We start from the raw sequence: 90030 nt of genomic DNA on the forward strand, positions 1-90030 counted from the left end.
CTCAACGCGTCAGCGCAAATGCCAACAAAGACGCTCCTTTTTAAAAAAAAGCCTGTAAGGCCCTAGCTAATGGTAGGTCGGATGAGATGAGGTACGAAGCGTGATTCGACGATAAAAGTGATGCGACACAATAAATTACGTGCTATCCAAAACCACAACAAGAGCTGTTTGATCACGGTCGTGCCTTCCTCATCAAATCTACAAGACCCAATGAGACCCTATCGAAATTATTAGATAAGCAAAGCGTGAATCGGCTTTCAATCGTTCTGATTAATGGTTTTGTTTGGGCAAATTTTCAAGCAAACACATAGTCCTGGGTGAGTATTTATTAGGTCTAAGTCACCATTATGTAGCGAAGCAATTGCATGAACCAAGGTGAGGCCAAGTCCATGACCAAATATCTCTGTTTTGCTTGCAAGTCGCTTAAACCTTTGGGTAACAAATAGCTTACTTTCTTCTGGAATGCCTTTCCCTTGATCCGCAATTTTTATTAACGTTGCACTTTGCGTTGACTCTATGCCGAGGGTGATAGTTCTACTCTCTGGAGCATACTTGATAGCGTTGTCTAATAAGTTAGCAATGGCTTGGAATATAAGGATTCTATCCGCATAGAATGACAGCTTTCTATTTACCTCAAGTTTGATTTCAATACCCTTGCTTTCGGCTAATGGCTGATAATACTCGTAGGCTTCATACAAAATCTCATAGGCGTTAATTTTGTCTTTTTGGAGGCTGACCCGTTCTGTTTCTACTTCGGATAAACGCATAATGGAACGAAATAGCATTTGAATCTGTTCTGACTCCTTGATGGCTAGCTCTAGCTCTATAAGTTCTTCATTCTCTACGCGTTCTGAAATATTAATTAACCTATGCTGTAGACGGGTTAGGGGGGTTCTTAGTTCGTGAGCAACATGGCTTGTAATGCTACGAACTTCTTCCATAAGCTTTTCTGTTCGTGCCAATACTTGATTGATTTCTTTACTAAGCTGACCAAATTCATCTCCATTATTTTTGTAACTGACTCTTACTTTGTGTTTTCCATTCGTATATTTCTCTAAGGTTTCAATAATATGATTAACTCGATATAAGTTATGTAAACTAAAAGGCAGGCTAATCAATAGTATAGATAATTGTATGGCGAGTAACCCAGCGCCAGTCATAAGCGGGATGATGCGTGTTTGAAGAATCATTGGACGAATGTTATAGGCATTGAAATACAAGCTGCCATTGGCTAGAGGTATCAATAGCCCAAGCAGTTCTATATTGTCATTTTTAAGCGTTATGATGCTAGGGGGATTTGTTCTTTTTGAGTTGAGAGTAGCAAGGTGTTCATCTGTAAGATTATTTTTATTTCCATATAGAAGTTTCCCCGAAGCGTTAAGCAGAAAGGTAAAGTGGTCTTTTCTGTTATCTGCAGATGCATCGCTATCTAGCTTGCTGATAAGTGCTTCATTATTGTTCAGTAACCTGATTAACTCTTGATCTTCAAGGTTTTCGAATATCATGCTTCGGACATGACTTTTCATAATATTGTCTAGAATATAGTCACAAACCACAATGGATGCTGAAGAAATAAGTAAGCTGATGAAAGCCACTATTGCTGCTTGTCGAAAGCTGCTGCTACGAAGTAATGATTTAATGAGCACAGTCTTATCCTATGGCGTAACCAACTGAGCGAATGGTTCTTATGATTGGTTTTTTAGAATCTCCGTCTAGTTTCTGTCTTAATTTTGAAAGGTGAACATCTAGCACATTAGTTTGTGGATCAAAGTGATACCCCCAAGCCTTTTCTAACAACATACTTCGTGTCACCGTTTGTCCAGGGTGTTCAGCAAGTACGTAGAGTAGTTTAAATTCTTTATTGGTTAAATCTATGCGTAGACCTGATCGTGTGACTTCATGAAGCTCAAGATCAATCATTATGTCTTTAATTTTAATTAGGTTACTGGAAGTAGTAACTTTTTTGGTTCGGAAATAGAGACGCTCTAACCGCAAAAGCAGCTCAGTAAAATCAAAAGGCTTGCCTAGATAGTCATCCGCTCCTGCTTTAAGTCCTTCTATTCGGTCAGATATTTGATCATTTGCCGATAAAATAAGGATAGGAGGATGGGGTGTGGAATCAAGCATGCCTAACAGTTGAATCCCATCAATTATAGGTATGATTCGATCCAATAAAATAACATCGAATACTTCTTCTTTTATCAGTTTTAATGCGTCTTTTCCATTGTCTACTAGTTTGCATGAGTGGCCCGACTTATGTAATTTGCTACTTATCCAATGGCTTACAGAGGCATCATCTTCAACAATAAGAACACGCATATTTACTACCTTTTATAACGAAAATGGTAATGATTGGTTGCAATGAGAGGCAGTATAATACATGCTAATGATAACTATTAACATCAAAAAATTATCATTTTCTTTCATGCATTATTCGATTTCAATACTTTTGACTAAGCTACGGGATAGTGATTTTTACTTGATGGTTACGCTTATTAATTTTGTTTGAAATACGCATTTATAAGTCATAAATGCGACTTGATAGTCTATTTTTACCTTGTTTCAGTTTTGTCCGTACACACACCTAAAGACTTCTAATATTCTTTCTACAGAAAAATGATGCGATCTTATTTAGTTTAATAATGAGCCATCCTATCAGCTAGGTCACAAAGAGCTAGTATCTATTTATTAAGCATTCTTAATGCTTTGATTATTGACTTGTTAATGATAATCAATATTATTGGTGTGTATAATGGTGTTCGTAGGAAGCATCGATAGTTGCTGTTTTGAAATCGATTTTTATAAGAGAACGGAATGAATGATTATTTGAGTCAATTTTATAAAAAAAAAGGCAAATTTTTATATTGAAATAGTTTTTATATTACCCGTTATTATTTTTGTTTCGATGATGTTTTTTGAATTGATAAGAATTTTTCTTGTTGTTTCGATTGTTGGCAGCGATTTAAAAGAAACCATGAAAGATTTTAATTACAATGAAGAAAATTACACCATGTCAGATGAAATATTATAAGATTTAGTTGGTGATGGAATAATTAAGAGATCACATTCTATTGTTTCTTTAGAAAATATACTTATCGATATTAAAAGTTTGTCAAAATTGAATATTATTTATAATAACAAAATAAAATACGATATGTATCTAATGGAAATTATTAATATGAATGTGTTATTAAACGATAAATTCATTACACCGTTGCCCGCAATTTTTGGATTATGATGTTCTTTTCAGTACGAATATAGAGAAGTGCTTGGAGGTGTAATCGGGAGTGATGAATTATGAAAATGACAGTTAAAAATTTAATATGATGATGACTAAAAGTAAGCAGTTTCTTTATCAAGTGATCGCTGTTTTTAGCTTGATCATGGCATTTGTTGGTGTTTTGGTCCCGGGCATTCCTGCAACAGAATTTGTATTGCTTTGCGCTTGGTCGTCATCAAAAGGTTCACCAAGAATTTATCGTTTTTTACATCAAAATAAATTTACAGGTCCTGCTATTTATAATTGGAATAATGGAAGAGTTATTTCTAAAAATAGTAAGATTATGTCATCGATAAGTATGTTTTTTTGTGCATTTATATTGATTTATAACGAAGTTAATTCTTATATTTTGTTTTTCTCTTTATCTGGAATGTTAGTAGGGTTTATTTGGATTTGGTCTCGACCCATTGTTGTAAAAAGAAACTAGATAACATTGGTTTCGTTAATATAAATATCGACGATATTTATATATAAAATATTTTTTAGTGAGGTTCAGTATGTCAACAATAGAAAAAGATCAAAAAATAGAAGGTTTATCAAAACGTTTAAAGTATTCAACACGAGTTAATCATGACGGAGTTGATAAAATGGTTATGGCGTCTGAACCGTTTTTAAATAATGAAAATTATACAAAATTCCTGCGTTTGCAGCATATTTTTCATTTGTCTGTGGCTCCACTTTATCAACGTAAAGAGCTTCAAGCGTTTTTTCCGGGTCTGGATGAGCTACCTAGATTGTCCGCAGTCGAGTCTGACTTGAAAGACTTAGGATTAGATACAAATATGGATGAAGCTTTGTTAGCTAAACTGACGGACCTTTATCAGGCTATTGGTTGGTTATATTGCAGTGAAGGTTCAAACATCGGCGCGGCATTTCTCTATAAAGAAACTCAAAAATTGAACTTCGATGCAGAGAACGGCGCGAGGCACCTTGCTGCTCATCCTGAAGGACGGGCGCCTCATTGGCGTAAATTTGTAGCTCAATTAGATGCGTTATCACTCACTGAAGAACAAGAAGCGCGTGCGGTACAAGGTGCGATAGATGCCTTTGCTTTTTACAAAAAAACATTGGCTCAGCTCGCGGCTTAATAACGTAGAGGCTTTCTCTCGTTACTTCGTGCAAAAGCCCCAGATTGGCGGCAGGCAGCTGGGATAATTAGTGATAAGTATCAATAACATTGATTAACAACTAACCGTCATTTCTTATGACTTTTTATAAACTTGGGATTCTCATGATTAAGCTTCGATTAACTTTCTTCACTCTTATCGTTTTTTTCGTAAATACAGTTGCTTTTTCGGCGCAACCTGAACGAATTGCGGTTGCCGGAGGGTCGATTACAGAAATAATATTCAAACTTGGTGAGCAAGATAGAATTGTTGGTGTCGACAGCACAAGTACTTTTCCAGAAGAAGCTAAAAACTTCCCCATACTTGGTTATGTTCGTAACATTTCTGCAGAGGGCGTTTTATCTCTTAAACCAGACTTATTACTTGGTGAAGACGATACTGGGCCAACAAAAACACTCAAACAAGTAGAAAGTGTTGGTGTGAAAACCGTCATCATCCATGAAGACAACAGTCTTCCTGCATTAAAAAACAAAATCACCAAAATAGCCCAATTACTTAATGTCGAAGAAAAAGGCGAAGCACTTTTAGATGAAATTCAGATAGATATAGACGCTCTCGCTTACGCCAACAAACAACTTTCAGCCTCTGATACAAAATCACCTCGTGTATTATTTCTACTGACAATTGGCAACGGAACACCTATTGCGGCTGGCGGTGAAACGTCCGCTAACACTGTAATCAAAGACGCTCGTGGGATAAACGTACTAGCCGACTATAAAGGTTGGAAAAAGCTTTCCCCTGAGTCAGCTTTAGACCTAAATCCTGATGTCATTATCGTAATGAATCGAGGAGGTAATGTGTTCGAACAGGTCAGCGAGCTTTCTCACTTTAAATACACGACAGCCGTTAAAAATAAAGCCATCCATACTATAGATGGGAACTATTTACTTGGCTTTGGCCCTCGTACACCGCAGGCTATTGTTGAGCTAGGCACCATGATTTACAAAGACTTCCCATTACCTGAAGGTTATACATTTCGCTATCCACATGATGTCTCTTCTATTTCGGGACACTGATCTATGTTAGATACACTTACAATTAATAAACAACGAGGGGCGCGTCAATTATTGGCCGTTCCTATTACCTTAGCCTTACTTGTTTTCTCCGCTATTTTTGCCATGGCGATAGGGGCTGTTTCCTTATCGGGAAGTGACATTTTATCTTATGTTTCACATGGCTTTTCTCCAGCACAAGATTCACTGTCTGCTCGTGTTCTTTTTGAAATTCGTTTACCTAGAACCGTTTTATCCCTTGCGGTAGGGGCGGCATTAGGTCTTAGCGGTGCGGCAATGCAAGCACTTTTCAGAAATCCTTTAGCCGACCCTGGGCTTATTGGCGTGGCTGGCGGCGGTGCATTAGGCGCGGTTATAGTCATCGTACTTGGGCATTCACTGTTTCCTATTATGATGGCCACTGTTGGCGTGTATGCCTTACCAATAGGCGCCATGATTGGCTGCTTAGGTGTTTGCGCCATAATATATAAATTAAGCAACAGACAAGGTCAGTTCACAATAATCACTTTGTTATTAGCTGGTATTGCAGTGAATGCGATAGTTGGTTCTATGATTGGCATTTTAACCTTGATCAGTACGGACAGTGAATTAAGAGAGCTTACCTTCTGGACGATGGGGAATTTAGGCGGTAACGGATGGTCATTAACGCTTCCTGTTTTAGTCTTAATTTTCATTAGTCTTATTGGCCTTAGCCGGCTTGCCAAGCCCTTAAACCTATACCTACTTGGTGAAGCACAAGCTCAACACCTTGGTGTTTCTGTTTCACGATTAAAAAAACAAGTCTTCGTGTATACCGCTATGGCGGTTGGTGCAGCTGTTTCAATTAGTGGCATGATTGGTTTTGTTGGTTTTGTCGTACCGCATTTTGTAAGGATTTTAATTGGCCCTGACCATCGATTTCTTTTCCCTGTCAGTATGCTTCTTGGTGCGAGTTTTTTAACCATAACCGATATCATTGCACGGGTTGCGATTATCCCAGCAGAGCTCCCTATTGGCTTGGTAACCAGTGCGTTAGGTGGGCCTTTCTTTTTATTCGTTTTATATAAGCAAACCAATCGGCACTAATATTTTGAATCTGTTTTTAACAAAGTATTAGCAAGAACAGTCGTCGTGCAAAGGTCTCATTTTAGATTCACAGGAAAAGTATCATGAGTATTAACATCCAGTCCTTATCTATTTCTATTGGTGAAAAAACCTTACTCGACACCATCGATTTAACCATAAACCCCAATGAACTAACGGTTCTTATTGGCCCTAATGGCGCGGGTAAATCCAGCTTATTAAAAGCATGCTCTGGTGACATACACCCAGACACGGGTGAAATATTCATTAACCAAAACCCCATTCAATCTTATAGTCCAATCAATTTAGCGAAAACGCGAGCGGTTATGACTCAATCCTATGAAATGGGATTCGGTTTCACCGTAATGGAAATTGTTTCCATGGGCTGCTTTATCTATGAAGAACAAGTGTCTAAATGTCAGAGACAAAAAATTATTAAAGACGTCATGAATTTTATGGAAATTAGTCATCTTGCAGAACGTAATTTTATGACATTGTCAGGTGGCGAACAGCAACGTACGCAACTGGCTAGAGTATTGGCACAATTATGGCAACCTTATGAACAAGAAGAAGCCCGCTACCTTTTTCTTGATGAACCAACATCTAGTCTCGATGTGTTTCATCAGTATCATGTATTGTCATTAGCAAAAGAACTGACCAAACGTAATATTGGAGTACTCGCCGTTGTCCACGACCTATCATTAGCCGCCAGCTTTGCCGACCAATTAGTGCTACTCAATAACGGTGAAATTGTTACCAAAGGCGAGTCAGAAAATGTCTTGCAGCGATCCTACCTTGAAAAGGTGTACGGAATAAAAGCAGAATATTTCCATCAGTCAAAAGAAGTAAAACCGTCTATTTTGTTAGATAGAAATCAATGAAAAACCAAGGCCTACGATTTGGTGTAAGTCGTGATTTATGCCACACAGATTCAGATCAGTTTTGCAGCTGTGTATTCTCTCGTTCGTTACTGTTCAACAAAATACATCATAGGTACGGGGTTGGAAGTGTTTTTTTTTTATATGATCATGAAATTAACTGCGTACCTCATCTCTAAAAAACATTCATACTAGGCTTTCAATTAAACAGTCGAGAAAGCATATAGCAAACTAATATAAGCATCATTGTATAAGGTATTAGCTCTTAATTGACTAAGCAGGCTAGACGTTTTAAGGTCGCGCTGTTGTTTATGAAAGGCTGAGACCTAGACGACTTATTCGTGCCCTCTCTAGGGAAAGGGAATCACAGCTATATGGCATAAGCGCTTATAATTCCAGGATTTTTGATGATACAAATAAAAAATGTGAATAAGGTCTTTTATCAAGGTGGTCGTACGATCAAGGCGCTTGATGATATTAATCTTAGTATTTCTGAAGGCGCTATTTATGGCGTTATTGGGTCATCAGGTGCGGGTAAAAGTACACTGATTCGTTGCGTTAATTTATTAGAGCGCCCAACAGGCGGCAGCGTTTTTGTTGATGGTGTTGATCTGAATACGCTTTCTAATAACGAGTTAACGTTAACTCGTCGAAAAATCGGGATGATTTTCCAGCATTTCAATCTGCTGTCATCTCGTAATGCGTTTGATAACGTGGGGTTACCGCTTGAATTAGCAGGCATCAATAAACAGGCGATCAAAGCGAAAGTAGACAGCTTATTAAAGTTGGTTGGGTTAGAAGATAAAAAAGACAGTTACCCAGCGAATTTGAGTGGTGGCCAAAAGCAGCGAGTTGCGATTGCTCGAGCCTTGGCGTCTGATCCTAAAGTCTTGTTGTGTGATGAAGCGACGAGTGCGCTAGACCCAGCAACAACACAATCTATTCTTGAATTGTTACGCAAGATAAACAAAGAATTCAATATTACGATTCTGCTTATAACGCATGAAATGGCAGTAGTGAAAAGCATTTGTACTGATGTCGCTATTATTGGTGATGGTAAATTGGTTGAACAGGGCGCTGTAGGCGATATTTTTGCTCATCCTAAAACAGAACTTGCCCGTCAGTTTATTCGTTCAACATTGGATCTTTCTATACCTGCAGATTATTTGGCACGCTTATCCACGTCTAAAGGTGCAAGCCGTCACCCACTGGTGCGTTTAGAGTTTACTGGTGCGTCGGTCGATGCGCCTATTATTAGTCAGGTAGCGAGAGAGTGTAATCTGGACATTAGTATTCTTAGTTCAAACATGGATTATGTCGGTGGTATTAAATTTGGCTTGATGTTAGCAGAGTTTTTTGGCACATCAGAAGCCACTGAGCAAGCGATCACTTTCCTTAAAAAGAATAAAATTGAAGTAGAGGTTTTAGGTTATGTCGCTTGATATGGTGTTTGACTGGTGGGTGAATAATGACCGTCTTATTGACCTATTAATTTCAGCATTAGGACAAACCATATTAATGGTCTTGATTGCTGGTTTGGTCGGCTTTATTTTCGGTATTCCTTTAGGCGTATTGCTTCATTTAACGAAGAAATCAGGTTTATTGGATAATAAAATTCTGAATAAAGTACTGGGCACCGTTGTTAATATTGGTCGCTCAATACCGTTTATTATTTTACTCGTGGCGATTATTCCTTTTACACGTTTTGTTGTGGGCAGCTCCATCGGAACTGCGGCAGCCATAGTGCCTCTTGCTATTGCTGCGATTCCGTTTATTGCTCGCCTCATTGAAGGAGCATTGTTAGAAGTGCCCTCAGGTTTGGTCGAAGCTGCTCAAGCAATGGGAGCTAAACCGAAGCAAATCATACTGAAAGTACTTCTTCCCGAAGCTTTGCCAGGCATTATTAATGCAGTGACGATTACCTTGGTAACCTTGGTTGGTTATTCCGCGATGGCCGGTACGGTCGGTGGTGGTGGTCTTGGTGATGTAGGGATTCGTTATGGTTATCAGCGCTTCGATGCTGCCGTTATGATGATGACCATTGTTATCCTTGTTTTACTTGTACAAATAATTCAATCACTTGGTGATTACTTGGTAAAACGAGTCGATCATCGTTAACAGATTAATTCCATTTTTTAAATCAGGGATGGTCCTTGATAAAGGAGAAATACCATGAATTTTAATATTAAGAGCCTTGTCTCTGTTACTGGGCTTGCTCTAACCGTGCTGTTGGCGGGTTGTAATGATAAAGAAGCCGCGGCGGATACGAATAAAATCACAGTTGGTGTTATTGCTGGCGCTGAAGAGCAGGTTGCAGAAGTAGCCGTTAGAGTGGCAAAAGAAAAATATAACTTAGACGTTAAACTTGTTGTTTTTTCTGATTACATCACACCGAATGCGGCTTTGGAAGAAGGTTCTATTGATGTTAATGCATTTCAACATAAGCCTTATCTTGATCAACAAATGAAAGATAGAGGCTATGAATTTGCGATTGCAGGCAATTCTTTTGTTTATCCAATTGCAGGTTACTCGAATACAATCAAATCCCTTGATAAGCTAAAAGAAGGCGATCAACTCGCGGTTCCAAATGATCCAACAAACTTAGCTCGTTCTTTAATATTGCTTGAAAAACAGAACCTTATTACCTTAAAAGAAGGGGTTGGTTTGAAAGCAACAGTACTTGATATTATCAGTAGTCCTAAAAATCTAAAAATTATTGAGTTAGAAGCGGCGCAGCTTCCTCGATCTTTGGGCGATGTGGCTCTTGCTATTATCAACACAACGTACGCTAGCAGTATTGATCTTTCACCAGAAAAAGACGGTATCTTTGTTGAAGATAAAGATTCTCCTTATGTAAACCTGATTGTTGCTCGTAAAGACAATGTTGATGCGGAAAATGTAAAGAATTTCGTTAAAGCGTATCAGTCTGAAGAAGTGTACAAGGCAGCTATGAAAGAATTTAAAGACGGTGTTGTAAAAGGCTGGTAATCAAATTGCTTTTTCAAATTTTTTTAAAGGGAATAACGATGTTTAACACGAAAATTACCAAGCTACTTTGTATTGTGCCATTAATTTTTGGTCTAGCTGCTTGTGGTAAAGAAGAAGCGAAAGCTATCAAGGTGGGTGCAACAGTTGGCCCGCATGCCGAAGTGGTTGAAGCTGTTGCGGCGGAAGCGAAAAAACAAGGTCTGGACGTTGAGGTAGTCATTTTTTCTGACTACATCACACCAAATGCGGCATTGGCCGATGGTAGCTTAGACCTTAACAGCTACCAGCATCAGCCATTTTTGGATAACTTTAATAGTAACAGTGATCAAAAGCTGGTTTCTGTTGGTCGTTCGATCTTGATGCGCATGGGGATTTATTCTTCCAAATATAAATCTATCGCAGAGTTACCTGAAAAATCACGCATATCTATTCCGAATGACCCTACGAATGGCAGCCGTGCGCTGATTTTATTGGCCGATGCTAACTTGATCTCTTTAAAAGCAGATGCAGGGGTAAAAACAACGATTTATGATATTGCTGAAAATCCAAAGCAATTTGAGTTTGTTGAAGTTGAAGCTGCGCAATTACCACGTACTTTAGACGATGTTGATGCATCTGTGATTACGATGAACTACGTTATGTCTGCGGGTTTAAATCCTGCCGAACAAGGTATCTATCTTGAGTCTAAAGACGCTGATTTTGCAGTGATGAAAATAGCGGCTCGTGAGCAAGATAAAGACAACGAAACCTATAAAAAGCTCGTAGAGATCTTTCAATCACAAGCGATTCGAGACTTTATTGATACTAAGTATAAAGGCACAATCGAAGCCGCTTTTTAATACTTAATATAGATCGCGATGGGCTCCATGCTTTTGTCGGCCTAAAGGCACGACCTACGATTTGGTGTAGGTCGTGATTTATCGCGACAGGTGACTTTTCTTTGTAGGCCTAAAGGCACGACCTACGATTTGTTGGCGTTTTATTGGGTTTTGTAGGCTTTCTGTAGCTTGGTATTTATGCCAATACAGATTCTGCTAGGGCTTTCCACTGTGTATTTTCTAATTCCCCTTCTGTTCGCTGTCCAAAGAATTGAGCAATTTGATCGCTGTTTTTATCGTACAGTTCTAATGAGGTGATGTTGCCATCGGTGGTGGGTTTTCTGACTACCCAAGCACTTGCCACGCCGGACATTAATAAATGCAGGTTAAATTCCGGGTCTAATACATTAAGCCAATCGCCCATGGTGACAATTTTATTCACTACACCTGTGTGTATTTGTATGCCGCCGTTGTTCCCCACAAAACACATAATAGGTATGGCACCTTGGGACGCCTTGTTTAATACGTCTTCTAATTTAGAAGGCGTAAAAGGTTCTGCGTATTTTTTCCCAACCAATTTAAAGGCTTGTTCTCGCGTGACATTATGGTGTTTGAGTAACCCCATAAATTGATGAACATTTGTTATGTTTGACCAATCTTCTATCAATGCTTTCTGGTCTACCTTGTCGGTATTGGTTGAAGCTGGTTTTTCTTCTACGGCAGAAAAAACCAAAGGTGATGTTTGGTCGGTTTCTGTGTGTAAATCCAACAAAGCCTCATAAGCTTGAACGTCACTGTCTGGCTGTAAAAATATTTTTTGAATCGCCACGCCTTGGCCATCAAAGAATTGTAGGCTATAGCGGTCACCTGAATTGGTTGATTCTTTTATGGCAAACACATGCTTCCATCGGCTCAAGAATAATCTAAGATCAATTTTCCTATCATCCGCAATGATTAAGCCCATAGCGCCATTTATCTTAATGTTTTGATAAATGCCTTTGCGTTCATGTACCGCATTATCGTTACGCATTAATGTCATTACGTAACCTAAGGTAGGCAAAGCTTCGATGATCTCTTTCACCTCGTTTTTTAACCGAATACTTTGCACGCCTGCTTGAGCATCAAGTAGTGCGGCTTCACTTATGTTTAAGACTTCTGCAATATCACGTCGTCTGGCCTTTGGGTTCTCTGCTACATATTGTTGGTACTTTTGAGCCAGTTCCGTTTCTACATCTGAACGATCAAATTTGCTCTGTAAGGGCATATATTTCTCCATTATGTTTAACACTATTTATTTGAATTTAATCCGCGTAGTTGTTTAAGGTATTTAGAGTGTTCTCGACTGTTGTTCATAGCGCCATACAGCCCGATGAGGTTTTACGGTGATGGATTTTTCGGAGGCCTAGCAACGGTCAATAATAACTATCATGTACTGAATGACTAACAAAAATATCAACCTTCAAAAAAGATGCAGGGTTGATTTGAAATGTTTATGTAAATTAGAAAGTTAGTGTGGCATCAATCCCTACATTACGACCCACTCTGGTATAGCGACTAAGATTTGTGCTGCTATTAGTTATGTCTCTGACATCGTTCCAAGTTGTGTATTCTTCATCTGTCAAATTGAATACACCTGCATTAATGGTCAAATTGTTGGTTGGTTTATAATAGGCTGTAACATCTACTAGGTGATAGCTTGATGTAGCAAGCCACTGGTTACTGTCAGTTATAGTTTCTTCTTTTTTACTGGATGCCCAAGTGACATTTGACTGCCCACCCCATTTACCAGATGGCGCATCATATCCCAAGCCTATAACTGCGGTGAGAGGAGAGATGCTGTCAAGTGGTTCATTATTACCTAGGTCATCGCCTTCGGCATAGGCAAGCGCGCCGTTTAATTGCCAGCCATCCCCCATAGAAGGAAAGGTTTTCGAAAGATCTAGCCTTCCTTTTATTTCAGCACCTTTAATGACAACTTGATCTAGGTTTACATTAGTATATTCACCCCATGGAAATGTTGATGTGCCCAAGTTCACATCCGTAATGAAGTTCTTGTAATCATTGTAAAAAGCAGTTAATTCCACTTCCCCATACATATTATGAGCATGAATACCGGCTTCGATAAAAAGGCTTTCTTCGGGCTCTAAGTCAGGATTAGGTGTAACTTGGTAGAATCCAGATGAGTTGGCGTAGTAATAATATAGCTCGTCTAAATTAGGTGCTCTAAAGCCTGAGCCAGCTTTACCAAAAATCGTATAATTTTCATTTAGTTCATACTCTGTCGCTAACTGAGCTGTTATGGCTTCATTTGAACTGTCACCCCATGAATCAATATATTCATCACCTGTTGTTGTATATTTATAGCTGTCTAAACGGATAGCGGGTACCAAAGTAAGCTTGTCGGTGGCTGCCCAGTTATCTTCTAAATACAAACCGATAATATTTGCATCAGCGACCGGTGAAAAACGAGATTTTGTCGTGGTGCTGCCTTCGATGTTTATATTTAAGTTTTCTAGTGACTTTCTGTCGTAATTCATTCCATAGCGAAGCTGGTGAGCATTAACTTGTTTAACAGCATCTGCTTTAAAACTAATTGCTTCTTCTTCATAGAAACGATCATCTGTTCTATCTGTGCTAGATTGATAGGTTATGTTATTCGTTTTGGTATCTTGGTAATCGAGTTGCCATTTTAGACGATCATATAGTGCATTCGAGTTTGTATTTTCATGAAAAAAACCGACACGACTGCGTGTGATTTCATCATCTGAGCTATGCTGATTCGTGCTATTACTTTCCGAAAATAACGTCGATTCAGATGTACTTTCATAGTATTCCCCAACTAAACCAACACGATTATAGCTGTTGAGTTGTTGTTGTACTTTAAACAGGAAATTATCAGAGCCTGTATCGGCTGGATCAACTGAAGATCTTGTATCGCCTACGGTTTGGTCTGACCCCGCATCCCCGTCGTAATTTTCGGTTTCATGGCCGTCTCTGTTTGTGTATACAAAAAGTGACTCTGTTTCACCTGTACGGTTGGCTATTGTTAGAGTTTGATTGAACTCATCAGAAGCACTTGTATATCCAGCTTTAAGAGAGGCACTTGTATCATTACCTTCTGGCGCTAAAAAGCTACTAGGTTCTTTTGTTTGATATTTTACTACACCACCTAAAGCACCACTTCCTTCTAGAACATCTCCTCCTTTGATAATTTCTACGGACTCTAGGGAATCCATATCAACAGTATTACGCCCTGCTCTTATATAGGTTGATGTGGGACCATAAGAATCAGCTTGGGTAACGCCATCAACACTAATTTTAACGCGATTACCGTCTAGTCCTCGGATATTGATACTGCTAATACCAAAGCGTGAGTCCTGACTAGCTTCTACGCCTGGCTCATAACGAACCAAGTCATCCAAATTACGAGTAAGTGACTGTTCAATGTCATCATTATCAATAGTCGATACCGAACTACCAACAATAGTGGGATCATCTGTCAAAGCCCTTGCCTCAATTTTAACTGTATCTAATTGATATTCAGAAATGTTTATATCGGCAGAGTAAGCAGAATTAGCGATCATAATAGATAGAGCGATTAGCGATAATGGGATAGGGGCAGTGATTTTTTTCATAAAACTCTCTTCATTTTATATAAATTAATTTTGATATCTTATATTGGAATCGATAATCATTATCATAAAAAGATCATTTATTTGCAAATGGTTTTCATTACCATTTGTTCTGTGTTGATTTCAGGGCTAATGATCGAGAAAGTAATATGATCTGCCGTTTGGATTTATATAATTAAGTTAATGACTATATTCAACCAAGATTGAGAGGCTGTTATGTTGTATTAGAAATGCGATTAAATGAATCTGATGCGAGCTCACATAATGAAATGTTTCTTTTGGTTATTCAGAATAATTTAGTGTCGATCTAAAGGGGCGCCCTACGGTTGGATTGCGTTTCATTCGGTCTTGTAGGTTTGATGAGGGAGGCTCGACCGTGATTAAACGGTTCGTTTCTAGGTTTTTTGTGGTGCTTTTTGATGGTGTGGATGTACGAAAGACAAAGGCCTTATTATAGTAAAGCGGCCTCATTGGTGAGGCCGCTTGCAGTGATGTTCTATCTTTAAATGAAGGGGTTAATCTTCCATTTGGGCATTGTCGACAATATGGTTATCACCAATATCTTTTGGCAAGATAAGGTTTAAGGTGATGGCGACGATTCCGCATAAGCTGATGCCTTGTAAGCTAAATTCACCAATACCAAATGCCATACCGCCAATGCCGAATACCAGTGTCACGCCAACTATAATAAGGTTGCGTGATTTATGTAGATCGACTTGGCTTTTAATCAGGGTATTTAAACCGACAGCCGCGATGGAGCCAAATAATAGAATCATTATGCCTCCCATAACTGGCAGAGGAATAGTTTGTAATACGGCGCCAAGCTTTCCTACCCAAGCAAGAATGATGGCTGCAATGGCGGCCCATGTCATGATGATTGGGTTAAACGCTTTTGTTAGCATAACGGCACCAGTTACTTCACTGTAGGTTGTGTTTGGTGGCGCGCCAACCATAGTCGCGGCAATGGTTGCAATTCCGTCACCGGCAATCGTGCGGTGTAGCCCTGGTTTTTTAAGGTAGTTTTTCCCTGTTACATTGGAGATGGATAAAATGTCGCCAACGTGTTCAACGGCGGGTGCGATGGCAACAGGGAGCATGAATAGAATGGCGTTTATGTTGAATTCTGGCGCGGTAAAATTGGGTATGGCAAACCATGCTGCATTATGTACCGAGTCAAAGCTAACAATTCCGCAGAATAGGCTTAATACATACCCCACTGCAATGCCGCCGAAAACGGGTAATAATTTAAATAACCCTTTGGCATAAACGCTAATAAGAACAGTCGTTAATAATGAGGCAATGGCGATCCAAATGGCAATGTCGGCATTGATGATTTGTATTGAACCATCACCGCTTTTACCTAATGCCATATTTACTGCAACAGGTGCTAAGCCGAGACCAATAACCATGATGATTGGTCCAATAACGACTGGAGGCAATAGTGTGTGAATGAATCCAGCCCCTCTTATACGAATCAGCGCACCTATAAATACATAAACAACACCGGCCGCCATTAGGCCACCCATAGTCGCTGGAATGCCCCATGTTTGTACGCCATACATAATGGGAGCAATGAAGGCGAACGATGATGCAAGGAATATTGGAACGGAGCGGCGGGTAGTAAATTGAAATAAAAGTGTTCCGATACCAGCGCCAAAAAGAGCAACATTTGGATCAAGGCCTGTTAATAAAGGTACTAGAACCAAAGCACCAAATGCAACGAAAAGCATTTGGAGCCCTAGGAGGGGATTTTTCATAGCGAGTGTCCTTATTGTGGGGTAGTTGGTGAGATTCTATAGTCAATAAAGAGTCGGCACTAGGCTTCTTGATTGCTAATTGCTGATTTTCCAGCGACTCATTAAGTCGAAGCGTCAGTTTTTTTGAAATATTTAAGGAGAATGTATTAAATATTTACTTAATCTGCACACTTGGGTGTGGGGGAATTCGCTAACATAGCTTGTAACTTTTAGCGGATAGAGTCATAAATATGTCTAATTACCCTGTTATTGCTGGTCGTGTGAACGATCTGCAGCGTTTTGCGGGCCGATCACTGTTTGCGGTTGGTGTGTTGTTTAGCATGACTGCCTGCGCAACGACATCATCTACTGCATCGCAGTCCACTGCATCATCACCATCTGCGGCACAGCCAGCGGAAGGTGAGTCGTTCAGTTATGCTTGGTTGAAAGGCTATGCTCGTCAGTTAGCGACGCAACTTTATAACAGTCATGAAGGCGAGTTGCCAGATGATTTGAAGCGTCTTGATTGGGATGATTATCAAGAAATTCAGTTCGATAAAGAGTCGTCTTTATGGGCTCAGGATGATTCAGATTTTAGGGCGGGCATGTTTCATTTAGGGTTGGGCTTTGATACGCCTGTTCATATGAATGAGCTTGAAGGTGGAAAATCGACGCCAATTCCTTATTCGGTGGATGCGTTTGATTATGGTAAGTCGCAAGTGGATGGCAACGCGCTTTCGAAAGATCTTGGTTTTGCTGGTTTTAGAATGCAGTTTGGAACGGATTGGCAGCGTGATGTGGTGGCGTTTTTAGGTGCGAGTTATTTCCGTGCAGTAGGCAGTGAGATGCAATATGGTTTGTCTGCCCGTGGTTTGGCTGTTGATACGGCGATGCCGCATCCTGAAGAGTTTCCTATTTTTACGGATTTTTGGTTTGAAAAGCCTGAACCTGGGTCAGACAAGGTGACTGTTTATGCTTTGATGGATTCTCCTAGTGTGTCAGGCGCGTATCGCTTTGATATGTCACCGGGCGAACCTTTTAAAATGAAAGTGGATTCGGCTATTTACCCTCGTGAGGCCATTGAACGTTTGGGGGTGGCGCCAATGACCAGTATGTTTATGATCGGCGAAAATGATCGTCGAACGAATTATGACTGGCGCGCTGAAATTCATGATTCAGATGGTTTGGCGATGCAAACCGGAAATGGAGAGTGGATTTGGAGACCTTTGAGCAACCCAGAGCAGTTACAGTTTAATTCTTATAGCGATGAAAGTCCGAAAGGGTTTGGTCTGTTGCAACGAGATCGTAATTTCGATCATTACCAAGATGATGGCGTGTTTTATGAAAAACGCCCGAGTTTGTGGATCGAGCCGGTAGGAGATTGGGGGAAGGGTTCAGTACAGTTAGTGGAAATTCCAACGCTGGATGAAACTTTTGATAATATAGTCGCGTTTTGGAACCCTGCGGCACCTATTGAAGCCGGGCAAGAGTTGCTTTACAGCTACAACATGTACTGGGGAAGTCAGCCTCCTGTGCGGTCTAATCGAGCTCGTGTGGTTGATACCTTTACGGGGATTGGTGGTGTGATCGGTAAAAAACGTAATTATTACAGTAAGCGTTTCGTGGTCGATTTTGCTGGTGGTTCTTTGGAAATGTTAGGCAATGATACTAAGGTGAAGGCAGTAATCACTTCGTCGGAAGGCCGTACCGAGATTGAGTCAGCTCGTCCTTTGCATTCCATCGATGGCTATCGTGCCATGTTTGATTTAGTGCCGCCGGAAGGCAAATCTAAGCCAATTAATTTGCGTGTGTATTTAGAGGTAAATGGTCAGCCATTAACAGAAACTTGGTTGTATCAGTGGATGCCGCCAGAGGAAGAAGACCGAGAGTTGCATAATGCTGGTCATTTGAAATAAACGATTACAGTTTTAATACTCAGAAAAGCGCTCGATACAAGTGATCGAGCGCTTTTTTTTCTTGTTAAGAAAGGGGCTAATTACGAATTCTGCTGTGGAGCAAAGCCCGGTAGTCATGACTGCTTTGTTTGTTAAGATTTACAAGCAGTTCAGTGAAGGCATGCGGTGCTATTTCCCAGCCGATATCAGAATATTCTAAAGTTTCACTGTTTTTAACGTCTTTAAACAGTTCGTCTGCATCGTAGGCGTTGTGGTTTCAGGTGTAGAAATTCATGCCAAGAAAATCAATTTTCAGTGAAATGATGTCCATATTTCCTGGTAATACAGCTGGCAGATATTTTGGTACTACTCGTTTTAATATTTGCGGGTATTGACCTTTTAGCAATGACTCAATAAAAACTGATTGTCTAATGTTTTACGCATTAAGAAAGTAGATTGGTCTTCTGACTTATTGCTTGCCGCGTAAGATTTGTTCATGTTTAACACAATGCCTACTGGTGTTTTAGAGGCGTTTTTACGAATAGTCGGTAATGCTAATCCATGTGCGAGTAATATGTGGTGAGCAGCTTGTCTGCCATATTGCGGTTTCTTCAACCCTGGCGCGTGAATGCCTAATTCATAACTTACTATGACTGCGAAAAAAGGTTCGTTAAATGAAGCCAAGCTATCGACAATCGATAGGCATCTACACCTAGATTTCTGATGAGTGCTATATCTTGTTCCCACAAATGGTAGTGGTCGCAAGCCACTTCGCCGTTGTCTTGGTTTTTTACTTTACCTAGTACCGCACAAAACGTATCGCAAATAGACGGAAGGCGGCAGTCGCGACATCGAAAATAAAATCTGACGTTAGCTTTTTTTGAGTTAGATAGGTAAATAGTGCATTGCTGTAATTTTCCGCCCTTGTAAGGAGTAGGAGTAGAAGCGGCTCTTAAGTTCTTCAGAGAGCAGGTCTGGCGATATGACAGAGAAATGATTTTCGCTGTAGAAGGGCACAAGATGGGTGAGTGCAAAACAATAACTTGGTAATTGGTTAAGTGCTGGCTGAATGTCATTGATTAGATGGCTGCCGAGACCTATGTTTCGATACGTTGGGTCTGTCACCATGGCGGTGAGAAGTTGCTCATTACCTATTTTTTTCAATCGTACAGCGCAGATGACTTTTCCATTATGGCGTATCGCCCAGATTGGGTCGGCTTTATTGGGTTTACCGCTTGGGTAATGCTCTTGATAAAACTTCTTAACAAGAGGAAACCAAAGAGAAGGAACCAGTTCTGCATTAGGATAAGGTGGCTTCATTGTCTATTGCTTGTTGTCTACTTTTTATTGTTTATAGTGATTGGGTGTTCGATGATAGCATAGTGATATTTTAGACCGAATAAATTAGTAATGGAGGGTGTTTGTCGTGCAGCAAATAATACTATTTTTATGCCTATGCATTTTGGCTCTGCCAGCGTTTGCTAATGAAAAGCAGGCAGAGTTTGTTTTCGAGCAAGATGAAATGTTCCCTCATTATATGGCGAGAGCTGAAAAGTATTTGTACGAAAAAAAGTTATGGATTAATGAGGTAAATAAGAATCGAGAGCTCAATGCGGTTATGCCTTTTGAGTTGCTTCCTGACGCTGACGTCTGTAAAGAGGGTAAGCGTGTAGGGGTACTGCTCTCTCATGGTTTATCAGATTCGCCTTTTTCAATGAGAGACCCAGCACGCGCACTTCAAGCGGCTTGTTATCATGTGCGGGTTATCTTGTTGCCGGGCCATGGCACAAGAATGGAAGATTTATTAAGTGTGTCTAGAGATGATTGGCGTGATTCATTTCGAAATGCAGCAGACCAATTTAGTAAAGAGGTCGATGTGCTTTATGTAGGTGGTTTTTCTACAGGAGGTACATTGGCGGCAGAATACGCTTGGAACAATGCTTCAGCGGTGGCTGGCGCCATTCTATTTTCGCCTTCCTTTAAAATTAACAGCGGTATTGATTGGCTTTCGCCTTGGTTGGCGCTTGTAAAAGATTGGCTGGATTTTTATGTGTCAGATGATTTTGCTAAATATGCGTCTATTCCTGTTCCTGCTATTGCTGAGGTGTATAAATTATCAAAGGAAGTGCGTGGTTTAATTTTGGATGACCCTAAAAAACTGCCTGTTTATATTGCTATGTCACAAGATGATCAAACCGTAGATTCGTCGGTTACTGAAGAGGTGTTTGACGGAGGTATGATTGGTTCAAACAGTAGAATGACGGTTTATAGTAAAGAGCAGGAAAGTGGAAGCCGAGAGCGAGTTAAGGTTTATAATACCGATTGGCCTCAATTTAGAATATTAGGCCTGTCTCATATGTCTGTTCATGGTAGCCCTGCTAACCCCTATTATGGTGAAGCGGGTGAGTATCGTATTTGTGCTTGGCACCTAGCGGATGAGCCTTTGTATCAGACTTGTTTTACCGACATGGATAATTGGTTTGGTGAGCGTTCTGATGGTTTGCTAGAAAAAAGCCCCCATGCGGCCAGAATATCTTGGAACCCAGACTTCGATTTGCTCATGCAAGATATCGTTTCTTTTATGCGTGTTAATAAGTAACAGATAAATGGTTATTGGAGAGCCTTAATGCATACGGTTTTAGCTTTGCTTACTGATAATAAGTTTCACTCAGGTGAAGAATTAGGTGTTGCGCTCGGTGTGACTCGTGCTGCGGTGTGGAAGAAACTGAAAAAACTTGAGGCCATCGGTGTGACCGTGCATTCAGTGAAAGGTCGTGGCTATCGTTTGCCTTCTGTTATTGAGCTTTTGTCTGAGAGTTCTTTGCGAGACTGTGGTTTGCCCGATACTGTCAATGTTGAGCTGGCTTTTGAAACCGAATCTACAAACCAAGATGCCAAGCGTTATATTAATGAAGGGAAGCCTTTGCCTGCGCTGATCTCTGTTGAGCGTCAGACTAAAGGTAAAGGTCGTCGCGGTCGTCATTGGGAGTCTGGTGTCGCGAAAAATCTGACGCTGTCTTTTGCTTGGCGGTTTGAAAATGGCCCAAGTGTTGTTGAGGGGTTGAGTCTGGCGGCGGGTGTTGCTGTTGCGCGAGTGCTCAAAAAAATGGGTATCCCTAATCCTGGGTTGAAGTGGCCAAACGATATTCAGGTGGATGGTCAAAAAATTTGTGGCATTTTGTTAGAAATGGTGGCCGATCAAGATGTGTGCGATGTGATTATTGGTATTGGCTTGAATATCGAGATGGATGAAGCCTTTATGGTGAGTGTTGATCAGCCGTGGACGGATCTTGTTTCTAGGGTCGAGCCTCGCCCAAGTCGAAATACTATTTTGGCCGAATTGACTAAAGAGTTGGTTGGGGTGTGTGAGTTGTTTGAAGGTGGTCATGGAATGAAGCATTTTCAGCATCATTGGCAAGCTTATGATGTGCTATTTAATCAATTCGTTACGGTGAGCTCTGTTGCTCAGCAGCGCCAAGGTATTGCGAGAGGGATTGATAGCAAGGGGGCTTTGTTAATAGAGGAAAATGGTGAGCTGATCGCTTTGCATGGGGGCGAGATTAGTGTTCGCAAAGGATAGGGTTTTAGTTGTTGACGCTGGTAATACAAGTATCAAGTTTACGGCGTTTGAAAATGATCAAATCCTGTGGACTAGACGTGACGAAAGCGACCTGGCTGTTATCGGTTTTATTCCGGATGCGGTTTATTTGGCCAGTGTGCTCTCTAGTGAAGAAAGTGCCTTGTTGTATGCAGATATCCAGTCGCAGTTTCCTAAAAGTCGATGTTTTGCATTGAGTAGTCAATCTTCTGCTTGTGGTGTTAATAATGCCTATGTTGAGCCTAGTAGGTTGGGTGTTGATCGTTGGCTTGGAGTGGTTGCTGCGCATCACATTATGACGTGTGATGCCGTTGTTGTGGATGCAGGTACTGCAATTAAAGTAGATGTGGTTGATAAAGACGGTGCTCACTTGGGTGGGTATATTGCTCCAGGTTTGGTTATGATGGAGGGTGCGTTGTTATCAAAGACGGCACGAGTTCGATATGACGCTAATGAGGTCGTTGCAGGGCAGGGGTTACCTAACTCAACAGCTAGAGCTGTGTCTGAAGGTTGTTTAGAAATGACGCTGGGTTTTTTAGAGCGTATTCACCGACGTTATCCTGATTGTCGATGGGTTGCTACTGGGGGTGACGCGCAGGTGTTGTTGGATTTGCTCGGTATACCAATAGAATGTCAGCCAAACCTTGTTGCATTGGGCGCAAAGTTGGTTGGTGACGAACAAAGAAGAGGCAATAAATGAAGTGGTTGTTCCTTTTTGTGGTGTTATTGAACGCAGCTTTTCTTAGTTGGCATAGTTTTATTCAAGATAAGCCAAAGGCGGTTGAGGAATCTATATATGGCCCGCCGACTAGTGAAAGAATATATCTGCTATCAGAGGCGCCTGTAGTTACGCAGCAGGATTACGTGGCCGATTCGGCATCTAATGACGGTTTAGAAAAGGCGCTTAGTAGTGCTATTGATCAAACGGTTATTGATACGCCTGATTTGTTTTGCCCTCGCTTGGAGGTTGAGCGTGAAGATGATAAAAAACAGATTGCACAGGCTTTAAAAGATTTTGATTGGGGATATCAAGTAAAAGAAGTGATAGGTAAAAGAGCAAGGTTTTGGCTTTATATCGCGGCACCTGAAACATCAGAGATTGCTGGCCGAATCGTGAAAGAATTGGCTGCGAAGTCAATTGACAGTTTTGTTATCAATCGTGGCGAAATGAAAAACCGAATTTCGCTAGGTTTGTATTCGTCAACGGACAGGGCTGAGCAGGCAAAACTACGAATTCAAAAACTGTCAGGTTATAGTGTTGATGTATATGAACATATGCGAAATGTTCCGCTTCAGCAGATTGACATAGAGCAGCCTGTAGATGAAAAAGACTGGGAGCAATTTCTCTCACGCCTTGATCTTGCCAAGATGATGATAAAATTAGAAAAAAATCCCTGCTAGTGCTTGCAATTAAGAAGACGATTCATATAATGGCTCCCACCTTTTGGGGTGTTGCGTTGCAGCGTTGAGTACGTGGAGGGGTTCCCGAGTGGCCAAAGGGAGCAGATTGTAAATCTGCCACGAAAGTTTCGGTGGTTCGAATCCACCTCCCTCCACCATTTGCGGGTATAGTTCAGTGGTAGAACGTCAGCCTTCCAAGCTGAATATGCGGGTTCGATTCCCGCTACCCGCTCCAATGCTCATGTAGCTCAGTTGGTAGAGCACACCCTTGGTAAGGGTGAGGTCGGCAGTTCAAATCTGCTCATGAGCTCCAGCTTATCCAAGCAAAAGATAGGTGGTTTTAGCCACCTTTTTTATTGTCTGTTTTTTGGGCAGGTACCCTTGCTAATTTTAGCTTGTTTAGGTATCATCCTCCGCCCATACGAATGTAGGCCAATAGTTCAATTGGTAGAGCACTGGTTTCCAAAACCAGCTGTTGGGGGTTCGAGTCCCTCTTGGCCTGCCATTTTTCGTATCCTATTTTTTAGTTAGGGATCACCTGAAGTATGAGTTCTAATGCTGAAGCTCAAGCATCTCGCGGAGATGCGTTTAAGTGGGCTATTGTTATTTTATTGGTTGCGTTAGGCGTAATTGGTAATAACTATTATTCTGCTGAGTCACTATTGTATCGCTTAATTGCTATCTTGGTGTTAGCTGGTGTTGCTGGTTTTGTTGCGTTGCAAACTGTGAAGGGTAAGGCTTTTTTTACTTTGGCAAAAGAAGCTAAAACGGAAATTCGCAGAGTTGTATGGCCAACTAGACAGGAAACCATGCAAACAACTTTGATTGTATTGGCGGTTGTTGTTTTTATGTCTCTCGTACTGTGGGGAGTGGATTCGTTCCTTGGTTGGGTCGTTTCCTCGGTAATTAGTTAGGAGTTGCTCGTGACCAAACGATGGTATGTAGTACAGGCGTACTCAGGGTACGAAAAGCACGTAATGCGTTCGCTTATTGAGCGAGTGCAGGTTATGGGGCAAGAAGAAAATTTTGGCGATATCTTGGTTCCAACCGAAGAAGTGGTTGAAATTCGAGATGGCAAAAAGCGCAAGAGCGAAAGAAAATTCTATCCGGGCTATGTATTAGTCGAAATGGAGATGAATGACGCTTCTTGGCACTTGGTTAAGGCGACGTCTCGTGTGTTAGGTTTTATTGGTGGTACGAAAGATAAGCCATCACCAATAACAACACGTGAAGCGGATGCTATTTTACAGCGTGTTAGTGATGGTGTTGATAAGCCTCGTCCTAAGACCTTGTTTGAAGTGGGTGAGGTTGTTCGTGTTAACGAAGGTCCATTCGCTGATTTCAACGGCGTTGTTGAAGAAGTTGATTATGATAAAAGCCGAATCAAAGTGGCGGTGCTTATTTTTGGGCGCTCGACACCGGTTGATTTGGAATTTAGTCAGGTTGAAAAGGCCTGATTTTGTTGAACGGGTAGCCTTCGGGCGTTGACCCAATTGGAGTTGTAAAATGGCTAAGAAAGTCCAAGCTTATATCAAGCTACAAGTTAAAGCGGGTCAAGCGAACCCAAGTCCACCAGTTGGTCCAGCACTTGGTCAACATGGTGTGAACATCATGGAATTCTGTAAAGCGTTTAATGCCAAAACACAAGGTGTTGAGCCAGGTCTTCCTACGCCAGTTATTATTACTGTATACAGTGATCGTAGTTTTACCTTCGAAACTAAATCCACTCCTGCTGCTGTTCTTCTTAAAAGAGCTGCTGGCTTGAAAAGTGGCTCTCCACGTCCAAACACTCAGAAAGTTGGTACGGTTACTCGTGCTCAGTTAGAAGAGATTGTTGTCGCTAAGCAGGCTGATTTGACTGCTTCAGATATGGATGCGGCAGTACGTACTATCGCTGGTAGTGCGCGCTCTATGGGTCTAGATGTTGAGGGTGTAAACTAATGGCTAAATTAACTAAACGCGCTCGTTTGATCGCAGAAAAAGTAGATGCGGCTAAACTGTACTCTGTAGATGAAGCTATGGCTCTTTTGTCTGAGTTCTCTACTGTTAAGTTTAAAGAATCTATCGATGTATCTGTTAACTTAGGTGTTGACCCTCGTAAGTCTGATCAGGCTGTACGTGGTTCTACAGTTTTACCTAATGGTGCTGGTAAAGATGTTCGTGTTGCTGTGTTTGCGCAAGGTGCAAATGCTGAAGCTGCGAAAGAAGCTGGTGCAGATGTTGTTGGTTTTGAAGATTTAGCTGAGCAAGTTAAAGCTGGCAATCTTGATTTTGACGTTGTGATTGCATCTCCAGATGCGATGCGTATCGTTGGTCAGCTTGGTCAGATTTTAGGCCCACGTGGTCTAATGCCTAACCCTAAAGTTGGCACTGTAACGCCTGATGTTGCTACTGCAGTTAAAAATGCAAAAGCAGGTCAAGCTCGTTACCGTACAGATAAAAATGGTATTATTCATGCTGCAATCGGTTCTGTTGAATTTGCGGCTGAGTCTATCAAAGGCAACCTTGAAGCGCTTTTAGCTGACTTGCGTCGTGCTAAGCCAGCATCTTCAAAAGGTGTCTACATGAAAAAAGTGACTATGTCCTCTACAATGGGTCCTGGTCTACAAATTGATTTAAGTACACTTGCTTCGGTTAAGTAGTATTTAAATCATGCGCTTTGGGGTCTGCCTTCATTAGTTTGTTGAGCAGGCCGTCAAAGACCGCAGGAACCTCTTGAAGGTTTAATGAAACGTTGAAAAATGTTTGTCCTGCGCAGATGGTGTGGCCCGATTCAGATTTACTGGATCTAACTCACCAGCAAGTACTTCGAGTAATCGAAGAGTTGGTAAAAAAATAGGGGAATTTATTCCCTGCTAATCCAGGAGAAAACCAATGGCATTAGGTCTAGAAGACAAAAAAGCCATTGTCGCCGAAGTTAGCGAAGTTGCTAAAACTGCATTGTCTGCAGTCGTGGCTGATTCTCGCGGTGTTACCGTGGGCAGCATGACTGCGCTTCGTAAAGAAGCGCGTGAAGCAGGTGTTTATGTACGTGTTGTACGTAATACATTGGCTCGCCGTGCAGTTGAAGGCACTGACTTCGAATGTCTAGCTCAAAGCTTTGTTGGTCCTACGTTGATCGCTTTCTCTAACGAGCACCCAGGTGCGGCCGCTCGTTTATTGAAATCTTTTGCGAAAGATAACAAAGAATTTGAAGTAAAGGCGTTGGCGTTCAACGGTGAGTTGATCCCAGCTGGCGACATTGATCGTTTGGCAACACTGCCTACATACGACGAAGCTATTGCGAAACTGATGAGTGTTATTCAGGGCGCAACAAGCAAGTTTGTACGTACTCTTGCAGCGGTTCGCGATCAAAAAGAGCAAGAAGCGGCATAATACGGTTTTCCGTAGTCCTTCTTGATAAAAATTTTGTTTTATTACCTTCGGGTGATTATAAAAAAGCTAGGAATCTGAGTCATGGCTCTAACTAAAGAAGATATCATCAATGCAGTAGCAGAAATGTCTGTAATGGACGTTGTTGAACTAATTTCAGCAATGGAAGAGAAATTTGGCGTATCTGCCGCTGCTGGTGTAGCTGCTGGTCCTGCTGCAGACGCTGGTTCAGCTGCTGAAGAGCAAACTGAATTTGACGTTATTCTTACTGCCGCTGGCGATAAGAAAGTTAACGCAATTAAAGCTGTTCGTGCAGCGACTGGTCTTGGCTTGAAAGAAGCTAAAGCTATCGTTGACGGCGCTCCAATGGCTGTTAAAGAAGGCGTTTCTAAAGAAGATGCTGATGCTCTTAAAGCGGCTCTTGAAGAAGCTGGTGCATCTGTCGAAGTCAAGTAATGATACTTGTATTTCCAGATTTCGACCAATAAGTCGAAATGGCTGGTGACGTTTGTCACCGGCCTTTTTGGGTTTCTTGAAGCCCAGATAAAACTTAAAAGAATTTTCAAATGGGAGATAATGCTCCCATATACGGTAAGGCCTGATTTGGGCCTTTTGCGTCAATGTGCACAAGCTGGGGAATGCTGATGGCCTACTCATACACTGAGAAAAAACGTATCCGTAAGGATTTCGGTAAACTGCCGCCCGTTTTGGATGTGCCATACTTGCTGGCAATTCAGCTTGAATCCTACCGTAATTTTCTGCAAGAAGGTAAATCTCTTGCGGAGCGTGGGGAATTAGGCTTGCATGGGGCTTTTAAATCTGTCTTTCCAATGGTCAGCTTTTCGGGAAGTGCGGCGCTAGAATACGTCGACTACCGTTTAGGTAAACCAGTATTTGATGTTAAAGAGTGTCAGTTACGTGGCGTCACTTACGCGGCACCTTTACGTGTTCGTGTACGACTTATCATTTATGATAAGGAGTCATCTAACAAGGCAATTAAAGACATTCGCGAGCAAGAAGTCTACATGGGTGAAATTCCACTCATGACAGATAATGGTACGTTTGTAATTAATGGTACTGAGCGTGTAATTGTTTCTCAATTACATCGTTCTCCTGGTGTGTTTTTTGATCACGATCGTGGCAAAACGCACTCTTCAGGCAAGTTGCTACATTCTGCTCGTATTATTCCTTATCGTGGTTCTTGGTTGGACTTCGAGTTTGATCCGAAAGATTGCGTCTTCGTTCGTATTGACCGTCGTCGTAAGTTGCCAGCAACTATTCTGTTGCGAGCGCTGGGGTACGATACAGAGCAAATTCTTGATACTTTCTTCGACTCTACTCGTTTCTATTTGAAACGTGATGGTTTTGAAATGGATCTTGTTGCTAACCGTCTTCGCGGTGAAACCGCTCTGTTTAATATTGCTGATGCAAATGGCGAGCTTATTGTTGAGGAAGGTCGTCGTATCACGGCTAAGCATATTCGCGTTATGGAGAAAGCTGGCCTTGAGCGCCTGTCTGTTCCGCTTGAGTACATGCTTGGTAAAGTGACGGCGAAAAATCTAGCTCATCCTTCTACAGGTGAGTTGATTGCTGAAGCAAATACAGAGTTGTCTGTTGATCTGTTGGAGGCTTTGGTTTCTGCAGGGGTTTCAGAGTTAGAAACACTTTATACAAATGATTTGGATAATGGTCCGTTTATTTCTGATACTTTGCGTATCGATCCGACGAGCAATCGGTTGGAAGCATTGGTAGAAATCTACCGTATGATGCGTCCTGGCGAGCCACCAACAAAAGAATCAGCTGAAGGCTTGTTCCAAAGCTTGTTCTTCTCTGAGGATCGTTATGATCTATCTGGCGTTGGTCGAATGAAGTTCAACCGTCGTTTAGGTCGCGAAGAAGATACTGGTGCTGGTGTTTTAGACAACGATGATATCGTTTCTGTATTAAGAACTTTGCTAGATATCCGTAACGGTAACGGCATGGTCGATGACATCGATCACTTGGGCAACCGTCGAGTTCGTTCTGTTGGTGAAATGGCCGAGAACCAATTCCGCGTTGGTCTTGTTCGTGTTGAGCGTGCTGTGAAAGAGCGTTTGTCGATGGCAGAAGCTGATGGCTTGATGCCTCAGGATCTTTTGAATGCGAAGCCAGTGGCTGCTGCAATCAAAGAATTCTTCGGTTCTAGCCAGTTGTCTCAGTTCATGGACCAAAATAATCCGCTTTCTGAAGTAACGCACAAGCGTCGTGTTTCTGCATTAGGGCCCGGTGGTCTTACTCGTGAACGCGCAGGCTTTGAAGTGCGTGACGTACATGCTACTCATTACGGCCGTGTATGTCCTATCGAAACGCCGGAAGGTCCAAACATCGGTTTGATTAACTCTCTGTCAACTTATGCTCGTACGAATAGCTATGGTTTCTTAGAAACGCCATACCGTAAGATCATTGACGGCAAGATGACTGATGAGACTGTTTATATCTCAGCAATCGATGAGGCTAAGTACGTTATCGCACAGGCTTCTGCGAATGTTAATGAAGAAGGTCGCTTGGTAGATGAGTTGGTTCAGGTGCGTCATATGCACGAAACCACTTTGATTCCAAAAGAAAAAGTAAACCTAATGGACGTGTCACCTCGTCAGGTTGTTTCGGTTGCGGCATCTTTGATTCCGTTCCTTGAACACGATGATGCTAACCGTGCCTTGATGGGATCTAACATGCAGCGTCAGGCTGTACCGACACTTAAGGCAGATAAGCCTGTTGTTGGTACGGGTATGGAGCGAAATGTAGCAAAAGACTCTGGTGTTTGTATCGTTGCTAATCGTGGCGGTGTTATCGAGTCTGTTGATGCAAGTCGTATCGTTGTGCGTGTTAACTCTGAAGAAACAATAGCAGGTGAGGCGGGTGTAGACATCTACAACCTGACTAAATACGTTCGTTCTAACCAAAATACCTGTATCAATCAGCGTACCTTGGTTATGAAAGGTGAGAAGGTTGCTTCTGGCGATATTATGGCGGATGGTCCTTCTGTAGACATGGGTGATTTGGCACTTGGCCAAAACATGCGTATTGCTTTCATGCCTTGGAATGGTTTCAACTTCGAAGACTCGATCTTAGTATCTGAGCGCGTTGTTGAAGAAGACCGTTTCACGTCTATCCACATCCAAGAATTAACGTGTGTGGCTCGTGATACTAAGCTTGGGCCAGAAGAAATCACATCAGATATCCCTAACGTGGGCGAAGGTGCGCTTTCTAAGCTTGATCAATCCGGTATTGTTTATATCGGTGCAGAAGTTGAACCTGGTGACATTCTAGTCGGTAAAGTAACACCTAAAGGTGAAACTCAGCTGACGCCTGAAGAGAAGCTTTTACGAGCTATCTTCGGTGAGAAAGCGTCTGATGTGAAAGATACTTCACAACGCGTTAAGACTGGTACTCGTGGTACCGTTATTGATGTTCAGGTGTTTACTCGTGATGGTATCGAGAAAGACGAACGTGCGAAGTTCATTGAAAAATCGCAACTTGATCAAGTTCGCAAAGATTTGAATGAAGAGTTTCGTATTGTTGAAAAAGCGACATTTGAACGTTTAGCTGATGCTCTAGTTGGTCAGCAGGCTGAAGGTGGTCCTGGTTTAGCTCGTAATGCAGTGATTACTGAAGAATACTTAGCAAACTTAGATCATCCGGAGTGGTTTAAGATTCGTGTTGCTAATGAAGAAACGAGTGATCAGCTTGAAAAAGCACAGGCAGCTTTGGTTGAGCGTCGTAAAGAACTTGATGCTAAATTTGAAGATAAAAAACGTAAACTGCAAACTGGTGATGATCTTGCGCCTGGCGTATTGAAAATTGTTAAAGTTTACGTAGCGATCAAACGTCGTATCCAGCCGGGTGATAAAATGGCCGGTCGTCATGGTAACAAGGGTGTAATTTCTAAGATTATGCCTGTAGAAGATATGCCATATGACGAGAACGGTGATCCAGTTGATATCGTGTTGAACCCACTTGGTGTTCCATCGCGGATGAACGTTGGTCAGGTGTTAGAAACTCACTTAGGTGCCGCCTCTAAAGGGTTGGGTCGTAAGATTAATGAGATGCTAACCGTTGAGCGTGAAAAAGCAGAAGCAGTTGCTGAGCTACGTGTTTTCTTAGATGAAATCTACAATGGCTATGAAGGCGATTTGAAGTGCGCACGTACAGAAGATTTGGACAGCTTTACAGACGAAGAAATATTAACCTTGGCGGGCAACCTTACGGGTGGTGTTCCAATGGCGTCTGGTGCCTTTGATGGTGCAAAAGAGTCTGAGATCAAACGTATGCTGCGTCTAGCTGGAATCAATGAAAGTGGACAGGTTAAGTTGTTTAACGGACGTACAGGTGATGCTTTTGATCGTCCTGTAACAGTTGGTTACATGTACATGCTTAAGTTGAACCATTTGGTTGATGACAAGATGCACGCACGTTCTACTGGTTCTTACAGCTTGGTTACTCAGCAACCATTGGGCGGTAAAGCTCAATTTGGTGGTCAGCGTTTCGGTGAGATGGAAGTATGGGCACTAGAAGCATACGGTGCCGCTTATACGCTTCAAGAAATGTTGACAGTGAAATCCGATGATGTGAATGGTCGTACGAAGATGTATAAAAACATCGTTGATGGCGATCACAGAATGGAACCTGGTATGCCTGAGTCCTTCAATGTATTGGTCAAAGAGATTCGTTCTCTTGGTATCGATATTGAGTTGGTTGCGGATTAAGCACGAATCACATTTGACCTGCTGGGGAGTAAGACTCCCCGGCCTTACGAGTGGGGCGAATACACATGAAAGACTTATTAGGTCTTCTAAAATCACAAGGACCATCTGACGAATTTGATGCGATCCGTATCGGCTTAGCGTCACCAGATATGATTCGTTCATGGTCTTACGGTGAAGTTAAGAAACCGGAAACCATTAACTATCGTACGTTCAAACCAGAGCGTGATGGTTTATTTTGTGCAAAAATCTTTGGTCCTATTAAGGATTATGAATGCTTATGTGGTAAATATAAGCGTTTGAAACACCGTGGTGTTATCTGTGAGAAATGTGGCGTTGAAGTGGCTCTGTCTAAAGTGCGTCGTGAACGTATGGGGCACATTGAGCTTGCATCGCCTGTTGCGCACATTTGGTTCCTAAAATCTCTACCATCACGTATTGGTCTTATCATGGATATGACTTTACGTGACATTGAGCGAGTTTTGTATTTTGAATCTTTCATCGTGATTGATCCAGGTATGACGACGCTTGATAAAGGCCAATTGCTGAATGATGAGCAATATTTTGAAGCGCTAGAAGAGTTCGGTGACGAATTTGATGCCCGAATGGGTGCTGAAGCGGTTCAAATGTTGTTGCGTGATTTGGATATGCCTGAAGAAATTAATCGCATGCGTGAAGAGCTAAGCAGCACGAATTCTGAAACTCGTATTAAGAAGTTGTCTAAACGTCTTAAATTGGTTGAAGCATTCTTTCATTCTGGCAACAATCCTGAATGGATGGTGTTGGATGTATTGCCGGTTCTTCCGCCAGATCTTCGCCCATTGGTTCCTCTTGAAGGTGGCCGTTTTGCGACGTCTGATTTGAACGATTTATATCGTCGAGTGATTAACCGTAACAACCGTCTTAAGCGCCTTCTAGAGCTTTCGGCTCCAGACATCATCGTACGTAACGAAAAGCGTATGTTGCAAGAGTCTGTTGATGCTTTGCTTGATAATGGCCGTCGTGGTCGTGCTATTACGGGTTCTAACAAGCGTCCTCTTAAATCTTTGGCAGATATGATCAAAGGTAAGCAGGGTCGTTTCCGTCAGAACTTGCTAGGTAAGCGTGTTGACTATTCTGGTCGTTCTGTAATTACCGTAGGTCCATCTTTGCGTTTGCATCAGTGTGGTCTACCTAAGAAAATGGCACTTGAGCTATTCAAGCCATTCATTTTCTCTAAGCTTGAGCTTCGTGGCATGGCGACGACGATCAAAGCAGCTAAGAAAATGGTTGAGCGCGAAACACCTGAAGTGTGGGATATCCTTGATGAGGTTATCCGCGAACATCCTGTTATGTTGAACCGTGCACCAACACTTCACCGTTTGGGTATCCAAGCGTTTGAACCTATGTTGATCGAAGGTAAGGCGATTCAGTTGCACCCACTTGTGTGTGCGGCTTATAACGCCGATTTCGATGGTGACCAAATGGCGGTTCACGTTCCGTTGACTATTGAAGCTCAGCTTGAAGCTCGTGCTTTGATGATGTCTACGAACAATATCTTGTCTCCAGCAAACGGCGAGCCGATCATCGTACCTTCTCAGGACGTTGTATTGGGTCTGTACTACATGACTCGTGAGAGAATTAATGCCAAGGGTGAAGGCATGGCGTTCTCTGACATCAAAGAAGTACACCGCGCGTATGGGGCGAAACAAGTTGATTTACAAGCGAAAGTAAAAGTACGTATCAGCCAAGTTGATACTACTCTTGATGGTGATAAAGTGCCGTCAACTTTTATTGCTGATACAACAGTTGGTCGAGCTTTATTGTTTGATATCGTTCCTGACGGCCTACCGTTCTCTGTGGTTAACCAAACCATGAAGAAGAAGGCGATCTCTAACTTAATCAATGAGTGTTACCGTAAAGTTGGTTTGAAAGAGAGCTGTATTTTTGCAGATCAGTTGATGTACACAGGTTTCGCTTATGCGACAGTATCTGGTTCATCTGTTGGTGTGGATGACTTTGTTATTCCGCCAGAAAAAGCTGAGATCATTGCGAAAGCGGAAGCGGAAGTAAAAGAAATCGAATACCAGTACGCTGATGGTCTTGTAACGCAAGGCGAGAAGTATAATAAAGTAATCGATTTATGGTCTCGTACAAACGAAACCGTTACTGAAGCTATGATGACAAACTTAGCAAAAGAGATGACTGTCAATAAAGCAGGTGAAACGGTTGAACAACAATCTTTCAACTCTGTATATATGATGGCTGACTCTGGAGCCCGTGGTAGTGTTGCCCAAATGCGTCAGTTGGGTGGTATGCGTGGTTTGATGGCGAAACCAGATGGTTCCATCATCGAAACACCGATCACTGCAAACTTCCGTGAAGGTTTATCAGTACTTCAGTACTTTACCTCTACACATGGTGCGCGTAAGGGTCTTGCTGATACGGCATTGAAAACGGCTAACTCTGGTTACTTAACGCGTCGTCTTGTTGATGTGGCACAAGATTTGGTAATTACTGAAGTCGATTGTGGTTCTACGAATGGTATTGTTGTTAATGCCATGATCGAGGGCGGCGATGTTGTTGTTCCTTTAGGTCATCGTGTGTTGGGTCGTGTAGTGGCTCAAGATGTTATCGATACGAAGGGCGACTTGGTGCTTCCTGCTGGTGTTCTGATTGATGAGCATAATGTTCGTACAATTGAAGCGGCAGGTGTCGACGAAATGTTGATTCGTTCTGTTATCACTTGTGACACTCGCCATGGTGTGTGTGCTAAGTGTTACGGTCGTGATCTAGCTCGCGGTCATCAGGTGAATATCGGTGAAGCCGTTGGTGTTGTTGCCGCTCAGTCTATCGGTGAGCCTGGTACACAGTTAACAATGCGTACATTCCACATCGGTGGTGCTGCGTCACGTGCCTCAGCTGTTGATAGCGTTCAAGTTAAGAGCGCTGGTACTGTTCGCTTCCATAAGATGAAGAGCATTGAGCGTCACACTGGTCATTTGGTTGTGGCATCTCGTTCATCTGAGTTGGCTATTGCTGATGAAGCGGGTCGTGAGAAAGAGCGTTATAAGCTTCCTTACGGTGCGGTATTGAGTGTTCGTGAAGGTGATGCTGTTGTGGCGGGTCAAATCGTTGCAAACTGGGATCCACATACACACCCAATCGTTTCTGAGATGGAAGGTCGTCTAGAATTCAGTGGTATGGAAGAAAATGTTACAATTCGCCGTCAATCGGACGAAATGACAGGTCTTACTACTATTGAAATTTTAGAAGTCAGAGATCGTCCAGCAGCAGGTAAGGATTTACGTCCTATGATTGCTGTTGTAGATGCAGAGGGTAATCCTGTATTGATCCCTGGTACGGATTCTCCTGTACAGTACATGCTTCCTGAGAAAGCCTTGTTGAGCCTAGATCATGGTGCAACAGTGAAGTCGGGTGAAGTACTTGCTCGTATTCCTCAAGAATCTATCGGTAACAAAGATATTACCGGTGGTTTGCCACGAGTGGCAGACCTATTTGAAGCGCGTCGCCCGAAAGATCCTGCTGTTATGGCGGAAACAACTGGTGTTGTTAGCTTCGGTAAAGAAACAAAAGGTAAGATTCGTTTGGTTATCACTCCACAAGATGGCAGTGACCCAATTGAGACTTTGATTCCTAAATGGCGTCAAATTAATATCTTTGATGGTGAAGAAGTGGCGAAAGGCGAAATTATTGCCGATGGTCCTCTAAGTCCTCATGATATTTTGCGTCTTCAAGGTGTAGAGGCATTGGCTGACTACATTGGTAATGAAGTGCAAGAGGTTTACCGTCTACAGGGTGTAGTGATTAATGATAAGCATATTGAAGTTATTGTTAATCAGATGTTACGCAAAGTAGAAGTGGGTGAATCTGGCGATACAGATCTTATCCAAGGTGATCAAGTTGAGTTTACTAAACTTCTAGATGCAAACGAGAAAGCTATAGCAGAGGGTAAATTCCCTGCTAAGTACGAACGTGTGCTTCTAGGTATCACCAAAGCTTCTTTGGCTACTGAGTCCTTTATATCGGCAGCGTCTTTCCAAGAGACAACTCGAGTTCTTACGGAAGGTGCGGTTACTGGTAAGAAAGATCACTTACGTGGCTTGAAAGAAAACGTTGTAGTAGGTCGCTTAATACCAGCAGGTACAGGTTTGGCTTACCATAATGAGCGCAAGAGAAAGAAAGAGCTTGCGCTAGCAGCAAATGAAGTAAGTACGACAGTTAGTGCGTCAGATGTGGAAGAAGCATTGAGTGCAGCACTGAAAGACTAGTTATTTGTTGTTAAATCGCGAGGGAGGTGATTTTTTAGTCGCCTCCCTATTGACTGTTTTATAGGCGCAAATTAAACTTGCGCCTCCTAAATTTTGACGATTTCCGTCAAAAGAATTGGATTTGTGGAGCTTGTCTTATGGCAACCGTTAACCAGTTGGTTCGTAAACCACGTAAACGTAAAGTGGTAAAGAGTGACGTTCCTGCGTTACAAGCTTGTCCGCAACGCCGCGGTGTCTGCACTCGCGTATATACTACTACACCTAAAAAGCCTAACTCGGCTTTGCGTAAAGTATGTCGTGTTCGCTTGACTAACGGCTTTGAAGTAACTTCCTACATTGGTGGTGAAGGTCATAATCTACAAGAGCATAGTGTTGTATTGATCCGTGGCGGTCGTGTAAAAGATTTGCCAGGTGTTCGTTATCACACAGTTCGCGGTAGTTTAGATACTTCAGGCGTACAAAATCGTAAGCAAGGTCGTTCTAAATACGGTACTAAACGTCCTAAGTAAGTTAATACTACTTAGTTCATTGTTTAGACATAATTTTGTAATACAGTAAGGCCGAGCAATAATTAATTTGTCTCGGGCGAACCTGAAGAGGGTATAGATATGCCAAGAAGACGCGTCGTCGCAAAGCGTGATGTCCTTCCGGATCCTAAACACGGAAGCCAGCTACTCGCTAAATTCATTAACCACGTAATGGTTAGTGGTAAAAAGTCTGTAGCAGAAAGCATTGTTTACAATGCACTACAAACTGTTTCAGATCGTGCTAAAACAGATGAGCCTATGGCTATCTTTGAAAAAGCATTAGAGTCTATCCAGCCAATGGTTGAGGTTAAATCTCGCCGTGTTGGTGGTGCTACTTATCAAGTTCCTGTTGAAGTTCGTCCAGCTCGTCGCGCAGCATTGTCTATGCGTTGGTTGGTTGATGCTTCTCGTAAGCGTGGTGAAAAATCTATGGCTTTGCGTCTTGCAGGCGAGATTTTAGATGCTTCTGAAAATAAAGGTTCTGCTGTTAAGAAACGTGAAGACGTTCATCGCATGGCAGAAGCTAACAAAGCATTCTCTCACTACCGTTTCTAATCATCCGGAGAAGTATACCCAGTGGCACGTAAAACACCGATCAACCGCTACCGAAATATTGGTATCTGTGCGCATGTTGATGCAGGTAAAACGACGACAACTGAACGCGTTCTTTTCTATACTGGTTTGTCTCATAAAATTGGTGAAGTGCACGATGGTGCAGCAACAATGGATTGGATGGAGCAAGAGCAAGAGCGCGGTATTACTATAACTTCAGCGGCAACAACTTGCTTCTGGAGTGGTATGAGTAAGCAGTTTGAACAGCACCGTATCAACATTATAGATACGCCAGGACACGTAGATTTTACTATTGAAGTAGAACGTTCTTTGCGAGTCTTGGATGGTGCAGTTGTTGTGCTTTGTGGTTCTTCTGGCGTTCAACCTCAAACTGAGACGGTTTGGCGACAGGCTAATAAATATGAAGTTCCTCGTATGGTGTTCGTCAATAAGATGGACCGTACAGGAGCGGATTATTATTCAGTCGTTCGTCAGTTAAAAGAGCGTCTTGGTGCGAATGCTGTTCCGATTCAAATCAATATCGGCACCGAAGAAAATTTCAAAGGTGTTATTGATCTTGTTTTGATGAAGGCAATAATGTGGAATGAAGAAGATCATGGTATGACGTTCTCTTTAGAGGATGTTCCTGCTGAGCTTCTTGATACTGCGTTAGAGTGGCGTGAGCAGATGGTTGAAGCCGCTGCGGAAGCAAATGATAAATTAACGGATAAATATCTTGAAGAAGGTGGATTATCTGTTGAGGAGATTAAAAGCGGTTTGCGAGCTCGTACATTAGCTAATGACATAGTCTTGGTTACATGTGGCTCTGCCTTTAAAAATAAAGGTGTGCAGGCTGTTTTGGATGCTGTTGTTGAATATATGCCTTCTCCGCTTGAAGTTAAAGCGATAGAGGGTACGCTCGAAGATGGTGAGACGCTTGTTACTCGAGTTGCTGATGACGAGGCTCCGTTCTCTTCATTGGCTTTCAAGATAGCGACGGATCCATTTGTTGGTACGCTGACATTCATTCGTGTTTATTCTGGTGTGTTGCGTTCGGGTGATGCGGTTTATAATTCTGTTAAGCAGAAGCGTGAGCGTATTGGTCGAATGGTTCAGATGCATGCCAATAATCGTGAAGAGATCAAAGAGGTTTTGGCGGGTGATATTGCTGCGCTTGTGGGGATGAAGTATGCCACTACAGGTGACACTCTTTGTGACATGAAAGATGTTGTTGTGCTCGAGCGTATGGAGTTTCCAGAGCCTGTTATTTCTGTGGCGGTTGAGCCTAAGTCTCAAGCTGATCAGGAAAAAATGGGTGTTGCGCTAGGTAAGCTGGCGCAAGAAGACCCATCTTTTCGTGTTGAAACGCATGAAGAGACAGGGCAAACAATTATTTCCGGTATGGGTGAGCTGCATCTTGAAATACTTGTTGACCGTATGCGTCGCGAGTTTAAGGTGGAGGCTAACATTGGTAAGCCTCAAGTTTCCTACCGGGAGAAAATCCGCAAAGAAGTGGTGGTTAATCACAAATTTGTGCGTCAATCTGGTGGTCGTGGTCAATATGGCCATGTTGTGATGAAGTTGATTCCGACTGATAAAGACGGGCTTGAGTTTGTTAACGAGATTGTTGGTGGTGCTATTCCTAAAGAATACATCCCTGCGATAGAAAAGGGTATTTCCGAGCAAATGAAAAATGGTGTCACTGCTGGTTACCCGTTATTGGGTATTAAAGTGGTGCTGTTTGATGGATCATTCCATGATGTTGACTCAAATGAAATGGCCTTTAAAATTGCAGCTTCTCAGGGATTAAGAAAAGGGGCGCTTGATGCTGACCCTTGTGTTCTTGAACCTGTAATGAAAGTGGAAGTTGTAACTCCTGAAGAATATATGGGGGATGTGATGGGAGACCTGAATCGTCGTCGTGGTATTGTTCAGGGGATGGACGATTCCCCGTCAGGTAAAATTATTCGAGCAGAAATTCCTTTAGGGGAAATGTTTGGGTATGCAACTGATGTGCGTAGCTTGTCGCAAGGGCGTGCGAGTTATGCAATGGAGTTTGAGAAATACGCTGAAGCACCAACTAGTGTGGCAGACGCGCTCATTAAAAACGATTATTAATCATCATACTTACTATTACTTAAGGTATATGTATCATGGCAAAGAGTAAATTCGAACGTAATAAACCACACGTTAACGTTGGTACTATCGGTCACGTTGACCACGGTAAAACAACTCTAACTGCAGCATTGACTCGTGTATGTGCAGAAGTATTTGGCGGAACCGCTGTTGCTTTTGACGGTATCGATAATGCTCCTGAAGAGCGCGAACGTGGTATCACTATCTCAACTTCTCATGTTGAGTATGATTCTCCAGTGCGTCACTATGCACACGTAGACTGTCCTGGTCACGCCGATTATGTTAAAAACATGATCACTGGTGCGGCTCAAATGGATGGCGCGATTCTTGTTTGTGGTGCGACTGATGGCCCTATGCCTCAGACTCGTGAGCACATCTTGCTTTCTCGTCAAGTAGGCGTTCCTTACATCGTAGTTTTCCTAAACAAAGCTGATTTGTTGGCTGAAGACTGTGGCGGTGCGGACTCTGAAGAATACGCTGAGATGCTAGAATTGGTTGAAATGGAATTGCGTGACCTTCTTTCTGAATACGACTTCCCAGGTGATGATACTCCAATCATCCCAGGTTCTGCGCTTATGGCGTTGAATGGCGAAGACGCTAACGAAATGGGTACTACAGCTGTTAAGAAACTTGTTGAAACTCTTGATGCTTACATTCCTGAGCCAGAGCGTGCTATCGATGGTGCATTCCTAATGCCGATCGAGGACGTATTCTCTATCCAGGGTCGTGGTACTGTTGTTACTGGTCGTGTTGAGCGTGGTATCGTCCGCATTCAAGAAGAAGTTGAAATTGTTGGTATCGTTGATACAACTAAAACAACTTGTACTGGTGTTGAGATGTTCCGTAAACTTCTTGACGAAGGCCGTGCTGGTGAGAACTGTGGTATCTTGCTACGTGGTACTAAGCGTGAAGATGTTCAGCGTGGTCAAGTATTGGCTAAGCCTGGTTCAATCACTCCTCATACAACGTTTGAAGCAGAAGTTTATGTGTTGGGTAAAGATGAAGGTGGTCGTCATACGCCATTCTTTAAAGGTTACCGCCCACAGTTCTACTTCCGTACAACTGACGTAACTGGTGCATGTTCTCTTCCTGAAGGCGTAGAAATGGTTATGCCTGGTGATAACATTCAAATGACTGTTGAGTTGATTCACCCAATCGCGATGGATGACGGTCTACGTTTTGCTATCCGTGAAGGTGGTCGTACAGTTGGTGCTGGTGTTGTAGCTAAAATCCTTAAATAATTAGATATTTATATCTTTTGTTTGAGGTTTGAAAAAAGGCTGCCCATATTGGGTGGCCTTTTTATTTTACTGTTTATTTTTATCCTTCATAAATTGGTTACTTGACAACCAGTTTTTGAATGGCTAATATTCGCCGTCCTTAAAAAAGGATTGTGGTTTAATAAATGTACAGTTAAGCCATATAAAACATTGTATTTGGAGTTGGAAATGCAAAGCCAAAAAATCCGTATTCGTTTGAAAGCGTTTGATCATCGTCTGATCGATGCTTCAACACAAGAGATTGTGGAAACAGCGAAACGCACAGGTGCGCAAGTACGTGGACCGATTCCACTTCCTACTCGCAAAGAGCGTTATACAGTATTGATTTCACCACACGTAAATAAAGATGCGCGTGATCAGTATGAAATCCGTACACATAAACGCGTGCTAGACATCGTTGAGCCAACTGAAAAAACAGTTGACGCTTTAATGAAGCTAGATCTTGCGGCAGGTGTGGAAGTACAAATTTCTTTAGGTTAATAGCTTAAAGTTTGGGGTGCGAGAACCGACTGGTTATCAGTCGGCTTATGCACATTAGTGGAATGATCTGGAATGATCAGCCGTAGCGGGTGATAGCCCCATACACAACTGGCAAATGAGGTAAAAAATGACTATTCAATTAGTCGGACGCAAAGCCGGAATGACACGTATCTTCACTGAAGATGGTGTATCCGTGCCAGTAACCGTCATCGAGGTTGAACCGAACCGCGTTACTCAGGTGAAAACATCAGAAGCTGACGGCTACCAAGCTGTTCAAGTAACTGTTGGTACTCGCCGTTCGAGCCGCGTTAACAAAGCTGCTGCGGGTCATTATGCAAAAGCGAATGTTGAAGCAGGTCGTGGTTTGTGGGAGTTCCGCCTGGCAGGTGATGAAAAAGAAATCAATGTTGGTGATGAGCTAACAGTTGCTGATTTCGAATCTATCCAAATGGTTGATGTAACTGGTCAATCAAAGGGTAAAGGGTTTCAAGGTGCCATTAAGCGTCATAATTTCAGTATGCAAGACGCTACACATGGTAACTCGTTGTCTCACCGTGCTCCTGGCTCTATCGGTCAATGTCAAACACCTGGTCGTGTTTGGAAAGGCAAGAAGATGGCTGGCCATATGGGCGCTGCACAAGTTACTACTCAATCACTAGAAGTGGTTCGTGTAGACACAGAACGTAACCTTATCCTAGTGAAAGGTGCCGTACCTGGTGCAGTGAATGGTGACGTTATTCTTCAATCAGCTGTTAAAGCTCGCTAAGAGGGGTAGACAATGAACTTGAATCTAACAGGCGCTGAAGGAACTGTAGAAGTTTCTGATGTAGCCTTTGCTCGTGAATATAACGAAGCGCTGGTTCACCAAGTAGTTACATCTTACTTGGCTGGCGCTCGTCAAGGCTCACGCGCTCAAAAAACACGCTCTGAAGTAGCTGGCGGTGGACGCAAACCTTGGAAACAAAAAGGTTCTGGTCGTGCTCGTGCAGGGACTATCCGAAGCCCTTTATGGCGCTCTGGTGGTGTTACCTTCGCTGCAAAACCGCAGGATCACTCTCAGAAAGTGAACAAGAAGATGTACCGTGCAGCAATGCGCACCATCTGGTCTGAACTTGTACGTCAAGACCGTCTTGTTGTAGTTGAAGAGCTTACATTGGAAGCTCCGAAGACTAAGCTATTCATAGCGAAAATGGCAGAATTGAATATTGAGAATGCTTTGATTGTCTCTAATAATTTAGATGATAATCTTTTCTTGGCAGCTCGCAACATTCCTAACGTAGATGTGCGTGATGCAGCGTCTATCGACCCTGTTAGCTTGATTGCTTACGACAAAGTGTTGGTGACAGTTGGTGCTCTGAAACAAGTTGAGGAGGCACTAGCATGATCGGCGAACGCATTTATAAAGTTCTGTTGGGTCCACATATTTCCGAAAAAGCAACGATTGTAGCCGATGGCAATGGTCAGTATGTTTTTCGTGTTACTGGTGACGCAACTAAACCTGAAATCAAACAAGCTATCGAAGCGCTTTTTGAAGTCAAAGTTGAGTCTGTTCGCACGTTGAACCAAAAAGGTAAAACAAAGCGTACAGTTCGTGGTCTAGGTAAACGTAGTGACGTGAAAAAAGCGTACGTACGTTTGGCTGAAGGCCAAGATATTGACTTCATGGTCGCTGAATAAGGGGAGATAGGTCAATGGCTGTTGTAAAAAGTAAGCCAACGTCTGCAGGCCGTCGTCACGTTGTTAAAGTTACTAATACTGATTTACACAAAGGCGCACCATATGCACCTTTGCTTGAAAAGAAAAGTAAATCTGGTGGACGTAATAATAACGGACGCATCACTACGCGTCACGTAGGTGGTGGTCATAAGCAGCATTATCGTATGGTTGATTTTCGTCGTAACAAAGACGGCATTCCTGCGGTAATTGAGCGTTTGGAATATGATCCAAACCGTTCTGCAAATATTGCATTGATTAAATATGCTGATGGTGAGCGTCGTTACATTATCGCTTCCAAAGGTATGGTGGCTGGTGCTGTTGTTTTTAGTGGTGCAGATGCGCCTATCAAAGCTGGTAATACTTTGCCTCTGCAAAATATTCCAGTTGGTAGTACGGTTCACTGTATCGAGCTTAAGCCTGGTAAGGGTGCACAAATTGCACGTTCTGCCGGAACTTCTGCTCAGCTAGTTGCTCGTGAAGGCCGTTACGTTACCCTTCGCCTACGTTCAGGTGAAATGCGTAAAGTATTGACTGAATGTCGTGCTACTTTGGGTGAAGTATCAAACTCTGAGCATAGCTTACGAGTTCTTGGTAAAGCTGGTGCTACGCGTTGGCGTGGTGTTCGTCCTACCGTTCGCGGTTCGGCGATGAACCCAGTTGATCACCCGCACGGTGGTGGTGAAGGTCGTAGCAAAGGTGGTCGTCATCCTGTTACACCATGGGGTGTGCCTACTAAAGGGTACAAAACACGCAGCAACAAGCGTACTGATAAACTTATTGTACGTCGCCGTACTAAGTAATAAGAGGAAACGACTGTGCCACGTTCACTAAAAAAAGGTCCTTTTATCGACCTTCATTTGTTGAAAAAGGTAGAGGCTGCGGTAGAGAAAAAAGACCGTCGTCCAATTAAAACTTGGTCGCGCCGTTCTACTATCTTCCCTGATTTTGTAGGGTTGACTATCGCTGTCCATAATGGTCGCCAGCATGTTCCAGTTCTAGTAACTGAAGATATGGTCGGTCATAAATTGGGTGAGTTCGCTCCGACCCGTACATATCGTGGTCATGCTGCGGACAAGAAAGCCAAACGGTAATAAGGGGTATTAACATGAGTGAAGTAAAAGCTTCATTGAAGGGTGCTCGCCTCTCAGCGCAGAAGGCCCGTTTGGTTGTAGATCAAATCCGCGGCAAATCTGTTAGCGAAGCACTGAACATTTTAACGTTCAGTCCTAAGAAGGCGGCAGTAATTGTCAAGAAAGTACTGGAGTCTGCTATAGCTAACGCTGAGCATAACGAAGGTGCTGATGTAGATGACTTGCGTGTTTCTACGGCATATGTTGATGAGGCTATGACTCTAAAACGTATTATGCCACGTGCCAAAGGCCGTGCTGACCGTATTTTGAAACGCGGTTGCCATATAACAGTTAAAGTCGCTGACTAATTAGGAGAAACCCAATGGGTCAGAAGGTTCATCCAACTGGTATACGCCTAGGGATAGTTAAAGATCATACTTCTACTTGGTATGCTAATAATCAAAACTACTCTAAGCTACTATTAAATGATCTTCAGGTTCGTGAGTACTTGGAGAAAAAATTGGTCCAGGCTTCTGTATCTCGTATCGAGATTCAACGTCCTGCTCAAAGCGCTCGTATTACTATTCATACTGCTCGTCCGGGTATCGTGATTGGTAAGAAAGGCGAAGATGTTGAGAAACTACGTAATGCAGTTTCTGAAATGATGGGCGTACCTGTCCACATCAACATTGAAGAGATTCGTAAACCTGAAATGGACGCGAAATTGGTTGCGGCAAATATCGCAAGCCAACTTGAGCGTCGAGTTATGTTTCGCCGAGCTATGAAGCGTGCAGTACAAAACGCTATGCGTGCTGGTGCGAAGGGTATCAAGGTTCAGGTTAGTGGTCGTCTAGGCGGTGCAGAAATTGCACGTGCTGAGTGGTATCGTGAAGGTCGTGTGCCTTTGCATACACTACGTGCTGACATCGACTACGCTCCTTATGAAGCAAACACAACTTACGGCATCATTGGCGTAAAAGTGTGGATTTTTAAAGGCGAAATCTTGGGCGGTATTGAACAAGTGCGTGCTGATAAAGGCGCACAAAAGAAGAAGTCTAAGTAGGGGGTAAGTCATGTTACAACCGAAACGTACTAAATTCCGCAAAATGATGAAGGGTCGTAATCGTGGCCTTGCATTACGCGGAAACCAAGTTAGCTTTGGTGAATTCGGATTGAAGTCCACAGAACGTGGTCGTCTTACTGCTCGTCAAATTGAGGCGGCGCGTCGTGCAATGACTCGTCACATCAAGCGTGGTGGTAAAATTTGGATTCGTGTGTTCCCTGATAAACCGATTACTCAGAAACCTCTTGAGGTTCGTCAGGGTAAAGGTAAGGGTAATGTTGAATACTGGGTTGCACAAATTCAACCTGGTAAGATGCTTTATGAAGTTGAGGGCGTTTCAGAGCAACTAGCACGCGAAGCTTTCGCGTTAGCTGCTGCTAAACTACCTTTGTCCACAACTTTCGTAACGCGTACGGTGATGTAGATGATAGCAAAAGAATTGCAAGAAAAGTCTGTAGCAGAGCTACAAGCGACCTTGATTGAGCTTCTACGTGAGCAATTTACATTGCGCATGCAGAAAGCTACTGGTCAGCTGGCGCAAACTCATTTGCTTTCGCAAGTCCGCCGCAATATCGCACGTGTTAAAACCGTGCTTAATGATAAGGCAGGTAACTAAGATGGCAGATACAAAAGCGCGCACAGCTACTGGTAAAGTAGTCAGCGACAAGATGGATAAAACCATTACAGTACTGGTTGAACGTACAGAAAAACACCCTCTATACGGTAAGTTTGTACGTCGTTCAACTAAATTACACGCTCACGATGAAAACAACGAATGCCAAATCGGTGATACCGTAAAGGTTGTGGAAACACGCCCTTACTCTAAGTCTAAGACTTGGAACTTGGTACAAGTTGTTGAGAAATCAGCAGCTTTATAAGCTGCTATTTCCTTCGTGAGACTTGTTATCTAATTTGATTGGAGAGCAGTTATGATTCAAACAGAATCGATGCTTGATATTGCTGATAACAGCGGCGCAAAACGTGTTCAGTGTATTAAAGTGCTGGGTGGCTCACACCGTCGTTATGCTGCTATTGGTGACATCATTAAGGTCACAGTTAAAGAAGCGATCCCTCGTGGTCGTGTTAAAAAAGGGCAGGTTCTTAACGCCGTAGTCGTTAGAACTAAGAAAGGTGTTCGTCGTCCAGATGGTTCAATAATCCGCTTTGATGTAAATTCTGCGGTTTTGTTGAATGCTGCAGGACAGCCGATTGGTACTCGTATCTTTGGCCCTGTAACACGTGAATTGCGTACAGAGCAATTCATGAAAATTGTTTCTCTTGCGCCTGAAGTGCTGTAAGAGGGAAGGGGACATTTATGCGAAAAATCAAACGTAACGACGAAATTATCGTGATCGCTGGTAAAGATAAAGGCAAGCGCGGTAAAGTTGTTAAAGTAGTTGACGAAAACCGAGTTCTAGTTTCTGGTATTAATACCGTTAAGAAGCATGAAAAACCAAACCCTATGAAGGGTTCAACTGGTGGTATCGTTGAACAAGAAGCACCAATCCAGGTTTCGAATGTAGCCATTTTTAACAATGCTACTGGTAAAGCGGATCGCGTCGGCTTTAAATTGAATGAAGATGGTACGAAAGTGCGTATCTTTAAATCAAATAGTGAAGCGATTGACGCCTAAGAGCGAGAATTATAGCCATGGCGAGACTTAAGCAAGTTTATAAAGATAAAGTAGTAGCGACTCTTACTGAAGAGTTTAGCTACCAAAATGTGATGCAGGTGCCGAAAATCACTAAAATCACATTGAATATGGGTGTTGGTGAAGCTATTGCAGACAAGAAACTTCTTGAGCATGCAGTAAATGATCTAGAAGCACTTAGCGGCCAGAAAGTTGTAGTGACTAAGGCTCGTAAATCAGTAGCAGGCTTTAAAATCCGTGACGGTTACCCGATCGGTTGTAAAGTAACTCTACGTGGCGAGCGTATGTGGGATTTCTTTGACCGTTTGGTTGATGTTGCTATTCCACGTATCCGTGACTTCCGTGGACTTAATCCAAAGTCTTTCGATGGTCGTGGTAACTACAGCATGGGTGTTAAAGAGCAAATCATCTTCCCTGAAATCGATTACGATAAAGTGGATCGTGTACGTGGTATGGATATTACCATTACAACGACTGCTCGTACCGATGAAGAAGGTCGTGCTTTGTTAGCAGCCTTTAATTTCCCTTTCAAGAAATAAGAGGTAGGAATCATGGCTAAAATCTCAATGATTCAGCGCGAAGCAAAACGTACTAAATTAGTGGCTAAGTATGCTGAAAAGCGTGCAGCCCTAAAAGCGATCATTAGCGACGTTAATGCATCGGATGATGAAAAGTGGGAAGCATCGCTTAAATTGCAAGCGCTTCCACGCGATTCATCTTCTTCTCGCCAACGTAACCGTTGTCAAATAACGGGTCGTCCACATGGTGTTTATCGTAAATTTGGTTTGTCAAGAATCAAATTGCGTGAAGCTGCTATGCGCGGTGATGTACCAGGCTTGAAGAAAGCTAGTTGGTAAGCAAGTAGATCACGGTCATAATGCATGGCAGTGAGTGGGATGTCTGAAAGCTGGACATTCTGCTCGCTGCTGTGTACTATGCGCGAGCTCTATTTGCTGCACAATGGTTTTTAAATTAGGAGCTCTTAAATGAGTATGCAAGATACCCTTGCGGATATGTTTACACGTATTCGTAATGCACAGATGGCTTCAAAGACATCTGTGAGCATGCCTTCATCAAAAATGAAAGCATCTGTCGCTGCAGTTCTACGCGAAGAAGGTTACGTAGGTGACTTCTCTGTAGACGAAGCAGTGAAACCGACCCTTACTATCGAGTTGAAATACTACGAAGGTAAGCCGGTTATCGAACAAATTAAACGCGCATCGCGCCCAAGTTTGCGTCAATACAAAGGCACAGCATCTCTACCTAAAGTAGAAGCTGGTCTTGGTGTTGCAATCATCTCTACCTCTAAAGGTGTGATGACAGACCGTGCAGCTCGCGCTGCTGGTATTGGTGGCGAAGTAATCTGCACTGTATTCTAGGAGTTAGTATGTCTCGAGTTGCTAATAGTCCCGTGACGCTTCCTAGTGGTGTAGATTTGACTTTAAATGGCCAAACTGTCGTTGTAAAAGGCGGTAAAGGTTCTTTAGAGTTTAATGTCCACACAAGCGTTCAAGTGGCTAAAGAAGAAAATGTTATTACCTTCGCTGCACGCGATGGTGCAAAACAAAGCCGTGCCTTAGCTGGTACAACTCGCGCCTTAATCAACAACATGGTTGTTGGTGTAAGCCAAGGTTTCGAGAAAAGATTGCTTCTTCAAGGTGTTGGTTACCGTGCTGCTCTAAAGGGCAATGTGCTTAACCTTTCTCTGGGTTTTTCTCATCCAGTAGATTATGAATTACCTGAAGGCATAACAGCTGAATGTGCTTCTCAAACAGAAATCGTGATCAGAGGTATAGATAAACAAGCCGTTGGTCAGGTTGCTGCAGAAGTTCGCGGTTTCCGTCCACCAGAGCCTTATAAAGGCAAAGGTGTTCGTTATGCTGACGAAATTATTCGTCGTAAAGAAGCTAAGAAGAAGTAGGTAGGCATTCATGAACACTAAAAAACAATCTCGGATTCGTCGTGCACGTCGTGCACGCTTACATATTCGTGAGTTAGGTGCGAATCGTCTTACTGTACATCGCACACCACGCCATATGTATGCTCAAGTGATTTCTCCTTGTGGTAGTAAAGTACTAGCTAGTGCTTCTACTCTTGAAGAAGCTCTACGTGCTACAGCGACAGGTAACAAGGCAGCGGCTAAAGAAGTCGGTACTTTGATTGCTACTCGCGCTAAAGAAGCAGGTGTCACTGCGGTCGCTTTTGACCGTTCTGGCTTTAAATACCACGGTCGCGTTCAGGTTCTTGCTGACGCAGCACGTGAAGCCGGTCTAGAGTTTTAAGGGGTAGCAAATGGCAGTTAATGATCAACAAACTAGCGACCTCCAAGAGAAGCTAGTTCAAGTAAACCGAGTTGCTAAAGTTGTAAAGGGTGGTCGTATCTTCTCTTTCACTGCTTTAACAGTTGTCGGTGATGGAAAAGGCAAAGTCGGCTTCGGTCGCGGCAAAGCGCGTGAAGTGCCACAAGCTATTCAAAAGGCTATGGAGCAAGCACGTCGTAACATGGTTTCAGTTAGATTAGATGGTGATACTCTTCAGTATCCTGTTAAAGCTAACCATGGAGCATCTAATGTTTACATGCAGCCTGCTTCACAAGGTACTGGCATCATCGCCGGTGGTGCAATGCGTGCGGTTCTAGAAATCGCTGGCGTTCACAACGTACTGGCTAAATGTTACGGTTCTACAAACCCAGTAAACGTAGTTCGCGCTACGATTAAAGGTTTGCAGAATATGAAAGCACCTGAACAAATCGCGGCAAAACGCGGTAAGTCAGTCGATCAAATTTTGGGGTAATGTGTCATGGCGAATAATACCATCACAGTTCAACTAACCCGTAGCCCGATCGGTCGTCTTCCAAAGCACCGTGAAACTGTTAAAGGCTTGGGTTTGCGTAAAGTTGGCCAAACTCGCGAGCTGGAAGATACTCCAGCTGTACGTGGTATGGTTAATAAAGTTTATTACATGGTTAAAGTGGTAGGAGAGTAATATGTTTTTAAATACAATTAGTCCTGCCGAAGGTAGCAAGCATGCTCCTAAACGTGTTGGTCGCGGTATTGGTAGCGGCTTGGGCAAAACCGGTGGACGTGGCCATAAAGGTCTTAAGTCTCGCTCTGGTGGCTCAGTAAAACCTGGTTTTGAAGGTGGTCAAATGCCTTTGCAGAAACGTCTGCCAAAATTTGGTTTTACTTCACGTCAAGCAAAGTATGTTGCTGAAGTTCGTTTAAACGAACTTGCTGCTGTAAATGCTGAAGTTGTAGATTTGGCTGCTCTTAAAAGCGCCGACATTCTTGGTCATCAAATTAAAACTGCACGTGTAATCTTGTCAGGTTCTATTGACAAAGCTATTACTGTTCGTGGTCTTAAGTTGACTAAAGGTGCTCGTGCGGCAATCGAAGCAGCTGGCGGAAAAGTCGAGGAATAAATGGCAAAGCGTGGCTCACAACCTGCTGGGATGCAAAAAGGATTAGGCGAACTTTGGTCTCGTATCCGTTTTGTTTTCTTGGCAATTATTGTATACCGAATCGGTGCGCATATCCCTGTTCCGGGTATTAACCCTGACAGATTGTCTGCATTGTTTGATCAAAATGAAGGCACAATTCTGAGTTTATTTAACGTATTCTCAGGGGGCGCACTCGAGCGAATGAGTATTTTTGCGCTTGGTATTTTGCCCTATATTTCTGCCTCTATTATTATGCAGTTATTGACGGTCGTGAGTCCGCAGCTAGAACAGTTGAAAAAAGAGGGTGAGGCGGGTCGTCGTAAGATTACTCAGTACACTCGTTACGGTACGGTTCTTCTTGCGCTTGTCCAGTCTGCCAGTATGGCAGTTGGTCTTGCAAGTCAAGGGATCTCATTTAGTAGTGGTATGGAGTTCTATGCTGTTGCTGTTGTAACCCTTGTTGCTGGTACTGTCTTTTTGATGTGGTTAGGTGAGCAGGTTACTGAAAAAGGTATTGGTAATGGTATATCCATACTTATCTTTGCAGGTATTGTTGCTGGCCTTCCGTCTGCTTTAGCTCGCTCATTTGAATCGGCTCGTCAAGGCGATATCAATATTTTGGCTTTGTTGCTGATTGGTATAATGGCTATCGCGACAGTTGCTTTCGTTGTTTTCATCGAACGTGGTCAACGTCGCATTACTGTTAATTATGCTAAGCGCCAACAGGGCAAAAAAGTGTTTGCCGCACAAAAGAGTCATTTGCCACTTAAAGTAAACATGGCTGGTGTAATACCACCTATCTTTGCTTCAAGTATTCTTCTATTCCCAGCATCGATCGGCCAATGGTTCGGTCAAGGTGAGGGTATGGAATGGCTGCAAAATATCTCTTTGGCTCTAGCTCCAGGGCAACCGCTCTATGTGCTGTTGTTTGCAATCGCAATTGTTTTCTTTTGCTTTTTCTATACGGCGCTAGTGTTCAACCCTAAAGATGTGGCAGATAACTTGAAAAAGTCCGGTGCTTTTTTGCCGGGTATTCGTCCAGGTGATCATACAGCTCGTTATATCGATGGTGTAATGACACGTTTGACATTGTTTGGTGCTTTATACATCACTCTAGTGTCTCTGATGCCTCAGTTCTTTGTTGTTGCGTGGAATGTTCCATTCTACTTTGGCGGTACCTCTATGTTAATTGTAGTGGTAGTTGTCATGGACTTTATGTCACAAGTGCAAAGTCATCTGATGAGTCAGCAATACGAGTCATTAATGAAAAAATCTAATCTGACTGGTTATGGTCCGAATGGCCTTATGTGATAAACATAGGTTTTGGAGTTGAACATGAAAGTACGTGCATCTGTAAAGAAAATCTGTCGTAACTGCAAAATCGTTCGTCGTAACGGTGCGGTTCGAGTGATTTGTGTTGAGCCTCGTCATAAACAACGTCAAGGTTAATTACGAGTCTGCTCGATGATAGGGAAGGGTGGTTGATTTATGTCCTAAATGTAGGCATAATCAGCCGCCCTCATGAAAGTAAAGTGATGAATTATCAGTTAATCATCAATAACAACGGAGTAAAATGAATGGCTCGTATAGCCGGTGTCAATATTCCTGACAATAAACATGCGGTCATTTCTCTGACTTACATCTTCGGAATTGGTCGCACTCGTTCACGCGCTATTTGCGCTGCTACGAGTGTTGCTGAATCTGCGAAAATCGGTTCATTAAGTGATGATATCCTTGATGAGCTTCGTGGAGAAGTTGCTAAGTACACTGTAGAGGGTGACTTACGTCGTGAAGTCAGTATGTCTATCAAACGTTTGATGGACCTAGGTTGTAATCGCGGGATTCGTCATCGCCGCAGCCTACCAGTTCGTGGTCAACGTACCAAAACGAACGCTCGTACACGAAAAGGCCCTCGTAAGCCTATTCGTAAGTAATTTAAACGCGTTTCGCTCTAGCCCCAAGTAGGCTAGAGCTGAGCATTAAACAGGAAAGTGCAATATGGCTAAGCCAGCAGCGCGCAGCACCAAGAAGAAAGTCAAAAAGACGGTCGTCGATGGTGTTGCTCATGTACATGCCTCATTCAATAACACGATCGTAACGATCACCGATCGCCAAGGCAATGCTTTGTCTTGGGCTACTGCAGGTGGTTCTGGTTTTCGTGGTTCTCGTAAAAGTACTCCTTTCGCAGCTCAAGTAGCAGCGGAACGTGCCGGTACTGTCGCACAAGAATTTGGCCTTAAAAACGTTGATGTAATGATTAAAGGACCTGGTCCTGGTCGTGAGTCTGCAGTTCGAGCATTGAACTCTTTAGGCTTACGTATTAATAACATCACAGATGTGACGCCAATCCCGCACAACGGTTGCCGTCCACCTAAGAAACGTCGCGTTTAAAGGAGACAGATACATGGCTCGTTATATAGGTCCAACTTGTAAGTTGTCTCGTCGTGAAGGTACCGACTTGCAATTGAAGAGCGGTTCACGCGCTCTTGAGTCGAAATGTAAAGCAGATACGGTTCCTGGTGTGCACGGTGCACGTCGCGGTCGTCTTTCTGATTACGGCTTACAATTACGTGAGAAACAAAAAGTACGTCGTATGTATGGAGTGCTTGAAAAGCAATTCAGTAATTACTACAAATCTGCTGCTCGTTTCAAAGGCGCAACTGGTGAAAACTTGTTACAACTTTTGGAATCACGTTTAGATAACGTTGTTTATCGCGCAGGTTTTGGTTCTACACGTGCGGAAGCTCGTCAATTAGTTGGCCATAAAGGCATTCTAGTAAATGGCGCTACGGTTAACATTGCATCCTTCCAAGTTAAGGCTGGCGATGTTGTATCTATCCGTGAAAAAGCTAAGAAGCAATTGCGTGTTCAAAACGCACTAGAGCTATCTAAAGGTCGTGCACCGATCCATTGGATCGAAGTTGATTCAACTAAACTGGAAGCTACTTTTAAAGCTGCTCCAGAACGTGCCGATTTATCAGCTGAAATTAATGAGAACCTAATTGTCGAGCTTTACTCTAAGTAAGCTGGTGATTAGGATTAAGAAATAGGTGGATCTATGCAGCGTTCAGTGAGCGAATTGTTAACCCCACGCAACATTGAAGTTCAAGAATTAGGCAATTGCCGTTCTAAAGTTACACTACAACCACTAGAACGTGGTTTTGGTCATACTTTAGGTAACGCATTACGTCGTATTCTTCTATCTTCTATGCCAGGTTGTGCGATTGTTGAAGTTGAAATCGACGGTGTATTACACGAATACAGCGCAATCGAAGGGGTTAAAGAAGATGTAATTGAGATTCTTCTTAACCTGAAAGGAGTTGCGATCGCTCTACACGGGCAAGATGAAGCAACTCTTACTCTAAGTAAAAAAGGTCCTGGAATCGTAACGGCTGGTGATATCCAGTTGGTTGCTGATGCAGAGATCGCTAACCCAGATCATATCATTGCGCACTTAGATGATACTGCAGAGCTAAATATGCAGATCAAAGTCGCTCGTGGTCGTGGTTATGAGCCTGCTGATGCTCGTGTTGCTGGCGACGATGAGACTCGTCCAATTGGTCGCTTGCAGCTTGATGCCTCATTCAGCCCTGTTCGCCGTGTGGCTTACAGTGTCGATAATGCTCGTGTAGAGCAACGTACAGATTTGGATAAGTTAGTCTTAGACATCGAATCCAATGGTACGATTGATGCTGAAGAAGCTATCCGTCGCGCAGCGACTATTCTTCAACAACAAATCGCTGTTTTTGTCGCCCTTGAAAGCGAAAGCGAAGCACCTGTTGAAGAAGAAGAGGATGAGATTGATCCAATTTTGCTACGCCCGGTTGATGATCTTGAGTTAACCGTTCGCAGTGCTAACTGTTTGAAAGCAGAGAACATTTATTACATCGGTGATTTGATTCAACGTACTGAGGTTGAGCTTCTTAAGACGCCTAACCTAGGTAAGAAGTCGTTAACTGAAATCAAAGATGTTTTAGCACAGCGTGGTTTGTCTTTGGGAATGCGTCTAGAAAACTGGCCACCAGCTAGTTTAAAAGACGATAGCAAAGTTCTAGCTCGCTAGGTCATTGTTCCCTGACCACCGTAGTTTGGTAAGGAATGTAAAATGCGTCATCGTAAGAGTGGTCGTCACTTAAACCGTACTAGCTCACATCGTAAAGCGATGTTTAAAAATATGGCTGCTTCTTTGTTTGAGCACGAAGTTATTAAAACTACGTTGCCTAAAGCAAAAGAATTACGCCGTGTTGCTGAGCCATTGATCACATTGGCGAAAATTGATTCGGTTGCGAATCGTCGTCTAGCCTTTGCTCGTACTCGTAGCAAAGATGCAGTAGGTAAATTGTTTACGCAGCTTGGTCCTCGTTACCAATCTCGTCCTGGTGGGTATATCCGCATTTTAAAATGTGGTTTCCGTACTGGTGACAACGCGCCTATGGCTTATGTTGAATTGGTCGATCGACCAGTTGCTGAAGCCGCTGAGTAACATCAGTTTGTAATAAAAAAGCCGAGCTATTAGCTCGGCTTTTTTTGTACCTAAATAAAGTTAAATATCGTAATTGAAAAGTTATAAGCTTTATTGTGTATTAGCTATGAAGACAAAAAAACGCCTGATAAATGAATATTTATCAGGCGTTTTATTCTTAACTCACCTTCGCCTTTATTGATTAAAGACGAAGTCTCATTTCTATACTAACCTAACATAGGCTTTAAGAAGCGAGCGGTATGAGACTTAGTAACTTGACTAACCTCTTCTGGCGTCCCTTCTGCAATGATGAAACCACCTCCACTTCCGCCTTCAGGGCCTAAGTCTATCACCCAATCAGCCGTTTTAATGACATCCAAATTGTGTTCGATAACGACAACAGTATTACCATGATCCCTCAGTCTATGAAGCACTTTAAGCAGCTGTTCAATGTCAGCAAAGTGTAACCCAGTGGTTGGCTCATCAAGAATATACAAGGTTGTGCCTGTGTCGCGTTTAGAAAGCTCTTTAGCAAGCTTCACTCGCTGTGCTTCACCGCCTGACAGAGTGGTAGCGGCTTGTCCTAAACGAATATAACCCAAACCTACATCCATGAGAGTTTGAAGCTTACGGGCAATAGAAGGAACGGCATCGAAAAATTCACGAGCGGTTTCAATGGTCATTTCAAGGCATTGGTGAATGTTCTTGCCCTTGTAGTGGATCTCTAATGTTTCGCGGTTATAGCGTTTGCCTTTGCAGGTATCACATGGAACATACACATCAGGAAGGAAATGCATCTCGACCTTGATAACGCCATCGCCCTGACAGGCTTCACAACGTCCACCTTTTACATTGAAACTGAATCGACCCGGTTTATAACCACGAGAGCGAGCTTCTTGTGTGGCTGAGAATAACTCACGCATTGGAGTGAAGATGCCAGTATAAGTTGCAGGGTTGGATCTTGGTGTGCGACCGATCGGGCTCTGATTAATATCAACACATTTATCAAACAGCTCTAATCCTTCAATGCGATCATGAGGTGCAGCTTTTAGAGTTGTTGCGCCATTTAATGCAGTGGCAGCAAGCGGGTACAGAGTGCCGTTTACTAAAGTTGATTTACCAGAGCCAGAAACGCCTGTAACACATGTCATAACACCTACAGGAATCTTTAAATCAACTGTATTTAAATTATTACCCGTTGCGCCTATTAGGTTGAGCGATTTACCTTCTTTGGCTTTATGGCGAATCGCTGGGATTTCTATTTTTCGTTTTCCTGTTAGATACTGACCTGTCACGGATTCTGGGCAATCCATAATGTCCTGAGGTGTGCCACTTGCGATGATTTGTCCACCGTGAATGCCTGCACCAGGACCAATGTCGACAACAAAATCAGCAATACGAATAGCGTCTTCATCATGCTCAACAACGATAACTGTGTTACCTAAGTCGCGTAATCGAGTAAGAGTTGCAATTAGGCGTTCATTGTCTCTTTGATGTAAGCCAATAGATGGCTCATCAAGTATGTACATAACACCAACAAGGCCAGCACCAATCTGGCTTGCCAACCGAATGCGTTGAGCTTCACCACCGGACAAAGAGTCGGCTTTACGATCTAGCGTAAGATAATCCAAACCAACGTTTACCAAGAAAGTGAGTCGATCACAAATTTCCTTCAGTATTTTCGATGCTATCTCACCACGAGCGCCTGGTAGTTCAAGGGCTTTGAAATACATTAAGCATTCCGCAATAGGGTAAGTAACAATTTCAGGTAGGGTTTGTTCACTGATAAAGACGTTACGTGCTGATCGGTTAAGCCGCGCGCCGTGACATTCTGGGCAGGCCTGAACGCTGATGTACTGCGATAAATCATCACGCACACTGTCAGATTCCGTTTCGTGGTAACGACGTTGTAGATTAGGGATAACTCCTTCAAAAGAATGCGAGCGTGTCATTTTATCGCCGCGTTCGTTTATATAGACGAAATCAATCTTATCCTTTCCAGAACCTTGTAAAATTCGTTCTTTAAACTCACTTGGAATGTCTTTGTATTTTGATTCGATATCAAAGTCATAGTGTTTCGCAAGCGCACTTAGCTGCTGGTAATAAAAGATACTGCGTCGTCCCCAACCTCGAATTGCGCCTTCTGCTAGCGTTAGGGTTTCATCCTGAATGATACGTTCTGGATCAAACATTTGGTGTGTGCCTAGGCCATCACACGTCTGACAAGCGCCATTAGGGTTATTGAACGAGAAAAGTCTAGGTTCAAGTTCAGTCAAACTATAGCCACAAACTGGGCAAGCGAACTTACTGGAGAAAATGTATTCTTCTTTTTCATTGTCCATGTTGATTGCTTTTGCGATGCCATCTGACAATGCCAAGCAAGTCTCGAAAGATTCAGCAAGACGCAGCTGTAAATCAGCTCTTACTTTGAAACGATCAATGACAACTTCTATGGTGTGTTTCTTATTTTTCTCTAACGCTGGTGCATCATCTAAATCTACAACGATGCCGTCTATACGTGCGCGAATAAAGCCTTTCGATAGTAAATCACTGATAGTGTGTAAGTGCTCACCCTTTCGATCTTTGACGATAGGTGCAAGCAACATCATCTTAGTTTCTTCAGGTAGAGATATAATTTTATCGACCATTTGTGATATGGTTTGCGCCTCTAAAGGTTCACCATGATCTGGGCAACGAGGTTGCCCTGCTCGTGCAAATAGTAATCTCAGATAATCGTATATTTCTGTTATTGTTCCTACTGTTGATCTAGGATTATGAGACGTCGATTTCTGTTCAATAGAGATAGCAGGAGAAAGGCCTTCAATGTGGTCAATATCCGGCTTTTCCATCATGGATAAGAATTGTCTCGCATAAGTAGACAGAGATTCTACATAGCGACGTTGGCCTTCGGCATACAAAGTATCGAAAGCAAGAGAGGATTTACCAGAGCCTGATAGACCTGTTATTACCACAAGTTTGTCTCTTGGGATGTCTAAATCCACATTCTTCAAATTGTGGGTGCGGGCTCCGCGTATGGTAATGGTATCCATGAGTCTCCAATGTGAAATTGATCAACAGAAAAATCTGCCAGTAAATTAAATAACTGTCTATTTTTACAGTAGTTGAAATGGAGCTTCAACGATATTTTTTGTAAAATGGACATCTTTTTTTCTTAACCCCTAAGTTAAGCGGTTGTAACTTCCTTATGGATCTACTTGAACGTCGTTCTGTTCTTGCTTTAGCACTGATCTATTTATTCAGAATGCTAGGCTTATTTCTTATTATGCCTGTCATTAGTATTGCGGCTGACGGCTTAACCGGTGCAGATGCCGCTTTAATTGGTACGGCTATTGGCATATACGGATTAACCCAAGCCAGCTTACAGATTCCGATGGGAATGTGGTCTGATAAAATCGGCCGTAAACGCGTCATTATAATTGGTCTTTTGCTTTTTGCAGTGGGCAGCCTTATTTGCGCAAACGCAGATGATATCATGGTATTGATTATTGGCCGTGCAGTTCAAGGTGCAGGAGCCATTGCTAGTACTTTGATGGCGCTTTTGAGTGATGTAACTCGAGAACAAAATCGCACTAAAGCAATGGCGATTGTCGGCGTGAGTATCGGTGCGTCCTTCATGATATCTCTGGTATTAGGGCCGTGGATTTTTGCCTTAGTAGGGTTGTCTGGGCTTTTCTACCTCTCTTTTGCGTTATCTTTACTGGGCATCGCATTGATCATTTTTGCTGTGCCTAATATCGTACAGCACACTTTTCGAAGAGACACGACTCCGAGCCTGTTAGCGCTTGGCCTTGTCCTAAAGGATTCAAAGCTTCGTTTCCTAAATGTGAGCGTGTTATTACTGCATGCAAGTTTAACGGCGTTGTTTATTACGATTCCAAACTTATTGCTTAAACAATTTGATTTGCCATTGGCAGAACACAGTTGGCTTTACCTAGGTGTCATGGGTTTTGCGTTTGTAGGTATGCTACCATTAGTGATCATTGCTGAGTCAAAAGGCAAAATGAAAGGCGTATTATTTGTTGTGCTTATCCTATTAGGAGCGAGCGCAATATTGCTACAATGGGCAACTCATGTTTGGTTGTTTAGCGTCTTCTTGTGGGTCTACTTTGTGGGCTTTAATGCATTGGAAGCAACGTTGCCTTCATTAATTAGTAAACTGGCGCCAGTTGGTTATCGCGGCACAGCAATGGGTGTTTTTTCTACCCATCAATTTATTGGCTCTTTCTTGGGCGGTGTCGGTGGCGGATGGCTGCTACAAAACTACTCAAGCAATGGTGTGTTCTGGGTGGTTGGCGTGGTATTTTTGGCTTGGTCGCTTGTTTGTCTCGCGCAACCTGCACCTCGTCAATTAAGCAGTTTAGCGTTTAGCTTACCCAATATGACAGAAGACGAAATAACGAAGTTGGCGGATCAACTTTCTGAAATCCAAGGAGTGGAAGGTATGCAAATTTTCAAAGATGAGCAAACGGCTTATCTTAAAGTCGATAAGACAGTATTAGACAAAGAAACCTTGGCGCGCTTAGCGCCGCAAGTGGCTCTTTAGAAAAACATTATTTTTATTTGGAGAATAACGTCATGGCGCGTGGAATAAACAAAGTAATCTTGATTGGTAATGCAGGAAATGATGCCGAAGTGCGTTTTATGCCATCTGGTGCAGCAGTAGCAAATGTAAACCTTGCGACCTCAGAAAGCTGGCGTGACAAGCAAACTGGACAGATGCAAGAGCGTACAGAATGGCATCGAGTTGCGTTTATGGACCGTGGTAACTTCCGTCTTGGTCAAATCGCTGGTGATTTCATCAAGAAAGGCTCAAAAGTTTATGTAGAAGGTTCATTGCGCACTCGTGAATGGGAAAAAGACGGTATCAAGCGTTATACAACTGAAATCGTTGCTAATGAAATGCAATTACTCGATGGCCGTAACGATGGTGGTAATGGCCAGCAAGGCGGATATGATTCAGCGGGACAAGGTGGTTACGGTCAGGCGCCAGCACAAGCCGCTCCTCAACAAGGTGGATACGGTCAAGCGCCAGCTCAGCAAGCACCACAACAAGCTGCACCACAAGGTTTTAACCAGCCACAAGGTGGTGGATACCAAGCACCAGCACGTCAAGCTGCGCCACAACAGCCTGCAGCTCAACAAGCAGCACCTCAAGGTCAGCCTCAATCTTTCGGTAGCTGGGGGAATGCACCACAACAGGCTCCTGCTCAAGCAGCACCGCAGCAACGTGCACCTCAACAAGCACCAAAAGCACCTGAGCCAAAGCCACAACAAGCGCCAAACTTTGATGACTTTGACGATGACATTCCTTTTTGAGGAGTCGTTTTAAAGAGTTGTTTAAACTCGATTAAAAAAACTTCCAAAGCCTCGCATACGTGAGGCTTTTTTGTATTTTTAGTTTATTGAGATTGAAGTGCGTATTGAGTAGCGCTTCCGTTTGTCGTGTGTCAAACATCACTCGCATCGACACTATCGTTTGACCTCTGCTCGTGGTGATGTTTTGACACACTCGAATTTAATGCGGATTTAAAGTAGGTCTGTATTTAGGCTGACAGTAGAGGTTTGGATTCAGAACTAATCTAAAGGTCTAAGCATATAAATGCTAAGACAAAGAAAGAAATACAATTTCACAGTATAAAAACTTAACAGAGAGAAGAGCAAGGATCTGATAATGAATAAAATAATGTTAGTGGTTTCATTGGGCGTCTTGGCTTTGTCGGGTTGTCAGCCTGCTCAAAACAGGATTCAAACTGCAGGGAATGAACTTGTGCTTGATGGTGTGTGGCAAGTAGAAGATATTGATTTAGGCGGCGTGATTGATTCCAGTATGATGACCATTGAGTTTGATGATCAAGGGAGAGTGTCAGGTTCTACCGGATGTAATAGATATACGGCGGAAATTGATGTGGAAGGTGATACTTTCTTAGTGTCGAAAGCGGCGTCTACTCGTCGTCTCTGTGCGCCTTCACTTAACCTGCAAGAGCAGCGTTTCTTATCTGCGTTAAACGATGTAACGCATTATGAATTCAACGGCCATAACGCTTTGATTGTTCTTGATGCTGAAAATAGTCAAAGACTTAAGTTGGTAGAGATGACTTTAAAAGAAGATTAATACACTATTCATTTTCGTCATATAAAGGGTAAGTGCTCTTAAATCTGAATCATCAAGAAAAGGTTTCTATTTATAGAAGCCTTTTTTGTTGGTGCTCATATAATAAAGAATAAGAGTTGGAGGAGTGAGGTGTCGGTGGGTGGAATTTACTCAGGAGGTAGCAGGCATTAAAAAGCTTGAAAAAGTGGAGTGTATTTTGTTTAGAAAGATGTGCCGGGCTATCGATATTGTTCACAGTTATTGTCATGATATAGACGATAATAAACTGCATTTTTTGTGTGAGACTAGCTCAGAGGATATTGAGTAGAAATATCTGCTGAGCGTTTGGTTTCATTTCTGAAAGAAACTTATGACTGAGTCACTGTCAGTACTATTTTCCCCAAATGGTTTTTCTTTTGGAATGCTTCTTGCGCTTGAACGATTTCCTTGAGTGGATAGGTGTGTGCCACAAGTGGTTTTATCTTTCCTTGCTCAAGATAGCGAATGAGGTTGCCGAATACGTCAGGCGCTAAAACCGTGCAGCCAAACAAACTCAAGTCTTTCAAGTATAGGGTTCGTACGTCTAGCTCTACAAAGGCACCACCAATGGCGCCAGAAACAGCATAACGACCAAAAGGTTTGAGTACTTCTAGGAAAACAGGCCATTGTTGACCAGCAACTAGATCAATAACAACATCGATGCTGCTTTCACCTAAAGCGGCGACTATGTCATCTTCTCGGGTAAGTGCTTGGTCGGCGCCTATGTCCAATAATGCTTGGCGTTTATCCGCGCTGGTAATCGCAACAACATAGGCTCCGCGAGCTTTTGCTAATTGTATGGCAGCAGAGCCTACTCCACCGGATGCACCAGAAATCAAAATCCTATCTCGTTCGTTAACATTGGCTCGGCTTAGCATGTTCTCTGCTGTTGAATAAGAGCAAGGGAATGATGCCAGTTCTATATCTGATAAATGACTTTTGATTGCGTAGGCATGTCTGTCTGCCACTTTCGTATATTCTGCAAAACCACCATTACATTCAGAGCCAAAATAACCGGCTGGATTGAGCTTTTCACTGTCGATTTCTTGTAGACAAGGCTCGATTAAAACACGTTCGCCAATTCGGTTTGGATTGACTTTGCCGCCAACAGCAACGATGGTGCCACACACATCCGCGCCTTGTATAAGAGGAAATGACAGAGCATGACCAGACCAGCTGGCGTCAGAACTGTCGGCCTCTTTTTTTGAATACCAAGCTAAACGAGTATTGATGTCGGTGTTGTTTACGCCAGCCGCAGAGACGCGAATGAGTACGTCGTGGTTTGTTAGTGTTGGTACGGATAGGTTATCGCGATAATGTAACTTATCTGTATCACCATGTTCTGTTAGCACGATGCCGCTCATGGTATTTGGAATGGTGTTTTTTGAGATTGTGGAGGTCATATGAATCACCTTTTAGTCTGATGTTTGGTAGTCATGAGAGTGGAAAGCGCGGTTTGAGCAGAGGTAATAGCTTCTGTGCCTAAAATAGGCCATGCACTGGAAACACCTTCATGTAGTAAAAATAGAATATTTGCTAAATCGGCTCTGTGGCTTTTTGCTGCTAAAAACTGGTGAACCGATTCTTTGTGCTCTTTAACGGCTTGATCAATCATGGCGTTATCAGGAAATGCAGCAATGGCGTTCATTGATAGGCAACCGTGAGGCGCGTTATCAGTCATCCAGACTTCAAGTCGCTGAAAAATCGTAGACAGATTTTGTTCACCTTCATTTGATAAACCGTTCTCAAGATAAGCAAGGTAACGCTGGTGGCGATACTCTAGCGCAGCAACCACCATCGCTTCCTTTGAAGGGTAGTGTTTATAAAGTGTGCGTAAGCTCACGTTACAAGCGGTCTTTAGCTTGTCAACATTAGGTTCAGCAAAACCATATTGGCTGAATGCAAGCTCAAGACTCGCGGCGATTTGTTGTTTCAAAATGCGGCTCCCTAAAGGTAGAGTATTTATTCTACCTACAGAGTAGAATAAATGCTCTACCTTTGTCAATGTCGTGTTATCGCGTATAGAGGGCTTTGTTTGGAGTAAGGTGATATCTGACATAGATTTATCGGAATAGTTACTATTTTTCAGCAAGCTGAAACAGATCTGAATGGTCTAGATTAAAAAAATTAGCTATTTGACGATGTAATAAAAGATTAGAAGAACCTCTCTTTACTTTTCATGTTTAGAGAGGTTTTTTTATGTTTTTAGAAAAACTTCTAAAAAATAATGTGATTGTTTTTTATTCTGATTCTTGTCAGTTTTTTTATGAAACGATTATGTTTCAGTTGCTAAAATAAATTAAATCGTCCTGAAATCATTATCATCTACTTCTATCTTGTTGATAACTGTCTTTTTCTGTCATAAATACGTCACGTAATTTTCTTATCCTTTGTTGCATTAAAGTTTTGCGGTAAAGGGTTGGTCATTATGAACATCAAAGATGTGGCAGCGTTAGCAGGTGTTTCTCCTGCAACGGTTTCGAGGTGCTTGAATAATACAGGTCCGTTGAGTGATAGCGCTCGGGCTCGTGTTGAAAAAGTGATTGCGTTGACGGGCTACGATGTCAATCAAGCCTCTAAACAGGTCGATTTAAACCATAATCCGACCATTGGTGTAATGATTCCAAGCTTATTGAATCCTGTTTTTTCTGAAATTGTGGCAGGGATTCAGCTGCGCGCTCGTCACTTTGGCTACTCCGTTATTGTTGTTGATACTCAATATGAGCGTAGCAGAGAAAAGCAGGCCATTATCGACTTGATTCGTCAGCGAGTGACGGGCGTGATTCTTACCACGGCGTCAGTAGAAGACAACGAAGCTTTGTCTTTATTACGAGAGTTTCACTTTCCTTTTTGCCTTGTCCATAACCAATCTCCAAATGAGCCCTGTGTGTACGTCGACAACTATCAAGCAGGTTGGGATGTCGCTGACAAGCTGCTGGCGTTAGGTCATCGGAAAGTGGGCATGGTTGCAGGGCGTTTTCAATCTTCCGATAGAGCCAAACAACGTTACCTTGGTTTTACAGAAAGACTCAATCAACAATCCGCCTTGCTTCCTATGTCTTTAGTTGAAGTAGATCAGTATGCATTAACGCCATTCGATAATACTCAAGGCTCATTTTTTGATTCGCCCTCTGCTCCAACAGCATGGTTTTGCAGTAATGATTTACTGGCGTTGAAGCTGGTGAATCATCTGAAAGCGAAAGGTATTTCTATTCCTGACAGGGTTTCTGTCGTGGGTTTTGATGGCATGGCTTTAGGCCAAATTCTTTATCCTCCTTTGGCCACCATTCAAATACCTCATCACACCATGGGTTTGTACGCGGTGGATTTATTGTTTAACAGCAAACACAAAACAACGCTGCCTTTATCGAGGAAACTAGATTATCAACCCCATTTTGTGGGAACCATGGCTGAGTGTCAGCCGCCAACAATGCGATGTGTTCTTTAAAATTTTAGGAGAGAGTTTAATGAGTGTTTTTAAAAAGGTAATTAAGCTGACCGTTCTATCGTTAGGGCTTAGCGCAGGAACATCTTACGCAGCGGATGCGATTTGTTATAACTGTCCACCAGAGTGGGCTAATTGGGGTGGGCAGCTTGAGTTAATTAAAAAAGACTTGGGTATTTCTATCCCGATGGATAATAAAAATTCAGGTCAGACTTTGTCGCAGCTGGTGGCAGAACAAAATAGCCCAGTCGCGGATGTGGCGTATTACGGCGTATCTTTTGGTATTAAAGCGGCTAAAATCGGCGTGGTAGAGGCTTATAAACCAAAAAATTGGGATAAAATTCCAACAGGTTTGAAAGACCCTGATGGTAAATGGTTTGCGATTCACTCTGGGACTATTGGTTTTTTTGTTAATAAAGATGCGTTAGATGGCCGCCCTGTACCACAGTCATGGAATGATCTTTTAAAACCAGAATACAAGGGAATGGTTGCGTATCTTGATCCGACAAGTGCCTTTGTTGGTTATGCGAGTGCTGTTGCAATTAACCAATCTTTTGGTGGCAGTTTGAGCGATTTCACACCAGCCATTAGCTATTTCAAAGAACTTTCTAATAATCGCCCAATCGTTCCTAAGCAAACCGCTTACGCTCGTGTTATCTCTGGTGAAATTCCTATTCTTCTTGATTATGATTTCAACGCTTACCGTGCGAAATACAAAGACGGCGCTAATGTTGCTTTTGTGATTCCTAAAGAAGGTTCTGTTGTTGTGCCTTATGTAATGAGTGCGGTGAAAAATTCGCCAAATCCTAAAAATGCCCACAAAATATTAGATTTTGTCTTATCGGATAAAGGTCAAGCTGTATGGGCAGAGGCTTTTCTTCGCCCTGTTATTTCTTCTGCAATGACGCCTGAAATTGAAGCTAAATTTTTACCGGCGACAGATTATGAACGAGCGAAAACCGTTGATTTTGGCAAGATGGCAGAAGTGCAATCAGGCTTTGCAGAGCGTTATTTGAACGAAGTCCGTTAATGAAAAAGTAGATGTCTTTATAAGATAAGGAGCGATGCTGCTCTTTGTCTTATAAGGAACTGAACGTAAAAATATTGTGTGGCGAAGTCTATATGAAGCAAAACAGGCAACATTACTTATTAATTATTCCGGCAGTCATCCTTTGTTTTGTGTTTTTTTTACTGCCGATGATGAAGTTACTTTGGCTGTCATTAACGGAACAACAAGGAATGAGTTATTGGTATATTTTAACGAAACCCATTTATTTACGAAGCCTTTTATCAACGCTTTTACTGTCTTTGGTGGTTACTGCTGCGAGTTTAATTATTGCGACCGTCGTGGGATTGTTTTTGACGCGTTATGAATTTAAAGGCAAGCCAGTATTGGTCGCTATGTTGAGCTTTCCTTTGGTGTTTCCTGGTGTCGTGATTGGTTTTTTTGTGATCATGCTGGCAGGGCGACAAGGTTTGTTTGCCGAATTGGGGCTCGCTTTGGTAGGTGATCGCTGGACCTTGGCATATTCCATTTCAGGTCTATTTATTGGCTATTTATATTTTTCTATTCCTCGTGTAGTGCTCACTGTAATGGGCGCAGCAGAAAAGCTAGATTACAACCTGATTGAGGCGGGTCGTTCGTTAGGGGCGAATCGTTGGCAACTACTGCGTGATATTACTTTACCGGCTTTAACGCCGGGTTTAATTTCGTCTGGTTCTATTTGTTTTGCAACTTCCATGGGGGCCTTTGGTACGGCCTTTACGTTGGCGACGAATCTCAATGTATTGCCAATGACGATTTATACCGAATTTACGCTTAATGCCAATTTTGCCATGGCTGCAGCGTTGAGTTTGATCCTCGGGTTTATCACTTGGTTATGTTTAGCTATTGCTCGTCGTCAAGGTGGTTCGTCATTGGGGATGGGAGGTTGATATGAAAAAGGGTGTGTATTTTTATCTGCAACTTACGTTTACCTTGGTGGTTTGCGCGTTTTTGATTGTGCCTATTTTTATGTCCATAACCGCTGGGCTGACCAATAATTATTTTATCGGTATCAAAAGTGGTTTTACGTTTCGCTGGGTTATCCAGGTATGGAGCCTTTATTCGGATACGATTTGGTTGACCATGAAAATAGCCTTGGTCACGACAGTTATCAATGTCTGTGTCGGTGTGCCCTGTGCTTATTATTTGGCGCGAACTCGTACTAAGTTCTCTGCCTTTTTAGATGAATGTTTGACCTTGCCGATTGCTATTCCGGGTATGGCAATCGCTTTGGGTTTGATATCGGTTTATGGCGGTATTAGTGATTTTCGTATGAGCTGGTTATTCATCTTAGTAGGGCATGTGATTTTTACTTTGCCATTTATGGTCAAGTCAGTTTTGGCGGTATTGCAAAGCATTAATATTCGACTCTTGGAGGAAGGTGCAGCCAGTTTAGGAGCAAGCTTTTGGCAGCGTTTTTTTCATGTGATCGTACCGAATTGTAAAACCGGTATTGTCAGCGGTATCTTGATGACGCTGACATTATCTGCAGGAGAATTTAACCTGACATGGATGTTACATACTCCGATTACTAAAACATTGCCGGTTGGGCTGGCAGACTCTTATGCCTCTATGCGGTTAGAAGTGAGCTCTGCTTATACCTTAATTTTCCTCGGTATGATTCTACCGTTATTAGTCGCCGCGCAATGGCTTAATCGTAAACCCAAGCCTAGGGCTTAGTTGTAACTAAACAATAACTGCGAATCAATGATATGGGTAATAAAATGAAGAATGCATCGACCAGTGTGGCGATTACCTTAAAGCAGGTACAGAAAACATTTTTGGATGGCACGTTAGCGCTTAAGCCTCTCGATTTACATATTGAGAAGGGCGAAATATTGGTTTTGCTGGGCCCATCTGGTTGCGGAAAAACCACCACTTTACGTTTGATTGCGGGTTTGGAGTTTTGCGATCAAGGGGGGAGTATTTGTTTTGGCGAACGGGATGTAACAGAGATTCCTATAGAGCAGCGTAGGGTTGGAATGGTGTTTCAGTCGTATGCTTTGTTTCCTAATATGAATGTCAGTGAAAACATCGCTTATGGTTTGCGAGTGCGGGGTGACAGTAAAGATAGCAAAGATAAAAAAATCCAAGAAATGTTAGATATGTTCGACTTGCAGGAGTACGCCCATCGTAATATTGATCAGTTGTCGGGTGGACAGCGCCAGCGTGTGGCGTTAGCCAGAGCCATTATTACTGAGCCTGAGGTGTTGCTTCTTGATGAGCCTTTATCTGCTTTAGATGCTTTTTTGAAAAAACGTTTACGAACAGACATCAATGCTTTGCTAAAGCGTTTAGGTATTACCGCCGTTTATGTGACACATGATCAGGAAGAGGCTATGGCGATGGGAGATCGAATTGCCATATTAAATCATGGTGAGATTGTTCAGATAGGGTCAGCCGAAGACATTTATTTATCGCCAAAAAACGAATTTGTCGCCAATTTTATAGGTCAGATGAATCACTTCGAGGGTCAGCTTAAAGAGCAGGCTTTATCGTTCGGATCGCATTGTTTGCCATTGTCTGCTGATTTTTATGGCCTACATTCAGAGGGTGATAGGCTTCGCTGTATGTCTCGCCCTGAAGATATTCGTTTAACTCCGTTTGAAGACTCGAGTGTCATTGGGAAAGTGTCACAAAGTGTTTTTTTAGGAGATAGGACCCGCGTGTTAATCGAAGTAATAGGCTTAGACGATTTGATTCACGTTGATTGCTTTGAGCGAAAACGCTATGCCAAAAATGATCCAGTAGGATTGCTTGTTTCACCTGCTAGGTTGGTGTTATTACCAACGAAACCGGCCGAGGTGACAGTATGTTAATTGCCCAATTAACGGATCTGCATATCAAAAAGCAAGGCAAAATTGCGTATCAAAAAGTCGATACTTTACAGTGCTTGAAAAATGCGGTGTCTCATATTAATGATTTGTTACCTCAACCAGACTGGGTTGTGGTCACTGGGGATTTAGGCGATTTTGGTACATCAGAAGAATACGATGTATTGGTACCAGAGCTTAAAAAACTTAAGGCTCCCATAAAAGTCATACCGGGTAACCATGATCATAGAGATCATCTTCGAGTGGCTTTCGATAGTTTTGCCAGTTTTGATCATTCGGAGTTTTGTCACTTCTCACAATGTATTGAGGGTTACCTTTTAATTGGTTTAGATACATCTGTGCTTGGAAAACCCTATGGTCAGCTAGCATCTGAGTCTTTAGTTTGGTTGTCAGAGCAGCTTGTTAATCATGAAGCGTTACCCACGTTGATTTTTCTGCATCATCCGCCTATGTCGGTGGGTATCGATCATATGGATGTACAAAAGCTCCTAAACGATGATGCGTTATGGCAGGTGGTCAAGCATCATAAGCAAGTAAAAGGTCTTGTTGCCGGGCATTTGCATCGTGCTATTTATGCAACATGGCATGGCTTACCTGTTTGGGTTGGGCCTTCTCATAGTCATGCAGTAACATTAGACTTAGCACCTAATGCGCCATCTAGTTTTTCGTTAGAGCCTCCTGCTATTCAATTATTTAAATTAGATAAAAACGGAATTACGAGTCATATTAGTTATATTGTTCCGAAAGATAAGGCGATAGGGCCTTTTCCCTTCTTTGATGAAAATAACAAGTTAATTGATTAACTTTCTTCCTGTTAAATACTTTCTTCCTGTTAAATACTTTCTACTGGAATAAAAAGGTTTCTATTTATAGAAGCCTTTTTTTGTCTGTGCTCATATAATTACGAATAATAGTTGGATGTATGAGGTGTTGGCGGGTGGATAATGAAGATGAAGCATCTTTGTTTGCTCAGGAAGTAGCAGGCATAAAAAAGCTTGAAAAAAGTGAAGTGTATCTCGCAAAGAAAGGTCCGCTGGTGGATTACAATGAGCGCCAGAAGGCAGCAATGATTGCGGTGGAGGCAGATAAAAATCATTTGTCCCATGATTATGTGGAGAAGGTTGATCCTAATGATGTACTGCAATTTAAACGTTCTGGTGTGCAAGATGGTGTTTTCAAACGCCTGAGGCAAGGTAAGTACGGCATTGAAGCAAGGTTAGATTTACACAATCATACCGTGGCGCAGTCTCGTGAGCAGGTTTATCAGTTTGTGAATGATTGCATGCGAAACGATATTCGCGTGGCGATTTTAGTTCATGGTAAAGGTGACCGTGAACCAGACCCAGAAAACCAAGCTATGTTGAAAAGTCATATCAATAAATGGTTACGGGATTTAGACCCTGTGATGGCGTTCCATAGTGCGCAAAGGCACCATGGTGGTTTGGGTGCTGTGTATCTCTTATTCAAAAAAACAGAGAAAGTACGTTTGGAGGATTGGGAAAAACATCAGAAACGATAATGTTTTTTTAAATTGAACAAGAAAGCTTTCACGTTAGTTCGTGCAGTAAAAGTCATATTTTTGCTATAATCCCGCCACTTTGCTGCCTTGAGTTTAATCAAGCTGCCCCAAACATACAGACATCGTATCCTAATTTTATCGAGGTAGAGAATGGCAAACCGCACCGCACACCATCCTGCGTTTACATTTCTTCGCAGTGAGTTTATCAGCGCGCTTAACGTGACCGTTCAAGAGTTTGAGCATACGGCAACAGGTGCTAAGCATTTTCACATCGCATCCGACAACGACGAAAACGTTTTTTTGGTGGGTTTAAAAACCGTACCAACTGATTCTTGTGGCGTTGCGCACATTCTTGAGCACACCGTGTTGTGTGGTTCTGAGCGTTTTCCTGTTCGTGATCCTTTCTTCATGATGATTCGCCGTTCATTGAATACCTTCATGAATGCGTTTACGTCTTCTGATTGGACGGCTTACCCGTTTGCTAGTAAGAACAAGAAAGATTTTCATAATCTTTTGGGTGTGTATTTAGATGCAGTTTTCTTTTCCCGTCTAGATGAATTGGATTTTTCCCAAGAAGGTCACCGTTTAGAATTCGCAGAACCAGACAATGCGGAATCTGATTTGACCTTTAAAGGCGTTGTGTTTAATGAAATGAAAGGCGCGATGAGTTCAACCACATCCGTTTTGTGGCAAACGCTGACAAAGTATTTATTCCCCAATAACACTTACCATTTTAATTCTGGTGGTGAGCCAAGTGATATTCCTGATTTGTCTTATCAAGATTTATTGGCGTTTTACCGCACCCATTACCATCCTTCCAATGCTGTGTTTATGACGTTTGGTGATATTCCTGCTGAAACCTTGCAAGCTGAATTTGAAGATAAAGTATTAAGTCGATTCGAGCGTTTAGAGACGCAAGTTAGCGTGCCGAACGTGAAACGTTACTTCTCTCCTGTGCGAGTAGAAGAGGGTTACGCCGCAGAAGAAGTGAAAGAAGACGGCAGTCACGTGGTGGTTGGTTGGTTGTTGGGTGAAAGTACCGATTTGAACCAGCAGTTCGAAGCGCAATTATTGTCGAGTGTTCTGTTGGATAACAGTGCTTCACCATTGCTTCGCGTATTGGAAAACAGTGATTTAGGTCGTGCACCGTCGCCATTATGTGGCCTTGAAGACAGCAATAAAGAAATGAGCTTTATGTGTGGTCTGGAAGGCGTGAAACGTGAAGACACAGCACAAGTAGAGGCGCTTGTTTTATCTACGCTAGAAGACATTGCTGAGAAAGGTGTGCCACAAGAATCGGTTGACGCCATGTTGCATCAACTAGAATTGAGCCAGCGTGAAATCGGTGGTGGCAGTTACCCTTATGGTTTGCAGTTGATTCTTGCGGGTTTATCCACAGCGGTTCATTCCGGTGATGTGATTGCTCAGTTGGATCTTGATCCTGTGATCGAAGCTATGCGTGAAAACGTCAAAGACAAACAATACATACCTAATCTGATCAAAGAATTGTTGTTGTCTAATGCACACCGAGTCACGATCACATTGAGCCCTGACGATGCACTTGAAACGCGTCGTAACCAAGCAGAAACAGATCGTTTGAGTAAAATCAAAGCGGCTTTGTCGGATGTAGAAAAACAACAGATTATTGCACGCAGTGCGGCGTTGAAAGCGCGTCAGTCTCAAGTAGACGATATGAGCATATTGCCAAAAGTGGGTTTAGAGGATGTGCCTGCTCGTTTGCCTCAATACGATAACGAAAAGATAGCGGGTGACTTACCTATTACTTTTTATCCACAAGGCACCAACGGTTTGGTTTATCAACAGCTGGTGATTGATCTGCCTGAGTTGAATGAAGAAGAAATTAATTACTTGCCTTTGTTTTCTTCAATGATGACAGAATTAGGTGTTGGCGAAGTCGATTACTTAACCGTTCAAGAGCGTCAGGCACAAGTATGTGGTGGTTTGGGGGCTTCCAATTCGATTCGTGCCACGATTGCTGATCGTCAGGCCGTTAACGGCTACTTTATCTTGTCATCAAAAGCCTTGGTGCCAAACGTGGTCGCAATGAGTGAGCTGGTCAAAGACACTATGTTGAATGTGCGCTTTGATGAAGTGAGCCGTGTGAAAGAACTGGTGGCGCAGCGTCGAGCTCGTCGCGAACAGTCTATAACGGGTCAAGGTCATTCGTTGGCAATGACATCAGCATCCAGTGCTTTGTCTGGTTTGGCTGCTCAGCAAGAAAAATGGGGCGGCATGTCAGGCATACGTTCCGCAATTGCACTGGATGACGCGATGAAAGCCGATAATAGTGCAGTTGAAAGTGTGTTGGCAGTATTTCAACGCATACATGGAAAACTTTTGCAGGCGAAGAAACAGCTTCTGTTGGTTGCTGAGCCTCAACACGAAGACAGTATTCTGAATGATGTTAAAGCCGTTTTTGCTGATTTACCTAAAGGTGAAGCGCAGACTAAATTTGCTTTAGAAGCGGTTGAGTCAAAAACAAATGTGGCTTGGTTAACGTCTACTCAAGTAAGTTTCTGTAGTAAAGCGTTTCGTACCGAATTTGGTAATCACCCAGATGTTGCAGCATTGACTGTATTGGGTGGATTTCTGCGTAATGGTTTCTTACATAGAACGATTCGAGAGCAAGGTGGTGCGTATGGTGGCGGTGCAAGCTTTGATGGTAGCACAGGTTCATTCCGCTTCTATTCTTATCGTGACCCTCGTTTAACGGAAACTTTGGCCGATTTCGATGCTTCTATAGAGTGGATGCTAAACGAATCTCATACCGCGGATGCGCTGGAAGAGGCGATTCTTGGTGTGGTGGGTTCTATGGATAAGCCAGGCTCACCAGCAGGCGAAGCGCAGGGTGACTTCTATGTTTATTTGCATGGGCGTAGCTTAGCGTACAGAGAAGCTTTTCGCGCCAAAGTGTTGTCTGTCACGATCGATCAGTTGCAGCATGTGGCAAAAACCTATCTAACAAAAGAAAATGAAAATACAGCGGTCATAACGTCTACGTCAAAACGCGCAGAGCTAGAAGCTTTAGGGTTTGATATTCAGACGTTGTAGATCCACTTTTTATAACCAAAAACAAAACAGTTTTATTGACGGAAAATCAAATGGATCAGTTTCACGATATACGCCCCTACAATGACAGTGAAGTTGCTGAGGTGCTGATTAATTTGGTAAATACACCAGACTTTATAAATACCATTATTGGTTTTCGTTTTGCGAAATGGCCTACGTTTTTACGTGCGCCATTGGCCTTTTGTGTAAAGCAGGCTTTAAAACGTCAGATTTCTAATATTTCTAATGTTCATGAGTTTCAAACGCGCGTTGCTGGTTATATGGAGCGCATGATTAAAACTACGACAACGAATGTTGAATACAGAGGGATTGATAAATTAGACAAAAAAATCGGTTATTTATTTCTGTCTAATCATAGAGATATCGCCATGGACCCAGCGTTTGTCAATTATGGGTTGTATTCGGCAGGCCTGAATACAGTGCGCATTGCGATAGGTGATAACTTGTTGCGACGTCCTTTTGTGTCGGATCTGATGCGTTTGAATAAAAGCTTTATTGTGAAACGCTCTGCGAATGGTATTCGAGAAATGATGGCGGCGTTTGGTCAGTTGTCGGCTTATATTTCGGACTCCTTGATGAAAGAGCAGTCTAATATTTGGATTGCACAGAAAGAAGGCCGAGCAAAAGACGGCTTAGATCAAACAGACCCAGCGATTATCAAAATGTTTTTTATGAGCCAAAAAAAGCTGAAAACACCTTTTTCAGAAGCAATGGCAAATTTGAAAATTGTTCCTGTCTCTATATCATATGAATATGATCCTTGCGCCTTTGATAAGGCGCAGGAGCTGCATCAGAAGTCGACCACTGGCAGCTATGAAAAAGCAGAGTTTGAAGACATAGACAGCATTAAAAATGGTATTGTCGGCCAAAAAGGTAAAGTAGTTGTGACGTTTGGTGATGTCATTAAAGATGGGTTCGAAACACCGGAAGAGTTTGTGGCGGAAGTGGATCGTCAAATCATTACGAACTATGCCATTCAGCCAACAAACGAAGCGGCGTTTGCTTTACAGCAAGGCTTGCCTTCAACAGACAGTGCATTTTCTAGTTATCTTGAGCGTTGTCCTGAAGAATTACAGGAAACCGTGTTATCAATGTATGCAAATCCATTGATACAACAGCAAAAATATTTAAATAAGTAACGTAGGAGTAAGCTGTTAATGAGCGTTTGGGAATCATTGCGGTCATGGATCGCCTCTATAATATTTTTTATTTATTACGCTGTTTCTACTATTTTATTTGGCGTACTGGCTCCTTTTGCTACTGTCTTGATGCCCAAGAACTTTCGCCAACCCGTATTGAACTTGCATAATAAAGGTCTGTTGTTTGTTTTTCGCATCTTCTGTGGTGTTAAGGTTGAAATAATAGGACGAGAAAATATTGATAAGAATCGTCCTGTTGTGCTGGTGGCCAATCATCAAAGCGAATGGGAAACTTACGTTCTACAAGTATTAATGGCGCCAGTTTCTACTGTGTTGAAGAAAGAGCTGCTTGCTGTGCCTTTCTTTGGTTGGGGGTTGCGAATGGTTCAGCCTATTGCAATTGATCGTTCTCAGAAAACCAATGCCTTGAAGCAAATTATTAGCCAAGGAAAGGAACGATTAGAAGACGGTCGTTCTGTTTTGATTTTTCCTGAAGGAACGAGAATTGCACCCAATGCAGAACAAGCCTTTAACAAAGGTGCTGCAATGCTAGCGACGTCTGCTAATGTGCCAATCTTGCCTGTTGTTCATAATGCGGGTTACACTTGGCCTGGTAAGCGCTGGCGCAAGTTTCCTGGTTCTATTCGAGTCGTTATTGGTCCTGTTATTGAATCTGAAGGTAAGAAGACGTCGGCATTACATGACGAGATGGACGCTTGGATGCGCGCAGAGATGGCGAAGCTACCAAAAGGCAATGCTCTGTTTTCTGATTGAAGATAAATTATTTTTCAGACCGTTTTATAGACAATAAAAAAGCCGCATTAAATGCGGCTTTTTTGTGACCCATACTGTCTAGCAGATGTTGGGATTACGCAGAGTATTTTTTGAATACTAGGCTGGCGTTTGTACCACCAAATCCGAAACTGTTAGACATGATCAAGTTTAGATCAACGTTGTCTTTACGAGTTGTCACAACAGGAATTTTGCCTGCCGCTTCATCTAGTTCGTCAACGTTTGCTGATGCTGTGATGAAGTTGTTTTCCATCATTAGCAAGCAGTAGATTGCTTCGTGAACACCTGCGGCACCCAAAGAGTGACCAGATAAAGACTTAGTAGAACTTACTAGCGGGATGTTATCGCCAAATGTTTCATTGACGGCTTGTAGTTCTTTCATGTCTCCAGCAGGCGTACTTGTGCCATGAGTGTTGATGTAATCGATATCGCCATCAATTGTGCTCATTGCCATCTGCATACAGCGTACTGCGCCTTCACCAGAAGGAGCAACCATGTCGTAGCCGTCAGATGTTGCACCGTAACCTACTAGTTCAGCGTAGATTTTCGCACCGCGCGCTTTAGCGTGTTCTAGTTCTTCAATAACTAGCATGCCGCCACCGCCAGCAATAACGAAACCATCACGGTTTGCATCGTATGCGCGAGACGCTTTTTCTGGCGTGTCATTGTATTTTGAGGATAGAGCGCCCATCGCATCAAACATACAGGTTTGTGACCAGCTTTCTTCTTCGCCGCCGCCAGCAAAAACGATGTCTTGCTTGCCTAGTTGGATTAGTTCCATTGCGTTACCAATACAGTGAGCACTGGTAGAGCAAGCAGAAGTGATAGAGTAGTTAACGCCTTTGATTTTAAAAGGAGTTGCTAAACAAGCTGATACTGTGCTGCCCATAGTTTGTGTTACGCGGTATGGACCAACACGTTTAACGCCTTTAGCGCGAAGCGTGTCTGCAGAGTCAACTAGGTTCTTAGCTGATGCTCCACCAGAACCTGCTACTAAGCCTGTACGAATATTAGAAACCTGATCTTCAGTAAGACCTGAATCTAGAATCGCTTGTTGCATAGAAACGTAAGCATAAGTTGCAGCGTCGCCCATGAAGCGACGAACTTTACGATCAATGCTTTCTGCATCTAAATCAATGCGACCGCAAACGTGGCTACGAAAACCATATTCTTTATAGTCTTCTGCGAAACGAATGCCAGACTTGCCTTCGTGCAAGGAATTTAGAACGCTTTCTTTGTCATTGCCTAGACAGCTGACAATACCAAGACCTGTTACTACTACACGACGCATAAATGTGCCTCTTTCATTCTTAATCTTTTAGAAGTTTTCAGTTGATGTGAACAAGCCTACACGCAAATCTTTCGCAGTGTAAATTTCACGTCCGTCAACTTTAACACTTCCGTCTGCTATGCCCATAACCAACTTGCGTTCAATGACGCGTTTAAGTTGAATATGGAAAGTTACTTTTTTAGCGGTTGGCAATATTTGACCAGTAAATTTCACTTCGCCAGAACCCAAAGCACGACCACGTCCTTTGTTACCTTTCCAACCAAGAAAGAAACCAACTAATTGCCACATTGCATCCAAACCAAGACAGCCAGGCATAACTGGGTCGCCTGGGAAGTGGCATGCAAAGAACCAAAGGTCGGGGTTAATATCTAGCTCGGCAATAATTTCGCCTTTGCCATGTTCCCCGCCTTCAGCGGAAATGTGAGTGATGCGATCCATCATAAGCATGTTGCCGACAGGAAGCTGGGCATTACCTGCACCAAACATTTCACCGTGGCCGCATTTTAATAGTTCGTCTTTTTCAAAAGATGAAGCTGTAGTCATTGTAATCCTATATCCACATCCAACCGATGACTCAAAAAAGTCTGGTGGATTTATGTGGTCCAGTTTTCATAATAAAATCTTTCTGATTATATCGGTTTGAAACCTTAATATGAATGTTTGAACCGAAAAAAATCGAATTACCTGCATAGAAAGTAATCGTTTTTTCATTATTTCTATATATTTTAATAGCTTGCAGATTAAATTGATGAATTTCGGCTATGTTTGTTATTACCTATTTTGTTGATTTTTTCTGTTACCATATGTGTTTCAGTAATATCTAGCTTCGTTTGAGAGCCTTGTATGGATTTAAAAAGTAATGAAAGTTTCATAACGTGGCGTAGTAAGGTTGGTCGTCGCGGTTACATTCAGGGTTATGTGAATCACGTGTGTGATAATAAACCAACCGTGCATTTTCTTCATGGTAATGGCTTTTCAGTAAAAACCTACACTCGCTTTTTAAAGCAACTTGATGGTTACAATTTGATTATGCAGGACGCTGCAGGTCATGGTGGTTCATCAATTGGAAAGCGTTTTGTTGGCTGGAATACGACAGCGTTGCATTTTTTAGACTCGCTCAATATACAGCGTGCAACTTTGCCAAAAACAGAAATTATTGGCATGGGGCACAGCTTTGGTGGTTGCATGACTGTGCTGATGAATCAGCATAAAACACCTGTTTTTGATCGTATGATTTTATTAGACCCAGCGCTTTTTCCTCCTCGATTAATATGGATGATGCGAGGTGTGAAATATGCGGGCCTGAAGAGCCAAATACCTTTAGCTCGACAGGCGCGTCGTCGCCGGACTCATTGGGATAATCTTGAGCAAGTGCGAGAAAATTTTTTTGAGAGGGGGACTTTCAAGGGTTGGGAAGGCGAGTGTTTAGATGATTATATTTCTTCGTCGATCTGGCCTGATGAAAATGGTGGATACAAATTAGGTTGTCCTTCATGGATGGAGGCCGCCATTTTTTCCAGTTATCCAAAAGGCCTCTGGCGCGCTATTGCTAAAATATCTGTGCCTACTTACATCGTTCAGGGTAAAGATACATTTGATTACTTCAAAGAAGCGTATCGTTTTGCTGCTGAATTGAACCCTAATATTCATGTATTAGAGGTGGATGGTGGTCATTGCTTTATGCAGCAGGATTCAGCAGGCTCAGCGCAAGCTGTTTTGGAAATTTTGAAAGGCAAATAATTCTGAGTTAAATGATTGATTTAAGTGGAAAGGTGTCAGGCAAGAAAATTTGGAATGGAAGACATTAAGCCAAACACAAAAGAGATCATGTATTTGGCTTAATGTCTCTAATTTCGTCGTTTTACCGATGCATGGGCCAAAGCCATTAATGCTTCTTTGTATTCTGATTCTGCTAGATTGGCAATGGCTGCGATAGCGAGGTCAGCTTGCTCTTGTGCTTTTTGTTCTGTGTATTCAATTGCTCCACAGCTTTGCACGTCGGTAATAATGGTTTCTAGTTGGTCTATTCCACCAGTTAAAATGGCTTGTTTTACTCTTTCTGACGCATCAGCTGTGCCGTACTTCATGGTATAGATCAAAGGAAGTGTTGGTTTGCCTTCAGCAAGGTCATCACCAACGCTTTTGCCCATTTCTTCTGCTGTACTGGTGTAATCCATTACGTCATCAATAAGCTGGAATGCGGTGCCGACATACATTCCGTATTGTCTTAGTGCTTCTTGATGTTCTGGATTAGCTTCTGCAATGACAGCGCCACAAAGTGCTGCACCCTCAAACAGTTTGGCTGTTTTGTATTGAATAACCTTTAAATAGCTTTCTTCGCTCGTGTCTGGATCGCCACAGTTGATAAGTTGTTGAACTTCACCTTCTGCAATGATGTTGGTGGTTTTGGCTAGAATGCTCATGCATTGCATGTTGCCAACATCAACCATGATTTGAAAGGCGCGAGAATATAAGAAATCGCCGACTAAAACGCTTGGTGCATTGCCCCATTCTTCATTGGCGGTTTTTTTACCGCGGCGCATGTCTGATTCATCAACAACGTCATCATGTAATAGAGTTGATGTGTGAATAAACTCTATGATGGTCGCCATTTGAATAGACTGATGCAGTTTTTGGGCGTCTAATTCGGCGCTTGCTTTTGCTGCTAGCAGAACTAAAAGAGGTCTAAGTCGCTTTCCACCATTGCTAATGATGTAGTAGCCAATCTGCTCAATGAGAGGGATGTCACTGCTAAGCTGTGACACAATATAATCGTTCACTTGGCCAAATTCATTGGCCACAACATCATGTATTTGTATTGGTTGCATGCAATTTCCGAAGCTAAAGTCATTCCAAGCTGATCAGCAAGTGTGCATCATGCTAGGTAAGGGTTGTGTCAGGGTCAACCCAAATTATTAAAAATATATAAAGACGTTGCTTTTCACTTGTATTGGTTGATGTGATTTTGTACAATCTCGCGTCCGATTTACCCACATTTTGCTCCCTATCATATGGTTAGCGATTTTTGTCCGATTCGGTCATGAATTGATTGCCACTAGAAGTAGGTCAAATTCAATTTCAGTAGCCGGGTAAATCTTATTGGAGAAAGACATGTTTGCAGTGATCAAAACTGGCGGTAAGCAATACCGTGTAGAAGAAGGCCAAACCCTTAAGGTTGAGAAATTAGCTGTTGAAGAAGGTGGCGTTATTCAATTCGACGACGTTCTTCTTGTATGCAATGGCGACGACGTTAAAGTTGGTGCACCAGTTGTAGAAGGCGCTAAAGTGACAGCTGAAGTTGTTACTCATGGTCGCGGAGATAAAGTGAAAATCTTGAAATTCCGTCGTCGTAAGCATTCTATGAAGCGTATGGGTCATCGTCAGTGGTTCACGGAAGTGAAAATAACTGGTATTAACTAAGCGCTAACTATTCAAATTTAAGGAGTAAGTCATGGCTCATAAAAAGGCGGGTGGTAGTACTCGTAACGGTCGCGATTCCGAGTCGAAACGATTAGGTGTCAAACGTTTTGGTGGTCAAGTTGTGATCCCAGGTAACATCCTTGTTCGTCAGCGTGGTACTCAGTTCCACCCTGGTGTTGGTGTTCAGATTGGTAAAGATCATACTTTGTTCGCTGTTGTTGAAGGCCAAGTGAAGTTTGAAGTGAAAGGTAAGTTGAAGCGTCGTACAGTTTCTGTCGTAGCTGCTTAATCGCTTACTAAAAAACTTAAAAAAAGCTCCGCGACGCGGGGCTTTTTTTTTGGAAGAATTCTATAATCAGAGTTTGTTGATTCTGATAATCCACCGAAGAGGTGTATCTGTGAAATTTGTTGATGAAGCCAGTATCTATGTAAGAGCGGGTAAAGGTGGTAATGGTTGTTTGAGCTTTTGGCGCGAAAAATTCGTGGCGAAAGGTGGTCCTGATGGTGGTGACGGCGGAAATGGCGGCAGTGTTGTGCTGGTGGCTGATGAAGCGTTGAACACTCTGATTGATTTTCGTTTTACGAAGAAATACATTGCCGAAAGTGGTGAAACGGGTCTAGGTCGCGATATGACTGGATCGAAAGGGCCGGATCTTGAGATTAAGGTGCCTGTTGGTACGACGATCATTGATGAGGATACTGGGGAAACTCTAGGTGATCTTGTGCGTGATGGTCAGAAGCTAAAAGTTGCGCAGGGCGGGCATCACGGTTTAGGTAATACTCGTTTTAAATCGAGCACTAACCGAGCTCCGCGCCAAACGACTAAAGGTACAATAGGTGAAGAGCGTACGCTTAAGCTTGAAATGAAAGTGCTGGCTGATGTTGGTTTATTGGGTTTGCCTAATGCTGGTAAGTCTACTTTTATTCGAGCGGTTTCTTCTGCTAAGCCAAAAGTGGCGGATTACCCTTTTACCACTCTTGTTCCAAATCTAGGTGTGGTTAAAGTTAAAAAGCATCAGAGTTTTGTTATTGCTGATATTCCAGGAATTATCGAAGGCGCATCTGAAGGTGCTGGCCTTGGTATTCGTTTCCTGAAGCACTTGGTACGTAACCGTATTTTGTTGCATATCGTTGATTTGGCTCCATGGGATGAAATTACGCCTGCTGAAGCTGCGGTGATTGCAGTTAACGAATTGCATCAGTTTAGTCCGGCACTTGCGTTGCGAGATCGTTGGTTGGTTTTAAACAAAATTGACATGGTGCCTGCTGAGGAATTAGAAGAGCGTTGTCAGAGTGTTATCGATGCGCTTGGTTGGGAAGGTAAGGCTTATCGAATTTCAGCTATTTCCGGTGAAGGGACAGAGGTCTTATGTTTGGATCTGATGACCGCATTGGAAGAGCAGCGTGAATTATTGGCCGAAAGCGAAGAAGCGCGTGAGAAAGAGAAAGCGGTCCGAACTCTCATTGATGAGGAAGGTCGAAACCGTATTATGTCATTACGTGAAAAACGTCGTAAAGCGGGTCAGTTGCTTGATGATGATGATTTCGATGAAGATGATTACGATGTTGAAGTGGAATACGTTAGCTAATTTGATTGGTGGACAGAAGTAGAGTCATGATGATGCGAGAGAAGATTGCGAAGGCGCAGCGTATAGTTGTCAAAATAGGCAGTGCGTTGTTGACGAATGACGGGCAGGGTTTGGATGTTGCGCGGATTGGTCTTTGGGTTGCTCAGATTGCTCAATTGCGAGCGCAAGGCAAAGAAGTGGTCTTGGTATCTTCGGGTTCCATTGCGGCTGGTATGAAACGTCTTGGCTTCACTTCTCGCCCCACTCAAGTTAATGAACTCCAGGCTGCTGCTGCCGTTGGGCAAATGGAGTTGGTTGGGGTTTATGAGTCCCATTTTGAGAAGCATGGTTTGTGTACGGCGCAGATTTTACTGACTCATGATGATTTATCGAATCGACGTCGCTATTTAAACGCACGGTCTTCGTTGAGAACGTTACTTGGATTTGGTGTTGTACCTATTATTAATGAGAACGACACAGTTGTAACTGATGAAATTCGTTTTGGTGATAATGATACGTTAGGCGCCTTGGTTGCTAACTTGGTTGAGGCGGATGCGTTAATTATTTTGACAGATCAGCAGGGATTGTTTGATAAAAATCCACGAGACTACCCAGACGCAACATTAATATCTCATGCTTCGGCGTCTGATGATCGTTTGGAGTCAATGGCCAGTGGTGGTGCTGGGTTGTTGGGGAGTGGCGGAATGCTAACTAAGGTTCGTGCTGCACGTTTGGCTGCGCGTTCTGGGGCTGATACCTTGATTGCTTCTGGTCGAGAAGATAATGTGATTCCTAGAGTGGCGATGGGTGAATCTATTGGTACTTGGTTAGAGCCGGATTATTGTCGCCAAGCTGCGCGGAAGTTATGGATTGCTGGGCATCTGAAAAGCCGAGGTTCTTTGGTTCTGGATACGGGTGCTGTAAGGGCCTTGCGAGAAGAGGGAACCAGTTTGTTAGCCGTTGGCGTTAAAGATGCGGAAGGTTCGTTTTCTCGTGGTGATATGGTGGTTTGTGTGGATGAACTCGGTGTGCTGGTTGCTCGAGGTTTGATTAACTACAGTGTTGCCGAAACGCTTAAATTACTTGGCCAGCCATCGTCTAATATTGGTGGTATCTTGGGGTATGAAGCTGAACCTGAGTTAATTCACCGAGATGATTTGGTGATTATTTAAAGGGAATAGTTGTTATGGCAAAGCCGGGAAAAGTAGGATTGAGTCGAGTTTTTGGCGCATCTAAATATTCTTACCAGGGTTTACGAGCGCAATGGAGGCATGAAGCGGCCTTTCGTCAGGAGGCGTGCTTGTTTCTAATATCTTTGCCTTTTGCTATTTGGCTTGGCGATAGTGGTCTTGAGCGTGCTGTATTGATTTTTTCTGTTGGGATGGTGTTGGTTGTCGAAACGTTGAACTCAAGTGTTGAGGCTGTGGTTGATAGAATCAGTCATGAGCATCATGAGCTTTCTGGTCGCGCAAAGGATTTGGGCTCAGCGGCGGTAATGCTTACTTTGATTTTAGCGGCTGTTGTGTGGTTGGTTGTCTTGTTTGGGTAGTGGTTTTTGATATGCGTGCGTTAGGTGCGTTTTAAAGATATAAAAAAACCGGCATTTGCCGGTTTTTTTATAGGTATTAGGCCAGTGCTTTGATTTTAGCACTCAAGCGGCTCTTATGACGAGCTGCTTTGTTTTTGTGATATAGGCCTTTGTCAGCGGCTTTGTCTAGCTTTGAAGTTGCTAGAACGTAAGCTGCTTGTGCGTCAGCTTGATTGCCTGATTCAATAGCTGCATCTACTTTTTTCAAGTATGTGCGAACCATAGAACGAAGGCTACCATTGTGAGCGCGGCTTTTAATTGCTTGGCGCGCGCGTTTTTTTGAACCGGCGGAATTTGCCACGGTCTGGCTCCTTTAAATTTTAGAATAAATGACTCAGCACTCTGCTGCGCCATGAAATTAATGTCAAGTTTTAACTTTAAAATCTCGCGGCGGATTTTACCAGTTTTTGGCGCTGTCACAACCCTATTATACAAATATTAGGCAAATGAGTTTATATATTTGGCTGCGTTACACTATCTGCTGGTGTTATTCTTGGGGGATATGTTTATTTGGTGTGTCATGAAATTGTATGTCTGAAATAAATTCCACTCCTGACAAAAGTCGTAAGTCTTTGTCTTTATTGCGTTCTGGTATCTTGGTTTCTATTTGTACCTTCCTTTCTCGCATCTTGGGTTTGGTGAGGGATGCGGCTTTAGCTTATGTTTTAGGTGCGAGTGGTAGCGCAGACGCATTTTATGTTGCTTTTAAAATTCCGAACTTTTTTCGACGTTTATTTGCAGAAGGGGCGTTTGCTCAAGCGTTTGTTCCTGTATTAAGTGATTATCGAATAAATGAAGGGAAGGGAGAAGTTCGTGCTTTAGTTGCTGCTGTCTCCGGGTCTCTTGCTCTGGTTTTATTATGCGTTACTGTTGTGTTTATGGTTTGCGCGCCTTGGGTTGTGTATATTTTTGCGCCTGGTTTTGCGGCTGATGGTAGTCAATCTGTTTTAACCGCGGATTTACTGGTAATTACTTTCCCTTATTTGTTGTTTATTTCTTTGACGGCATTGGCGGGCGGTATTCTGAATGCTCATGGTGAGTATGCAGTTCCTGCTATTACGCCTATTTTTCTGAACCTCTCTTTAATTGTTGCGACACTGTATTTTGCTCGTTCAGCTGCACAGGCGGAAGTGGCTGTTGCGTGGGGTGTGTTTTTCGCTGGATTAATACAGTTAATGTTTCAGGTGCCTTTTTTGGCAAGGTTGCGTTTGCTGCCTATGCCTACGTTGGGTTTTCGACATCCAGGCGTAAAGCGGATTTTGCTTTTAATGGGGCCAGCCTTATTTGGCGTCTCTGTTAGTCAGATTAATTTGTTGTTAGATACTGTGTTGGCGTCTTTTCTGCAAACGGGCAGTATTACTTGGTTATATTTGTCAGATCGTTTGTATGAGTTGCCTTTGGGCATTTTTGCTATTGCGATCAGTACGGTTATCTTGCCTTCATTGTCTCGTAGTTTTGCTGGAGGTGAGGCTGGTGGTTTCTCTAAAACGTTAGATTGGGCGTTGCGTCTTTTATTGTTAATTGCGATTCCATCAGCATTGGCTTTGTTTATGCTGGCAGAGCCTTTGATAGCGACTATTTTCTATCGTGGTGAGTTGACTGTGAATGATGTGGAAAAAGCGGCGCAGAGCTTACAGGCTTATTCATTGGGCTTGGTGTTTATGATGTTGATTAAAGTCTTGGCGCCTGGCTATTACGCTCGACAAGATACCAAAACACCAGTGCGCATTGGGATTATTGCGATGGCGTCTAATATGGTTCTGAATTTGATTTTAGTTTGGCCTCTAGGTCATGTTGGTTTGGCTTTGGCGACAAGCTTGTCTGCAGGGTTGAATGCTTTTTTGCTGTGGCGTGGATTGTATAAACAAGGGCATCATGTATTTTCTCCTGAGTGGCGTAAATTGATGCGTATCTTACTTTGTGCGACCTTGGCGCTAGGTGGTTGTTTGTATTTCTACCTTCAGCAAGGGTGGCAGTGGACTCAAATGAGTGATTTGTACCGAGTTGGTTATATTTTGTTGATAGTGGTGAGTGGTGTTTCTGCTTATGGCTTTGTTGCTGTGGCGGCGGGTTTGCGTCCATCTATTTTGAAGCTCTAGTGTCTTTTTGTTTCTGGAAGGGGGTTTGCACAGCTTGTGCAAGTTCTGGCCTACCTTCATCTTGTTAACTGCTATATAATCGCGGTTATTTTTCCGATGCGGTGTCTAATTGTTTTGTACGGGGTTCTATGGAGTTAATTCGCGGTATTCATAATATCCGTTCAAAGCATAAAGAATGTGTGCTGACGATTGGGAATTTTGACGGTGTTCATTTGGGGCATAGTGCTATTTTGGCAAGGGTCAAAGCACTTGCTAAGCAATATGATGCGCCGGCTGGAATCATGATTTTTGAACCTCAGCCAAGAGAGTTTTTTGCACCAGAAAGTGCTCCGGGTCGTATTGGTCGCTTGCGAGATAAAGTTAGATTGTTGGAAGGACAGGGGATTGATTATGTTCTTTGTATGCCTTTCAACCCAAAATTACAGCAACTAAAGGCACAGGCATTTTGTCAGCAGATTTTGCTAGACGGTTTGACGGTAAAGCATTTGGTTGTTGGTGATGACTTTCGATTTGGTTGTGATCGTCAGGGGGATTTTGATTACTTGCAAGAGTTCGGTAGTCAAAATGGTTTTGATGTTGAAAATACGCCTTCTGTTTTAAATGGATTGGGTGAGCGAGTTAGTAGCACGTTAGTAAGAAGTGCTCTTGAGCGTGGTGATGTTTTGGCTGCTCAAGCGAATATGGGTCACTCTGTGTCTTTGAGTGGTCGAGTTGTACATGGTCAGCAATTAGGGCGTAAGCTTGGGTTTCCGACAGCGAATGTTCATCTCAAAGGAATTAAATCTGCGTTATCTGGTGTGTATGCTGTGACGTTAGAAGCGGACGGTGTATCTCATAATGGCGTGGCTAATATTGGTGTGCGACCTACCGTTCAAGGTAAGACACCAATACTAGAAGTGCATGTATTCGATTTTAATGGCGACTTGTATGATAAGTATGTGCAAGTGACTTTTTGTCAGTTTATTAGATCGGAAAGAAAAATGGCCGGCTTAGAAGCGCTGGAAAAACAAATTCAATGTGATAAAGAAGAGGCGTTACGTTTCTTTGTCCAATCAGTGAACTGATGATCTTTGAGGATAAGTGGATAAACCATGAGTGATTATAAACCGACACTGAATTTGCCAAATACCGATTTCCCAATGCGTGGAGATTTGGCAAAACGTGAACCTGTAATGTTGAAACATTGGCAGGATATGGATCTGTATCAGAAAGTGCGTGATGTAAGTAAAGGTCGTAAATCTTTTATTCTTCATGATGGCCCTCCGTACGCAAATGGCAGTATTCATATTGGTCATGCGGTTAACAAAATCCTCAAAGATATTATTGTTAAGTCAAAAACGGTTAGTGGTTTTGATGCGCCTTATATCCCAGGTTGGGATTGTCACGGTTTGCCGATTGAGCACAAAGTTGAGCAACTTATAGGTAAAGCTGGAACAAAAGTTTCCTATAAAGAGTTTCGTGCTAAATGCCGCGAATACGCTTACACACAAATCGAAGAACAGAAGAAAGACTTTATTCGTCTTGGTGTCATGGGAGATTGGGAAAACCCTTATCTGACTATGAACTTCCAGACGGAAGCGAATATCGTTCGAGCTTTGGGTAAGATCGCTGAAAATGGCCATCTAGTAAAAGGCTTTAAGCCAGTTTACTGGAGCGTTGTTGGTGGGTCTGCGCTCGCGGAAGCGGAAGTGGAATATCAAGATAAAACGTCTTTGTCTTTGGATGTGCGTTATGCGCCGAAAGATGAAGAGGTTTTATTGGCTAAGTTCTCTGATGTAGAAGGTGAAGGTAAGGTTTCTGTTGTTATTTGGACGACGACGCCTTGGACATTGCCTGCGAGCCAAGCGGTTTCTGTTCATCCTGAGTTTAATTATGCACTTGTTGAAGTGGATATGGGCTTGGGTAAAGAGCGCTTGATTGTTGCTGAAGATATGGTCGAAGGTTTGATGGCGCGTTATGGTGTTGCAGATTTCCGTATAGTTGGTCGTGCTGTTGGCGCTGAATTGAATGGCACAATGTTAGATCACCCATTCCTAGAGCGTGATATTCCTGTCATTTTGGGTGAGCACGTAACAACTGAAGCGGGTACGGGTTGTGTTCATACTGCTCCTGATCACGGCGTAGACGATTTTAATGTTGGTCGTGAAAATGGTATTGGTACAATCAACCTTGTGCAAGATAATGGAGTTTACACTGAAGCGGCTGGCGAATTTTCAGGTTTGCATGTTTATAAAGTCGATGGTGCTGTATTAGAAGCGCTTAATCGTAATAATGCCTTGGTTTTTGAATCGAAAATTTTCCACAGTTATCCACATTGCTGGCGTACTAAAACGCCACTTATCTTCCGTGCTACGCCTCAATGGTTTATTAGCATGACAAAGGAAGGTTTGTTGGATGCGGCTAAGCATGCTGTTGAAGGTGTTAAATGGGTTCCAAGCTGGGGTCAAAATCGCATGGAAGGGATGTTGAATAACAGCCCTGACTGGTGTGTGTCTCGTCAGCGTACTTGGGGTGTGCCGATTGCTTTGTTTATTAACAAAGAAACTCAAGAGCTTCATCCGGAAACGCCTCGTTTAATTGAAGAAGTGGCTAAGCGTATTGAAGTCGAAGGAATCGATGCTTGGTTTGAAATGGAAGCCGAAGAGTTATTGGGTGCGGATGCTGATAAATACAGCAAGGTAACCGATACGTTGGATGTTTGGTTCGATTCTGGTGTAACGCATTATTCGGTTATCGACCAGCGCGATGAATTGAGCTTTCCTGCCGATTTGTATTTAGAAGGTTCGGACCAGCATCGTGGTTGGTTCCAATCTTCGCTTAAAACATCGATTGCTATTCGCGGTGTACCACCTTATAAGCAAGTGCTTACTCACGGTTTTACCGTTGATGGCGATGGCCGTAAGATGTCTAAATCTTTGGGTAATGTATTATCGCCTCAAAAAGTAATGGATACGCTGGGTGCCGATATTATTCGTTTGTGGGTAGCAGCAACCGATTACACGACTGAAATGACAGTGTCTGATGAAATTCTTAAGCGAGTTGCTGATTCATACCGTCGTATCCGTAATACGGCACGATTTATGATGGCGAACTTGAATGGTTTTGACCCAGCAAAAGACATTGTTTCTTCAAGCGACATGCTTGCGTTGGATAAGTGGATTATTGATCGTGCGGCATTGCTGCAAAAAGAATTGGATACAGCTTACAACGAATATCAATTCCACACAGTGAACCAGAAAATTCAAAACTTCTGTTCTGTAGATTTAGGTGGCTTTTACCTAGATGTTATTAAAGATCGCCAGTACACGACACAAGAAGACAGTTTAGCGCGTCGTTCTGCACAAACTGCTTTGTATCATGTGATGGAAGCCTTCTCTCGTTGGATTGCTCCGGTTTTGAGTTTTACCGCCGATGAAATTTGGCAAGCACTCCCAGGTGAGCGTGGTGAATCTGTTTTCTTGGAGACATGGTACGAAGGTTTGGAAGAGTTGTCTGGTGATGAAGTGCTCGGTCGTGAGTTTTGGAAAAATGTATTGGAAGCTAAGGTAGCTATCAATAAGGTCATTGAGGCGGCTCGTAGTGAAGGCAAAATGAAAGCCAGTTTGAGCGCTGAAATTACGCTTTATTGCGATGATGCTTTGCAAACAACATTAAACCGTCTCGGTGATGAGTTGCGTTTCGTCTTAATTGCCTCAGAAGTGAATGTGTTGCCTATATCTGACGCACCAGAAAATGCCGCTGAAACGGATTTAACCGGTCTGAAGGTTCATGTTGAATTGAGTAAAAATACTAAGTGTGTACGCTGTTGGCACCATAGAGAAGAAGTTGGAAAACGTGAGGCGCACCCTGAATTGTGTGACCGTTGTATCTCTAACTTACCAGATGGGGAAGGTGAGAAACGCCTGTACGCCTAATGACAATCTCTATTATGTTTAAAAGAGTTCAGCGCTGGTGGGCGCTAGCTCTCATTTTGTTTGTTGTGGATTGGATTACAAAGCAGCTTGTTGAATCGAACTTGTTTTATGGGCAAGAGATTCCTGTGTTACCGTTTTTTGATTTAACACTTAGATACAATACTGGTGCTGCTTTTAGTTTTCTTGCACAAGCTGGTGGTTGGCAGCGTTGGTTTTTTTCAGTGATTGCTTTGGCTGTGGTTGTTGGTATCAGTTGGCGTTTAGTTAAGATTGCGCATGAGAACCGTTGGGAAGTTTTATCTCTTACTTTTATTTTAGGCGGTGCGATCGGTAATTTATATGATCGACTTGTTTATGGGCATGTTGTTGATTTCATCCAGCTTCATTGGCAGCAGTCTTGGTATTTTCCCGCTTTCAATGTTGCTGATAGCGCCATTACTATTGGTGTTATTTTGATGTTGCTTGAGAGTGTTATTGTAAAGAAACCAGAAGGTACTAAAAAATGAGTTTGATTACAGTATCTAGCCGAGTCACTTTGCATTTTGAGTTGTCTCTAGAGGATGGGCAAATAGTCGATACTAATTTTGATAAAGCGCCTGCGAGTTTTGTATTTGGTGATGGTAGTTTGTTGCCTGCATTCGAAGAGGCTCTTTTGGGTATGACCATAGATCAGGAGGCAACATTTGTTATGTCTCCAGAAAAAGCATTTGGTGTTCACAACGAAAGTAACATTCAGCGAATGCCTCGATCTCAGTTTGCGATGGATCTCGAAGAGGGCATGGTAGTTTCTTTTGCAGATATGAGTAAAAACGAATTGCCAGGCGTTATTGCGGAAATTGGCGAAAAAGACGTTGTTGTTGATTTTAATCACCCGTTGGCTGGTCGTTCACTTACTTTTAAAGTGCGTATTATGGCGATAGAGGATGCGGCATGAGTTTTGCCATTCAGCTCGCTAACCCTCGTGGATTTTGTGCGGGTGTTGATAGGGCGATAGAGATTGTAAATCGCTGTCTAGATTTGTTTGAGGCACCTATTTATGTGCGTCATGAGGTTGTGCATAACAAGTTCGTTGTTGAGTCGTTAAAAGCTCGTGGTGCTGTTTTTGTTGATGAGTTGGATCAAGTGCCGGATGACCATATTGTTATTTTTAGTGCGCATGGTGTTTCAAAGACAGTTCGAGACGAAGCGACTATTCGAGGTTTGAAGGTCTTTGATGCGACGTGTCCGCTTGTGACTAAGGTACATTTAGAGGTGTTGCGTTATTCTAGAGAGGGAATGGAGTGCGTTTTAATCGGTCATGATGGTCATCCAGAAGTAGAAGGGACTATGGGGCAATACGATGATCGGCAAGGTGGTGCTATTTACCTTGTTGAAACGCCAGAAGATGTGGCTAATCTATTGGTTAAAGATCCAGAGCGATTGGCATTTGTTACACAAACAACATTATCAATGGACGATACGTCCGTTGTTATTGATGCATTACGTAGTCATTTTCCTATGATCCGTGGCCCTAAGAAAGATGACATTTGTTATGCAACACAGAATCGACAAGACGCAGTAAAAGTATTGGCTGAAGAATCTCAGTTGGTGCTGGTTGTTGGTTCGGTTAATAGTTCTAACTCAAATAGATTAAAAGAATTGGCAGAGCGAATGGGGGCTAAAGCTTTCTTGATCGATAATGCTAATGAGATTAACCCTAACTGGTTTAAAGGGGTATCTAGTGTGGGTGTTACTGCTGGAGCATCTGCCCCTGAAGTTTTGGTCAATGAAGTCATAGCGCGTTTAATTGATGAAGGTGGTAGTGTTCCTGAAGAGTTAAAAGGCAGGGAAGAGAATGTTTCTTTCTCTATGCCAAAAGAACTTCGTATTGTTGAGGTTTAGTCTAATAAAGTACTTTTTGGAATTAATTTAAATTATATTCAAAAAGTACTTGCACTAAATCTGTA

94 protein-coding genes and 4 tRNA genes are annotated in these 90030 nt (G+C 42.7%); 83 read left to right on the plus strand and 15 right to left on the minus strand.

The annotated features are described in order from the left end of the window. Nucleotides 1-257: 257 nt before the first annotated feature. Entirely contained in the window at nucleotides 258-1646 is a 1389-nt protein-coding gene (locus tag MUS1_RS12400) for a sensor histidine kinase (protein WP_036163066.1), read from the minus strand. 4 nt (nucleotides 1647-1650) lie between these two features. Then, nucleotides 1651-2319 (minus strand): response regulator transcription factor, encoded by a 669-nt coding sequence (locus MUS1_RS12405; protein ID WP_036163069.1) that lies wholly within the window; start codon nucleotides 2317-2319, stop codon nucleotides 1651-1653. Nucleotides 2320-3323: 1004 nt separating this feature from the next. Between MUS1_RS12405 and MUS1_RS12410 the strand changes: the two genes are divergently transcribed. The 9 genes from MUS1_RS12410 to MUS1_RS12450 all read left to right on the plus strand — a co-directional run bounded on the left by MUS1_RS12410 (nucleotide 3324) and on the right by MUS1_RS12450 (nucleotide 11187). After that, a complete protein-coding gene (locus MUS1_RS12410) occupies nucleotides 3324-3707 on the plus strand; it encodes a YbaN family protein (protein ID WP_245595808.1) in 384 nt (127 codons plus the stop codon). 70 nt (nucleotides 3708-3777) lie between these two features. Beyond that, a complete protein-coding gene (locus MUS1_RS12415; RefSeq protein ID WP_051436248.1) occupies nucleotides 3778-4368 on the plus strand; it encodes a biliverdin-producing heme oxygenase in 591 nt (196 codons plus the stop codon). Nucleotides 4369-4511: 143 nt separating this feature from the next. Continuing rightward, nucleotides 4512-5423, plus strand: coding sequence for a heme/hemin ABC transporter substrate-binding protein (locus MUS1_RS12420; protein WP_036163071.1), 912 nt, complete (start codon nucleotides 4512-4514; stop codon nucleotides 5421-5423). 3 nt (nucleotides 5424-5426) lie between these two features. Continuing rightward, nucleotides 5427-6485: a FecCD family ABC transporter permease gene (locus MUS1_RS12425; RefSeq protein WP_051436249.1), complete on the plus strand. Its 1059-nt coding sequence runs from the start codon at nucleotides 5427-5429 to the stop codon at nucleotides 6483-6485. An 83-nt stretch (nucleotides 6486-6568) separates the two neighbouring features. Continuing rightward, on the plus strand, nucleotides 6569-7363 hold the full coding sequence (locus MUS1_RS12430; RefSeq protein WP_036163073.1) for a heme ABC transporter ATP-binding protein: 795 nt from the start codon (nucleotides 6569-6571) through the stop codon (nucleotides 7361-7363). A 404-nt stretch (nucleotides 7364-7767) separates the two neighbouring features. Further along, nucleotides 7768-8802: a methionine ABC transporter ATP-binding protein MetN gene (gene metN, locus MUS1_RS12435; RefSeq protein ID WP_036163075.1), complete on the plus strand. Its 1035-nt coding sequence runs from the start codon at nucleotides 7768-7770 to the stop codon at nucleotides 8800-8802. Next, the gene (locus MUS1_RS12440) at nucleotides 8792-9478 is read left to right on the plus strand and encodes a methionine ABC transporter permease (protein WP_036163076.1); all 687 of its coding nucleotides are present in this window, start codon (nucleotides 8792-8794) and stop codon (nucleotides 9476-9478) included. The genes metN and MUS1_RS12440 overlap by 11 nt, the downstream gene beginning before the upstream one ends. A gap of 54 nt (nucleotides 9479-9532) precedes the next feature. Then, nucleotides 9533-10348, plus strand: a complete 816-nt coding sequence (locus MUS1_RS12445; protein WP_036163077.1) for a MetQ/NlpA family lipoprotein — start codon at nucleotides 9533-9535, stop codon at nucleotides 10346-10348. 38 nt (nucleotides 10349-10386) lie between these two features. Continuing rightward, complete coding sequence (locus tag MUS1_RS12450) at nucleotides 10387-11187, plus strand: MetQ/NlpA family ABC transporter substrate-binding protein (protein ID WP_036163078.1); 801 nt, start codon at nucleotides 10387-10389, stop codon at nucleotides 11185-11187. 175 nt (nucleotides 11188-11362) lie between these two features. Here the strand turns inward: MUS1_RS12450 and MUS1_RS12455 are convergent, their stop codons facing one another. From MUS1_RS12455 to MUS1_RS12465, 3 genes are all read right to left on the minus strand, one after another. Beyond that, the gene (locus MUS1_RS12455; protein WP_051436250.1) at nucleotides 11363-12430 is read right to left on the minus strand and encodes a hemin-degrading factor; all 1068 of its coding nucleotides are present in this window, start codon (nucleotides 12428-12430) and stop codon (nucleotides 11363-11365) included. Between the two features lie 235 nt (nucleotides 12431-12665). Next, nucleotides 12666-14801 carry a TonB-dependent hemoglobin/transferrin/lactoferrin family receptor gene (locus tag MUS1_RS12460; RefSeq protein WP_036163082.1) on the minus strand — a complete coding sequence of 712 codons (2136 nt, stop codon included), beginning with the start codon at nucleotides 14799-14801 and terminating at the stop codon, nucleotides 12666-12668. Between the two features lie 512 nt (nucleotides 14802-15313). Further along, nucleotides 15314-16555 carry a uracil-xanthine permease family protein gene (locus MUS1_RS12465; RefSeq protein ID WP_036163083.1) on the minus strand — a complete coding sequence of 414 codons (1242 nt, stop codon included), beginning with the start codon at nucleotides 16553-16555 and terminating at the stop codon, nucleotides 15314-15316. Nucleotides 16556-16785: 230 nt separating this feature from the next. Between MUS1_RS12465 and MUS1_RS12470 the strand changes: the two genes are divergently transcribed. Continuing rightward, nucleotides 16786-18450 carry an OpgD/OpgG family glucan biosynthesis protein gene (locus MUS1_RS12470; protein ID WP_036163085.1) on the plus strand — a complete coding sequence of 555 codons (1665 nt, stop codon included), beginning with the start codon at nucleotides 16786-16788 and terminating at the stop codon, nucleotides 18448-18450. 378 nt (nucleotides 18451-18828) lie between these two features. Here MUS1_RS12470 and MUS1_RS16435 read toward each other — a convergent pair whose 3' ends face one another. Genes MUS1_RS16435 through MUS1_RS12480 form a run of 3 tightly spaced genes read right to left on the minus strand, consistent with a single transcriptional unit; the run spans nucleotide 18829 to nucleotide 19749 of the window. After that, entirely contained in the window at nucleotides 18829-19113 is a 285-nt protein-coding gene (locus MUS1_RS16435; protein ID WP_051436251.1) for a family 1 glycosylhydrolase, read from the minus strand. Continuing rightward, nucleotides 19077-19427, minus strand: coding sequence for a family 1 glycosylhydrolase (locus MUS1_RS16270; protein WP_245595811.1), 351 nt, complete (start codon nucleotides 19425-19427; stop codon nucleotides 19077-19079). The genes MUS1_RS16435 and MUS1_RS16270 overlap by 37 nt, the downstream gene beginning before the upstream one ends. Beyond that, complete coding sequence (locus MUS1_RS12480) at nucleotides 19315-19749, minus strand: GNAT family N-acetyltransferase (RefSeq protein ID WP_036163087.1); 435 nt, start codon at nucleotides 19747-19749, stop codon at nucleotides 19315-19317. Before MUS1_RS12480 ends, MUS1_RS16270 begins: the two co-directional genes overlap by 113 nt. A 106-nt stretch (nucleotides 19750-19855) precedes the next feature. Here MUS1_RS12480 and MUS1_RS12485 point away from each other — a divergent pair, with 106 nt between their 5' ends. From MUS1_RS12485 to rplQ, 48 genes are all read left to right on the plus strand, one after another. Then, entirely contained in the window at nucleotides 19856-21028 is a 1173-nt protein-coding gene (locus MUS1_RS12485; protein ID WP_036163088.1) for an alpha/beta hydrolase, read from the plus strand. A gap of 27 nt (nucleotides 21029-21055) precedes the next feature. After that, the gene (locus MUS1_RS12490) at nucleotides 21056-22009 is read left to right on the plus strand and encodes a biotin--[acetyl-CoA-carboxylase] ligase (protein WP_036163090.1); all 954 of its coding nucleotides are present in this window, start codon (nucleotides 21056-21058) and stop codon (nucleotides 22007-22009) included. Continuing rightward, nucleotides 21993-22727 (plus strand): type III pantothenate kinase, encoded by a 735-nt coding sequence (locus MUS1_RS12495; protein ID WP_156924894.1) that lies wholly within the window; start codon nucleotides 21993-21995, stop codon nucleotides 22725-22727. Before MUS1_RS12490 ends, MUS1_RS12495 begins: the two co-directional genes overlap by 17 nt. Then, nucleotides 22724-23428 carry an SPOR domain-containing protein gene (locus tag MUS1_RS12500; protein WP_036163094.1) on the plus strand — a complete coding sequence of 235 codons (705 nt, stop codon included), beginning with the start codon at nucleotides 22724-22726 and terminating at the stop codon, nucleotides 23426-23428. Before MUS1_RS12495 ends, MUS1_RS12500 begins: the two co-directional genes overlap by 4 nt. Before the next feature lie 74 nt (nucleotides 23429-23502). After that, nucleotides 23503-23586 (plus strand) — tRNA-Tyr (locus MUS1_RS12505). A gap of 3 nt (nucleotides 23587-23589) precedes the next feature. Continuing rightward, nucleotides 23590-23663, plus strand: a tRNA-Gly gene (locus tag MUS1_RS12510). A gap of 2 nt (nucleotides 23664-23665) precedes the next feature. After that, nucleotides 23666-23741: transfer RNA gene (locus tag MUS1_RS12515), tRNA-Thr, on the plus strand. A 116-nt stretch (nucleotides 23742-23857) separates the two neighbouring features. Continuing rightward, nucleotides 23858-23933 (plus strand) — tRNA-Trp (locus MUS1_RS12520). A gap of 40 nt (nucleotides 23934-23973) precedes the next feature. After that, a complete protein-coding gene (secE, locus tag MUS1_RS12525) occupies nucleotides 23974-24342 on the plus strand; it encodes a preprotein translocase subunit SecE (protein WP_036163096.1) in 369 nt (122 codons plus the stop codon). A gap of 9 nt (nucleotides 24343-24351) precedes the next feature. Next, on the plus strand, nucleotides 24352-24885 hold the full coding sequence (gene nusG, locus MUS1_RS12530; RefSeq protein ID WP_036163098.1) for a transcription termination/antitermination protein NusG: 534 nt from the start codon (nucleotides 24352-24354) through the stop codon (nucleotides 24883-24885). Between the two features lie 49 nt (nucleotides 24886-24934). Then, on the plus strand, nucleotides 24935-25369 hold the full coding sequence (gene rplK, locus MUS1_RS12535) for a 50S ribosomal protein L11 (protein WP_036163101.1): 435 nt from the start codon (nucleotides 24935-24937) through the stop codon (nucleotides 25367-25369). Then, on the plus strand, nucleotides 25369-26070 hold the full coding sequence (gene rplA / locus MUS1_RS12540) for a 50S ribosomal protein L1 (RefSeq protein WP_036163104.1): 702 nt from the start codon (nucleotides 25369-25371) through the stop codon (nucleotides 26068-26070). Before rplK ends, rplA begins: the two co-directional genes overlap by 1 nt. Nucleotides 26071-26302: 232 nt before the next feature. Beyond that, nucleotides 26303-26803 (plus strand): 50S ribosomal protein L10, encoded by a 501-nt coding sequence (gene rplJ / locus MUS1_RS12545; RefSeq protein ID WP_036163105.1) that lies wholly within the window; start codon nucleotides 26303-26305, stop codon nucleotides 26801-26803. A gap of 81 nt (nucleotides 26804-26884) precedes the next feature. Beyond that, nucleotides 26885-27256 carry a 50S ribosomal protein L7/L12 gene (rplL, locus tag MUS1_RS12550; protein ID WP_036163106.1) on the plus strand — a complete coding sequence of 124 codons (372 nt, stop codon included), beginning with the start codon at nucleotides 26885-26887 and terminating at the stop codon, nucleotides 27254-27256. Between the two features lie 188 nt (nucleotides 27257-27444). Further along, on the plus strand, nucleotides 27445-31545 hold the full coding sequence (rpoB, locus tag MUS1_RS12555; protein WP_036163107.1) for a DNA-directed RNA polymerase subunit beta: 4101 nt from the start codon (nucleotides 27445-27447) through the stop codon (nucleotides 31543-31545). Nucleotides 31546-31610: 65 nt separating this feature from the next. Next, nucleotides 31611-35813, plus strand: coding sequence for a DNA-directed RNA polymerase subunit beta' (gene rpoC, locus MUS1_RS12560; protein WP_036163108.1), 4203 nt, complete (start codon nucleotides 31611-31613; stop codon nucleotides 35811-35813). Between the two features lie 137 nt (nucleotides 35814-35950). Further along, nucleotides 35951-36322, plus strand: a complete 372-nt coding sequence (gene rpsL, locus MUS1_RS12565) for a 30S ribosomal protein S12 (protein ID WP_036163109.1) — start codon at nucleotides 35951-35953, stop codon at nucleotides 36320-36322. A gap of 99 nt (nucleotides 36323-36421) precedes the next feature. Next, the gene (rpsG, locus tag MUS1_RS12570; protein ID WP_036163111.1) at nucleotides 36422-36895 is read left to right on the plus strand and encodes a 30S ribosomal protein S7; all 474 of its coding nucleotides are present in this window, start codon (nucleotides 36422-36424) and stop codon (nucleotides 36893-36895) included. 21 nt (nucleotides 36896-36916) lie between these two features. Then, complete coding sequence (fusA, locus tag MUS1_RS12575; protein ID WP_036163112.1) at nucleotides 36917-39010, plus strand: elongation factor G; 2094 nt, start codon at nucleotides 36917-36919, stop codon at nucleotides 39008-39010. 35 nt (nucleotides 39011-39045) lie between these two features. Beyond that, nucleotides 39046-40269 carry an elongation factor Tu gene (tuf, locus tag MUS1_RS12580; protein WP_036163113.1) on the plus strand — a complete coding sequence of 408 codons (1224 nt, stop codon included), beginning with the start codon at nucleotides 39046-39048 and terminating at the stop codon, nucleotides 40267-40269. Between the two features lie 207 nt (nucleotides 40270-40476). Continuing rightward, nucleotides 40477-40788, plus strand: a complete 312-nt coding sequence (gene rpsJ / locus MUS1_RS12585; protein WP_009834626.1) for a 30S ribosomal protein S10 — start codon at nucleotides 40477-40479, stop codon at nucleotides 40786-40788. A 127-nt stretch (nucleotides 40789-40915) separates the two neighbouring features. After that, on the plus strand, nucleotides 40916-41554 hold the full coding sequence (gene rplC, locus MUS1_RS12590) for a 50S ribosomal protein L3 (RefSeq protein WP_036163115.1): 639 nt from the start codon (nucleotides 40916-40918) through the stop codon (nucleotides 41552-41554). A gap of 12 nt (nucleotides 41555-41566) precedes the next feature. Then, a complete protein-coding gene (rplD, locus tag MUS1_RS12595; RefSeq protein WP_036163117.1) occupies nucleotides 41567-42172 on the plus strand; it encodes a 50S ribosomal protein L4 in 606 nt (201 codons plus the stop codon). Beyond that, the gene (gene rplW, locus MUS1_RS12600; protein ID WP_036163119.1) at nucleotides 42169-42465 is read left to right on the plus strand and encodes a 50S ribosomal protein L23; all 297 of its coding nucleotides are present in this window, start codon (nucleotides 42169-42171) and stop codon (nucleotides 42463-42465) included. Before rplD ends, rplW begins: the two co-directional genes overlap by 4 nt. A 14-nt stretch (nucleotides 42466-42479) precedes the next feature. Beyond that, nucleotides 42480-43304 (plus strand): 50S ribosomal protein L2, encoded by an 825-nt coding sequence (gene rplB / locus MUS1_RS12605; protein WP_036163120.1) that lies wholly within the window; start codon nucleotides 42480-42482, stop codon nucleotides 43302-43304. A gap of 15 nt (nucleotides 43305-43319) precedes the next feature. Continuing rightward, a complete protein-coding gene (rpsS, locus tag MUS1_RS12610; protein ID WP_036163121.1) occupies nucleotides 43320-43595 on the plus strand; it encodes a 30S ribosomal protein S19 in 276 nt (91 codons plus the stop codon). Nucleotides 43596-43609: 14 nt separating this feature from the next. Next, nucleotides 43610-43942, plus strand: coding sequence for a 50S ribosomal protein L22 (gene rplV / locus MUS1_RS12615; protein ID WP_012071931.1), 333 nt, complete (start codon nucleotides 43610-43612; stop codon nucleotides 43940-43942). A gap of 14 nt (nucleotides 43943-43956) precedes the next feature. Then, complete coding sequence (gene rpsC, locus MUS1_RS12620) at nucleotides 43957-44637, plus strand: 30S ribosomal protein S3 (RefSeq protein WP_036163122.1); 681 nt, start codon at nucleotides 43957-43959, stop codon at nucleotides 44635-44637. 10 nt (nucleotides 44638-44647) lie between these two features. Then, entirely contained in the window at nucleotides 44648-45061 is a 414-nt protein-coding gene (gene rplP, locus MUS1_RS12625) for a 50S ribosomal protein L16 (RefSeq protein ID WP_036163123.1), read from the plus strand. After that, nucleotides 45062-45253, plus strand: a complete 192-nt coding sequence (rpmC, locus tag MUS1_RS12630; protein WP_024023521.1) for a 50S ribosomal protein L29 — start codon at nucleotides 45062-45064, stop codon at nucleotides 45251-45253. A gap of 1 nt (nucleotide 45254) precedes the next feature. After that, nucleotides 45255-45515 carry a 30S ribosomal protein S17 gene (gene rpsQ, locus MUS1_RS12635; RefSeq protein WP_036163125.1) on the plus strand — a complete coding sequence of 87 codons (261 nt, stop codon included), beginning with the start codon at nucleotides 45255-45257 and terminating at the stop codon, nucleotides 45513-45515. A 51-nt stretch (nucleotides 45516-45566) separates the two neighbouring features. Then, nucleotides 45567-45935: a 50S ribosomal protein L14 gene (gene rplN, locus MUS1_RS12640; protein WP_036163128.1), complete on the plus strand. Its 369-nt coding sequence runs from the start codon at nucleotides 45567-45569 to the stop codon at nucleotides 45933-45935. A 17-nt stretch (nucleotides 45936-45952) separates the two neighbouring features. Continuing rightward, a complete protein-coding gene (gene rplX, locus MUS1_RS12645; RefSeq protein ID WP_036163130.1) occupies nucleotides 45953-46270 on the plus strand; it encodes a 50S ribosomal protein L24 in 318 nt (105 codons plus the stop codon). Between the two features lie 17 nt (nucleotides 46271-46287). Next, complete coding sequence (rplE, locus tag MUS1_RS12650) at nucleotides 46288-46827, plus strand: 50S ribosomal protein L5 (RefSeq protein ID WP_036163132.1); 540 nt, start codon at nucleotides 46288-46290, stop codon at nucleotides 46825-46827. Nucleotides 46828-46839: 12 nt separating this feature from the next. Further along, complete coding sequence (rpsN, locus tag MUS1_RS12655) at nucleotides 46840-47145, plus strand: 30S ribosomal protein S14 (protein ID WP_036163133.1); 306 nt, start codon at nucleotides 46840-46842, stop codon at nucleotides 47143-47145. Between the two features lie 129 nt (nucleotides 47146-47274). After that, a complete protein-coding gene (gene rpsH, locus MUS1_RS12660) occupies nucleotides 47275-47667 on the plus strand; it encodes a 30S ribosomal protein S8 (protein WP_036163135.1) in 393 nt (130 codons plus the stop codon). An 8-nt stretch (nucleotides 47668-47675) separates the two neighbouring features. After that, nucleotides 47676-48209, plus strand: coding sequence for a 50S ribosomal protein L6 (gene rplF, locus MUS1_RS12665; protein WP_036163137.1), 534 nt, complete (start codon nucleotides 47676-47678; stop codon nucleotides 48207-48209). Nucleotides 48210-48219: 10 nt separating this feature from the next. After that, nucleotides 48220-48570: a 50S ribosomal protein L18 gene (gene rplR / locus MUS1_RS12670; RefSeq protein ID WP_036163139.1), complete on the plus strand. Its 351-nt coding sequence runs from the start codon at nucleotides 48220-48222 to the stop codon at nucleotides 48568-48570. 10 nt (nucleotides 48571-48580) lie between these two features. Further along, complete coding sequence (gene rpsE, locus MUS1_RS12675) at nucleotides 48581-49081, plus strand: 30S ribosomal protein S5 (RefSeq protein WP_036163142.1); 501 nt, start codon at nucleotides 48581-48583, stop codon at nucleotides 49079-49081. Nucleotides 49082-49087: 6 nt separating this feature from the next. Then, complete coding sequence (gene rpmD / locus MUS1_RS12680; protein ID WP_036163144.1) at nucleotides 49088-49273, plus strand: 50S ribosomal protein L30; 186 nt, start codon at nucleotides 49088-49090, stop codon at nucleotides 49271-49273. A gap of 1 nt (nucleotide 49274) precedes the next feature. Further along, complete coding sequence (gene rplO / locus MUS1_RS12685; protein ID WP_036163147.1) at nucleotides 49275-49709, plus strand: 50S ribosomal protein L15; 435 nt, start codon at nucleotides 49275-49277, stop codon at nucleotides 49707-49709. Beyond that, nucleotides 49710-51038 (plus strand): preprotein translocase subunit SecY, encoded by a 1329-nt coding sequence (secY, locus tag MUS1_RS12690; protein WP_036163150.1) that lies wholly within the window; start codon nucleotides 49710-49712, stop codon nucleotides 51036-51038. A gap of 24 nt (nucleotides 51039-51062) precedes the next feature. Next, nucleotides 51063-51176, plus strand: coding sequence for a 50S ribosomal protein L36 (gene rpmJ, locus MUS1_RS12695; RefSeq protein WP_036163151.1), 114 nt, complete (start codon nucleotides 51063-51065; stop codon nucleotides 51174-51176). A 128-nt stretch (nucleotides 51177-51304) separates the two neighbouring features. After that, nucleotides 51305-51661 (plus strand): 30S ribosomal protein S13, encoded by a 357-nt coding sequence (gene rpsM / locus MUS1_RS12700; protein WP_036163152.1) that lies wholly within the window; start codon nucleotides 51305-51307, stop codon nucleotides 51659-51661. A 64-nt stretch (nucleotides 51662-51725) separates the two neighbouring features. Continuing rightward, nucleotides 51726-52118, plus strand: coding sequence for a 30S ribosomal protein S11 (gene rpsK / locus MUS1_RS12705; protein WP_036163153.1), 393 nt, complete (start codon nucleotides 51726-51728; stop codon nucleotides 52116-52118). Nucleotides 52119-52131: 13 nt separating this feature from the next. Continuing rightward, nucleotides 52132-52752, plus strand: a complete 621-nt coding sequence (gene rpsD, locus MUS1_RS12710) for a 30S ribosomal protein S4 (RefSeq protein WP_036163154.1) — start codon at nucleotides 52132-52134, stop codon at nucleotides 52750-52752. Nucleotides 52753-52785: 33 nt separating this feature from the next. After that, a complete protein-coding gene (locus MUS1_RS12715) occupies nucleotides 52786-53790 on the plus strand; it encodes a DNA-directed RNA polymerase subunit alpha (protein WP_036163155.1) in 1005 nt (334 codons plus the stop codon). A gap of 42 nt (nucleotides 53791-53832) precedes the next feature. Further along, nucleotides 53833-54210 carry a 50S ribosomal protein L17 gene (gene rplQ / locus MUS1_RS12720; RefSeq protein WP_036163156.1) on the plus strand — a complete coding sequence of 126 codons (378 nt, stop codon included), beginning with the start codon at nucleotides 53833-53835 and terminating at the stop codon, nucleotides 54208-54210. A 206-nt stretch (nucleotides 54211-54416) separates the two neighbouring features. Here rplQ and uvrA read toward each other — a convergent pair whose 3' ends face one another. Further along, the gene (gene uvrA / locus MUS1_RS12725) at nucleotides 54417-57239 is read right to left on the minus strand and encodes an excinuclease ABC subunit UvrA (RefSeq protein WP_036163157.1); all 2823 of its coding nucleotides are present in this window, start codon (nucleotides 57237-57239) and stop codon (nucleotides 54417-54419) included. A gap of 155 nt (nucleotides 57240-57394) precedes the next feature. Between uvrA and MUS1_RS12730 the strand changes: the two genes are divergently transcribed. The 3 genes from MUS1_RS12730 to MUS1_RS15735 all read left to right on the plus strand — a co-directional run bounded on the left by MUS1_RS12730 (nucleotide 57395) and on the right by MUS1_RS15735 (nucleotide 60322). Further along, a complete protein-coding gene (locus MUS1_RS12730; RefSeq protein ID WP_036163159.1) occupies nucleotides 57395-58753 on the plus strand; it encodes an MFS transporter in 1359 nt (452 codons plus the stop codon). 32 nt (nucleotides 58754-58785) lie between these two features. Further along, nucleotides 58786-59526 carry a single-stranded DNA-binding protein gene (ssb, locus tag MUS1_RS12735; RefSeq protein ID WP_036163161.1) on the plus strand — a complete coding sequence of 247 codons (741 nt, stop codon included), beginning with the start codon at nucleotides 58786-58788 and terminating at the stop codon, nucleotides 59524-59526. A 355-nt stretch (nucleotides 59527-59881) separates the two neighbouring features. Further along, nucleotides 59882-60322, plus strand: a complete 441-nt coding sequence (locus MUS1_RS15735) for an META domain-containing protein (protein WP_051436252.1) — start codon at nucleotides 59882-59884, stop codon at nucleotides 60320-60322. A gap of 347 nt (nucleotides 60323-60669) precedes the next feature. Here the strand turns inward: MUS1_RS15735 and MUS1_RS12745 are convergent, their stop codons facing one another. Further along, on the minus strand, nucleotides 60670-61743 hold the full coding sequence (locus tag MUS1_RS12745; protein ID WP_036163162.1) for an alcohol dehydrogenase family protein: 1074 nt from the start codon (nucleotides 61741-61743) through the stop codon (nucleotides 60670-60672). Between the two features lie 5 nt (nucleotides 61744-61748). Next, nucleotides 61749-62276 carry a TetR/AcrR family transcriptional regulator gene (locus MUS1_RS12750; protein WP_245595810.1) on the minus strand — a complete coding sequence of 176 codons (528 nt, stop codon included), beginning with the start codon at nucleotides 62274-62276 and terminating at the stop codon, nucleotides 61749-61751. A gap of 492 nt (nucleotides 62277-62768) precedes the next feature. Between MUS1_RS12750 and MUS1_RS12755 the strand changes: the two genes are divergently transcribed. The 10 genes from MUS1_RS12755 to MUS1_RS12800 all read left to right on the plus strand — a co-directional run bounded on the left by MUS1_RS12755 (nucleotide 62769) and on the right by MUS1_RS12800 (nucleotide 74186). After that, nucleotides 62769-63788 carry a substrate-binding domain-containing protein gene (locus tag MUS1_RS12755; protein WP_036163164.1) on the plus strand — a complete coding sequence of 340 codons (1020 nt, stop codon included), beginning with the start codon at nucleotides 62769-62771 and terminating at the stop codon, nucleotides 63786-63788. Between the two features lie 19 nt (nucleotides 63789-63807). After that, the gene (locus tag MUS1_RS12760; protein ID WP_036163166.1) at nucleotides 63808-64815 is read left to right on the plus strand and encodes an ABC transporter substrate-binding protein; all 1008 of its coding nucleotides are present in this window, start codon (nucleotides 63808-63810) and stop codon (nucleotides 64813-64815) included. 92 nt (nucleotides 64816-64907) lie between these two features. After that, on the plus strand, nucleotides 64908-65720 hold the full coding sequence (locus MUS1_RS12765) for an ABC transporter permease (RefSeq protein ID WP_036163167.1): 813 nt from the start codon (nucleotides 64908-64910) through the stop codon (nucleotides 65718-65720). A gap of 1 nt (nucleotide 65721) precedes the next feature. Next, on the plus strand, nucleotides 65722-66510 hold the full coding sequence (locus MUS1_RS12770; RefSeq protein ID WP_036163168.1) for an ABC transporter permease: 789 nt from the start codon (nucleotides 65722-65724) through the stop codon (nucleotides 66508-66510). A gap of 44 nt (nucleotides 66511-66554) precedes the next feature. Beyond that, entirely contained in the window at nucleotides 66555-67649 is a 1095-nt protein-coding gene (locus MUS1_RS12775; RefSeq protein WP_036163169.1) for an ABC transporter ATP-binding protein, read from the plus strand. Next, nucleotides 67643-68467: a phosphodiesterase gene (locus MUS1_RS12780; RefSeq protein ID WP_036163170.1), complete on the plus strand. Its 825-nt coding sequence runs from the start codon at nucleotides 67643-67645 to the stop codon at nucleotides 68465-68467. Before MUS1_RS12775 ends, MUS1_RS12780 begins: the two co-directional genes overlap by 7 nt. 134 nt (nucleotides 68468-68601) lie before the next feature. Next, nucleotides 68602-69183 carry a DNA endonuclease SmrA gene (gene smrA / locus MUS1_RS12785; protein ID WP_036163172.1) on the plus strand — a complete coding sequence of 194 codons (582 nt, stop codon included), beginning with the start codon at nucleotides 68602-68604 and terminating at the stop codon, nucleotides 69181-69183. Between the two features lie 150 nt (nucleotides 69184-69333). Continuing rightward, on the plus strand, nucleotides 69334-72255 hold the full coding sequence (locus MUS1_RS12790) for an insulinase family protein (RefSeq protein ID WP_036163173.1): 2922 nt from the start codon (nucleotides 69334-69336) through the stop codon (nucleotides 72253-72255). A 50-nt stretch (nucleotides 72256-72305) separates the two neighbouring features. Next, nucleotides 72306-73412, plus strand: a complete 1107-nt coding sequence (locus tag MUS1_RS12795; RefSeq protein WP_036163175.1) for a 1-acyl-sn-glycerol-3-phosphate acyltransferase — start codon at nucleotides 72306-72308, stop codon at nucleotides 73410-73412. 18 nt (nucleotides 73413-73430) lie between these two features. Next, a complete protein-coding gene (locus MUS1_RS12800; protein WP_036163177.1) occupies nucleotides 73431-74186 on the plus strand; it encodes a lysophospholipid acyltransferase family protein in 756 nt (251 codons plus the stop codon). A 94-nt stretch (nucleotides 74187-74280) separates the two neighbouring features. On the opposite strand, the gene fabB is transcribed toward MUS1_RS12800, so the two are convergent. Next, nucleotides 74281-75495 carry a beta-ketoacyl-ACP synthase I gene (gene fabB, locus MUS1_RS12805; RefSeq protein WP_036163178.1) on the minus strand — a complete coding sequence of 405 codons (1215 nt, stop codon included), beginning with the start codon at nucleotides 75493-75495 and terminating at the stop codon, nucleotides 74281-74283. Nucleotides 75496-75522: 27 nt separating this feature from the next. Further along, entirely contained in the window at nucleotides 75523-76038 is a 516-nt protein-coding gene (fabA, locus tag MUS1_RS12810; RefSeq protein ID WP_036163180.1) for a 3-hydroxyacyl-[acyl-carrier-protein] dehydratase FabA, read from the minus strand. A 300-nt stretch (nucleotides 76039-76338) separates the two neighbouring features. Here fabA and MUS1_RS12815 point away from each other — a divergent pair, with 300 nt between their 5' ends. Continuing rightward, nucleotides 76339-77235, plus strand: a complete 897-nt coding sequence (locus MUS1_RS12815; RefSeq protein ID WP_036163182.1) for an alpha/beta fold hydrolase — start codon at nucleotides 76339-76341, stop codon at nucleotides 77233-77235. Nucleotides 77236-77342: 107 nt separating this feature from the next. Here the strand turns inward: MUS1_RS12815 and ispB are convergent, their stop codons facing one another. Further along, nucleotides 77343-78323, minus strand: a complete 981-nt coding sequence (ispB, locus tag MUS1_RS12820; RefSeq protein ID WP_036163185.1) for an octaprenyl diphosphate synthase — start codon at nucleotides 78321-78323, stop codon at nucleotides 77343-77345. Between the two features lie 283 nt (nucleotides 78324-78606). Here ispB and rplU point away from each other — a divergent pair, with 283 nt between their 5' ends. From rplU to MUS1_RS12845, 5 genes are all read left to right on the plus strand, one after another. Next, complete coding sequence (gene rplU, locus MUS1_RS12825; protein ID WP_036163188.1) at nucleotides 78607-78915, plus strand: 50S ribosomal protein L21; 309 nt, start codon at nucleotides 78607-78609, stop codon at nucleotides 78913-78915. A gap of 31 nt (nucleotides 78916-78946) precedes the next feature. Beyond that, nucleotides 78947-79204, plus strand: a complete 258-nt coding sequence (gene rpmA, locus MUS1_RS12830; protein WP_012071897.1) for a 50S ribosomal protein L27 — start codon at nucleotides 78947-78949, stop codon at nucleotides 79202-79204. Nucleotides 79205-79313: 109 nt separating this feature from the next. Next, nucleotides 79314-80504, plus strand: coding sequence for an Obg family GTPase CgtA (gene cgtA / locus MUS1_RS12835; RefSeq protein WP_036163190.1), 1191 nt, complete (start codon nucleotides 79314-79316; stop codon nucleotides 80502-80504). 26 nt (nucleotides 80505-80530) lie between these two features. Further along, on the plus strand, nucleotides 80531-81655 hold the full coding sequence (proB, locus tag MUS1_RS12840) for a glutamate 5-kinase (RefSeq protein WP_084035620.1): 1125 nt from the start codon (nucleotides 80531-80533) through the stop codon (nucleotides 81653-81655). A gap of 14 nt (nucleotides 81656-81669) precedes the next feature. After that, nucleotides 81670-82032: a diacylglycerol kinase gene (locus tag MUS1_RS12845; protein ID WP_036163196.1), complete on the plus strand. Its 363-nt coding sequence runs from the start codon at nucleotides 81670-81672 to the stop codon at nucleotides 82030-82032. A 76-nt stretch (nucleotides 82033-82108) separates the two neighbouring features. Here the strand turns inward: MUS1_RS12845 and rpsT are convergent, their stop codons facing one another. Then, nucleotides 82109-82372 (minus strand): 30S ribosomal protein S20, encoded by a 264-nt coding sequence (rpsT, locus tag MUS1_RS12850; RefSeq protein WP_024023490.1) that lies wholly within the window; start codon nucleotides 82370-82372, stop codon nucleotides 82109-82111. 229 nt (nucleotides 82373-82601) lie between these two features. Between rpsT and murJ the strand changes: the two genes are divergently transcribed. The 6 genes from murJ (at nucleotide 82602) to ispH (ending at nucleotide 89965) form a co-directional block, all read left to right on the plus strand. Beyond that, a complete protein-coding gene (gene murJ, locus MUS1_RS12855) occupies nucleotides 82602-84170 on the plus strand; it encodes a murein biosynthesis integral membrane protein MurJ (RefSeq protein ID WP_051436254.1) in 1569 nt (522 codons plus the stop codon). Between the two features lie 128 nt (nucleotides 84171-84298). Beyond that, nucleotides 84299-85234 (plus strand): bifunctional riboflavin kinase/FAD synthetase, encoded by a 936-nt coding sequence (gene ribF, locus MUS1_RS12860; protein WP_036163201.1) that lies wholly within the window; start codon nucleotides 84299-84301, stop codon nucleotides 85232-85234. A 27-nt stretch (nucleotides 85235-85261) separates the two neighbouring features. Beyond that, entirely contained in the window at nucleotides 85262-88084 is a 2823-nt protein-coding gene (ileS, locus tag MUS1_RS12865; RefSeq protein WP_036163202.1) for an isoleucine--tRNA ligase, read from the plus strand. Nucleotides 88085-88098: 14 nt separating this feature from the next. After that, entirely contained in the window at nucleotides 88099-88590 is a 492-nt protein-coding gene (lspA, locus tag MUS1_RS12870) for a signal peptidase II (protein ID WP_425411745.1), read from the plus strand. Then, nucleotides 88587-89018, plus strand: a complete 432-nt coding sequence (locus tag MUS1_RS12875) for an FKBP-type peptidyl-prolyl cis-trans isomerase (protein ID WP_036163205.1) — start codon at nucleotides 88587-88589, stop codon at nucleotides 89016-89018. The genes lspA and MUS1_RS12875 overlap by 4 nt, the downstream gene beginning before the upstream one ends. After that, nucleotides 89015-89965, plus strand: coding sequence for a 4-hydroxy-3-methylbut-2-enyl diphosphate reductase (ispH, locus tag MUS1_RS12880; protein ID WP_036163206.1), 951 nt, complete (start codon nucleotides 89015-89017; stop codon nucleotides 89963-89965). Before MUS1_RS12875 ends, ispH begins: the two co-directional genes overlap by 4 nt. The last annotated feature ends 65 nt before the right edge of the window (nucleotides 89966-90030 follow it).

This window comes from Marinomonas ushuaiensis DSM 15871 (assembly GCF_000521805.1).
GTDB classification, from domain to species: Bacteria; Pseudomonadota; Gammaproteobacteria; order Pseudomonadales; family Marinomonadaceae; genus Marinomonas; species Marinomonas ushuaiensis.

Bases quoted from the DNA above. Each gene is read 5' to 3' on its own strand.
- ribF (WP_036163201.1), top strand. From the start codon at position 84,299: ATGGAGTTAATTCGCGGTATTCATAATATCCGTTCAAAGCATAAAGAA.
- tuf (WP_036163113.1), top strand. From the start codon at position 39,046: ATGGCAAAGAGTAAATTCGAACGTAATAAACCACACGTTAACGTTGGT.
- rplP (WP_036163123.1), top strand. From the start codon at position 44,648: ATGTTACAACCGAAACGTACTAAATTCCGCAAAATGATGAAGGGTCGT.
- metN (WP_036163075.1), top strand. From the start codon at position 7,768: ATGATACAAATAAAAAATGTGAATAAGGTCTTTTATCAAGGTGGTCGT.
- secE (WP_036163096.1), top strand. From the start codon at position 23,974: ATGAGTTCTAATGCTGAAGCTCAAGCATCTCGCGGAGATGCGTTTAAG.
- MUS1_RS12500 (WP_036163094.1), top strand. From the start codon at position 22,724: ATGAAGTGGTTGTTCCTTTTTGTGGTGTTATTGAACGCAGCTTTTCTT.
- MUS1_RS12425 (WP_051436249.1), top strand. From the start codon at position 5,427: ATGTTAGATACACTTACAATTAATAAACAACGAGGGGCGCGTCAATTA.
- rplK (WP_036163101.1), top strand. From the start codon at position 24,935: ATGGCTAAGAAAGTCCAAGCTTATATCAAGCTACAAGTTAAAGCGGGT.
- rplF (WP_036163137.1), top strand. From the start codon at position 47,676: ATGTCTCGAGTTGCTAATAGTCCCGTGACGCTTCCTAGTGGTGTAGAT.
- MUS1_RS12790 (WP_036163173.1), top strand. From the start codon at position 69,334: ATGGCAAACCGCACCGCACACCATCCTGCGTTTACATTTCTTCGCAGT.
- rplQ (WP_036163156.1), top strand. From the start codon at position 53,833: ATGCGTCATCGTAAGAGTGGTCGTCACTTAAACCGTACTAGCTCACAT.
- MUS1_RS12760 (WP_036163166.1), top strand. From the start codon at position 63,808: ATGAGTGTTTTTAAAAAGGTAATTAAGCTGACCGTTCTATCGTTAGGG.
- MUS1_RS12420 (WP_036163071.1), top strand. From the start codon at position 4,512: ATGATTAAGCTTCGATTAACTTTCTTCACTCTTATCGTTTTTTTCGTA.
- rplC (WP_036163115.1), top strand. From the start codon at position 40,916: ATGACTATTCAATTAGTCGGACGCAAAGCCGGAATGACACGTATCTTC.
- MUS1_RS12775 (WP_036163169.1), top strand. From the start codon at position 66,555: ATGAAGAATGCATCGACCAGTGTGGCGATTACCTTAAAGCAGGTACAG.
- rpsH (WP_036163135.1), top strand. From the start codon at position 47,275: ATGAGTATGCAAGATACCCTTGCGGATATGTTTACACGTATTCGTAAT.
- proB (WP_084035620.1), top strand. From the start codon at position 80,531: ATGATGATGCGAGAGAAGATTGCGAAGGCGCAGCGTATAGTTGTCAAA.
- MUS1_RS12490 (WP_036163090.1), top strand. From the start codon at position 21,056: ATGCATACGGTTTTAGCTTTGCTTACTGATAATAAGTTTCACTCAGGT.
- rpsM (WP_036163152.1), top strand. From the start codon at position 51,305: ATGGCTCGTATAGCCGGTGTCAATATTCCTGACAATAAACATGCGGTC.
- rpsC (WP_036163122.1), top strand. From the start codon at position 43,957: ATGGGTCAGAAGGTTCATCCAACTGGTATACGCCTAGGGATAGTTAAA.
- MUS1_RS12765 (WP_036163167.1), top strand. From the start codon at position 64,908: ATGAAGCAAAACAGGCAACATTACTTATTAATTATTCCGGCAGTCATC.
- MUS1_RS12410 (WP_245595808.1), top strand. From the start codon at position 3,324: ATGATGATGACTAAAAGTAAGCAGTTTCTTTATCAAGTGATCGCTGTT.
- rpsN (WP_036163133.1), top strand. From the start codon at position 46,840: ATGGCTAAAATCTCAATGATTCAGCGCGAAGCAAAACGTACTAAATTA.
- MUS1_RS12445 (WP_036163077.1), top strand. From the start codon at position 9,533: ATGAATTTTAATATTAAGAGCCTTGTCTCTGTTACTGGGCTTGCTCTA.
- rplR (WP_036163139.1), top strand. From the start codon at position 48,220: ATGAACACTAAAAAACAATCTCGGATTCGTCGTGCACGTCGTGCACGC.
- uvrA (WP_036163157.1), bottom strand. From the start codon at position 57,239: ATGGATACCATTACCATACGCGGAGCCCGCACCCACAATTTGAAGAAT.
- MUS1_RS12755 (WP_036163164.1), top strand. From the start codon at position 62,769: ATGAACATCAAAGATGTGGCAGCGTTAGCAGGTGTTTCTCCTGCAACG.
- rpsL (WP_036163109.1), top strand. From the start codon at position 35,951: ATGGCAACCGTTAACCAGTTGGTTCGTAAACCACGTAAACGTAAAGTG.
- rpmJ (WP_036163151.1), top strand. From the start codon at position 51,063: ATGAAAGTACGTGCATCTGTAAAGAAAATCTGTCGTAACTGCAAAATC.
- MUS1_RS12430 (WP_036163073.1), top strand. From the start codon at position 6,569: ATGAGTATTAACATCCAGTCCTTATCTATTTCTATTGGTGAAAAAACC.
- rplE (WP_036163132.1), top strand. From the start codon at position 46,288: ATGGCGAGACTTAAGCAAGTTTATAAAGATAAAGTAGTAGCGACTCTT.
- MUS1_RS12795 (WP_036163175.1), top strand. From the start codon at position 72,306: ATGGATCAGTTTCACGATATACGCCCCTACAATGACAGTGAAGTTGCT.
- fabA (WP_036163180.1), bottom strand. From the start codon at position 76,038: ATGACTACAGCTTCATCTTTTGAAAAAGACGAACTATTAAAATGCGGC.
- secY (WP_036163150.1), top strand. From the start codon at position 49,710: ATGGCAAAGCGTGGCTCACAACCTGCTGGGATGCAAAAAGGATTAGGC.
- MUS1_RS12715 (WP_036163155.1), top strand. From the start codon at position 52,786: ATGCAGCGTTCAGTGAGCGAATTGTTAACCCCACGCAACATTGAAGTT.
- lspA (WP_425411745.1), top strand. From the start codon at position 88,099: ATGTTTAAAAGAGTTCAGCGCTGGTGGGCGCTAGCTCTCATTTTGTTT.
- MUS1_RS12730 (WP_036163159.1), top strand. From the start codon at position 57,395: ATGGATCTACTTGAACGTCGTTCTGTTCTTGCTTTAGCACTGATCTAT.
- MUS1_RS12405 (WP_036163069.1), bottom strand. From the start codon at position 2,319: ATGCGTGTTCTTATTGTTGAAGATGATGCCTCTGTAAGCCATTGGATA.
- rplB (WP_036163120.1), top strand. From the start codon at position 42,480: ATGGCTGTTGTAAAAAGTAAGCCAACGTCTGCAGGCCGTCGTCACGTT.
- rpmD (WP_036163144.1), top strand. From the start codon at position 49,088: ATGGCGAATAATACCATCACAGTTCAACTAACCCGTAGCCCGATCGGT.
- rpsK (WP_036163153.1), top strand. From the start codon at position 51,726: ATGGCTAAGCCAGCAGCGCGCAGCACCAAGAAGAAAGTCAAAAAGACG.
- MUS1_RS12780 (WP_036163170.1), top strand. From the start codon at position 67,643: ATGTTAATTGCCCAATTAACGGATCTGCATATCAAAAAGCAAGGCAAA.
- MUS1_RS12465 (WP_036163083.1), bottom strand. From the start codon at position 16,555: ATGAAAAATCCCCTCCTAGGGCTCCAAATGCTTTTCGTTGCATTTGGT.
- ispH (WP_036163206.1), top strand. From the start codon at position 89,015: ATGAGTTTTGCCATTCAGCTCGCTAACCCTCGTGGATTTTGTGCGGGT.
- MUS1_RS12450 (WP_036163078.1), top strand. From the start codon at position 10,387: ATGTTTAACACGAAAATTACCAAGCTACTTTGTATTGTGCCATTAATT.
- MUS1_RS12745 (WP_036163162.1), bottom strand. From the start codon at position 61,743: ATGACCTCCACAATCTCAAAAAACACCATTCCAAATACCATGAGCGGC.
- rpsJ (WP_009834626.1), top strand. From the start codon at position 40,477: ATGCAAAGCCAAAAAATCCGTATTCGTTTGAAAGCGTTTGATCATCGT.
- MUS1_RS12455 (WP_051436250.1), bottom strand. From the start codon at position 12,430: ATGCCCTTACAGAGCAAATTTGATCGTTCAGATGTAGAAACGGAACTG.
- MUS1_RS12480 (WP_036163087.1), bottom strand. From the start codon at position 19,749: ATGAAGCCACCTTATCCTAATGCAGAACTGGTTCCTTCTCTTTGGTTT.
- rplU (WP_036163188.1), top strand. From the start codon at position 78,607: ATGTTTGCAGTGATCAAAACTGGCGGTAAGCAATACCGTGTAGAAGAA.
- rpoC (WP_036163108.1), top strand. From the start codon at position 31,611: ATGAAAGACTTATTAGGTCTTCTAAAATCACAAGGACCATCTGACGAA.
- rpsG (WP_036163111.1), top strand. From the start codon at position 36,422: ATGCCAAGAAGACGCGTCGTCGCAAAGCGTGATGTCCTTCCGGATCCT.
- fabB (WP_036163178.1), bottom strand. From the start codon at position 75,495: ATGCGTCGTGTAGTAGTAACAGGTCTTGGTATTGTCAGCTGTCTAGGC.
- MUS1_RS12440 (WP_036163076.1), top strand. From the start codon at position 8,792: ATGTCGCTTGATATGGTGTTTGACTGGTGGGTGAATAATGACCGTCTT.
- MUS1_RS12415 (WP_051436248.1), top strand. From the start codon at position 3,778: ATGTCAACAATAGAAAAAGATCAAAAAATAGAAGGTTTATCAAAACGT.
- rpsD (WP_036163154.1), top strand. From the start codon at position 52,132: ATGGCTCGTTATATAGGTCCAACTTGTAAGTTGTCTCGTCGTGAAGGT.
- MUS1_RS12815 (WP_036163182.1), top strand. From the start codon at position 76,339: ATGGATTTAAAAAGTAATGAAAGTTTCATAACGTGGCGTAGTAAGGTT.
- MUS1_RS12770 (WP_036163168.1), top strand. From the start codon at position 65,722: ATGAAAAAGGGTGTGTATTTTTATCTGCAACTTACGTTTACCTTGGTG.
- rplO (WP_036163147.1), top strand. From the start codon at position 49,275: ATGTTTTTAAATACAATTAGTCCTGCCGAAGGTAGCAAGCATGCTCCT.
- rplW (WP_036163119.1), top strand. From the start codon at position 42,169: ATGATCGGCGAACGCATTTATAAAGTTCTGTTGGGTCCACATATTTCC.
- ileS (WP_036163202.1), top strand. From the start codon at position 85,262: ATGAGTGATTATAAACCGACACTGAATTTGCCAAATACCGATTTCCCA.
- MUS1_RS12800 (WP_036163177.1), top strand. From the start codon at position 73,431: ATGAGCGTTTGGGAATCATTGCGGTCATGGATCGCCTCTATAATATTT.
- MUS1_RS12470 (WP_036163085.1), top strand. From the start codon at position 16,786: ATGTCTAATTACCCTGTTATTGCTGGTCGTGTGAACGATCTGCAGCGT.
- rplV (WP_012071931.1), top strand. From the start codon at position 43,610: ATGAGTGAAGTAAAAGCTTCATTGAAGGGTGCTCGCCTCTCAGCGCAG.
- rpsQ (WP_036163125.1), top strand. From the start codon at position 45,255: ATGGCAGATACAAAAGCGCGCACAGCTACTGGTAAAGTAGTCAGCGAC.
- rplA (WP_036163104.1), top strand. From the start codon at position 25,369: ATGGCTAAATTAACTAAACGCGCTCGTTTGATCGCAGAAAAAGTAGAT.
- rpsE (WP_036163142.1), top strand. From the start codon at position 48,581: ATGGCAGTTAATGATCAACAAACTAGCGACCTCCAAGAGAAGCTAGTT.
- ispB (WP_036163185.1), bottom strand. From the start codon at position 78,323: ATGCAACCAATACAAATACATGATGTTGTGGCCAATGAATTTGGCCAA.
- MUS1_RS12875 (WP_036163205.1), top strand. From the start codon at position 88,587: ATGAGTTTGATTACAGTATCTAGCCGAGTCACTTTGCATTTTGAGTTG.
- rplL (WP_036163106.1), top strand. From the start codon at position 26,885: ATGGCTCTAACTAAAGAAGATATCATCAATGCAGTAGCAGAAATGTCT.
- murJ (WP_051436254.1), top strand. From the start codon at position 82,602: ATGTCTGAAATAAATTCCACTCCTGACAAAAGTCGTAAGTCTTTGTCT.
- MUS1_RS12845 (WP_036163196.1), top strand. From the start codon at position 81,670: ATGGCAAAGCCGGGAAAAGTAGGATTGAGTCGAGTTTTTGGCGCATCT.
- MUS1_RS15735 (WP_051436252.1), top strand. From the start codon at position 59,882: ATGAATAAAATAATGTTAGTGGTTTCATTGGGCGTCTTGGCTTTGTCG.
- rpoB (WP_036163107.1), top strand. From the start codon at position 27,445: ATGGCCTACTCATACACTGAGAAAAAACGTATCCGTAAGGATTTCGGT.
- rplD (WP_036163117.1), top strand. From the start codon at position 41,567: ATGAACTTGAATCTAACAGGCGCTGAAGGAACTGTAGAAGTTTCTGAT.
- ssb (WP_036163161.1), top strand. From the start codon at position 58,786: ATGGCGCGTGGAATAAACAAAGTAATCTTGATTGGTAATGCAGGAAAT.
- rplN (WP_036163128.1), top strand. From the start codon at position 45,567: ATGATTCAAACAGAATCGATGCTTGATATTGCTGATAACAGCGGCGCA.
- rpmC (WP_024023521.1), top strand. From the start codon at position 45,062: ATGATAGCAAAAGAATTGCAAGAAAAGTCTGTAGCAGAGCTACAAGCG.
- rplX (WP_036163130.1), top strand. From the start codon at position 45,953: ATGCGAAAAATCAAACGTAACGACGAAATTATCGTGATCGCTGGTAAA.
- MUS1_RS12460 (WP_036163082.1), bottom strand. From the start codon at position 14,801: ATGAAAAAAATCACTGCCCCTATCCCATTATCGCTAATCGCTCTATCT.
- rplJ (WP_036163105.1), top strand. From the start codon at position 26,303: ATGGCATTAGGTCTAGAAGACAAAAAAGCCATTGTCGCCGAAGTTAGC.
- rpmA (WP_012071897.1), top strand. From the start codon at position 78,947: ATGGCTCATAAAAAGGCGGGTGGTAGTACTCGTAACGGTCGCGATTCC.